Annotated in this window: 77 protein-coding genes, 3 tRNA genes and 1 pseudogene (1 of these 81 running past the window's edge); 37 read left to right on the top strand and 44 right to left on the bottom strand. The window is 52.6% G+C overall.

Translation table 11 applies throughout. The annotated features are described in order from the left end of the window. The first annotated feature begins 122 nt into the window (after nucleotides 1–122). Both OEV49_14595 and OEV49_14600 read left to right on the top strand, forming a co-directional pair. Nucleotides 123–3,602, top strand: coding sequence for a T9SS type A sorting domain-containing protein (locus tag OEV49_14595; GenBank protein ID MDH3892303.1), 3,480 nt, complete (start codon nucleotides 123–125; stop codon nucleotides 3,600–3,602). 8 nt (nucleotides 3,603–3,610) lie between these two features. Continuing rightward, nucleotides 3,611–4,450, top strand: a complete 840-nt coding sequence (locus OEV49_14600; protein MDH3892304.1) for a hypothetical protein — start codon at nucleotides 3,611–3,613, stop codon at nucleotides 4,448–4,450. Between the two features lie 411 nt (nucleotides 4,451–4,861). Here OEV49_14600 and OEV49_14605 read toward each other — a convergent pair whose 3' ends face one another. The 3 genes from OEV49_14605 to OEV49_14615 all read right to left on the bottom strand — a co-directional run bounded on the left by OEV49_14605 (nucleotide 4,862) and on the right by OEV49_14615 (nucleotide 9,825). Beyond that, nucleotides 4,862–8,518 (bottom strand): CHAT domain-containing protein, encoded by a 3,657-nt coding sequence (locus OEV49_14605; protein ID MDH3892305.1) that lies wholly within the window; start codon nucleotides 8,516–8,518, stop codon nucleotides 4,862–4,864. 86 nt (nucleotides 8,519–8,604) lie between these two features. Beyond that, nucleotides 8,605–9,288: a zf-HC2 domain-containing protein gene (locus OEV49_14610; protein MDH3892306.1), complete on the bottom strand. Its 684-nt coding sequence runs from the start codon at nucleotides 9,286–9,288 to the stop codon at nucleotides 8,605–8,607. 3 nt (nucleotides 9,289–9,291) lie between these two features. Next, a complete protein-coding gene (locus OEV49_14615) occupies nucleotides 9,292–9,825 on the bottom strand; it encodes a sigma-70 family RNA polymerase sigma factor (protein MDH3892307.1) in 534 nt (177 codons plus the stop codon). Between the two features lie 498 nt (nucleotides 9,826–10,323). Between OEV49_14615 and OEV49_14620 the strand changes: the two genes are divergently transcribed. Further along, on the top strand, nucleotides 10,324–15,846 hold the full coding sequence (locus OEV49_14620) for a T9SS type A sorting domain-containing protein (protein ID MDH3892308.1): 5,523 nt from the start codon (nucleotides 10,324–10,326) through the stop codon (nucleotides 15,844–15,846). Between the two features lie 159 nt (nucleotides 15,847–16,005). Here the strand turns inward: OEV49_14620 and OEV49_14625 are convergent, their stop codons facing one another. Both OEV49_14625 and OEV49_14630 read right to left on the bottom strand, forming a co-directional pair. Further along, nucleotides 16,006–16,719 carry a YIP1 family protein gene (locus tag OEV49_14625; GenBank protein MDH3892309.1) on the bottom strand — a complete coding sequence of 238 codons (714 nt, stop codon included), beginning with the start codon at nucleotides 16,717–16,719 and terminating at the stop codon, nucleotides 16,006–16,008. A 424-nt stretch (nucleotides 16,720–17,143) separates the two neighbouring features. Further along, nucleotides 17,144–17,743: a redoxin domain-containing protein gene (locus OEV49_14630; protein MDH3892310.1), complete on the bottom strand. Its 600-nt coding sequence runs from the start codon at nucleotides 17,741–17,743 to the stop codon at nucleotides 17,144–17,146. 519 nt (nucleotides 17,744–18,262) lie between these two features. On the opposite strand from OEV49_14630, the gene OEV49_14635 reads away from it, so the two are divergent. After that, on the top strand, nucleotides 18,263–18,778 hold the full coding sequence (locus tag OEV49_14635; GenBank protein MDH3892311.1) for a DUF6265 family protein: 516 nt from the start codon (nucleotides 18,263–18,265) through the stop codon (nucleotides 18,776–18,778). 45 nt (nucleotides 18,779–18,823) lie between these two features. Here the strand turns inward: OEV49_14635 and OEV49_14640 are convergent, their stop codons facing one another. The 3 genes from OEV49_14640 to OEV49_14650 all read right to left on the bottom strand — a co-directional run bounded on the left by OEV49_14640 (nucleotide 18,824) and on the right by OEV49_14650 (nucleotide 23,562). Then, the gene (locus OEV49_14640) at nucleotides 18,824–20,383 is read right to left on the bottom strand and encodes a TIR domain-containing protein (protein ID MDH3892312.1); all 1,560 of its coding nucleotides are present in this window, start codon (nucleotides 20,381–20,383) and stop codon (nucleotides 18,824–18,826) included. Between the two features lies 1 nt (nucleotide 20,384). After that, nucleotides 20,385–20,993 carry a toll/interleukin-1 receptor domain-containing protein gene (locus tag OEV49_14645; GenBank protein ID MDH3892313.1) on the bottom strand — a complete coding sequence of 203 codons (609 nt, stop codon included), beginning with the start codon at nucleotides 20,991–20,993 and terminating at the stop codon, nucleotides 20,385–20,387. 289 nt (nucleotides 20,994–21,282) lie between these two features. Further along, the gene (locus tag OEV49_14650) at nucleotides 21,283–23,562 is read right to left on the bottom strand and encodes a hypothetical protein (protein MDH3892314.1); all 2,280 of its coding nucleotides are present in this window, start codon (nucleotides 23,560–23,562) and stop codon (nucleotides 21,283–21,285) included. Nucleotides 23,563–24,076: 514 nt separating this feature from the next. Here OEV49_14650 and OEV49_14655 point away from each other — a divergent pair. Continuing rightward, complete coding sequence (locus tag OEV49_14655) at nucleotides 24,077–25,621, top strand: hypothetical protein (protein ID MDH3892315.1); 1,545 nt, start codon at nucleotides 24,077–24,079, stop codon at nucleotides 25,619–25,621. A 113-nt stretch (nucleotides 25,622–25,734) separates the two neighbouring features. Beyond that, a complete protein-coding gene (locus OEV49_14660; GenBank protein MDH3892316.1) occupies nucleotides 25,735–27,900 on the top strand; it encodes a von Willebrand factor type A domain-containing protein in 2,166 nt (721 codons plus the stop codon). Nucleotides 27,901–28,109: 209 nt separating this feature from the next. Here the strand turns inward: OEV49_14660 and OEV49_14665 are convergent, their stop codons facing one another. Then, on the bottom strand, nucleotides 28,110–28,421 hold the full coding sequence (locus OEV49_14665) for a helix-hairpin-helix domain-containing protein (GenBank protein ID MDH3892317.1): 312 nt from the start codon (nucleotides 28,419–28,421) through the stop codon (nucleotides 28,110–28,112). 365 nt (nucleotides 28,422–28,786) lie between these two features. Between OEV49_14665 and OEV49_14670 the strand changes: the two genes are divergently transcribed. Further along, entirely contained in the window at nucleotides 28,787–29,476 is a 690-nt protein-coding gene (locus OEV49_14670; GenBank protein MDH3892318.1) for an ABC transporter ATP-binding protein, read from the top strand. Beyond that, the gene (locus tag OEV49_14675; protein MDH3892319.1) at nucleotides 29,469–31,874 is read left to right on the top strand and encodes an ABC transporter permease; all 2,406 of its coding nucleotides are present in this window, start codon (nucleotides 29,469–29,471) and stop codon (nucleotides 31,872–31,874) included. The genes OEV49_14670 and OEV49_14675 overlap by 8 nt, the downstream gene beginning before the upstream one ends. A 190-nt stretch (nucleotides 31,875–32,064) precedes the next feature. Here the strand turns inward: OEV49_14675 and OEV49_14680 are convergent, their stop codons facing one another. After that, on the bottom strand, nucleotides 32,065–33,876 hold the full coding sequence (locus tag OEV49_14680) for an alpha/beta hydrolase (protein MDH3892320.1): 1,812 nt from the start codon (nucleotides 33,874–33,876) through the stop codon (nucleotides 32,065–32,067). A 218-nt stretch (nucleotides 33,877–34,094) separates the two neighbouring features. After that, entirely contained in the window at nucleotides 34,095–34,520 is a 426-nt protein-coding gene (locus tag OEV49_14685) for an SRPBCC family protein (GenBank protein MDH3892321.1), read from the bottom strand. A gap of 201 nt (nucleotides 34,521–34,721) precedes the next feature. Here OEV49_14685 and OEV49_14690 point away from each other — a divergent pair, with 201 nt between their 5' ends. Further along, nucleotides 34,722–35,168 carry a VOC family protein gene (locus OEV49_14690; GenBank protein ID MDH3892322.1) on the top strand — a complete coding sequence of 149 codons (447 nt, stop codon included), beginning with the start codon at nucleotides 34,722–34,724 and terminating at the stop codon, nucleotides 35,166–35,168. A 232-nt stretch (nucleotides 35,169–35,400) separates the two neighbouring features. Beyond that, the gene (locus OEV49_14695) at nucleotides 35,401–35,688 is read left to right on the top strand and encodes an antibiotic biosynthesis monooxygenase (protein ID MDH3892323.1); all 288 of its coding nucleotides are present in this window, start codon (nucleotides 35,401–35,403) and stop codon (nucleotides 35,686–35,688) included. A gap of 217 nt (nucleotides 35,689–35,905) precedes the next feature. Here OEV49_14695 and OEV49_14700 read toward each other — a convergent pair whose 3' ends face one another. The 9 genes from OEV49_14700 to OEV49_14740 all read right to left on the bottom strand — a co-directional run bounded on the left by OEV49_14700 (nucleotide 35,906) and on the right by OEV49_14740 (nucleotide 59,234). After that, entirely contained in the window at nucleotides 35,906–38,575 is a 2,670-nt protein-coding gene (locus OEV49_14700; GenBank protein ID MDH3892324.1) for a T9SS type A sorting domain-containing protein, read from the bottom strand. Nucleotides 38,576–38,767: 192 nt separating this feature from the next. Next, on the bottom strand, nucleotides 38,768–40,297 hold the full coding sequence (locus OEV49_14705; protein ID MDH3892325.1) for a response regulator: 1,530 nt from the start codon (nucleotides 40,295–40,297) through the stop codon (nucleotides 38,768–38,770). 584 nt (nucleotides 40,298–40,881) lie between these two features. Beyond that, nucleotides 40,882–43,191 carry a hypothetical protein gene (locus OEV49_14710; GenBank protein ID MDH3892326.1) on the bottom strand — a complete coding sequence of 770 codons (2,310 nt, stop codon included), beginning with the start codon at nucleotides 43,189–43,191 and terminating at the stop codon, nucleotides 40,882–40,884. Between the two features lie 19 nt (nucleotides 43,192–43,210). Further along, nucleotides 43,211–44,188: a hypothetical protein gene (locus OEV49_14715; protein ID MDH3892327.1), complete on the bottom strand. Its 978-nt coding sequence runs from the start codon at nucleotides 44,186–44,188 to the stop codon at nucleotides 43,211–43,213. A 1-nt stretch (nucleotide 44,189) separates the two neighbouring features. Next, a complete protein-coding gene (locus OEV49_14720) occupies nucleotides 44,190–45,227 on the bottom strand; it encodes a hypothetical protein (protein ID MDH3892328.1) in 1,038 nt (345 codons plus the stop codon). 211 nt (nucleotides 45,228–45,438) lie between these two features. Beyond that, complete coding sequence (locus OEV49_14725) at nucleotides 45,439–47,535, bottom strand: hypothetical protein (protein ID MDH3892329.1); 2,097 nt, start codon at nucleotides 47,533–47,535, stop codon at nucleotides 45,439–45,441. Then, nucleotides 47,532–50,690, bottom strand: a complete 3,159-nt coding sequence (locus tag OEV49_14730) for a hypothetical protein (GenBank protein ID MDH3892330.1) — start codon at nucleotides 50,688–50,690, stop codon at nucleotides 47,532–47,534. The genes OEV49_14725 and OEV49_14730 overlap by 4 nt, the downstream gene beginning before the upstream one ends. Further along, entirely contained in the window at nucleotides 50,687–55,453 is a 4,767-nt protein-coding gene (locus OEV49_14735) for a hypothetical protein (protein MDH3892331.1), read from the bottom strand. Before OEV49_14735 ends, OEV49_14730 begins: the two co-directional genes overlap by 4 nt. 685 nt (nucleotides 55,454–56,138) lie before the next feature. Further along, a complete protein-coding gene (locus tag OEV49_14740) occupies nucleotides 56,139–59,234 on the bottom strand; it encodes a M4 family metallopeptidase (GenBank protein ID MDH3892332.1) in 3,096 nt (1,031 codons plus the stop codon). Nucleotides 59,235–59,627: 393 nt separating this feature from the next. Between OEV49_14740 and OEV49_14745 the strand changes: the two genes are divergently transcribed. The 11 genes from OEV49_14745 to OEV49_14795 all read left to right on the top strand — a co-directional run bounded on the left by OEV49_14745 (nucleotide 59,628) and on the right by OEV49_14795 (nucleotide 69,662). Then, complete coding sequence (locus OEV49_14745; protein ID MDH3892333.1) at nucleotides 59,628–60,089, top strand: GNAT family N-acetyltransferase; 462 nt, start codon at nucleotides 59,628–59,630, stop codon at nucleotides 60,087–60,089. A 238-nt stretch (nucleotides 60,090–60,327) separates the two neighbouring features. Further along, nucleotides 60,328–60,675, top strand: a complete 348-nt coding sequence (locus OEV49_14750) for a DsrE family protein (GenBank protein MDH3892334.1) — start codon at nucleotides 60,328–60,330, stop codon at nucleotides 60,673–60,675. Nucleotides 60,676–61,346: 671 nt separating this feature from the next. After that, entirely contained in the window at nucleotides 61,347–62,264 is a 918-nt protein-coding gene (locus tag OEV49_14755; protein MDH3892335.1) for a 4Fe-4S dicluster domain-containing protein, read from the top strand. After that, nucleotides 62,261–63,493 (top strand): polysulfide reductase NrfD, encoded by a 1,233-nt coding sequence (nrfD, locus tag OEV49_14760; GenBank protein ID MDH3892336.1) that lies wholly within the window; start codon nucleotides 62,261–62,263, stop codon nucleotides 63,491–63,493. The genes OEV49_14755 and nrfD overlap by 4 nt, the downstream gene beginning before the upstream one ends. A gap of 10 nt (nucleotides 63,494–63,503) precedes the next feature. Next, nucleotides 63,504–63,647: a hypothetical protein gene (locus OEV49_14765; protein ID MDH3892337.1), complete on the top strand. Its 144-nt coding sequence runs from the start codon at nucleotides 63,504–63,506 to the stop codon at nucleotides 63,645–63,647. Then, nucleotides 63,644–64,813, top strand: a complete 1,170-nt coding sequence (locus OEV49_14770; GenBank protein ID MDH3892338.1) for a hypothetical protein — start codon at nucleotides 63,644–63,646, stop codon at nucleotides 64,811–64,813. Before OEV49_14765 ends, OEV49_14770 begins: the two co-directional genes overlap by 4 nt. 85 nt (nucleotides 64,814–64,898) lie before the next feature. Beyond that, nucleotides 64,899–65,576: a hypothetical protein gene (locus tag OEV49_14775; protein ID MDH3892339.1), complete on the top strand. Its 678-nt coding sequence runs from the start codon at nucleotides 64,899–64,901 to the stop codon at nucleotides 65,574–65,576. A gap of 126 nt (nucleotides 65,577–65,702) precedes the next feature. Beyond that, the gene (locus OEV49_14780) at nucleotides 65,703–65,894 is read left to right on the top strand and encodes a hypothetical protein (protein ID MDH3892340.1); all 192 of its coding nucleotides are present in this window, start codon (nucleotides 65,703–65,705) and stop codon (nucleotides 65,892–65,894) included. A gap of 252 nt (nucleotides 65,895–66,146) precedes the next feature. Continuing rightward, a complete protein-coding gene (locus tag OEV49_14785) occupies nucleotides 66,147–67,787 on the top strand; it encodes an ATP-binding protein (protein MDH3892341.1) in 1,641 nt (546 codons plus the stop codon). Then, complete coding sequence (locus tag OEV49_14790; protein ID MDH3892342.1) at nucleotides 67,777–69,129, top strand: sigma-54 dependent transcriptional regulator; 1,353 nt, start codon at nucleotides 67,777–67,779, stop codon at nucleotides 69,127–69,129. The genes OEV49_14785 and OEV49_14790 overlap by 11 nt, the downstream gene beginning before the upstream one ends. Nucleotides 69,130–69,131: 2 nt before the next feature. Continuing rightward, nucleotides 69,132–69,662 carry an archaemetzincin family Zn-dependent metalloprotease gene (locus tag OEV49_14795; GenBank protein MDH3892343.1) on the top strand — a complete coding sequence of 177 codons (531 nt, stop codon included), beginning with the start codon at nucleotides 69,132–69,134 and terminating at the stop codon, nucleotides 69,660–69,662. A gap of 415 nt (nucleotides 69,663–70,077) precedes the next feature. Here the strand turns inward: OEV49_14795 and OEV49_14800 are convergent, their stop codons facing one another. From OEV49_14800 to OEV49_14820, 5 genes and pseudogenes are all read right to left on the bottom strand, one after another. Next, a complete protein-coding gene (locus tag OEV49_14800) occupies nucleotides 70,078–70,533 on the bottom strand; it encodes a hypothetical protein (protein ID MDH3892344.1) in 456 nt (151 codons plus the stop codon). Beyond that, nucleotides 70,529–70,786 (bottom strand): annotated as a pseudogene (locus tag OEV49_14805) (helix-turn-helix domain-containing protein). Before OEV49_14805 ends, OEV49_14800 begins: the two are co-directional and overlap by 5 nt. 297 nt (nucleotides 70,787–71,083) lie before the next feature. Next, nucleotides 71,084–72,229, bottom strand: a complete 1,146-nt coding sequence (locus tag OEV49_14810) for a N(5)-(carboxyethyl)ornithine synthase (protein ID MDH3892345.1) — start codon at nucleotides 72,227–72,229, stop codon at nucleotides 71,084–71,086. A gap of 267 nt (nucleotides 72,230–72,496) precedes the next feature. After that, on the bottom strand, nucleotides 72,497–72,742 hold the full coding sequence (locus OEV49_14815) for an RNA-binding protein (GenBank protein ID MDH3892346.1): 246 nt from the start codon (nucleotides 72,740–72,742) through the stop codon (nucleotides 72,497–72,499). 1,128 nt (nucleotides 72,743–73,870) lie between these two features. Further along, nucleotides 73,871–74,128: an RNA-binding protein gene (locus OEV49_14820; protein ID MDH3892347.1), complete on the bottom strand. Its 258-nt coding sequence runs from the start codon at nucleotides 74,126–74,128 to the stop codon at nucleotides 73,871–73,873. Between the two features lie 371 nt (nucleotides 74,129–74,499). On the opposite strand from OEV49_14820, the gene OEV49_14825 reads away from it, so the two are divergent. From OEV49_14825 to OEV49_14840, 4 genes are all read left to right on the top strand, one after another. After that, nucleotides 74,500–75,189 carry a response regulator transcription factor gene (locus OEV49_14825; protein MDH3892348.1) on the top strand — a complete coding sequence of 230 codons (690 nt, stop codon included), beginning with the start codon at nucleotides 74,500–74,502 and terminating at the stop codon, nucleotides 75,187–75,189. Between the two features lie 295 nt (nucleotides 75,190–75,484). Then, the gene (locus OEV49_14830; GenBank protein MDH3892349.1) at nucleotides 75,485–75,727 is read left to right on the top strand and encodes an ATP cone domain-containing protein; all 243 of its coding nucleotides are present in this window, start codon (nucleotides 75,485–75,487) and stop codon (nucleotides 75,725–75,727) included. A 34-nt stretch (nucleotides 75,728–75,761) separates the two neighbouring features. Beyond that, complete coding sequence (locus OEV49_14835; protein MDH3892350.1) at nucleotides 75,762–76,505, top strand: hypothetical protein; 744 nt, start codon at nucleotides 75,762–75,764, stop codon at nucleotides 76,503–76,505. A 5-nt stretch (nucleotides 76,506–76,510) separates the two neighbouring features. Next, nucleotides 76,511–78,076, top strand: coding sequence for a radical SAM protein (locus tag OEV49_14840; protein ID MDH3892351.1), 1,566 nt, complete (start codon nucleotides 76,511–76,513; stop codon nucleotides 78,074–78,076). A gap of 73 nt (nucleotides 78,077–78,149) precedes the next feature. Here the strand turns inward: OEV49_14840 and OEV49_14845 are convergent, their stop codons facing one another. From OEV49_14845 to OEV49_14870, 6 genes are all read right to left on the bottom strand, one after another. After that, entirely contained in the window at nucleotides 78,150–78,512 is a 363-nt protein-coding gene (locus OEV49_14845) for an RNA-binding protein (GenBank protein ID MDH3892352.1), read from the bottom strand. Between the two features lie 411 nt (nucleotides 78,513–78,923). After that, nucleotides 78,924–80,246, bottom strand: a complete 1,323-nt coding sequence (locus OEV49_14850; GenBank protein MDH3892353.1) for an NAD(P)/FAD-dependent oxidoreductase — start codon at nucleotides 80,244–80,246, stop codon at nucleotides 78,924–78,926. Nucleotides 80,247–80,800: 554 nt separating this feature from the next. Beyond that, nucleotides 80,801–81,523, bottom strand: coding sequence for a serine/threonine-protein kinase (locus OEV49_14855; protein ID MDH3892354.1), 723 nt, complete (start codon nucleotides 81,521–81,523; stop codon nucleotides 80,801–80,803). After that, complete coding sequence (locus tag OEV49_14860) at nucleotides 81,520–82,206, bottom strand: N-formylglutamate amidohydrolase (GenBank protein ID MDH3892355.1); 687 nt, start codon at nucleotides 82,204–82,206, stop codon at nucleotides 81,520–81,522. The genes OEV49_14855 and OEV49_14860 overlap by 4 nt, the downstream gene beginning before the upstream one ends. Next, complete coding sequence (locus OEV49_14865; protein ID MDH3892356.1) at nucleotides 82,203–83,720, bottom strand: gamma-glutamyltransferase; 1,518 nt, start codon at nucleotides 83,718–83,720, stop codon at nucleotides 82,203–82,205. Before OEV49_14865 ends, OEV49_14860 begins: the two co-directional genes overlap by 4 nt. An 80-nt stretch (nucleotides 83,721–83,800) precedes the next feature. After that, nucleotides 83,801–85,960, bottom strand: coding sequence for an ATP-grasp domain-containing protein (locus OEV49_14870; protein MDH3892357.1), 2,160 nt, complete (start codon nucleotides 85,958–85,960; stop codon nucleotides 83,801–83,803). A gap of 281 nt (nucleotides 85,961–86,241) precedes the next feature. On the opposite strand from OEV49_14870, the gene OEV49_14875 reads away from it, so the two are divergent. After that, nucleotides 86,242–86,763 (top strand): hypothetical protein, encoded by a 522-nt coding sequence (locus OEV49_14875; protein ID MDH3892358.1) that lies wholly within the window; start codon nucleotides 86,242–86,244, stop codon nucleotides 86,761–86,763. A 117-nt stretch (nucleotides 86,764–86,880) separates the two neighbouring features. Here OEV49_14875 and OEV49_14880 read toward each other — a convergent pair whose 3' ends face one another. The 7 genes from OEV49_14880 to OEV49_14910 form a co-directional block, all read right to left on the bottom strand. Further along, entirely contained in the window at nucleotides 86,881–87,144 is a 264-nt protein-coding gene (locus OEV49_14880; protein ID MDH3892359.1) for a GIY-YIG nuclease family protein, read from the bottom strand. Nucleotides 87,145–87,390: 246 nt separating this feature from the next. Next, entirely contained in the window at nucleotides 87,391–88,878 is a 1,488-nt protein-coding gene (locus tag OEV49_14885) for a metallophosphoesterase (protein MDH3892360.1), read from the bottom strand. Between the two features lie 497 nt (nucleotides 88,879–89,375). Beyond that, nucleotides 89,376–89,452: transfer RNA gene (locus OEV49_14890), tRNA-Asp, on the bottom strand. Between the two features lie 134 nt (nucleotides 89,453–89,586). Beyond that, nucleotides 89,587–89,660: transfer RNA gene (locus OEV49_14895), tRNA-Val, on the bottom strand. A gap of 201 nt (nucleotides 89,661–89,861) precedes the next feature. Further along, nucleotides 89,862–90,365, bottom strand: a complete 504-nt coding sequence (locus OEV49_14900; GenBank protein MDH3892361.1) for a hypothetical protein — start codon at nucleotides 90,363–90,365, stop codon at nucleotides 89,862–89,864. Between the two features lie 436 nt (nucleotides 90,366–90,801). Next, entirely contained in the window at nucleotides 90,802–91,614 is an 813-nt protein-coding gene (locus OEV49_14905) for a class I SAM-dependent methyltransferase (GenBank protein ID MDH3892362.1), read from the bottom strand. Between the two features lie 341 nt (nucleotides 91,615–91,955). Beyond that, complete coding sequence (locus OEV49_14910) at nucleotides 91,956–94,181, bottom strand: hypothetical protein (protein ID MDH3892363.1); 2,226 nt, start codon at nucleotides 94,179–94,181, stop codon at nucleotides 91,956–91,958. Nucleotides 94,182–94,571: 390 nt separating this feature from the next. Between OEV49_14910 and OEV49_14915 the strand changes: the two genes are divergently transcribed. The 5 genes from OEV49_14915 (at nucleotide 94,572) to OEV49_14935 (ending at nucleotide 98,970) form a co-directional block, all read left to right on the top strand. Further along, complete coding sequence (locus OEV49_14915) at nucleotides 94,572–95,012, top strand: NfeD family protein (GenBank protein ID MDH3892364.1); 441 nt, start codon at nucleotides 94,572–94,574, stop codon at nucleotides 95,010–95,012. A gap of 3 nt (nucleotides 95,013–95,015) precedes the next feature. Then, entirely contained in the window at nucleotides 95,016–95,984 is a 969-nt protein-coding gene (locus tag OEV49_14920) for an SPFH/Band 7/PHB domain protein (GenBank protein ID MDH3892365.1), read from the top strand. A 355-nt stretch (nucleotides 95,985–96,339) separates the two neighbouring features. Then, complete coding sequence (locus OEV49_14925; protein ID MDH3892366.1) at nucleotides 96,340–97,623, top strand: glycosyltransferase family 4 protein; 1,284 nt, start codon at nucleotides 96,340–96,342, stop codon at nucleotides 97,621–97,623. Between the two features lie 118 nt (nucleotides 97,624–97,741). Next, nucleotides 97,742–97,818 (top strand) — tRNA-Met (locus OEV49_14930). 633 nt (nucleotides 97,819–98,451) lie between these two features. Then, on the top strand, nucleotides 98,452–98,970 hold the full coding sequence (locus OEV49_14935; protein MDH3892367.1) for a hypothetical protein: 519 nt from the start codon (nucleotides 98,452–98,454) through the stop codon (nucleotides 98,968–98,970). A 738-nt stretch (nucleotides 98,971–99,708) separates the two neighbouring features. On the opposite strand, the gene OEV49_14940 is transcribed toward OEV49_14935, so the two are convergent. Beyond that, complete coding sequence (locus OEV49_14940) at nucleotides 99,709–103,101, bottom strand: thrombospondin type 3 repeat-containing protein (protein MDH3892368.1); 3,393 nt, start codon at nucleotides 103,099–103,101, stop codon at nucleotides 99,709–99,711. Nucleotides 103,102–103,753: 652 nt separating this feature from the next. Between OEV49_14940 and OEV49_14945 the strand changes: the two genes are divergently transcribed. The 3 genes from OEV49_14945 to OEV49_14955 all read left to right on the top strand — a co-directional run bounded on the left by OEV49_14945 (nucleotide 103,754) and on the right by OEV49_14955 (nucleotide 106,626). After that, nucleotides 103,754–104,236: a DUF4440 domain-containing protein gene (locus OEV49_14945; protein MDH3892369.1), complete on the top strand. Its 483-nt coding sequence runs from the start codon at nucleotides 103,754–103,756 to the stop codon at nucleotides 104,234–104,236. 473 nt (nucleotides 104,237–104,709) lie between these two features. Then, nucleotides 104,710–104,988 (top strand): hypothetical protein, encoded by a 279-nt coding sequence (locus OEV49_14950; protein MDH3892370.1) that lies wholly within the window; start codon nucleotides 104,710–104,712, stop codon nucleotides 104,986–104,988. 198 nt (nucleotides 104,989–105,186) lie between these two features. After that, entirely contained in the window at nucleotides 105,187–106,626 is a 1,440-nt protein-coding gene (locus tag OEV49_14955) for an FAD-binding oxidoreductase (GenBank protein ID MDH3892371.1), read from the top strand. 127 nt (nucleotides 106,627–106,753) lie between these two features. Here OEV49_14955 and OEV49_14960 read toward each other — a convergent pair whose 3' ends face one another. Further along, nucleotides 106,754–107,500, bottom strand: coding sequence for a sigma 54-interacting transcriptional regulator (locus OEV49_14960; GenBank protein MDH3892372.1), 747 nt, complete (start codon nucleotides 107,498–107,500; stop codon nucleotides 106,754–106,756). On the opposite strand from OEV49_14960, the gene OEV49_14965 reads away from it, so the two are divergent. Beyond that, a complete protein-coding gene (locus OEV49_14965) occupies nucleotides 107,477–107,938 on the top strand; it encodes a pyridoxal-phosphate dependent enzyme (protein MDH3892373.1) in 462 nt (153 codons plus the stop codon). The two genes, OEV49_14960 and OEV49_14965, sit on opposite strands and share 24 nt — an antisense overlap. Nucleotides 107,939–108,028: 90 nt before the next feature. On the opposite strand, the gene OEV49_14970 is transcribed toward OEV49_14965, so the two are convergent. Continuing rightward, nucleotides 108,029–109,594 carry a M64 family metallo-endopeptidase gene (locus OEV49_14970; protein ID MDH3892374.1) on the bottom strand — a complete coding sequence of 522 codons (1,566 nt, stop codon included), beginning with the start codon at nucleotides 109,592–109,594 and terminating at the stop codon, nucleotides 108,029–108,031. A gap of 18 nt (nucleotides 109,595–109,612) precedes the next feature. Beyond that, complete coding sequence (locus tag OEV49_14975) at nucleotides 109,613–111,400, bottom strand: hypothetical protein (protein MDH3892375.1); 1,788 nt, start codon at nucleotides 111,398–111,400, stop codon at nucleotides 109,613–109,615. A 98-nt stretch (nucleotides 111,401–111,498) separates the two neighbouring features. On the opposite strand from OEV49_14975, the gene OEV49_14980 reads away from it, so the two are divergent. Then, nucleotides 111,499–111,828 carry a hypothetical protein gene (locus OEV49_14980; protein ID MDH3892376.1) on the top strand — a complete coding sequence of 110 codons (330 nt, stop codon included), beginning with the start codon at nucleotides 111,499–111,501 and terminating at the stop codon, nucleotides 111,826–111,828. Continuing rightward, on the top strand, nucleotides 111,825–114,233 hold the full coding sequence (locus OEV49_14985; protein MDH3892377.1) for an aminotransferase class III-fold pyridoxal phosphate-dependent enzyme: 2,409 nt from the start codon (nucleotides 111,825–111,827) through the stop codon (nucleotides 114,231–114,233). The genes OEV49_14980 and OEV49_14985 overlap by 4 nt, the downstream gene beginning before the upstream one ends. A 66-nt stretch (nucleotides 114,234–114,299) precedes the next feature. Here the strand turns inward: OEV49_14985 and OEV49_14990 are convergent, their stop codons facing one another. Beyond that, entirely contained in the window at nucleotides 114,300–115,001 is a 702-nt protein-coding gene (locus tag OEV49_14990; protein ID MDH3892378.1) for a hypothetical protein, read from the bottom strand. A gap of 37 nt (nucleotides 115,002–115,038) precedes the next feature. Continuing rightward, nucleotides 115,039–115,343, bottom strand: partial view of a hypothetical protein gene (locus tag OEV49_14995; GenBank protein ID MDH3892379.1) — the 3' portion only. The gene runs 76 nt beyond the window's last position; 305 of the gene's 381 nt are visible here — the last part of the coding sequence; its start codon lies beyond the right edge, outside the window; its stop codon occupies nucleotides 115,039–115,041.

The following is a 115,343-nucleotide window of genomic DNA, read 5'->3' on the forward strand; positions in this document are numbered from 1 at the left end:
CCGTGTACTACTCAGACATCTCCGGGTTTGACCAGACACATATCTATGTTCGTGGTGGTGCAACTCGACCGGGATCAGCGGGAACCATCTACTTCAAGGACAGTACCGAAACTTATGGAAGAGTGGAAATTGACAACGAGAATTATGGTTCGTCCAAATATACCCCACTTTTTACTAACCTAGACACAATATCGGCACTCGACTTGTACAGCACTGCACGGGCCGAACAACACGGCACAACTCAACCATTTTTGAGAGTGCTAACTACGACAACTATTAGAAGCGGTACAGTATTTTGGGTCAACGGTGGTGCAGATTTTAGATGCAATGACTTGCTCATTCGTTCAGGGGGCCAAACAACTTTCGACAGTCTTTACTTTCATGATCAAGGACTTGTCACGGTTGAATCTGGTGGAGTGCTTAGTGCAGAGTCGCTTTTTGTAAGTGCAGGTGCTCAATGCTTGGGAGGGGGTACTATTAATGGTTTTATACAAAATGCTGGGGTTTTTTCACCTGGTGCGTCTGCCGGAGAAATGACAGTTAATGGTGACTTTGTGCAAACCGCCAGTGGCACTATTGAGATTGAAATTGGAGGCACTGTCCCAACGACAGACTATGCCGTTTTGGATGTAAACGGTGAAGCAACACTTAACGGAACCCTAAGCGTAAGTTATTTCAATCTATTTGAACCAATTGTCGGAGACAGTTTCCAAGTTATTGACTACAATTCTCACGTAGGGACGTTTTCTGATTTTCAGGGCTTGGATACGACACTGATTGGAGTCAATTATAGAGATTCTGGAGTTGTTTTGTTAGCCGATTCATCGGACATAGTGTCAACACAAACTCACATCATTCTATCACCTGCTGGGAATATCCCATTTGTGGTAAATCTCAGCGATCAATCTGGCCAACCAGTCGCGGGCTCAAACGATGTCTGGCTGGACTTTACTGAATGCAATGGAGTTGTCGGGTGTCCCTCCGAAGCGGCGTGGCCGATTGTGCCAGCAACGGGTGTGTCGGGTCTTGACGGAAACATTCGCTTCTGGGTCAATGCCGGCGGTTGCACTCAGGACTCAGTCAAGGTGGTGACGTCACACGGGATGATTGCAAAGGTTGCCATCAGATCACTCGATCCCAACGGAAGCCTCTCAATTAACTCTCAAGACTTCAACGGAACCTTTTGCAGTGATTACAATCTCGATGGAATAGTCGATGGAGCAGATTGGGCAGTATTTAGTAATCACCTTGGACAAAACTGTCTCGAAGGTCCTTCAAACTATTTACGTGTGACGTTGACAACAGCACCTGGATCTGGCTACATCTATTCTGGAGATACTTTGTCAATCATCGCATCCTTTACCAGTAGTTCTTCAGAGGATATGGTTATAGACAGCGTCGTGTTTCTTAATGCGGGTTTTGGAATAGCCTCAACTTGGAATCAAATTGGGACAGCTTCAGCATTTCCTCTCTTTGCCCTTGATACGGCCATCGCTTCATTCCCTTTCACTGTTCCAGCTAGCGGACACGGCTGCTTTCAAATCCGGGCTTTCCCACGATTTTCACTGAGTAAATCCTCAGTTCGCAGTGTATCGAGTGATACTCTGCTTTATGGATTTAGTATGGAGATGGGAGAAACCTGGGCTTGGTTAAAAAGTTCGGAGGGCCAAATCTTAAATGAGGTTCGCGTTGATTCAGTGACCGGTGAACAGGATTATTCGACATTGCGGCTTATGGGACTAACAAAAGAACAGTATTCAACACTAGCTTCTTATGAGGCAAGTGGCTTAATACAACTTCTTTCATCGCCAGTTGCAGACATGGCCGCGAACAGGTGGGAGACAGGATTTACTGAATACCTAGGGACAAAACAGGATACCGTACTTCGTCGCTTATCTGCCACGCTTGTGATACTCAGAGATATGTTCAGACTGAACTCAGACTCACAAGCAGTCCTGAAATACAGTCACTCGGAACCATGTGATTGCGATCCTTCACCCAACGGTTGCGGCCCAGAAGGAGTACTCAATGTACTCGTGCCAGATTTTACAGATTGTCACACTCAATGCTGTAACACTCATGATATTGCTTATTGTGCCGGTGGTGGTGGTACAGAAACTGATCGGCTAATTGCTGACAGTCGGCTAGCTGCTTGTATGATGGGCTGCGACATGTTGGGGCTCTACCTTGGACCAATATACGGAGCTGCAGTTGGTGGCCTGGGTGATGGGTTCTATTGTTATGATGAACCGCCACCTCCTGCACCAAGTGCGGGACGACAACTAAATACCGATGCTCGTCCAAGGCCTGGAGGAGATTCAGACGGGGACGGAATACCTGACGCAAATGACCCGTGTCCTCAGACTGCTCCAGGTTGCCGAGCAATGGCACATGTGTTTGGAGGATGTGCCCCTGGATCGTCCTTTGGATGTCCTCATGGTGATGATCCTGGTGAACATGATGCTGTTCCGTTTCGTGATCAGGATGACGGAGATATATATCCATTTTTTATCCCATTGGGTGATGCTTTTGGTGACTCCCTATTAATCACAATGTTTGAGTTTTTCCCAGCGGGTTGGAGCGTTGAATTGGAAGACTCATCCTCTTTTTACGCGGTGCCAGACACAATTTTCGGCATTATTTCCCACCCAGAAATCATTAATTGCTATGACACAGGTCGTGTCATTTTCGTAGCTTATGGAATGGATGGAGAATATGCTGGAACAGCAGATGCCTCAGTATTCATTGTTCGAGATAGAGGTGATCTGGATGGGAATGAATTAATCGATATCTCAGATGTGACAATGTTAATAGATCATCTCTTCATAAACTTGGTTCCATTAAATCCACTCTATGCCGCAGAACTCACCCATGACAATCAAGTGGACATTGCAGACTTGACTCGCCTGATCGACTACTTGTACGTTTCGTTGTCTCCAATTACCTGCGACCCACCTGCAGCTAAAACGAATCAAACTTCCAGTGTGTCAGTGGCTGTCAATGCGACCGTCGATAGTTTATACACGACTGTTTCTGTCGATGCTTCGGCTTCATTGCGAGGGCTGGAGTTGACCCTTGTTGGGACGGATCTTGCCAAACCGATGAAACTTGTGAATGATAGTCTGGATATGATCTTTGGTCAGGTTGAGTCTGTGGTCAGGATTGGGATTTTTGACAAGAATGGCCCCAACACGATTAAAGCTGGAAAAACCGAAGCTGTTCGAATACCGGGAAAGTTCCGGCTTGAATCAGCAAGAGCTGCTGATATTGCATTCAACAGCATTCTTGCAGACATTAACTCAACGACCGAGCCAACGCTTCCCAAAGAGTTTTCATTGAGCCAGAATTTTCCGAATCCGTTTAACCCTAAAACAGTTATCTACTTTAGTCTTCCAAAAGCATCTAATGTTGAATTAGTGATTTACAATGTGTTAGGACAGGAGGTCAAAACACTAACTAATCGGAACCATCCTCCGGGTGATTACGAAATAGAATGGGATAGTCGCAACGATGCCGGCAATGAGGTTGCAAGCGGAGTATACTTATATCGAATCGTTGCAGGTGATTATCTCGCAACTAAGAAAATGCTCTTGCTGAAGTGAGTCTGGCAGTGGATTTAATAAAGTCGAAGAGAACAAATTCTGTGACAAGTGTCAAGTTTTTGATGCAAGTCGTATTTGCATTGAGCTTCGCCCCATTGAAAGCATATGGACAACCAGCTGGGACGATTTCGCTGGAAAGCGTGGCCGGAGAATTTGGAGGGGATTCGATCCAGATAGGTGTTAATGTCGTCTTTTCCCTGCGATACACTAATGCTTTTGAAAACAGCTGGAATATCAGTAATGGCTTTGTTATTAATTCTCCCGACGGCGCTGACTGGAGTGGACCAGTATTTGGAGACACGATTAGTGGACTGATTCCATCCTCTAATTTTGATGCCATATTTGTAATGAACAGCTTTATAGGTACTGCAATCCCTCGTCGTGACACGATAGGAATTGCAGGTGCCTTTATAACCGGAGAGGGATTACCACCAGGTTTTGATGGCGTGCCATATAGTATAGCAATCGGACAATTCGTAGGTGCAGACATTGGGAAACACATTTGTATTGATACAAGTTTTTTCCGAACAGGTGGATATTGGAAATGGGCAGCGCCTGGAGGGCTTGTTGAATATCCGGAGTGGGATGGGCCTTACTGCTTTACAATTGGCCATTGTTGTGATGGAGTGACAGGCGATGCCGATGGTGATAATGCTGGAACAGCAGATATAAGCGACCTAATCTTCATCATAGATTATTTGTTCAGGGCAGGACCGCCATCTGTTTGCTTCGGAGAAGCCGATGTAGATGGCAATTGTGCTGTCGATATCTCCGATTTGACTTACCTGATAGACCATATGTTTCGACTGGGACCGCCGTTAGTGGACTGCCATAGCTGCACCAAGTAATTGACGATTAGTAAGTTAGAAATTCGCTTGCACTCATAGATTCTGATAATCAAAGTAGGTTCTTAAGCCGCATCCTCGATCACCCAGTTGCGGAACTCGTTCCGCAGACCCCTTTTTCGGTTGTAGTTCAGAACGGGGACACCGTAAAACTCCTATGCCGCAGTTCTAAGATAGTCCACGATGGCCCGCCATATAAATATGTTTTTCCCTGGCGCTTCGATAGCAATCTCCTCTATAGGTTCATGCGGCAGTTCCAAGATAGTCTGCGATGGCCCGCTTATTTGTGTCCGAGAATATTCGAGCCGAACACGTAATGCAGGGCTCTGTTTCGATATCCATCAGTTCGACTATCGCAAAGACATGGTCGATGGCTGCTCGGCGTGTGATGACTCACGCCCGGCCGTCATACCTTCAACGCCAGTCTCCCACCGCAATCAGCCCGGCCCAACTAACAGGATGATCCGGTAGACCCCGCTCTCGCAACTGCTGGATTCTCTTCAATTGAAGCGAGCGGAGTTTCTCCGGAAGGGACTGATCTTGTCGATCATACAGACCACCGGCAATCTCGGCCGTGACCTTGTCCGAAAGTGGCCAAAGTGCACTGATAACGGTACGGGCTCCGGCCAGTTGAAAGACTCGTCGCAAACCGTACACCCCTTCACCCTGCAAGACTTTCCCCAATCCTGTTTCGCAGGCCGACAATACGACCATATCGGTGCCAACCAGGTTCATCGAAGAGACCTCATAAGCGGTCAGCACACCATCCTCCGCGCCGGTGCTGTCGATACCGGCACCGAGAAGATTGGCCCCGGCCAGAAAAAGACCAGACCGTAACAGTGGATTGAAGTCGGTCAATCCGATGGTGGCATCATCATGGTCAACAGTTGGGAGTCGCCCAATCCGGCTGGGGACGAAGTAACCATGGGTGGCAATGTGAATCACCCTGTGGCCCGGCGCCCCAGCCTTGAATCGTCGCTCACTGGCCTCGGGACCGAGGAATGTCTCGAAGGGCTCTTCCGTAAAATCTCGCCATACGGAAACGACTTGTTCGATTTCGGTTCGCGTCGCCGGCAGTGGTGCCAGCAGGACATCCCTGAACTTTCCGTTACCGGATCGCAGGTTCCAATTGTGGCCTGGTACCGGCTCGGTCGGCTGTTGTTTTTGGGTCTCCGGACTCACAGTTCGTTGGGCGACCGAGGCATCGAAGTCGGGGTCGGCCATTGCGAACAGACCGCTGCCGGATGGCGATTCATGATCCAAACGGATCAGATCACGTCCGCACGACAAGTAGTGGATAGCGTGTCCTTCCACCAGGTAGCGGTCGGTATCGTCAACCAATCCGGCAAAAGATATCATGTTCAAAGCGCCATCGGGGGCAATTATCATCAACTGTTGATCAGCAACCTCCGATTGGACTGGTTGCCACACGCTGAGGTAAAGTTGTCTGGCGATGGTCAAGTAGCTTTCACGATCTTCCGGTAGCAGTTTGCGGTAAGCAGCCGTCCGAGAGATGTGTCGGCGATAGGCTTCCACCAGAGAGTCGATGGTCGATGCCCGACCAAGAGCTTTCACAACCGGTTCGGCCTCTCCGGAAACGACGACGGCCAGGTAGTGGGATATGGAACTGTCCCGGCCTGGTTGAGCCTGATCGTACTTCACATACTCGACCAAAACAGAGTTCCCGGGGAGATTGGTTCGGATCCGCTCGGTATCAACGTTGACCCGGTCCAGGCGCCTTCGGTAGCTGATGCTGCTGCGGGATAGGTCCTCTTCCAGTCCGGCAATGGTTGTCCGGAGCGTGTCGACTACTGTTCGATATTCTCCGACATCGTCGCCGGGTCCACTGACGTACAAACGAGAAAGTCGATACTTGGCCCGTCGTAAGGACTCGGCCAGAATAAGGATCAATGAATCGGACTCCGACACCAGGGTTCGTTGTCGACCGAACATTTCGTCGGTCACCAGTCCCTTGGTGGTCATTGCAATGTCGGCCGCCTTCCTGGCTTCGGATCTGTCGGCGGCCTCATGCTTGGAATAACAAGTGAAGAAGTTGTCAACCGACCTGCGCATCGATTGCGAATAGCCAAGTGCATCCTGCTCGGTAAGCACCACGGCGTTGTCGATGAAGCTGTTTCGGTTGATAATACAAGCACGCTCGGCCAAGCGACAAGCCTGCTCGGGCTGACCGCGAAGGTGATACAACCGGCTCAGGTTATCCAAAACATTCGCCACCTGAGGGTGGTTGGGACCCAAGGCCTGTTCCCTAACGGCCAGCGATCGCGTATAGCACGACTCGGCTTGAGTGAACATCCCCTGCGCGGCGTATGCAACGCCCAGGTTCTTGAGGCTCAATCCCAACTGGGGATGATCCGGGCCAAGAGCGTTCTCCAGTACCGTCTGTGACCTGAGGTAGTATGACACCGCTCCGGCATGGTCGGCTCGTGCTCGGCAGATATTCCCCAGGTTGTTCAAGCTTGTGGCAAGTGACTGGTGATGACCACCCAGGCTCGTTTCTTTGAGACGCAGGGACCTTAGGCACAGCCTCTCAGCTTGGGTATAGTCGCCTTCTATCAGGAAGATATTGCCAAGGTTGTTTAGGGTCGTGGCCAGGATCGGGTGGTCCCAGCCGTGCGATTTTTCTCTAATGGCCAACGATCGTTGGTGGGCTTTTTTGGCCTTACTCAATTTTCCCTGGGTCGCATAGACAAGGGCCAGATTGTTCAACATGTTGGCGTTGTCGGGATGGTCGACGCCCAGCGTTCTTTCACTGATGGCCAGTGACCTTCGATAGAGAATCTCGGCGTCGGCCAGTCGTCCAAGGTCGGCGCAGATGAGAGCCAGGCTGTTTAGATTTGAGGCGAACTCAGGGTGGTCCGGGCCGAGTGCTTTTTCTCTGATTGCCAGTGCTCGTCGGTACAGCGATTCAGCTTCCGTGTATTTCCCCAACTCGAGATAGAGTCCCCCAAGGTTGCCCAGACTGGTCGCCACGTCCGGATGCTCCGAATCAAGCACTGATTCTCTGATGGCCAGGGACCGTTTGTGAAGAGTCTCGGATTCCGTGTACCTGCCCTGGAGTTTGTAGACAACGGCAAGATTGCTCAGACTGGTAGCCACATGCGGATGATCGGAACCCAGAGAGGTCTCGCGGATATTCAACGATTGCCGGTAGAGTGCTTCGGCTTCTGTGTACCTGCCCTGAATCTTGTGGAGTACGGCCAGGTCGTTCAGCCGAATGGCCACGTCGGGATGATTCGGCCCAAGAGCTTCCCTTGTGATTTCCAGTGCGTGCTGGCAGAGTGCTTCAGCCTCTGAGTACTTGCCCTGTTTCTGGTGCAGCACGGCCAGGTTGTTCAAGGTGGTGGCCAGGCGTGGGTGGTTCGGACCCAGCTTCTTCTCTCTTATGGTCAGGGCCAGTTGATACAACGGTTCTGCCTCTGTGTACCTACCCTGCCGCACATAGAGATTGGCCAGGTTTTGCGCATAGCGCGCGACGTTGGGGTGATCCGACCCCAGGGCAGTTTCGCCGATAGCCAGAGCACGTTTGTAGAGAGGCTCGGCCAAGCTGTATTCGCCCTGGGCAACATACAGAGAGGCCAGGTTGTTCAAGGGACCGGTTACCTGCTTGTGGTCCCAGCCGAAGGATTCCTCATATACGGCGAGGGCACGCGTACCGACCACTTCGGCCTCATCATACCTGCCCTGATGTTTGTACAGCGCGGTCAGGTTGTTCAGCGTTTTGGCGATGTCCAGATGGGCCGGATCGAGTACTTTCTCCCTGATGGCCAGAGCTCGTTCCCACAATGTTGCGGTTTGTTCGTAATCGGCAAGGTAGTAGCGGTACACGCCGAGCCGGTGCAGAACCGTGGCGACAGCCGTGTCCTCCGGGCCGAGTTCACTCTCGGCCATGTCCAGAGCAAGTCTTGCGATGACCGTTGCTGAGTCCTGTTGTTGCGCCTTGGACAGCGAGTCGGCGATGGTGAGCAATTCGCTAAAACTCTGGGCAGAACCACCAGAAGCTCCTAAACCTATGGTGATGACAAGTCCAACAACCAGAGGCTTTACGGTCACTATGATAGCCTACCTTTCGCGTTCAGCGTTCCGGGGCCGCAGACGGCGGGGCGCAGCGGCCCGGGTGGAGCCTGCATGGAAACAGACTACTCTGTTATTTTGAACAAGTATACCTGCTTGGCTTCCGCCCTTTCAGTTTGCGCCTCGAAGATACTCAGTCGGTATCGCCCTGGTTCCAAACGGGTAAGATCCAGATCCAGGCTGGCTACCTCTCGCTGGTCAAAGTTGTCGAATTCCGGGTTGGCATAGACTATCAAGCCGTCCTCCGATTCAATCACAACCCGGTAGTCTATGCCAAGGCGGTAACTGTCGAACTCGAAGGTTAAAAGAGCATGTCTGCCGTTCTGCTTGCTCAGGCTTGTCATAACTGAACGAATCGGGCTGAGGTGGAGAGACTGTCCATACTCACTGACGGATGCCTGATCGGTGCTTCTAAATCCCCGATAGGCCGGGATCAGCAAGACCAGCACCAGCAGGTAAGCCACCAGCGGTCTCAGCATAAACGGCGTACTCGGCCAGAGATGTCTCCAAATTATCTGCCATAACGACTCCCCGGTCTCACCTGTGGACAGGGACTGATCCACTGCTGCCTTCACCCGATTGCTGTTACTGAGGATAGCAGCCTCCGATTCAAAGCTGTCCACCAGGGTGTGGCAGTGTTCGCACTCAAGCAAATGCATCTCGAACCGCTCACGTTCCGTATCGTCCAGTAAGCCCAGTTCAAATGCGTGCAGGAGGGCTCCTTTGTTATGGTCGGTACACGTTGACATAGCTCACACCTTGCCGGTTTCGAGGCATTCGCTCAGCATGGAACGTCCTCGGTTGAGAATCGAGTACATATTATTGCGCGACACTTTCAAACGACTACAAATCTCGCCTGCACCGTATCCCTGGTAAGTTAAACTCAGGGCGCGGGCGTATTGTCGGCGAATCATAACCATCTTCTTCAAACACTCCACCAATGCCGACTCCAGATTCCAGTCGGGCTGAACGCTTGCCTTGGTCGCCATGCGTTCATTGTTCGGATCGTCGACCTGTCTTTCAGCTCTGGTTTTCTTGGACTGAAGGTAGTTGCCTATCTTCATTCGCAGCACCGTATAGACCCACGCCTCAAAACCCTGATGGAATTCGGCGCTTTTGTATTTCTCCAGTACCGTTGCGCAGGCCCGCTGGACAACGTCCTCGGTCTCATCGGGCTCTCGAACTCTTCTTTTGGCCACGGTCAAAAATCTCGCACGCAGAATTCGAAATAACTGTTCCTCGGCCTTGCGATCACCGGATAGGGCCTTAGTCAGATATCGATTCACTTCTCTCCGTCAATACTGGATGTATCTATCTCAATTAGCGACACCTGGCGATGATTGTCAAGGGGCAGTCCGGTTCGGTGGAGCCCGGCGCCGGGTCACATACACCTCCAATGACGGGAGACAAGACCAACGGTAACATGCACGTCGCGGTTCTTAGTAGGCTGGGTCCGTCTTCGCCTGCGCGCCGCGTCGTGGACCCGCCGAGTTCGGAGGAACACGGCTTGACCGTGTCAGGTCTCCAAGAGAAGAGAGAACTGACCTACAAGAGAAGACGGATGCCGGATCAAGTCCGGCATGTCGGAGTGATGAGATTGCCGCGTCCACGCGAAGCGCGTGGTCTCGCAATGACGAGAATTGCATGGGGTTCAACAGTCCCCCATACCGTCGGTTAATCCAACAAAAGCGTGGGTTTGTTGCAAGACATCGGCACTTGATCAAAAGAACCTATCAGATGAACAGGCGAGAGTGAGAACCACAATCAAAAACGGGAGATAAGACATGAGACACTCGTACATTTTCACCATCGTGTTAGCCGCGGTTGCCGTTGTCGGCATAGCCGCTGCCTTCCAGGCGCCTCATCCGGAGGAGACACCGGCGCACGAAGCACAAGGAAGGGGCTTGCCTGTCTCGGGCGGGGTCGTCCAACACCAGCCGCGAATGAGACCCTTTTCAGCAGACCCAGTGGTAGGGGGAATCACCATCGGCGGCTTGTTCGGTAACGCACCGCTCTGTTTTGTTGAGAACCGAGGTCAACTGCACCAGGATGTCAGCTATTGCCTGGAAGGAACCGACAAGACGGCCTACTTTACGCCCTATGGTGTTACCTTTGCTCTGACGGCCGCCAAAGAACAAGCCGGGTACAACCAAAGGTGGGTGGTGAAACAAGACTATGTCGGTGCCGAGCCGAGTCGCCCGACAGGGCAGGAGCCAACAGGGGCGAACATCAGCTACTTCAAGGGGCAGCCGGAAGATTGGATGATCGATCTTACAAGTTTTCGGAAACTGATTCACCGTGATCTGTGGCCGGGTATCGACCTCGTTTATACGGGATTGACCAACCGGCTGAAATACGACTTCGTGGTGAAACCTGGGGCTGATCCCAACCTGATCAGGCTGGTCTACCGTGGAGCCACCGGCGTGACGATTGATAAAGCAGGACAACTGGTTGTAAGCACACCGCTCGGCAGCATTGTCGATGGTACCCCGTTCGCCTATCAACAGATTGAAGGCCAGTTGGTGGAAGTGCCGTCCTGTTACAATCCTATTCGGAATTCTACCGAAAACGGTTTTGAGTACGGTTTCAGCCTCGGCCGTTATGATCCGACGCAGCCTCTGATCATCGACCCTGAGATACGGATGAATCGGCGCGGCGCATCTGATCGGTCGGCGGCGTCCGGCGGCAATTACGCAAAATCCGGACTCGGTGATGTGGAAGTTCGTTTGAACGGAGGCGACGACGTTGCCTACATCGGCGACACCAATATCGTCGAATTCTGGATTATGAACGACGCTGTACTTACCGCGATGAGCCTCGGCCTCGAATTTTCAATCGGACGTACCTATCAATTTGATCCCAACCACGGCGGTGCTTCGAAATATGTCCAGGAAAAGGGGGACGCTGTCGGCGCGTGGGATTCAGGACTTTTGGAGGTTGTTTCGATCGATAACCTGTCATCGGACTCCATCGGAATCGGGGGTGTAGTGTTTGTGCCGGGCTCCGGGCTGCCTGTTCACATGCCGCAGGCTCTCTGTTATACGATGGCCGTTTATATAGATCCCGGACAGGATGAACTGGTCAACGGTTTCTGTGTTGACAACATCTTCATGCAGCCGAGCGTCCCTTGGTCGTTCAACGATGATGCCGGCAGCTATGCTCCGGACTTTCAGGGTCATCCTAATTCGAGCGAGAACGATCCGGACGCCCCGGAGGTCTGTTTTGATATTGTCCACGGGCAGCAGGAAATCTGGTGGAAGGAACCTAACGGTATCTACATGCCGGACTTTGACCAGAACCAGAGCGGTTGGCAGAATTTCTGCGGACCTACAGCCGCGGCGGACTGCCTTTGGTGGTTCCATCTTCTACACCCGGAATGGAACCTGGTACCGGCCGGTGTGACGGCACCGGACTTTGTGGAGCAACTGGCCGAACTGATGAGCACCAATGTCGCTCCATCGTCGGGCACTCATGTCGACAGTATGCAAAGCGGTATACGAAAGTGGCTATACCTGCAAAACTGTCACGGTGAACTGGCCGAAAGCACCTACTACATGCCGACCTACGAGTTCTGTCGTGATGAGTTGATGGACTGTCATGATGTGATTCTGCTGCTCGGGTTCTGGGAGGTGCAACAGATCATTCCGGATATGCCGCAGCAAGGCTGTTTTGAAATACACTGGGAACGTATCGGCGGTCATTTCACCACCATGGCCGGGGTCGACGAGATCGGTTACATGGCCGGATTATCCGATCCCGACAAAGACGCCGCCGAGACCTCCCTGATTTTTCCGCCCAGTCGCGTTCTTGGACCCAATCACAATCATCCGACCGGACACAACGACGGCATCAGTGTGTCGCACGACGTTTACGACGTGTCCACCCTTGGTATCAGTCCCGGTGGTCTCTGGGAGATGCCGGATTACTATTACATAACCAAAGGCACATCGATTGACAAATACGGCCCAGGGACCAATCCCAATCCGCAGGCGAAAAGCCGGCAGGTGACCATCTGGTGCGACGATCTGCCGCCATGGGTCTATCCCACCGCCAAGGTTACCGAAGTGGAAGCGGCGGTAGTTGTATATCCGCGTCCTCCGGTGCGCGATACGGTCACTTGTGAACCACAGAGTGGTCCCGACTCGACGCATCCATCCACCTATTTCTATGACGTAACACCGGGTGAGTTTGGGCGCTGTGACTTTCACGTGAGAGTGTACGACAGCATCGAATCAAACTACAGCAATTGGGTGCAACCGAACGGATGGCAACATGCCTTGCACAAAGTAGGTTCGGCGTGGTGGGTGTCGTGGTACAACCCGCCGTGTGACAATGCCATCTTCAGCAAGTTCCGCTTCCAGTTCGACAACGACAATGAAGCTGTCTGGGGAGACTGGACCACCACCATCGACGGCAGCATTGATCCTTACGCTCAGTTGATCGACTCCGCAGGCAATCACAGCAGCGAATCGAACGGATATGGCTACCGTGTTCATGTGCCGAAGATGACTCCACTTGTGGACAGTGCGATCTCGCTCGATACCGTTATTGGCTCTTACGACGGTGATCTTGTTGCAGGCGAAGACCTCAAGTTCGTCATGCGGCTTACATACAACCCCGGCAGCAACCTAAACGGTATCAATAATGGCTTCAGAGTCTACTCGCCGGACGGCGCTACCTGGCAGCCGATTGTCGGCGACACCATTAACCTGGGATGGTCAGGCATATTCGACCTCGGACCCTTCATCAACTACAATAGCGCCAACGGATCGGGCGCCGACACGGTAGGTTTCAATGCCGCTGCTATCCTGCAGGGCATGACGGCACCTTTCGATAATCAGGTTTGGTGGATCCAGACAAAAGTATCGGACGCCGACAGCGGCAAACATTTGTGCGTGGATTCCTCCTTCTACAATCCGGGTGGGAACTGGGTGTGGGCCGTTCAGAGTGGGACTTTTATCTTCCCCAGTTGGGACGGACCGCACTGTTTCCAGATCACCGGATCGCAGACGCAGCCCGATGGTGGCGATCTGGCTTACTGCGGTTACGTCGGCGGATCATCCGGCGACCTCGGTCATGCCGTGGCTGTGGACGCCGAGGGATGCGCGTATATCACAGGCGGAACCCTCTCATCCTCATCGCAGGGTTTCCCGGTGAAGGTCGGTCCCGATCCGACCTACAACTATTACGGTGATGTCTTTGTGGCCAAGGTCAGCCCCGAGGGAGACTCGTTGATCTACTGCGGTTACATTGGAGGTGAATGGAGCGATGCCGGCTGCGGAATCGCCGTCGATGCCGAAGGCTGTGCCTACGTCACCGGTTACACCGAATCTCAGTATGGTTTTCCGACTATCGTGGGTCCGGACTACGGTCTGTCCGGAACACGCGATGCCTTTGCCGCCAAGTTGAATGCATCCGGCACCAGTCTGGTGTACTGCGGATATATCGGTGGCTGGGGTGAGGGACTGGGCGAGGTCGGGTACGACGAGGGGAGGGCTATCGCCGTTGATGTCGAAGGATGCGCCTACATCTCCGGATTCACCAACTCTGATCAGAACTATTGGTCGCAACTCGCGGTCGGACCGGACCTCACCTATAACGGTGGCGAGTACGACGCTTTCGTAACGAAGGTAGCCGCCGACGGCAGCGGCTTGATCTTCTGTGGCTATGTCGGAGGGTCCGGCGACGATTACGGATATGGCATAGCCGTGGATGACGGTCAGTATCCATACGTTACCGGATACACCAATTCAACAGAGTCTACATTCCCCACTCATATCGGCCCTGACCTCACGCACAACGGCACCAACGACGCATTTGTGACCAAAGTCGATTACATGGGAACGGGGTTCGTTTACAGCGGGTTTATCGGTGGCTCCAACCAGGACTATGGACACGGAATCACTGTCGATCTACAGGGAGCCGCCTATGTGGCCGGTGATGCATTCTCAACCGAGGTGTCCTTCCCGGTGGAAGTCGGTCCCGACCTGACACAAAACGGCAGCAACGATGCTTTCATCGCCAAAGTGATGGTCAACGGAACCGGATTGACCTATTGCGGGTACATCGGTGGCGAGGATTTCGAGAGCGGCTACGGTGTCGCCATCGACGCCACCGGCAATGCCTATGTAACGGGCAAGACATGGTCTACCCAGGCATCGTTCCCGGTGATCCAGGGACCCGATCTTACCTTCAATGGCGCATCCGATGGCTACGTGGCCAAAGTGAACGCCGCCGGCACGGCCTTGGATTACTGTGGCTATATCGGAGGTGCAGCCGACGAGCAGGGTAATGGCGTCGCGGTCGACCAGATCGGGAATGCTTACATCGCAGGATCGATTAACTCAGACGAAGCATCCTTCCCGGTTGAGATCGGCCCTGACCTGACTCACAACGGAGGTGGCAGTGATGCCTTTGTGGCCAAGGTTTCGGTGTCGGTGTCTTGCTGCATGCCACCGCTTCGGGGAAACATCGACTACGATCCGGGTGATCTGATTGACATCTCAGATTTGGTCTACCTGGTCGACTACATGTTCACCGGTGGTCCCGCCCCGCATTGCATGGAAGAGGCCGACATTAACGGCGACGGGCAGCATGACATCGCCGATCTCGTCTTTTTGGTCGACTACATGTTCAGCGGCGGCCCCGATCCGGCCGGATGCGGCAAGAGCGGATCACTCTGTGCCCCATCGGAGGCCGACCCCGGCGTCACCCTGTTGTTCGACTATGCGGATGGCTACACGACTATCAGCCTGGATGCAGATATCGCTATCCGTGGATTGCAACTGGAGCTGGTCGGAGACGGTGATGGTGTCGTGCGCAAGTTAGGCGGTGATCAAATCGACATGGTGTCGGGAAGTGACGGGCGCGTCGTGAAGATAGGTATCCTTGATCTCGACGGACCTATGACCCTTGAAGCCGGTAGCTGTGAGATAGCGAGTCTCAAAGGACGCTACACCGTGACCGAGGCGTTGGCGGTCGACAAGAGCATCCGGAAAGTGCTGCCGACCGTCCTTGCTTCAGCGAACGGTCCAAGTCTGCCGAGCCACTTCGTCCTGCACCAGAACTACCCCAATCCGTTCAATCCGACAACGGAGATCGGCTTCGCTCTTCCCCGTGCTTGTCACGTATCGCTGAATATCTACAATGTCCTGGGACAGCGGGTGACGACATTGTTGAACGAGCGGCTCGAAGCCGGCCACCACTTTCAGGAATGGCATGCCAACGGAGCAGCCAGCGGCGTGTACTTCTATCGCATACGTGCCGAAGACTTCGTTCAGACCAAAAAGATGATGCTCCTGAAGTAATAGTTTTCGAACATGAGCTTCATCGTGGGGCGGGTCGTCGTGACCCGTCCCATGTTTGTTTTGGGTGGTGTTGGGTGACCCTGCCTCTGGTTCTGCCGTCTTTCATTGGCGGAACCGCTAATCCGCCGCGGCGGACGCCCTACCGTCCGCATCGTCTCTCTACTGCATCATTAGCACAGCCCTGAAGAGCACAGAACAAACCGAAAGCAATCCCATCGATAGGACCGAATAAAGATAGCCGCGATTGCGCGATACGTCGTAGATGATCGACAGGCCGATGCCGATAGCAACAATCTCCCAGATGAGGAACAGGTCAATCCGGGACAGGGCAAGGGGAAGAAGGCGGCTCTCGCCAAGGTACGGCGCCAACACGGCGAGTGATAATGACACCGACGTGGTTTGCTTAATGAGCATCAACGGCGCCAGAACAATCTTGCCGACTGCATAGATTACCTCGCCGTAGAGCATAACCGAAAGCACTTGTTTGAATCGGGCCGCGCCGGGGTAGACAAGGTTTCCCCAGAGCATGCACAAGCCTGCCGCAATCAGCGGGACCAGGAACAAAACCACGTTGTCATTGACCAGAACCTGGCGTTTCATGGAACGCGCTTCTTCCGGCGTAAACTCCATTCGACCCTGCGTCTGCTCCTGCGTTCTTTCCATCAGCGTCTCAAAACTGATGTCAATCGTAACCAGCGAAAAGGTGATGAGGAGAACAGCGAACGCTATGAACGGCGCAAGGAGGCTCGGGCGTTCTTTTGACTTTTCGAAGAACGCCGTCGGACTGTAGAACACCTCCGCCAACCCCCGGAAGGAAAGGGTACGGTCTGTGACGGGGCGGTAATCTGTGTTGACAGTAACCGATCTATCCATAAAAGCTCTCTCGCATTATATATCCTCGAATCTCAATGATAGAATCTTCGCACAAAATACTTTTCGGACCGTCGATGCGGGCTCTTCAATGCGGTCGCTGGAGCACGTCGACTTACTCCAGCGACAAACAGTTACTCCTACCTCGATCAATAGGCTGAAGTGATGTAGCAGCTCTCATACGAACACTGGCAGTCAGTATCCGAAACTAAACAGCACGTGTAAGAAAGCCCGGCGAACAGGTAGGTTGATCTGCAAGCGTAGTGTATTTCTATAGCCTGCGTTTGTGGCGCTATGAATCCGACGGCAAAAGCCGCCAGAAGAACACTACACAACAGTATGGTCGTGACTTTCCGCATGTTACTCACCTCCTTTCAACAGTCAAGCGGTTGCTGGTTTCACAGAAGTAGGCTTCTGCCTGATCCTTCTATGACTCTTCCCCGGGGTTGATTGCAGTAACTACTTCGAATGGATCAAATCCCTCGTGGAACCCATGCTGCATGAATTCGATGACGCCGTTTGCGCTCAGGCCGACCAGGCTCGGGAATCGGCTGATCTCATAGTTGGAATGGAAGCTGAGATCGGTGTCGCAATAGAGCGCGAACGGGATATCCGACTCTTCGCTGTAGGCGCGTGCCTGTTTCACTTCAGCCACACAGATACCCACCAGCTGCAAATCCGCCGAGAGTGTGTCGGTGTACGTTTTCCATTGATCGATAGCTTGCGTGCATGGCGCGCAGTCAACTATCATGAACATCACAACCGTACTCTTCTTCCCAATGAATTGATGGGTGCTGACCCGGTTACCCTCCAGGTCGAATAGCTCCACATCCGGGAACATCTCTCCCGCTTTCAGCAGACCTACTTCGTGAGGATTACCGGGACCCGACCCTTTCACCGCCGCGGACCCAAGTCGCCATCCGACATACTCATTCCCTGCGACCAAGCCGACAAAGGCTGCGGCAATGATCCCCAATCCTACGAGAATGGCGAATTTCTTTTTTGTTCGTGTGGATTTGTCGCTCATACGCACCTCCGGCTCCCGACATGAATTGGATTCATGGCATACCTATCCGCCTACATGAAGCAATGATTTTCATTGCTCATGACTCCGTTAAATGCAAGCCTGTGCGCTCTGTGTTGTCGGTCAGATCAGTTGGTATTCCTCAGAGGAAAGAGACTATCCCACCCGTGCGTGAGACAGAAAACCAACAGGTGTCAGTTGCCCATGATTGTTTGTTGTCCGACACCTCTTTCCCTGAGCCACGTTACACAATCGAGATGGGTTTGTCAACAGATATTTTCGGCCACGGTGGTGTTGGGCGATCCTGCTCTACTCCGAACAAGTGCGGCGGGTCACACAGATTCGCTTACACAAATTCGCAAGACCCGCCGCAACGACTTGGCCAGTCGGCCGACAGCACATGCAAATGTCTTTCTTCTGCATTGGATTGAAATCACAAAAAGAGTATCTTCCTGTAATGAATCGGCTAAAGCTCCGACCACATGTGGAGCGTCTAAACTTCGTAAACAGGAGAACCCGAACATGATGCATAACAAAAGATACGTCGGGCCGATCTTAGGGTCACTCTGCCTTGTCTGTTTGATCGTTGGGACACTGGTCCCCACCGGCTCGATTCGTTCAGCCAACGACGACCCAACTAAAGTAGATGACCTCGCGTTCATCGCCGGCCAGTGGCGGGGGGAAGCGTTTGGTGGCATCTGCGAGGAAGTATGGAACGCACCTTCGGGCAACAGCATGATGGGGATGTTCAAACTCATCCAGCAGGACCGGATCGTCTTTTACGAGTTGATGATTATCGCCGAAGACTCAGCAGGCATCGCCCTCAAACTCAAACACTTTAATGCCGATCTGACCGGTTGGGAAACGAAAGATGATATGGTGACGTTTCCATTCGTGAAGATGCAAAACAACAAGGCCATCTTTGAAGGTATCTCCTTTCATCGCAAGACGACCGACACTCTGCTGGTGACCTTGACCACGGAACACGACGGTAAGATCGACACGACCCGGTTCGTCTATCTTCAGGTCAAAGAGTAATCCAAACGGACTTGCCGGCAAGAAGCGATCAAGTGAAGCGCCTCGTTAGGAATCAAGAAAGGTGGGGCCATCGAACTTTGGTGATGTAAGCTTGTCAACATCATCGTCCGAGGCGATGGTCCAGGCCAGGTCGAACGGGGGAACTTTTTCAAGCATCTGCACAACATCTTGCGCCAGGTCTCGAACTTTGGTCTGAAACTCGAAGTATTTCTTGGTCTCTCGAAAGGCTTTAGTTGAGTAGGCGTAATCGGACATATCCGTATACTGGAAGTTCGTGAACTCAGGCGGTAGCACTTTTCTACCGCTGAGAACTATGGGTATTATCAGGTTAGCGCCGGTGATTTTGGTACGTTGGACAAAGGTAAGCCACTCACGCATTGCCCATTGGCTGTGAAAGTATCGCGCTGAAGCTACGACAAGCAGAAGTTTCGACCTGGCAAGGGCGGTACCAAGGCGAGCCGGTAAGGAGTCCCCTATTTGGATCTCCCCAACGTCGAAAAACACTTTCAGCGGCTTCCCCGTCGCTTCTTCAACCCACTGAGACAGTAGCCGCACAAAATCACGCATCCACTCGGCAAGCATCGGACCCTGAGCATAGCTGACGAATATGTCGTACTCATATTCGCCCGATGGAACGCTGGACACCTGACTGGTAATAGACTTGGTAAGCCTGGTTGCCCGTTCTGCTTCGGCTCTGGCCTCTTCCCCCAGCCACTTTTCAATATCGGAGAAGTCACCGGCCAGAAGCTCGGCGACTCGATTGTACACAAACCCCATGCTCTCAGGATCGCTCATTCCGTGCTCCACCACCGCAAGCTTCTCGCCGAATCCGAAATAGTCGATTTGAGGTATCTTTATCCGTTCGAGGACCGAGCGCGGACTGGCCCAGCTGGGAAGCCAATCGCTATAGAACTCAGAAAGCGCTTCTTCGAATCGATCAATCCAGTCCTGAGATTCTTCAAACTCTGATCGCACGCTGAACCTTGAAGGCAGTGGAAAGATCGTTAGGGGCATCCGATCATAAGCCAGGGCCTGTCTGGCCCGTTGGGCGAATCGGATTACATCACGGACACCATACAGACTTTGATAGTTTGCCGTAAACATGGGGACAACGATATCGGGAAGCTGAATAGTGCAAATCCCCCCCGCGTCGGTCAGTCCTGTTCGACTGTCGATCAGGACTATGTCAAAGTGCTCTCTCCATTTGTGCCTGAGGTTCTCGATAAAATCCCCACCCCCCTGTTCGGCGAAGAATGCACTCCAGTTGAACCTGTTCAGTTCTTTAGCATATTGAGTATTACCTTCGCGACCACTCTGGAGCAAGGCAAAAGCCACGTCACTTTCATGATCTATCACCTTCCACAAGTAGTCTTGGTAGTCAGGCGTTTCACCATCGGCCGCAGCCAGAATCAGCGGCAGCAAGCCGGCCCCACCGGTCTCCATCTTCATTGAAGCAAAGTACCGTTCCAAGCCGGGGGCTTCCAGGTCCCAGTCGACCACAAGCACACGGAGGCCACGACGTGCGAGTAAGAGGGCGATGTTGGCCAGCGCCATGCTACGACCGACTCCGCCCTTATACGAGTAGAAAGTTACAATACTGCTCATCTTAGGCGAGTCCCGGAACAGCGGTTTGGGTTGGTTTTTGCTCGTTGTAATAGACCCGGTAGAACTCGGCCGCGGCTGTCTTCGGCCATTGCGGTTGCCACTGGGGCGCAGCCTCTATTGCTTTGGCGATGGCTGGCGCTTGCTGGTTTAAGATTTCATCCAACTCCTCAGCTCTGGGACTGTCTTTGGCCATACGGACGTTAAAACACTCTCGAAGCTCGAAGTATTGGATTCGACTGATCTCGGCTGGAAACTCGTCGCCGTCGTGTATGATTCCCGGTATCACCAGCCCTCTCGGATTGTCGGGCTTTCTGCGAGAAGTTTCTTCTTCTCTTGCGAGCATGATTGACAGCTCCTCCATGCACCATTTACTATTGAAGTAGGTCTTCGACCAAAGAGGAATCAGGACTCTCGATGTGGCCAGTTTGGTGGCCAGTTCAAGCGGCCAGTCGGTTCCGGCTTCGATTTGATCATCAATAAAGATAACCGGGTCCCTGCCGAGTTCGAGACTCACGCGAAGGGTGAGTAGCGGCTGTAGGTGTTGGTGAATCCAGCGAAGCGTCTCCGGATTCCGACGATAGCTAAGAAAGATGTCGTATTGATAAGCCATGGTTCGGTTTATATCCTTTTACATGCAGTTGTCAAACGAGTAGCTCTATTTGCCGCTGGCGCTTTTTCCAACCAGCACCCGGAGGTTGTTTTCTTGCCTACGAAATATAGTGCGATGCAACACATTTTCACAACAACTTATCCCTCCTATAAGTCAAGGCCACAGAGATTCAAGCGAACGAGCGGTCGGAAGTGATCCAGACCAAGATGCCTCCCACACCAAAAAAACAGCCACTCTTTGCAGAGTGGCTGTCTTGTATGTCGTCAGTAAATACCGTGTCGGTCGCTACTTAATAGGTCGGGCAGGCGACCGGCGCAGGTCCGTCGTTGAACATGTAGTCAACCAGGTAGACCAGGTCCGGAATAGCCAGACCGAAGTCACCAAACGGCGCTTCAAGTTCAGCTTCATCCCAGCATAGCGGCGCGGGACCGTCGTTGAACATATAATCGACCATGTAAACCAGATCGTCAATGGCAATCAAGTCACCGATACCGTCATCGATGTTGCCGCGCATGGCGCCGATACAGCAGCAGGCGTCGCCAACACCGTCAGCGTTGTAATCTTCCTGACCGGGGTTGTCCACACCGGGACAGTTGTCACAACCATCCGGTACATTGTCGGCATCAGCATCGGCCAGATCGTCAAATCCGGGGCACTGATCGCAGGGATCACCGACTCCGTCATCGTCGGCATCTTCCTGGCCGGGGTTCTCATCGGTCGGGCAATTGTCACAGGCATCGCCTACAGTGTCACCGTCGAGGTCTTCCTGACCGGGGTTCGGCGTGTCGACACAGTTGTCGCTCTCATCCGGGACACCGTCATCGTCGACATCGGCCGGCGCGGCCAGAACCGCCCAGTTGATAAATATCTGGCTGTCCGGATCGGGATAAGTCTGGTATTCCCAGACCACTTTTCTGCCGCCGTCGGCCAGATCCTGACAGCGAGGGGCGCTAACTACATAGTATTCGGCCGGGTACTTCCCACCGACGCCCGGGCCGGCGATAGCCGAATCCAGACCCCAGCTGGCGCCGGCATCTTCGGTCAGTTTGCTGAACAGTGTATCGTCGCGCACAAAAGTAAGCATATATGTCTGACCGGTCACATGAGCGAGTTCCGGATAGGTTTCATCGGCATCGGTTGCGACCACTGTCGACGTAACCAGGTTGCCGATTCCACTGTCGGCGGCACTCCAGAGAATGATGTCACGGTCGGATGTCGCCTTGGCGGTGGTGGTGTAGTATTCGGTCGCGATCAGCACATGTCCGTCGTGGACGGCCACGGCCGGATTCTGAACGTGCTCGCCGATCTCACCCACGGTATAGGAGAAACCGCCCGAGATCAAAGTGTCGTCCCAATCCGCCATCCAATCCATGCGAATAAACAATCCCCACGTCGTATCTACCGGGTCGAAACGATCGTACACCGAATAAGTACGCAAGGTAACAGCGTCCACATCACAAGCGGTCGCGTTACAGCCGTCGAGGTCGTTGTACCAACTGATCGTCGCGAAACTTGTGTCGGTCTTGTAATGCACGAACGGTCCGTCAACGATGGGCGGCGAGGTGTAGGTTGTGCTGTTGATATGGGAGATGATGCCGAAGTTCCAGGTGCGGTCGCCATCCTGGGCGGCGATATCGGAAGCTTTCATGTTGTTCCAGCCATACGAATCCCAGTTCCAATAGACCTGAGAGTAGCCGGTGGCCGGATCGGCGGCATTTGAGATTTCCACCAGTTGCACGTTTCCGGAACCGAGTGTAATCTCCGTTCCAAAGAAAGCGGTGTCGCCACCATAATAGTCTACCGACGGGAAATCACGCAGCCCGCTCCAATAGACCGCGCTGCTCCAAAAGGCGCCGTCATCGGCTGAACCCTGCCAGTAAACATGATCGCCATCTTCAGCCATTTCACGGAAAGCCAGCACCAGGTCGCCCGAGCCGTTGTCGGCCAGGGCCGGGTGAACATCCTGGGTGATTACCGGCTGACGAACTTCGGCTGCGACAATGTAGTCACCGAACTGACCGTTGTAACCGTCAATGACAATATAGTGCGTGGCACCTGCTAACAACGGCACGTTAAAGAGGGCCGATCTGGGATTGGTGCATGCGATATCGAACTGGTTACAAGCCACTAGCGTGTCTGTGTTGGTCCGATAGATATACATTTTGGTCATGTAGCTGGACTCACAGAGGTTGATATCCATCACCTCGTTGATTACCGGAACATAGGAGTATACGACATCCGGTGAACTTGAGGTTTGGGTGCAGGCTTCGTCGTAGTCATTGGCGTAACCATCGGTTTTACCGGTGTCGGCAAACGGCATGGCCGGGATCGGTGTGGCGGTGGCGATATCTTCACCGCCTTGGCGCAAGCTGGTGTATGTTTCGCCGTTGGGTTCTATCTCGGAAGACAGATCGTCGAAGACCACATCCCCTCTGATGTTCAGCTTCTGCAGCCCGGTGGCTTTCTCGCCCTGAACCGGCCGCGGCACGAACTGCCCGGCTGAGGCACCGGCCACCATGACCAGCACGGCTAGAACAGCCAGCAAGAGCGCTGTGCGATTGATTGTCATTTTTACTCTCCAAGTTATCCAGTTATACAATTGCTGTTATCTCCGATATATCACGTGAGGGTACTATTAGGCGGCGAGACCAGGCGTTAGCCTCTCATGTCATCCGGTCCTCCTTGTTGTCAGTCTGCGGCCTTCGTAAGTACTTGAAGGTACGTTTCAATATACAAATATCTCTCTTTTTGTCAATATCTAAGGTCCGGCGGCGGTATAGGTGAGGTATCTGTCTCTATAGGCTCAAGTGGGTCGCCCACTGACGACCTCCCAGATCAGCCCATACTGTTGTTACTACGATAGACGAGCCACAACTGTTTCATGTTTAACGGCTTGGGGGGGCGTAGATACTGGGCTGCCATCACCAGAGCAAACACAATAAGGCCGCCCTTGGGGATTCTTCAGTCCCGGATCATCCGGAGAATCGAATTATGTCTTGCAACTCGGGTAGGGCCAACCTATACTTACTGCACCAGGTTTCAAGAAAACAACGGGTAGCTGCGATGAAAGGTCTTGTGTCCGAATGGATGAGCAACTAACTCACTCGCAACGATCTGCACTCCTGACAGTTTATGAAAACGTCCGTGGTGCACGTGCAATTCTGTTCACTATTAGCATAATCTGTGGATTCCTGTTCATCCTCATATTCGAGCAGGTCTTTGGATGGCAACCACTGAGACCCTCGGCTTCCCAGGAGATTTTTGCCCAGCAATTGGCTACAATCGCCAAAGGTGACATGTCGAGGGACAGAGCAACAAATCCAAACCCTTTGTGTGAGGCTCTTACAAGTCTGGCCCTTAACCACTGCGGCGAAATCCTCGATCGTGACAGCATAACTGTTAAAAAGCTAGTGGACAAAGACTCCATAGGGTATGCTCTGGATAATCGTCTTGACGCTTTGGCTACATGGCAAAGCGAGTGGTATCTTCGTAGTTTTGTGGAAGAGTTGAATCTCATTGACTCAATGGATATCAAGCTGGACTCTCTGAACGGATACGCTACATCACTTAAGAAACTGGAAACGCTCCGACTGCCTCACCGAATCGCCTTTGCATTACAGGAAGTACGTGACCGATATCGGGTGAACGAGGAAACAAGAGGTCGGCGCGTGGGACGCCGAAAGTATCAACTACCGCTTATAGGGGCCAGCCTGCAAATAGAGGATGTGTTTGGCCCAGTGTCGATAATCCTGGCCTTCATGGTGATCTGGCTCAAGGGTGCGTTCTCCAAAGCAGGTGAGTCTATACTGATTTGCAGACAATTCTTCCCGGACCGTTCCAAACTTGCCCCGCTCGTAGCGAATGCGTTCTTCTTCCTGGAGTGGAGACCTCTCGGAAAGAATGTCCAAGGTAACCTTAGGTTTCATCAACGTATAATTGTCTTCCTTCTTGCCCCATACTTGGTGATTGCTTGTGGTATTATTGCTTACATATTGGATAATGTCTTTCTGGACTATCAGCAACACTGTTCGACGGAGACATTTGATAGTTCACCAATTAGAATTCTGGTAGGATGGATTATCCCTGTAATGCTATTCGCGGCTTCCATGTGTGCAGTTTCCGCATGGCAAATGTTTAAGGAACTCCACAATGTCGCCATTAGGTTATCTCGGGACTTACCGAAGGGGGCTGGCACCTTGAGGACTCAGACCACGGACTTGAAGCGTTGTTATTGCTGGATGGTTGCAAGTCCGTTTCTGATACTGGGCAATTTTGTGGTTCTGAGTTACCTGTCAGGTGCCTATTCTCGCGATTATTTCCCATCCACAGGTTACCTTGTTGTTTTTTTGACTTGCCTGAGTATTACGGTGTTTGCCAGCGCGAAACTGCTCACCTGCAAACCGGAGGACCTGACAAAGCCCGCTCCCATCTGGACTTTCCTTTATTGGACAACACCGCTAGTTATAGTTCTCGCGTTCCTTTACACAGTCTGTTCTCAAGAGTGGAATTACGTCGTACTGAACAAATACTTGTTCATTGCCGCAGCCTCTCTGTTTGCCGCCACCGTGGCTATGGGCATCTGGATGTCACTGTGGGTGTCCAAAGCTCCCTCCAAATCGGACTGCTAAAGTCTCGTCGTCCACCCCAAACTAAACATTTCCGGGAAGATAACCGTCTTTAACCTGTATCCCCTCCTGAAAGACAGTTCTAACGCCAACGCACCCTGTCAAGGAGGTGGAAAATGCTCCGCAACAAACTGCTCCCGTGTCTGCTGGCGGTCGTCCTGATGGTCGGCTCGACAGTCATTATCAATGCCGTCGGAACCGGCCAGATCAAAGGAACCATCACCGACAAAGAAACCGGCGAAGGTATAATCGGCGCCTCGGTTATGGTCATCGGCACCCACTTCGGCGCTATGACCGATCCTGAGGGCAAGTATGTCATTCGACGGCTGCAGCCGGGGATTTATACCCTGAAAGTAGCTCACCTGGATTTCAACATTGTGGAAGTCACCCAGATCGAAGTAAAACCCAATATGACCATCGAAGTATCTGCTAAGCTTGAAAAGAAACTGACCACCATTGGCCAGACGATCACTGTCAGGGCTGAGGACGACCTCATTTCCAAGCTTGAAACTTCCGATCGAGTGACTATCATTAAAGAGAAGATCACGACACCACGACCGGTAACATCTGTTGATGAGTTACTTGCCCAGGTTGCCGGCGTCGTTACCAACAAAGACGGCGAGATTTTCATTCGCGGCAGTCGGTCCGGCGAGGTTGCAAACATAGCCAAAGGTGATCCCACCGGCGATCCAGCCGGCGGCCAGGCCGACCGCAGGGAATCTGTTGCTGAAGCCGAGCAAGGCAGCCAGGTCGGACTTAATTTGTGTGCCCCCGTAACACCTCAGTCAACGACAACGCAGAAGCTTATCCGCACGCCCCGCGGACCGCAGCAACCGACCCCGCAGCCCCGTTGCGGCACCGGTTACTATCCTCCGGGCCACGACGAGTCCGACTACCTCGATGGACCGCCATTTGACGCCATGTTCTTTCAAAACTACGGCACCAATTCTTTTGTAAACACCGATAGCGACCCTCTCTCCACTTTCGCCATCGATGTCGACGATGCATCATACACCCTTACCCGCAGCTACTTGGAACGTGGTCATCTCCCGCCGAGCGATGCCGTGCGCGTGGAGGAATTTGTCAACCGTTTCGAGTACGACTATCATCAGCCGAAAACCGGCGAGGCTTTCTCCATTCAGATGGAGGGCGCCCCTTCGCGGTTCGGTGACGATTGCCGTATGCTCAGGATCGGCATTGGCGGGCGTGAGTTCGACGAAGAAAGCCGCAAACCGGCCAACCTGGTGTTTGTGATAGATGTCTCGGGATCGATGGGTCGTGAAAACCGTCTGTCAATGGTGAAACATTCGCTGGAACTACTGGTTAACCAACTGACGTGGGGTGATCGGGTTGGTATCGTCACCTACGGTTCAACCGGCAATGCAGTTTTGCAGCCGACGATTGTCCGCCATCGCAAACAGATCATCAACCAAATCCAAATGCTTTTCCCGGGCGGATCGACCTACGCCGAGCAAGGTATTCGTCTCGGCTATCAAATGGCCAATGGCATGTTCGATCCAAAACGTACCAACCGGGTTATTCTCTGCTCCGACGGTGTGGCCAATGTCGGTCAGACCGGTCCCGATGAGTTGGTCAAGATGATCAAACGTTGCGCCGACCAAGGCATCACTCTGACTACGGTTGGTTTCGGCATGGGCAACTACAACGACGTGCTCATGGAAAAGTTGGCCGATAACGGCAACGGTCAGTATGCCTACATCGATGACATGGACGAGGCGAGGCGTCTGTTTGTCGACAAACTGTCCGGCACTCTTCAGGTGATCGCGCGCGATGTCAAGATCCAGGTCGATTTCAATCCGGAGGTGGTGAGCAGTTATCGGTTGCTCGGTTATGAGAACCGCGATGTGGCCGATCACAAGTTCCGCGACAATCGCGAGGACGGCGGCGAGATCGGGGCCGGTCACCAGGTGACGGCGCTATACGAAGTGAATCTCATAACACACCGACGAGCGGTGGACCTGGGCAGTGTGTACATTCGTTACAAAAACCCGCAGATGGATGAAGTGACCGAAGTTCGCACGCCGATCCGGTACAATGTTTTTCACAAGCAGTTCAAAAACGCCTCGGACGATTTCAAACTGGCCGCGGCATCGGCGGAGTTTTCCGAAATCCTGCGCGAGTCGTATTGGGCGCGTGGTTCCAGCTTGTCGTCGGTCCGTGCGGTATTGGACGAAATAGATGGCAACGACAAACAGATTGCAGAACTGAAAAACCTCATCGACATGGCTCGACGGCATGGCGACATCCTGGCCGAAAGGTAACCCATAAATGGGTCTTTGGCGCTACGCGCATAGCGCGAAAAACAGGGCTTGACCCTGTGTTGCGACGGGTTTTGGTTCCGCTGATGGCGGAGGGAGGGACCCGTCGTTTCCTTTATGAACAGCCTGTGAGCCTTCGTAGGTCGAAACCCCTGATCCGAAGGACTGCCGAAGGCAGGTTTCGACAGAGCATCCCAGCTTCACATCAAAAGTTACATGTCACCCTTGCGCACCTTGGACCAATAATGCCACACCCGTTTTTCAGGGGCCAAGTTGGGGTCTCTGGCTTGCTCAATAGCCGCCCGAAAAACGTCCTCGCAGCAGGGGTCAAGTCTTTGCCCCTTGATCTTTTGCATCTGCTCGTACAATTCGCGGGCATTCTTGTCAAGCAGATGCTCAACTTCCGTGATTCCAAGATCGTCAAAGTCACTCAGCGTGGCCGGTCCCACCGAAACCAAGTCGATAAGTTTTCGTTGTTCAATCATCCGCCCAATATAGGCGCCGGCAAGATCGTAGTCTATCACATATTGGCCAAGTCCTTCGCCGCCAATCTGCTAATCACCACAGAAGTAATCTGATCTTTTTTGAAACATCCGGGTGCTCATTACGAAATGTAGATACGTGTATTTACACTCGGTCTTTCGGGCCATTTTGCGGCATGACAGACCGGTTGCATTTTCCAGCGGCGTGAGACAATTGAATCGGACCGAACTGCGGCGGGAGCCGTGTGTGTTCGGCCACAAACATGCGTCTATGAAGACAAAGGAGATTCACTGTCGAAAACGAAACGCTGGTCCTCAACACCGTTTTCACTAACAGTCAATTACGTACTACGAACAATAGCACTCATGCAAAGACAACTGCCTGAGTGTGGACGAAGGAGAGACAGATGATTAGAACCGCCGATTTGGTAAAACGCTATCGCACCGAGGAGGTCGAGACGACCGCTCTGGACAGTGTCAACATCAGTGTCGAGAGCGGCGAGTTTGTGGCCATCATGGGTCCATCGGGCTGCGGCAAGTCGACACTTTTGAATATCCTCGGAATGTTGGACAATCCCTCAGGTGGTGAGTATTACTTTCTCGATCAACCTGTTGCCAACCATTCCGAACGAGAGCGGGCCGGCTTGCGCAAGCGAAATATCGGATTTGTCTTTCAGAGTTTCAACCTGATCGATGAGTTGACCGTTTTTGAGAACATCGAGCTGCCTCTGCTCTATCTGGGCGAATCCAGCGCCAGTCGCAAAGAGCGGGTGGAGGAAACGCTGGCCCAAATGAATATCACGCCGCGCCGAAATCACTTTCCGCAACAGCTATCGGGCGGCCAACAGCAACGCGTGGCGGTGGCACGGGCTGTGGTGGCCCAACCCAAATTGATTTTGGCCGATGAACCGACCGGTAATCTGGACTCCTCCCATGGCGATGAAGTGATGAGTCTGCTCACCGAGCTGAATGAACAGGGCACAACCGTGGTCATGGTGACTCACTCGCCTGCCTACGGTGACTATGCCGGTCGTGTTATTCACTTGTTCGACGGACAGGTGGCGACAGAAAACATTGTGAGGAGCGCCCATGTATAGAAACTATCTCAAAATAGCGTTGCGCAGCATGAAAAAACACAAGGGCTACTCCCTGACCAATATTGCCGGGCTGGCTGTCGGTATGACTTGCTGTGTGTTGATCATGTTGTGGGTTCACGCGGAATTGAGTTTCGATCAGTTCAACGAGAACGGCCAAAACATCTATCGTATCTACCACCATCTGACCCTCGGCGGCGCTGATCGACGCACTCCATCGGCGGGAGCACCGTGGGGCCCGGCCCTGGTGGAACAGGTTCCCGAAGTACTCAACGCAGCCAGAATCAGACCCGGCAACCGGTCTTCTGTGACCTTTGAGGATAAGCAATTCTTCGAGGAGGACTTTTTCTACGCCGACAATTCGCTGCTGGATCTGTTTACATTTCCCATAAGCATCGGTGACAAAAAAACTGTTCTATCGACGGCCAACAGTGTCGTGCTGACTGAGGAAACCGCGCACAAGTACTTCGGCGACCAGAATCCGGTTGGTCTGGTGCTTCGGTTTGACGACCAGTTCGATTATACTGTTACCGGTGTCATGGCCGACATGCCCGACAACTCGCACCTCCAGTTTGATTTTCTGATCTCATTTGAGACCCTTTACGCTCAAGATAGTCGCCCCCACGAACATTGGGGCGCCATGGGCAACCCTACTTACCTGTTGCTGGCCGACGGCGCCGACCCTCGACAAGTCGAGGCCCAGGCAGCCGGGATCATCGATGAAAACCTGGGCGAGACACTCAAACAGGTAGGCGCCACCCTTACCTTGCTCCTTCAGCCGCTGGCCGAGATCCATCTGTACTCAGATTTCGGCAGCGACACCGCCCAGACCGGCGCCATAACCTACGTCTATCTATTCTCCGCGATCGCCGTTTTCATATTGCTGATTGCGTGCATCAACTTCGTGAATCTTTCCACCGCTCGTTCAGCCGGGCGGGCCAGGGAGATAGGCATGCGCAAAGCGTTCGGCGCAGCGCGTAGCCGACTGGTCGGCCAGTTTCTGGGAGAATCGTTGCTTTACAGCTTCCTTGCTGTTGTACTCACTATTGCTGTGGTGCCGATAGCACTGCCTCTGTTTAATTCACTCGCCCAACGCAACCTTGTTTTCGATATGACCCAACCGATATGGATGATTCCGGCACTGGTCGGGCTGGCCATCCTGGTCGGACTGGTAGCCGGCAGCTACCCGGCATTGTTCCTGTCATCGTTCAGACCGGTCAAAGTCCTGAAAGGCACTCTGACCGCAGGTGCATCGAACTCGAAATTCCGACGCATCCTGGTGGTATCTCAGTTTACCATATCAGTCATACTGATAATCGGAACCATCACCATCTTCGGCCAGGTGGAGTACATGAAAAACAGGGCGCTCGGTTTTAACAAAGAGCACGTTGTGATCTTCCCCAACCCGAGTGACACCGAACAAGTTTCGATGGAGTCGTTGAGAGCCGAATTCGCAAAAGTTCCCGGCGTCGTCGCAATCGCAGCATCACAAGGCACCCCCGGCAACGGCTACAGCATGACCAACTTCCACCCGGAAGGGTACGCCGAGGATGAGCAGGAGTTGATGGCAAATATCAACGTCGACCACAATTTCTTATCCACACTCGGCATGGAGTTGGCCGCCGGACGAGATTTCTCCGCCGACCTGACCACAGACAGCGGTTCCTCTTGTCTTATCAACGAAGCTGCCGTCCGTCGATTCGGCTGGGAGAATCCAATCGGCAAAACTATCCAGCAGAGGGTCCATAACGATTCGGGAATCGCTTTTGTAGATCGCACCGTTGTCGGCGTGGTGAAAGACTTCCACTTCGAATCTCTGCGCGCCGAGATCGTGCCGTTGTACATCGGGAATCTACAGGATGGTTTAGAGACTTTCTCGGCCCGGATAGCCGGGGGGGACATCAGCGAGATTGTTGGTCGATTGGAGGACAAATTCAAGGAGTTGGCGCCAAGCCGGGCCTTTGACTATTTCTTCCTCGATGAGTCTTTCGACCTCCAGTATCAAATGGAAGAACAGCTTGGCAAGATCGCCCTGACCTTCTGTTTGCTGGCTGTCTTTATCGGTTGCCTGGGACTGTTGGGTTTATCGTCCTACACGGCTGAGCAACGCACCAAGGAGATAGGTATCCGCAAAGTACTGGGCGCTTCGGTCGCCGGCATCATCAGACTTCTTTCGCAGGAGTTTCTGGTGCTGGTGGTTCTGGCCAATGTCGTCGGTGCACCGGTGGCTTACTATGTGATGGATGGCTGGCTGGCCGAGTTTGCTTATCGCATCTCAGTCGACTGGCGCATCTTTGCCGCTTCCGGACTCACGGCGTTGTTGATAGCTCTCTTGGCGGTAAGTCTCCAGGCCATCCGAGCGGCCCGGTCGAATCCGGTAAAGGCGATAAAGTACGAATAGCACGGTGATAAATCCGCCATAAACGGCCCTCTGGCCCTTCTCACAGTGAGGCATTGGGATTGGTGCAAAGGGCGAGAGGTAGGTCAGGTCCTTTAGGGACCTGACGCATTTGTCAGGACCACAAGGGTCCTGACCTACTTGGGGGAACTCCGGCTGTCATATCCACGAAGGACCTGACCTGCTGCTTTTCTCAGTACTTCAAGCCGTCCTCGGTGAAAGGATGGGCCGGTGCCTCTCCGAGCACACGTCTGAGGATATGATTCATGGTAAACTCGTCGTTGTCAAACCCGCCGTGCGTGGTGCTGCGGGTGCGCCGGCCGCTGCTACCGTTGGAATAGAAAAACTGAGGGAGAGATCTCACTCGTTTGACCTGGTCCTTGTCATTGAATTTCTCCATGCCCAAAATCGGTTGCTCTTTCTTTGACTCGAAAGCGTTGGATACCAGATACAGTAACGACTTTTTGTAGAGGGTAACGGTATCATCTTCTTCCAGTTTTTTATTCAGGTTGTAGATAGTCAAATCGGTGAGTTTAAGTTTCGTCTTGCCCTGCAACACCGGCAAGTACGCTTCGTTGTACAGATCGACCGAACAGGCCGGCGCCATGAGTGAGCAGGACGCGATCTGAATCTGCTGCTGCCTCATGGTTCGAAGCAGATGGGCAATCACCACTGCGCCGGTACTATGTCCCACCAGATGAATTTTCATGCGTCTGCCGCTACGCCGAATATGCGAGACGAATCGCTCCAGGGCATCGGTACCGGCGCCGTTATTCTTGTCAAATGCATCGTGGGCATCCTGTTTCATCTCATTCCACAAAAGTGTACCCGGTATGCCAAGCATCTTTTCCAGGAGCCAGTCGGAGAAGTCACTGATGGCGCCTACGCGCTCCGCCGATGCTTTTTTCTTGCGCAGGATGAGATCCTTCAGCTCTTCGGCGAGACCGGTGTCGTACATGATGTGGAAGGGGTAAATGCCGTTCAACTTGAACACATTCTTCATCGCGGCTATCCGGCGGGCCGATGCGGACGGCGAATTCAATCCACCGTGCATGTAGACCAATAGATGTTTGTATTTGGTTTCGTTGGCCACGAGCTCGGCCGTCTGCTCGACATCATCTCGATTGCTCCAGTATCGCCCAGTCTCTTTGTAGGCACCGTCGTCGATATGAATGAAGTGGCCGGCAATCTCCGAACGGCTGACGGCCGGTTTTTTGGCTCGGCCGGTTCCCTCTTCGATCTCCACGGTGGAACCCGGCCGCATACCGAAAATCTGAGGCGTCGGTAGAGCCAGGCGAAATACCCAGCCATCCATCAGGTTGGTCGCCCAGTCTTCATAGGTCCACAGGGCCAGACCGTTTTCACCCCAGGACCGCGCCCAGGAATTCTGCACCCAAAAACCTTCTTCGTTGTAGCCGACTACGGCAAAGGCGTGACCACCATCATCGGGACTGGTCAGCTTAATCCGTCCATTCTTAGGAGCGTTCCAACCGGCGTGTACCTTAGCCGATACTGCGATCACCCCGGTCTCGTTGAGAGCGGCGTGATAGTCGGTTATTTCCGGCTTCAAGCGGTAGTAGGATCCAATAGTGTGGCTGCGCGCATCCTTGGCCTTTTGGATGGTCAGGCTTCCCTTCCTCTTTTTCGTTACAAAGTAGGGCCACTCTTCTTCCGAACAGACACCCATATATTTCCAGCCATGGATGGCGCCGCGCAGACTGGAACCGCCATAGTCTTCGCCCGGCCACTCGTCGTGAACCTTGGCCATCTCGTACAACATGCGGGCGCTGACCGTGGTGTCTTGTCCGGCCTGTGCGTAAAGGTGGTTGATGGCGGCGGCCATGGCAAATCCGGTGCATGCTCCTTCTCTCCCCTGGTCAAGGATGTGAAGATTCCTCGGAGGATCGATGTACTCTTCGAGTTGGATGAGAGGGGGTGAATACATCCAGTCACGGATGTCCGGAAGATCGGCCTTTGCTTTTGTTTCCCATTTACGTTTCGGCATCGTGTTACCCTCCTTGGCGAACAGTTCGCCGGTGCCTGGTTATATTCGCATTCGACTTTGTGGCGTTAACCTCTTTATGGTATGGCATCACTCCGCACAGGGCAACAGTTATCTCCAGGATACCTCTGAAGGGGTCCGAAAGTCGAGCCGGTAGGTCAGTCCGCTACGGCCGATTGTGGTCCCGACCTGGAAGTCAGGTCCATAAAGGACCCGACCTATTACTCCAGGCTCTTCTTCATGTCGTTAAGAAGGGCATCATAGATAGGGTTACAGAATTCGTGAACTGGCTCATCGTTTTTCTGCCAGGACGATGACCACTGGACCTGCGTCCCGCCGTTTTTGCCGTCCGGACTGAGTTTCACGAAACCGGTGAAATTGTCCACTTCGTCCTGGGAAAGCGGCGACGGACCGTCGGTGATCGCATACGAGAAGCTGTATTGATCGTTGTCCAAGGTCAAGAGTGTCTCGTGAAAGACGCCGTTGAGCACTCTTTTGGAGCCGACCTGGTCGCCCGGCTTATCGCCGACCGGCTTGAGTTCGGTGATCACATTCGGCGCCCAGCTCGCATCATGGAAATCGCTGATTGCTTCCCACACTTTTGCGACCGGGGCCTGAATGGTTATCGATTGATTTGTCTGTCCCATGTTGGGTGCTCCTTTCAGTTTTGCGCGCGGAGTAGCCTCCGCGTTTGCAGATAGCGGCAGGCTGCCATTATGATGACAATACGAAAGATGTCGGACAAAACGTAGACATTATTAGTCCATGACGGAGGTCGTACCCCGAACGGGGTCGGAAACAAATCAGTCCCCGGCGTGTTCTCTGTTCTAAACAAAGGAGAATTCACAATGGCTGTAAAACATGTTCCCGACGGTTACCACACCGTGACTCCATACCTCGTGGTCGAGGGCGCCACCAAGTGTATCGACTTTTTGAAACAGGCGTTCAACGCACAAGAAGTAGAGGTCCATTCGACCCCCGAAGGGGTTGTCTCGCACGCCGAGATGAGAATAGGTGACTCCATAATCATGATGGGCGAGACCAAACCGGAACACCCATCCATGCCCGCGTCGATCTACCTTTACCTCCCGGACACCGACGCAGCCTACAAAGCGGCGCTTGAGGCCGGGGCCACATCGGTGATGGAACCGGCCGACCAGTTCTATGGTGACCGCAACGCCGGGGTGAAAGATGCCTGCGGCAATCTCTGGTGGATTGGTACTCATATCGAGGACGTCCCCCCGGACGAAATGGCCCGTCGCGCGGCTGAACACTATAAGAAACAGCAGGCGTAACACGCGGTGGCTGTATGCACCTGTTCTGTCACACTGAGCGCACAGGCTGTGTCATATGTAGGGTTTCGCAGGGTCCTGGCGCCACAACGGCAATATAGAGCTAACAACTCCAGTTTTTGGTGCGTACTCTCTGATGAGAACAGAAGCGCTGTGGTACCCCGCCCTGAGTCTTTGCGTCGGGTGGGGCCCGGTTGGAAAAGTAGAAGCAAGCTAACGAATAAACGAAGGAGTCATGATGATACCGATCATTATTCGCCACAAAGTGAACGACTACACAAGTTGGAAGACGGAGTTCGATGCCTTCGCCGAAACACGCAAATCATCAGGCGAGAAATCCTACCGCATCCTCCACCCCAGCACCGACCCGAACGATTTGGTTTTGCTCTTCGAGTGGGAGAGTACCGAGAAGGCTGAGACCTTTTTGCGCTCGCCTGAACTGAAGGCAGCGATGGAACGTGCCGGCGTAGCCGAGGAACCTCAGGTTGAGTTTTTCAAACAGGTCGACTTCGGAAAGGTGTGACCCGACCCGACATACCAACATTTTGCAGGTGCTGTCAGGCGACTCGCCTGACGGCCACGGGGTCGTGGGCGACGGGTGTCGGGCGGGGTCGCCGCGACACCACACGCAATCGGAAACTTAAACGAAAAGCCCGGAAGTCCGGGTGAACGGGATCATCCTGTTGGATGGGTGTGTCTATACTTCTCGAAACGTGCCCGCATACGTCCTGGATGCTTCTCTACTTAAGTAACATCATCTTGTGGGTCTGAAGGTATCCGGCCGCCTTGATTTGATAGAAGTAAACGCCCGAGGAAACAGGTCGTCCCTTTGAATCTATTCCTTCCCAACTGACCTGATGTGATCCGGCTTGCCTGACACCGTTCACGAGATCAACCACTTTCTGTCCCAGAATATTGCGAATAGTAATGACCACGGATGCTTGATGACTAAGTGAGAACTCGATTGTAGTCGATGCGTTGAACGGGTTAGGATAATTGGAACACGTCAAAAAGTGTTCGGGTACCCTCTCGGGTTGGTCTTCAACAGAGGTCGGTCCCATAAATCGAGCCGACTGAATGATTACGCGGTGCGCGCCGAACGGATGGGGCAGCCAGGCTGAATAGGCGAAGACCAACGCATCGTCGTCAGGCAGATAGACAACTTCGGAAAGTTCGTTAAATATCCCCTCAAAATGCACACGAGCGCTGTCTACATAGTTGAAGGTCTTATCGAAGACCAGTAGTTTTACATGCTGAAGGTGTCCTCCTTGAAGCACCACTACATAATAGTCATTCGTCTCAATCGGTTTCAGGCTGCCTCGGTCGAATCCTCCGGCGTCGATGTAGCCACCATGAGTGTAAGGTGCAAGATCGAAAAGCGGCTGGAAGCTCCCGCCCGCTTCAGTGAACGTAACAAGCTCATCAACACAACTCAGGCTAAGCACCTGCTCTTGACCGAGCACGGCGGGAAATACATCAAGCGGACACCAGTCTATCGAACCGACAGGATCGAGGCCCATCTCCTTCACCGGTTGAGCATCTTTTACAACATAGCCCTTGTAGTCGCCGTCGTAGGAATCGGGAAATCCGTGGTGGTTATAGCCGGTGACCCAAACATCAGACGCTACTATTACTGCTGAGTCGCCATAATCACAAAGGGCGGGACTTCCGCCTGAGGGATATCCATACAGCACCGAGTGGTCCTGCCAATTGGGGATACCAAGCCGATGCAACCAGTTGTATGTGCCGCTTCCATAATCATTGCCCCCAACCATTATGGGGGCATTCAGGATCGCGAAGGAGTCCTGCAACCAGATATCTGATTTATGTCGCTGGCGGTTCCAAAGAGTCCTTGGTACATCGGCGAGCTTTACGTAGGTATCCAGATCGGCCACATCACCGCTGAAAGCGGTGAACTTTTGAACAAAGTACGGACTTGTTTCAAAATCAGGGATAACGTCCAACCAGACCAGACCGTTGAATTCTCCAAGATCATACAGCCATGGACGATATGCCACACCCTCGCCGCCCGACACGGTGATCGCGGTGTTGGCCTGGAGGTTCATCGGATCGACGAACCTATAAGCCTGAAAACTCTCACCCAACGAATCCAGACGTTGGACGCACATAAGCAAACCGGAAGAGTCCAAACAGATGGTGGGTGTACGATAGTTCGTTGAGGTGTAATAGATCGGTTCGACTGAAGATGCTACCAACGGGTCAGACTTGGCCAGGGTCAACCGCGAGGCGTTGCAGTAGTAGGAAAAGAAGAAGTACATCGAATTGGCGTCTGACGTCATTTGAAGATCAGGGAGATAGGGTCCATCAAGCTCACCGGTTATCGGACCGTTGGCTGCGACTGTAGAAGTGGTCAGGTCCACCTGGATCAGGTAAGCAGAATTCTCTGCACCTGAGTTGTATCTGCCGGGAATAAGCAGGTAGGGTCCGTCAATCATCCCGCCATGGGCGGGGAAATAGGCATTATCTGTAGACATATTGGGAAGCACGAGACGTTTCAACTCAACCGTGTCAGACCTATCTTTCAAGGAAAGCACGGTGTAATAGAGAACGATGTTGGTGTCACTTCGCACATCGAACAACTTGTAGAGTACCGAATCAGCGCCAAAAGGGATCATACTGTCATGTCGAAATCTGACCGTGTCCAGATAGGCATACGAAGTAGTTGGAAGAATCTCAACGGTCCCCTCTCGGGACACATGTCTGGCCATGAATACCGAGTCGACGTCGTTTCGAATGGTCAGATACAAACCGTCCGAAGCCGCCCAGTCCCACGACGACCAAACGTCCACCGGCACTACCAGTTTTTCAAAAACCGGCTCCAATGATGGTAATTGTATAAGGGTGACTATGGGCTTGATACCGTTTGACCCACCTCTATCGACAAGCCATACATCACAACCGTCGATGACCAGTTTTCCTTCGAAATCATCCGGTGAGAGTAACATAACCGGTGCAGCGTCCACTTGGTTCAATTGCTCGTCCATCCGCGTATAGAACAACGAATCCTGACGAGTCTCGAAAATGTAGAAATACGGTTGGCACCAGGCAGAGGCCACATATCTGAAGGTGTTGAAGTAGCCCAGGCTAAGTTCCAGGTCGCGATATACCCGTGGAAGGGTGTCAATAAGATCACCCTGTTTGTCTATCCGAACAAACATGGTTGTTCTGGAAACTGCCATCAGCAGCAGGTTGAAATCGGGACCCTCACAGAGACCTACTATGTGAGTACAGATAGGCGATGTCATGTCAACGGCGGGCACCGCGTCGACGGTCGAATCCACAACCATCGGACTGGAAAACTGGATGTCCACGCCGGCCATACCGGGACCGGCCGACAGAACCAGAATCGCAACGATCCATAAGGACCAACAAACAAATCTGTTTGTCACTATTGGGGACCTCCGAGTGCTTTGTTATATCCAATATAGGAGGATTTTGGATTTGTCCAACTTGAAAATGGACGACGGGAGAGACGTAAGGGTGACACGCCGGCCGGGCAGGTCTGTTTTCGGGCCTGCCCTTCTTTGCCAAATGCGCTTCGGTACCCTTATTATGTGTGAAGTGACAGGTGGATATCCCTGTTAGATAGTAGCCGAGGCCGTCACTTTGTCCAACTCAAGCCGGACGGCGGCGGCGATACTCTGAATGTCGTAAGGTTTTTTCAAGTAAGCGCCGGCCCCCAGCCTTTGGGATTCTCCCACGCGCTCAGAGGCCGAGAATCCGCTTACGATAATCGCCTTTTGACCCGGTCGATCCGCCACGATCTGTCGGTAGGTATCCAGGCCGTCGAAGCCCTCCTCCATTATCATGTCGAGCACCACCAGATCAACCGGCTGACTCTTCAGGCTCGCGACCGCCTCCCTGCCGTTGCGGGCCAGGCTGACCTGATAACCGAGACCACCGAGAATGTCTTTGGCCATCTCTCGCTGGGCTTTGTCATCGTCGACCACCAAAACTGTTTCGTGACCGCCCGCACAATTTGAAGGGGACTTTGGCTCAGGTCGGGCTTCTTTGGTCACGGGGAAGTACAGTATGAACTCCGTTCCGGCATCCTCTTGGGACAAAATGTCGTAGTAGCCGTCGTGATCTTTCACCACTCCGTAGACGACCGAAAGGCCCAAGCCGCTGCCTGAGAGACCTTGCATCCTCTTGGTAGAATAGTACGGCTCGAAGATTCTGTCCAGTTCCTCGGCGGAGATACCGCAGCCGGTGTCACGAACTTTCAAGACCAGGTACGGCCCGGGCGTGATGGCATCGTATCCCGAAATGAGACGGCCGCCTTCGTAACAACTGGTTTCAATGGTCAGAGTACCGCCATCGCTCATGGATTCGATGGCGTTCAAGACCAGCTTCATGAGAACTTTGCCCAAATGAGCCGCCGAACCCTTGATGAGCGGCGGACTCGATTCGAGCCGTTTCTCCACCGACACCCCGGGCGTATCCTCGACAATCTTTCGAAAACCGGGGGATTCCAGATAGTCTGTAATCACTTCATTGAGGTCCATCGGAACAAGTTCATAGCGGCCACGACGAGCCAACGTGAGTAGATCCTGGATCACGTCGACAGCACTCTGGGCGGATTTGGCCATAGCGTCGATCTGCCGTCTCAACGGACTGTCCGGGGGCAGCTTTCTCAGAATCAACTCCGAGTAGCCGACCAGAGGACCCAGAATATTGTTCAGGTCATGGGCCACGCCGCCGGCTAACAAACCGACCGATTCCAGTCTCTTGGCTTTTTGTAACTCTGCCTCCGCCCTTTTTTGAAGCGTCACATCACGGTTGACCGTCAGGATCACCCGACGACCTTTGTACGAGATTGTTGAAGCACTCACGCTCAGAATCAATTCGGAACCATCGGCGCGATACTGGATCGTTTCGAACCGTTGAAACTCGTTGCTGTTGAGCGTTTTTTGAATACAATCCCGCCCCCGTTCGACATCTTTTGAGATGACCTCAAGCGACATGCCGACAAACTCGGAGCGATCGAAACCATACACCCGACACGCACACTCATTCACCTCCAGCACAACCTCACCCTCCGGCTCAAAGATGACAATGGGATCATGCCCCTGTTCAAAAAGGCTCTGGTAGTGTCTTTCGTCGTCCGTCATTGTCTCTCAACCATTCGGGGTGGGAGTCTTAAACATCGCCAAATCGGGCGATCTCGGGTTTATCGGTGTCAAGTACGTCCGAAACGCAGGCCTGCCACGTAGTTGTGACTTTGGCGGATTGGATACAAGTCATAAGCTGCAACTCAATATAATTCGATGAGGTGTCGGCGTTTGCATACGAACCAAGCTCGTACCGGGCGCAATACGCCTGACTTCTACTGTACTAGATCGGACGATGGTGATGTTACTTTACCCAGGGAAAGTCCGGGCCAAAAAGCCTATTCGGAGGTGGTTTTGTCTTCCAAGGAGTGGTGGGAAGCCGCGCCACCCAAATGCATGTAGCCAGGTAGGATAGGTTTACCTTCAAACCCGCCGGGAGTGGCTTGTTGAAAAAGCCCTGGAGCTTTCAAGTGACCTGCGTTGCCGTGCTGGTGCTGTCTGGCGACTCGCCTGCCGCCAGCCCGGGTAACGCTGCCGGAGAAGTGTTCGGATCGACCATGAGGATAGCGGGAAACTCAGGCTCACATTCATTGGTACAGAGCAAATCCAAACCGGACCCGTCGTCCAGTTCGGCGGTGGGAATCCTAATGCCGCCGCGCTCGAGGTCTTTTGACTGGTTTCGTAGAAACCCTGAGCCTCAGATTGCCGGACTTATCCTCAACGGCATGGCGATCCATGATACCCTGGGGGTATGCCTCCCCTCGGCTGAAGGTTCCCTGGTAAACACCTATCGGTTTGTCGACCGCTTTTGCCGATCCGCTCAATATCTGATCGGCGATGTAACGGTTGATAGCCAGATCGGCCTCCACCAAATAGTTCGGCGAGGTCCTCACCAGTTTGTCGACATCATCCACCAACCTGGAGAAGGACGGATTGTTGACAACGTCGGCTAAAGCCGCCTCGACTTGCACCAGGTCCTGATCGGTAGTGAAGGCGATGCAGGTGTAACGCATCTCTTCGGGTGAGACCGGGGCTTCGAAAATTACGGACTCCCGATCCGGCAGGGTGTGGGCTTCGCGGTCTTTCACGTCGTTGACGATTGAGGGCACACTGGTACGAATGACATCGTTGACGACTCCGGCAACGATTTCGACTCGAGCCGCCCGATCTTCGACGGTTGTCAGTTTGTTCAGACCGGCCATTAAATTGTAGTCGCCGGACACGATGTTTATCAAGGCAACTTTCTTGGCCCGGTCGCCGGCACCGAAAAATATGCTGCTGCCGTTATCCTCGACCGAAAGTTCGTCGATCTGCAACTGGAAGCGATCCCTTTGGCGATCCATGTTGGTTTCCCAGGGACGCCTTTGTTTAAGACGGCGATACCGCTTCTTTACGGACTGATCACCGGAGTTGGCGACATTGGAGACGTCGATGGTACGGAAGACCTCATTGGCAGCCCGACGATCCCCAATGTCCAGATAGTTTTCCGACCACTCGGTGCGCAGGTCCATAGCCTGTTTCGGCTTGTCGTTTCGGTCGTAGGTATCGGCCAGACTGATCACTACCCGATCATCCACCCGGATACGGTTGCCCTCGGCAACCTGGCTGTTGTATCGCTGGGCAGCTTTCAGGGCATGGCTCAACTGAAACTCGGATGTGGCGTAACCGCTTCCCTTTAGCCCGGTCTTCTCGGTCAAGGTATACATCATACCCAGGGTCCGGTGATATCGATAGATTTCCGGAAGATCGCCCCGGCGATAGGATTCACCTTTTGCTTCGTACAGCCGGCTCGCTTCAGATTCTGCCAACCAGCGTAGCTCGTCGGTATTGCCCGTCTGAAAGTAGACATCGGAAAGGGAGATTAACACATCGCGATCCAGCTGGTTACCGGTGGCATGGGCCAGTTCCAAATACTGTTGTGCCGCCTCGTACTTCTGCTGTCTGAGTTGGGTTTCGCCAAGCCAGGCAGCCAGTTGATCAAACTGCTGTTGAAGCTCCTCGTCCAACCCGCTTACTCTGCGCGTGATTCCTTCGACGAGAGTTGTATCGACATCAGCGGAGTTGCCTATCCTGAGCATATCCTGCAGCACCGACACCGCCGGGGCCAGCACCGAATCGGAGGCCAACCGGGCAAGCAGTTCTTGTGAAGTCTTGTCAAGCTCCAACGAGGCTTGAAGAGCTCCCTGCGAAAGCGAGGCGACTACAATGCCGAATAGTCGTTTTTTGATGGAAGCGGACCAAGTGGTGTCGGCAAGCTGTTTCAGTGACAGATCCAAGGCGCTAAGGGCATTGCCGTTGTTGAGCATGTCCTCAAGAAACCGGATAATTGCTTCTTTGTCCTGAACCTGTAACAGTGAAACCAGTTGTTCGCGTCGTTCCTGTTGATGGGGTTGCTGGGCTACGGCCATGGCCATGTATGTCAACCCCGCGGTTGAATCGCCCACTTGAAAATACGATTTGGCCAGACTCTCGCTGTAGAAGGGTTGTCCCGCCGGGGCCGACTCTACTGCTTGTTTCAGATAGCGGAAGGCGAGGTCCTGATTGCCCAACTCTTGATAGACTTTGCCGAGATTGTGCAACGCCGCCGAGTAATCGGGCAGCAGCGAAGTTGCGCCGTAGTAAGCATCCATGGCCAGCAGTAGATACTGTCGGTGAAGAGAGTCGGCTTGGGTTGAGTCGGCCAGTTGTTGGTAAGCCAGTCCTGTGAGATGATGGAACCGGGCCTGCCAGGTGGGCTCATTCGATGACTGGGACCGCTCCTTGGCGGTGGCCAATAGTTCCAAAGCACTCCACTCATCACCGCTGGTTAACATGGCAATGACGGAGGTCTGCATTTCATCGAACTCACCGGCTGAGGCCGGGGAAGGCAGAAACAGACAGAGACCGATGACGGCCATAATAAGTCCGGCCAGAGTTCTGGTTCGGCAGTCTGCTGATTGGTCAGTAAGCATCATAGCTCCGTCGCCTACACCGTTATGGGCCGGGTCGGCCATTAATCATGGGCGGATTCGTGTTCTGGACATAGTGTTCTATATAAACCTGGAGGTCCCTGCATGCGGACGGCTTGAACACCGAGACCAGTTCCTCCACCCACGCCTCGCCACAATCATTCACACGAAGGTTACCGTGGAATAAGTAGCAAACCTCACACACTATGTGCTTGTTTTCACCGTCCGGGTACACGGAGCGAAGGTGCATCTTACCCGGTGGCGACTGCGTGAACACGCCCGATGATGCAAACTCGACATTGAATTTCGATCCGGCCTCCAGCCGCATGTCATCCCAGGGTAACAACAAAACGATCAGATTCAGTGAGCTATCGACGTTCAATTGTTGACCCAGGGCCACTTTGGAGAGGAACTCTCCTATTAAGTTCTGTCGGAACGACTCTCGGTTCAGCATGCCGTGCAGGTATGCGATGACAGTATCTCCGAACGCCTCGGGATCGTTGCTCGGGGGCGTGTCGAACTTGCCGTACAATAATTCCAGCTCTTTGGTGGGCACCGGCTTCTTGGCGCCGTTGACGAAGGCATAGAACTCCATTGTGATCTCTTCACCAACGTCGTATGACTGGCCCACCACTTTCACCAGCAGTTGAAAATCCAACGGCGTGGAGTCAACCTGCACGGAGTCGACCTGCACGGAGTCGGCCTGCACGGAATCACTCTGCACTGAGTCGGCCTGCGTGGAATCGGCTGGCGTACTTTCGGTCGACCAGTTGACAAAGCTGAACCGGGTGCTGCACTCGGCGTGGAACTGCTCCAGGATCCGAATGCGCACGGCGGCGGAATCGTGCCAGTGATCGTAGAACGTCACTGATTCGATCACAACTTGCAAGCCAATCTCGGGTAGAGTTTCCTGCGCCCGGCCAACAGTCGGAAGACCTGCGATCAGTATGCTTACAAGAACCACCGCGGCCAATAGGACACCGGAGTATCGTTTTGGAGTCATCTTACTCTCTCCACTCAAGATAGACCACCTTTACCGGAGTATCCTCCTCGATCACTACCGTGTATGGCCCGCTGACAAGACTGTCGTCATCCAGGGACACTGTGATTGTCACAGTGTCATGGGGATTAAGAGTCGGCGTTGGATACAACAGACGTCGTCTTTGCATCATCCTTGCATTCCTTACCACGGTTTCTTCCGGAGTCCTGAGTTCACGCCACCAATCCTGAATATGATCGGTGAGTTCTTCCGCATCGGCTTGTGACACCGCCCATTTCAACTCTCGTTCAGGGCAACCGAGAAAAACTTCCTGGCGACGCAAACCATCGACAGTATGCAATTGGCCATTGACATCGATGGAAAGCGTGGCCACAATCCGTGCCCGCCGCTTATGCAGCGGGAGACTATTATACAGAGGGCCAACGGGAATCAAATGGAGCAGATACAGATCGGGCGAGGTTAACTTGCCGGGTATAGCCAGCCGCACGGTTCGGCAGCGGGACAAGTGAGTGTTCACGGGTGAATAGATATCGGCTCCTTTGACTCTCACTTGAATGTCCTTTGACCGCCATTCCCACCAATTCCACAGGAAAGTCTGTCCTATGACCCCGTCATAAGCGGACAGCGTCATCGGCTCCATGATGGTGACACTGTCGGCTGATCTGACGACTTCGATATCAAATGTCTGATTGCCGGCGCCGGTGCCGTCATACTCAAAGTAGATTGAACTGGTCGACCCCATCAGGACAACGCCCAACACCAGGCCGATAACCAAAACCTCCGTAGCCAGAGGTTTGGACATGAACCGCTCGGTCGCCTCTTCGGTTTGATCCGCCACCGACTTATCGAACGCCTCCTTGAGGATTCGCCAAAACCCCCAGAGCGTCAGGGGCGTTCCGAAGAGTAGACTATGGCGGGCATACGGCTCCAGATGAGTGTTAAACCAGACCAGGGCCAAAACCAGCACCGCGAACAAGAGAACAGAATTCAGAAACCGACGTGCTTTGGCCGACATCGGCTGCTTGGGCGCATCCTTACTCACAACTCTCGGACCCCGCTTTCACAAGACAATGTCTCAGGGACCGGCCGGTGTCATCCGATGTAGAGGCAAAGCTGCCCGGCTAGTTCCCTCCAACAGAAACTACGCCAATCTCTCGGTGGGCCGCAAGCTTTTTGTCGGCTGGACAGAGGCGGTGGGCAGGGTTGGAACTTCAGTCAACACGCCTGGCAGACAACCGACTCGTGCCTGTCTGTTATTCTTTCCAGTTTGCGGCACACCAGATATTGGCCCCAAAATCGTCCCATTTTAGGCGACGATTATTGTCTGGCCCCGAGAAAGGGGAAGTCTGGATTTTTTTTCTTTTACTGTACTGATCAACGAGATTCACTCCGGTCCTGACGCCGCCGCTCGTTTTATAGCTATGAAACAGGAGAGAATGACCGCACCACTCGCCAGGACAGGGTTGTCTTCTCTGTTTCACCTCCTCAAACTGGGCGGATTCATCCCAGAATTGCAGGGCTGCTCCCTCTATCAGGTTGTCGCGCATCGCGGTGGCCAAACGGTAGTAGTAACCCAGAGCGTCATCTACAGTGTTGCCGATTTCAGATGGTAGTTGATTGGAATCAAAGGCATAACCATCGGCCAGACCCAGGTAGACCAGGGCGCCTGCGCCGCCTCGGCCGAAGTGGACATTATTTACAAAATATGGACTGGTATCCGCATGGGAGGCGATCGTCACGGAGGAAAGCCATATATAATAGCCAACATCCGCCACGGTGAGGTCCTTACCGGGGGCGCTGGCGGCAACAGCAGGAGCCGTGAAGAAAGGTTGCAGAACACGTCTTAGTTTTTCCTGCGCCGCGTTGAGGTCTGTGGCTGCGACGGGTGGTCGGCCTTTGACTATAACACGGACACGCCGATTGGCAGGAGACAACCCGGTCTCGCCAAAGGCCTCGGTAATAAGAGCCCTGACTGGTCTGCTCGTTTTACCAGGTTTGCGGTTCAGCCGCCCGCCAGCTATGCGGTTGTCCACCAGGGCGCGCACCGTGCGCCGGAAGGATAAATAGGTACATCGGGGTCCCTTGGGAGCCTTTATCGGCTGCGGCTCTTCGAACATCGCCTGCGACATCGGCAGCCGGAGAATGATGTGCGGCTGGTCCGTTTCCAGGTGGTATAGTAGTGGGGTTGTGTCGCCCTTAAACTGCCATGAATTAGGCGTCGAGCCGTCAAGCCATTTCATATTTCCCGAAATCTCGATCAACACTTGCGGCTGGTTGGCGCCGGTCTCGCCCGGTTCCACCGGTACGTACACAACACCGTGGGCAGGTATCTCTCTTTCCAGCCGGATGCTGTCGTCGGCCAAGTTGCGCACCTTGATCTTTTGTTTTGGAAAATACACCGAGCAGTTCTTGACTTTCTTGCCGGAAGCAAGAGTCTGCAGCCAGGTACGGGTAAAACGAACCGGTTGGTAACGACGAGCATTCGGCCAGTCAATCAGGATGGCATCGACTACCGCATGCGAGAGGTTGGCGTCAAGGAGATTGTTCCTAAGCTCACGATAGACATGGCGGGCTGGGATAATGCCGTTCATTGAATGGGCAGCCCAAAGGCGGCCTATCCCGGGAGACGCATCGTCGAATAAGTGGGACTTGCGGTCGCTCGCCGGTTGCGATCTGGCCATTGTAATATACAGATCAAAGGACCCATCGGCGGCCATCTTAATCGTGGGCATGTCAAGCCGGATGATATCATCTTGCGTGGCGTCGGCGCCCAGTCTCAGGATGTGCGGGTAAAGCCCTTGTAGAAACCAGGCGACGGCGTGTTTTGGCCAATTCGACGAGCCTGGAAGAACAGCCACGGGAGAATTGGGACCCTTTATTTTTTTGCGCGTTGATAATGGAGGGTTGGCAACAGTGTTGTAGAGGAAGTTCTCAGAGAGTATTACCGGACTATACCAGGCAATATTCGGCACCTCCTGTAGAGAGGCACCCTGCTCATCAAGTCCTTTCTTGACATCCGGCAGTTGGTCTATGACCCGGAGAGTACCTTCGAGAATACCATTTGTTTGCCAACTGTTGTATGTCGCTGTGGTCAGGTCTACATCCGACCAGTCCGGCAGATTGGCAGCCATTGCAGCCTTCGCCAGAAACCTCGTTTCACCTGGAAAGAGGGGACGAAGTTGTGGCGCTGGTGCAGTTGGGTCTATCACAGTCCCACTGATTTTCATCGATTGCAGCGGGACCCCTTCCTGGTCCGCGGGCGGGACAGTCGTATCTTCGACTATGATCGATCCCGGATCGATTCGATCTCGGTCCGCTGCGGAAAACATGAACCTCAAAAAATCTCTCATGGTATTACCACCTCATTCGAATCATCACTGTCAGCAAGACGTGAAGCACCCAGACTGCGAACCCGATACTTGTGTGTCCCTGTTGCGGCTGTTGTGTCGGTGAAAGATTCCACATCAGGCTCAATTACGGCCAACCGATCATATCGATAGCCGTCACTCAGTTTTCGTCGGATTTCGAGCGACCGATAAACATCCTCATTTTTCCAACTAACGACGACGGCCGCCGATGTGGTGTCGTAGGTTGCTGTCACGTTGCTCGGTCCGGTAAGATCACCCAAAGCCCTGGCCGGGAGGTCATCGGATGGACTGCCGAGGATATCGCGGTGAGCGTTACCGCTGGGATCGGCGGGATCAAGAGCGCTCCGCACGGCCGTCAACCGGTAATGGAATATGACCCCGGGCGTCACGTTCTGGATGCTTACCGTGTATCGACCCTGAGCATCCGGGCCGCTGCCGGGGGGCAGGGTGCCCAGATGAGTTGCCGGTTGGTCGAGACCTCGGCGCGCCTCGATCTCGAATCTGACACCGTCAACAGGACCGGCCTGGGTCCAGGTAAGTTGGATCGTCCGCTCGGTTTGTCCGTCCGGAGGGGCGGCCGAGAGTAGATTCGGCTGCGGCGGTCGTCGAACATCGGGCACCCGCACCGGGCCGATCAAGTCGGACCAATGGCCGGGTGTGCCTGAAATGTCTACGGCCCGGATTCGATATAACACTCTTGTCGGTGAGCGTCCGGGTATTCGGTCACGATACTTGTTTAGATACACTTCGTTGCTGCGCATGTCAAACGCGCCGGGTTGAGCCGCGGCCAGTGTGCGAAGGTCAGAATCGGACATGTCAACATGGGCGCCGGTGATGGCTCCTTCCATCGCCCGCCACACTTCGTAGTGTGAAACGCCGCCGACAGCATCCCAGGTGAGTTCGAATTCTGCATCTTCGGCGTAGACCGCCGCCGATGACGCCCAGGTTATGATTGACGGATCAAAGGGAGCGATGGTCGGTGCCACGGGCGGGTCGGTAGAACGTACCGAGATGGCCGCCACGGCAGCGTTGCTTTCGTTGCCGGTGAGGGCCGTCAAGCTGGTATCTGTGGCCGGCAGGTTAGGACTGTAGATATAACCGGCGCCATCCGCCGCCGTTACATGAAGCTCCAGCAGTCCGGCTCTAAACCCGGCCGGGGGTTGCAGATCGACGCCGACAGTATGACCGGGGTAGACGATTACCGGAGATTCCTCCAGATGAGCAACCGGATCGGAAGTTGCTCGCCATGTCGACAGGACTACCAGGCGTTGATCCTGGGCGGATGGTTCTGGAATCCGCCAGCGGTTCGGGCCTGTGGGCACGGCCTCGAATGACGAACGCAGCAGATGGAAATAAAGAGAAACCGGTTCCCCATCAGGCAAGTTGTCGGCGGTCAAGGTCGTCAGTTCGACGACCAAAGGTGACAGGTTGTGAACGGTCGAGACCTTGGCAGGAATCGAGGGCCGTCGTGCATGTCGCGCCACGCGCGTCAGCGCCGTCGCTGGACCGGAGGTGTAGATGACACCAGATGACGGTGTACTGGGCGTTCCACCTGATGACTTGTAAACCGTGATAGTGGCCGGGGAGCCGACAGTATGCGTCTTAATCGAATATCCGCCTCCCGGTGTGACAAGCGGTACTCCCACATATTGATCGGCCGTGCCGGGCAGATCGGCCACGGTCAAGTCCGCGGTGAGACCGTCGATATCGGCCACCGACTCAATGCTCACAGCAACGGCCGACTTGGGAATCCATGAGGTGCTGATTCGGAATTCGGTCGCATCGGGACCGTTGAAATCTTCTCTGGCATGCCACAGAACGTCCAGGTCGGTTTGCACGGTCGGGTTTGTCGAGTTGAAAGTCAGTTGGCTGTCCGACACCAAAGCGACCGACGGTATCGCCGGCGCCATATCATCGAAATGCCGCACCGACGTTTGAGCAGCTCCGGTCGATTTTACGCCCAGGATATTGACGCCGCGCACTCGGTATACATAGTGTCCTTCGTGCGGTGGCCAGGGCATACCGGGACGATCGAGATATTGAGGTACAGTGTCCGAATGCATGGTCAGTTCACCCGGCTCCAGTTCGGTAAAAGCGGCATCCGGGGGCAGCGCCGGTGCGGTCGGCTGCGCCGCCGTCGATCGACCGTGATGGAAACGAGAGAGTTCGTAGAGGACAGCTTCGTGGTGAAGCAGGCGCTCGGGATGAGGCGCCTCCGACCAGGCCAAGCCGGTATACAATGTCGGGCACTTTACTATCATCTGTTCGGTAGGTTTGGGATTGCCATCCGGGTCTTGAGGCGCCATCTCAGCCGGAAAAGCCCAGTAGTCAAAAGAGGCGAAGGCCGGATGTTCAATCAAGCCGGGGCGGCGGTCGGCCTGGGCGTTGGGTGGTGGCGCCACGTAGCAGGGCAGATTGGTCTTAGCCGGGTCGCTCAGAGCCGTGCCTTGGGTAGTGGCCCATTGAGCCTCCACCTGATAGGTTATCTCGCCCTGCAAGTCCACGACGTCATCGGCGCCGAGTCCGAGAAGCACCGCATACTCAAACCGTAAGGCCAGCGCCAAAAGGAAATGCCAGGCGCGGGTGGTGTAATAGTGAGTGACCGCCGCGGAATCACTTCCGGCCAGCAGATTGGCCAACGGTGGAGGATCATTCTGTTGCCAGTAGTTCCAGGCCAGACCGGCGTCTTCTTCGTGAGGATGACCGAGGTGATCGGCGACGATTGAGGTGAGTGGTATTCTCTCGGTGAGCGGTGTGGAAGGATCAACCAACCGGATTAAGGGGAGCAGGAATTCGAGATTGTCCTGCTCAATAGTGGTAAAGTACGGACCCGCGGCGGGACGCCGGGCTTCGGCGTCAGTCTGGAAGTTGCTCCAGGAATTGGTGCTGGGAAGAGTGAACGGACTGCCGTTATTGAGATGCCTCTGGTGTTGGCCATCGACGAGGCGACTGACCAGCCAGCCCTTTAGAGGATAGTGAAGATCGAATCGTGCTCCCCAACGCACACCATACACATGCGTGCTGTCGTCCAATCCCGGTCCGGCATTGCGTCGGCAGGCAATGATATCGATATCACTTGGCGCCACCAGAGTCGGGGGAATCTGAACCTGGGCGGCATTAAAGATACCTGGGCTCATAGCATCACCTCATATTCCACTTCTTCGGCGGCCGTGTCCCCGGCCACCGCATAGGTTTGACCGACACTGCCGATATCTCTGAGCCAGGTCGCTTTAAGCGCCAGCGGCTGTTTCGGCCACGAGTCTCCATCGTGATGCACGACAATCACCCGAGTCTGATCGACATTGGCGATCAAGCGGGTGTTGTTATTATCCAGAGTGACGGTCAGTCGGAGAACGGCATCAAGCGGTTCGGGAGCTTCGATAAGCAGCCCCAGGACCCGATCTTGTGCGATGTTTAAGATGGGGGTGATCTTTGACCGATCGACGTAATTTATCGTGCGAAGCCCGATCCGCCGACAGACGGTATCAAAATCTCCGGCTGTAGCGGCGTCGTCCAGTGTGACATGGGGGATATCGGTGCTCAGGCCACTTGACAACAACTGGGTGAAAGTTTCGAAGGCTGAAGTGGTGAAGCTCCACTCAAATAGCGGGACATCGATGGCATCGTTGCTGACCAACTGCGCGATGTATTGACTGTTTGGCGTCAAGGCGGCATCTACTGAGGCCAGATCGATATCGGCTGTATTGTATCCAATTGAGAAATCCGGTACACCTTCGATGCAGCCGCGTGTTACATTTTCACGATAGACTCTTTCCCACCAGAGTTCCGACAGTCTTTGGGTAACCTCGCCTTCAGATGAGACCACCAGCAATAACACGTTACCTTCGGCATCGCGAATGACATTACCCTGTCCGTCGAGCAGTCGCAAGCGAAGTTGAGCACCCACCGATGTATACAAGAAGGGCACGTAGGCTTCGTGAAAGACAACTTCAAGATCATAGCCGGTGTAGACCGGCCGATTGCCGTTGGATGGATACACTTTCTGCACGTAGTTGATCAGGGCATTGACATATAATGGCGGGCCACTGGTGCGGAACCGGCGTGATTCGACCACCGGTGAGCCGAGCTGTGAATCAACGCTGTTCCCGGGACCCTTGAGTTGCGGCGTATGACTCACTCTTAGTTCATACAACTGGTTGGGCTGAAGAATCTGGGCTTCAGGCGGAACTGTCCACTCTTCATGGGTGGTCAATGTACCGCCGCTCTGGGTGCCGGTGACCCACTGCGACGGGCCGTGGCCCGGTTTGTAGCAAATTCTGGTAAACGTCTTGCCCTTTTCAGGTTTTATTACAATCGATCCCTGCTCATCCTGCTCGGCCGGTTTGGTTTCGGTCGGGCTATCATCGGTGTCGTCAGGGTCGCTGTCATCCGCGCCCGGTGTTTGATCATCGGGGTCGGTTGGTTTTTCATCCGGTGGGTCCTTGTCGGTTGACTGGGCGGAAGGTTTCTCTTTGTCCCATGATCCGCAGTCTTCCCCCCGACGCCGCCGACAGTGACACATCCATACCCACACCAGAAGCAACAAGGCAACCAGCAGCAGTATGGGAAGCAGTACGTGCGGTGGAAGGATACTCGGTATGGGGCGCAGCAACATCAGTAAGGCCAGTACAATTGCCACGGCGGCAGCGAATACCAAGCGGCAGGCGGGTATGCGGCAAAGTCGTTTCCACCACCATCCATCCGGCCTGGCGCCGTTTCCATCATCCGGCTTTGTCACCACCTCGGGGTCCTTCACCGGCCCCGGAGGAATAATAGTCAGCACATCGCCCTCACCCAGCGTTACGCCGCCCTCGTTGTCGCGGCTGTCATCATCGGGGTCACCCACCTCCCAGTGATACAGGGACCCGTCCGGGAGCCAACCATAACCGGGCTCAAGATCGTCCAACGGAAAACAGACAACAGTGTCTTCCGGCTCATCACAGTAATCAATATCGAGTGGTTCGACAAAGCTGCTGCTCGAAGTTCCATCGTGGCCGAACCGTTTCGAGGAGAGCAGGCGCAAGACGGTATTATAATGAGGTGTCTCCCGAGCCCAGGTTCCCCAGAGAGCGATGTTTTCGTCGGCGCCGCCGGGGTCTCGTATAAGCTCCACGTCGTTGAGTACATACCTGGCCGAGTAGTTTGAGCGCTGGCCGATAGTGACAAAACCGTCGTCGGAAAGCGCAACAGCTTCGTTAAAGTCACCGGTGTCATCTTTCATAGACCGGGCGAAATCCAGACTGATCGCACTGTGCGGCTTTATGGTAGGAGTCCCGCCGGCTATCCTGACCAGGCCGGTGTCCAGAGTGACCTGGGAGTTTTCATCCGGTCGGGCCGTGCCGGTAAGATCGGGGGTCCAATGACGCGGTGTTGCCGCCCAGTTGACCAGGGGTGATTCCAGTTGGGGCGGATTCGGTCTTTTCCATTTGAAAGTATGGCTTTTGCAGACATCCCATAACAGGGCAGAAAAACAAGCCCTGGCCCGCAGCCTCACCTCCGTGGGTCGGAAAACGTTCGCTCCCAGATATCCACCCAGTCTGATGCCGACTGAAACGCCTTTGTAACCGGCGCCTATTCGACCTGCAAGTTTAAGCGATCCCTCCCACTGCGATGGGTTCCAGTGGAGTCCCATCTTGCCTTTCGCCGAACCGCGTGCTTCGATCCAGAATCCTTTCCTGGAGTATCGTTCACCGACTTCGACTTTTATCCCGGTCAAGACACCGTCCTCGTCAAGCCTGAACCAGAATCCGGCGCTGAACAACCAGGTGTTGTTAACCTCCAGTACCTGGGCGGAGACGCGCTTACCGTCACTGTTTTCGCCGATCATCAGAAACCAGCCAGGAACACCACTGAAGCTGAAGAAAGCCCGCGCGGCACCGGTTACCTGGAAGAGATGCGGCATTCCCCAGTAGGCCACGATGTCGATGCTTAGTGTGGATTGTCCGGAAGCGTAGACAAGCAGGGCATCCAGGTTTCCCTCACTGGAGGTTGAGAGGTCCGGTTTTGTTTTGAGGAAATTGGCGCGACACTGGAGCAGCAGGGTGATGTCGGGGAAGGCAATTACCAACAGCCCTTTTACATTAAGCGAAAAGCCTTTATCGGCTGTGCCGATGACAATTCCGACACCCATCGCATTTTGCCCTTCGTTCATAGCCCACTTGGACATGTGAGTTATGCCGATAGGGGGTCTGGTGAAAACCTCGTAATAACGTTCATCGGCCGCCAGCCCGGTGTTGATCTGCAGCGCCATGTTGGCGGTGATAAGCCCCTGGAAACCGTAGATAGACAAACCAGTCTGGGCAATGGGAATACCGGTGGGGAGGAGACGGGCGTCTGCGAAAAGATAAAGGAAGGCGAAATCGTCAGCTTGATTGTAACCGATGATGATACCGACATCGATGGCCATATCGAGAGCGTAGAGTTCGAGGGCGCCCTGGCCGCGGAACTCAATAACGCCGGCTTCATTCTTGAAGGCGACTTCGATGCCGGCAGAAAAGGCACCGGCCACGGCAAACTGGACACCGATGCCTTCAAAACTAACCGATGGGTTGCCGCCCGCTGACGGGTCCCACTCAATGGTAAGCCCTTCAACCGATGCCCCGGCCGGTACGCCTTCGACAAGATTCACTTCGGCCGACAGAGCGATCAGCAGGCTCGTTTGGCTTGACTCGCCGCGAGCAAAACGGAATTTGGCGATGGTCAGTCGAACAAAATACCACTGCACTACAAGCGGGCTTGCGAAAGTGATTCCGGCGCCTTCGGGAAGCAATAACTCACCGTTTGAATTGATGCCGATTTCGTCGAAGGTGATTTCGGGCCAGGTGGCGCCATCAAGCAGTATCTTCAACCCACCGGACATGTAAATCTCATAGATGCCGCCATTACGAGCCACGCGCGCCGAGTTGATGGCGAAATCCGCAACGTTGGGATAACCAATAGTCACCAAAGAGGCGGCGCCACCGCCGGCTTCCGGCGGCTGTACAGCCGACAAAGCGGCCGAAAAGTTTCCATTGGCGTTGAATGAAACGTCGAGACCGATCCACTTTTCGTTGCCGCCTTCGTCAAAGGTGTCGAGGTGAATATCAACAGCCAGGGCCGCCTCAATCAACGCATTCTGGACAATGTCCAGCCCGAATCTTTTGAAGCGCAGCGGATATCCAAGGAATCTGCCGGAAACAGGATTGGCCAGGTCGGCCGAAAGCACCTCGCACTTGCCGGTAAAGCCGGTACTGCCGATGGCGGCATTGGCTATGGCGATCTGAAGGTCGGCGCCGGGATCGGTGTTCAGGTACTCGGCGGGAATGGTCACGGCGAGCAACTCTATGGCAACACCCTGAAAATCCTCGTGATCGACCAGGAACTCAGGGAGATCGAATATGCCGAACACTGGCCGAATGTCCTGAGCCTCGACAATGATGCCGGTTCCGCAGAGGTAGGCAGGGTCCAGGCTCGGCCCGGTGGCGTTTTCGATTGTGATCCCGTCGGGTGAGAAGCCAACATCACCGGTAATGGTAACTTCGGCCGGTCCATTACTGTTGACATCTTTCAAGACGCTTTCGTCAAACCTGAGACCAAAGGTGAGATCATCGAGGGTTATCGAAAAGTCCGGGCCGATCACCATTATCGCCGCGACAGTCGACCACTCCGTTCCGGCCGAGGCGAGGACCAACGAGAACAGATCGCAGCCGGGAATTCTCAGTTCGAGTGCACCCTCCCAGGCTAATCGTATCTCGATGACGAGGTTGTCTCCGTCGTCCGAAAGTACCGCCTCGGTGTAATACAGGTTGTCGAAGACAGCAGCAAGTTGATCCAGCGGGAGATAATCAGAAAGCGGGAAATCTGCTTGTTCGATTATCTCAGAAAGCGGGATAAGAGCCCGTTTATCCAGTGAATATGCCACAACAACTCCGGGCTCGGCGCCCTTGGCGATTAATTCGATCGACTAGTTTTTATAGAGACTCAACAGCCTGATGATTGAGCAAAAAATGTCGCACTGCGCCAGCCGTTACCATCAGGTACCTTTTGCCATGATCCACTCAACACCACTTCTGTGGGGGGTGGACAAAGTATCGGCTCCTCTGGCCTGATACGCGGATGCCGAAACATATATTCGCCCTCATAGCCTGTCAAGGTGATTCTACAGACCAAGCGTTCCAACCACGGTCTTTTTCAGACAGTCTGAAAAGGCAGGTGGCTGTCCGTTAATGGGTCGTTCAGTGCACCCAGGGGTGCTCCCACCCCCGGTGAAGCGAGTCAATGCCAATGGCTTACGCCGCGGCGGTTCAGAAACCAACAAAGCCCGGGTTGCATTAATACTGTGCTGCATATCAACCGACCTGTAAAATGAGAGTGGAGAGTCTTCGTCCATTATCTTGTATGATAGATACAACTGGGTATCCTATCCACGAGGACGGAAAACGAGAATATGACCAACTCATCCGGCGATGCAACACTCAAAAACTCGGCCTCTCCAGGACACGGTGGCCAGATTAACCGAAAACCTGGTCCGGCGCTGCCGGTTGGACGACGACCAGATCCTTCGAATCAATCAATCGTTCGAGCGCGCCTGCACCGTTCCGTATCGACTACGGGCACGGGGGCGGTGCATCACCGCCGGTGAACATGTAGTCAACGAAATAGACCAAATCGGAGATATCGACTTCGCCAAGGCCGTCGATACTCGCATCATAATAACAGTATGGTTCGATTCCGCCGCTGAACATGTAATCGACCATGTGCACAAGGTCCGAAATGTCAACAGACCCGCTGTGGTCAAGGTCGGCCCTCAGTTCGCAACAGGCCGAGGGAGAGGTGGCGTGTATTTGATCCAGGACATTATGAAGTCCGGCATGACCTTCCCTCGAATACAAGTAGGCGGCACGATATCTGAGAGTCTTTCCCGCCTGTAGCGAATCCATAGCAAAGGTGATTAGGTGGCTCAGACCTCCATCATGATTTGGAACCTGTATGCCATCTTCGGTCATCTCCATCTGGCGATACATGTGACCGGGGTTGTAATATACGCCGGGATAGGAGTGTGTAATCAGCCGTACATTACGGGGCGGGTCGTCCAACGCCGCCAAACCGGTTACGATTGAATCTCCAGTGTTCTGCGGAACCCAGGGAATAGTAATCATGTGGTTCGCACTATCTATCAAGTAAGGGATTGTGTCGCCGGTGCCTTCATAGCTTGGATTGAGAATGTAACCGTGGATTCCAGAGAGTACAGGTTGCGGTTCGGGGCAATCGGATGTTAGAGTGTACTCGACAGTTATATATGTCCCGCAATAGCCGATCGGCATTCCTCCCGTCTCATACTGATAACGAAAAGTACCTTTGATTCTACCATCATTACTGGCGAAGGCGCCGGATACAAGGGAGTCTGAGTTGATTGCCTCCTCGTACTCAAGTTCTTGCACCGGGACCAGGTTTGGCTCAGGATATTGGTGAAGTAAGAGATAATTTGAAGTGAATCCTTGATACATAATCGTGTCGACACCAACAACGGTCATAACGATAAACGCTAAGTTACCCTTGAATAAGTGACCCCTATAGCCTATGTATCCTCCGTAGTCGAAGAGCGAAAACAGCCTTTCCAGTCCGCCCCGGTTGGTCGGCCGAATCTCAAAACAGTTTGTTGGCGTTATAACAGCAGTATCGTGATCCAGCACCGTCGTAGGGGCGCCAAGAAGCAGCTCAATCGGTACGAGTATTTCAGGCGTGATGATCGACGAAGTTGTGATTTCCAGTGTATCTCTAATAGTCCCGATGTCGCACGGATCCGTGATTTCTGTGGCGTCAAAGTACAGGTCTATTGATACAGGATTTGATATTGAAGTTGTGACTGGAAGAGTCGTACCTATTTCCACATGCCCCTGAGAACTCTCTATATCGGTAATCGTAATCGTCTCAGTTGTGCGGTTTTGAAGTGTAATGACTGTGTCCCATAATTCACCATGAACAAGTACGCCTCCATCGATCTCCGAGGGAAACACCAACACTGAGCCGAAACCTACCGAATCAAGCGCCGCCACGACAGCATCAAACTCCGGACTTGTCGATCCGTACAAATCGTCCGCCGCAGTCGTGAGCATGAGTGCCCAAAAATCAAAGCTCGAAGAAGGTGTCAGATAAACCGTCAAAGTACGATACCAGATTTCCGCCGCCGACTCACGACCGATTGTACTGGCTACCAGGTATCCGACCCGATTGGGAATACCGGAATTAAAGTGAACGCCGCCATTGTCGATGCCTATCGGCATGTCTACAAACTCACTCAGATGAGCCGGTTGCACACCACCGAATTCAAAGGGATATCCGTATCCTAAGTGCGGATTCTCCATATTGCGTAAATATCCGGGATCGGCCAGGACGGTCTGATCACCCATCAGCCAGTTAGTACCGTCGATCATATTACCGAAGAAGTCGGAAAAAGACTCGTTCAGAGCGCCCGATTCAAAGGTGTAAATAAGGCCGGCTGAGAAATGAGTGACGCCGTGCGTGAATTCATGACCGACGATATCGGGATCAGCGTGGAATTCACGAAATTTCTCACCGTCACCGTCACCAAAGCCGATATAGGGATCACCCAGCTCAGTAAGTGTGAAGAAGGCGTTGTTGTAGTCGGCAGAATCAAAAAAACTCACGCGGACTGTGCCACCTGAACCATCCCAGCTGTTTAAGCCAAACCGATCATAAAAGTACTCAAAAGATTGTTCGGTCCAGTAGTGACAGGAAACGGCTGCTTTCAAAACATCATTGTCGTCGAATATTCCATCCTGATTGGGATCAATAACCGGATCGCTGCCGGACAAAATCTCTTTGTAAGTAACAATCACTCCGTTGAGGTCATCCACCGGTGGTGTGAACATTGATCGAGAACCATCAATCATTGATATGTCGCTACCAATCTGGTAAGCGTGGAACTCTCGGTTCACATTCCACAAATCCGGACCCGAACTCAGGACAGGACCGTCGGAACACAGGGCATTATGCTTGTGTAAGAATTGACCGCTGTGTGCATCGACGAATACCACCCACTCAAAAGGAATGCTCTTGCCGGTAACCGTCACCTGCCAGGCAAGATGAGGTGAGTTTTCTTCCGGGACAATCAGTAACCGCTGGTTAGTCACGATCTCCTGCGGTGGTTGCTGGTCGGTCAAATGCTCTACTGCGACGACAGCCGCGTCCGAGGCTGTGACGTTCGGTTTGATGTCAATGTCCGGAGAAGGTATAGTCTGCCCGGCAACCATATAGATGTCGTCATCCCGGCCAAAATGGAAAATCTTTTGACAACCCCAAACTTCGATGCCCTGGTAGGTCTGATTGAAACGCAGATGGGATAAACCGAGTTGGTCGGTTGTTTCCGTTACCAGTTCAAGCTCGTTATTGACGTTGAACAGCCTGAAGACCGACGGAAGTTCCCGGGCGAGTTTCTTGGCTCTCTCTTCTCTTGATAGCCCTCGCTCGGCCGGGAAATCCCCAATCAACACTTCGGCTGTCTGGCTATGAGGATTCATAACTACGGTATGCACGTTTCCGGATTGAGGAGATTCGGAGTACAAGCTGATACGCTCGCGACCAACCGCCTCCATCGAGATAAGGGTGAGGGCCAGGGCTGCAAAAACATAGGTGTGTTTCAATTTGATCCTCTCTCTGTCTGCGAATTCGAAGAACTTCATCACTATAAAGCCAAGCCGAAAAGTCTCACATAGTTGTCAGGACAAACCTCTTCTCGTAGTAGTAGTCGATACGGTCTCGAATTCCTTACAAGTATAATCAAAAGGCAGGATTCGGGTATCTTTATTCTCAAGGCTCCGGTTTTCAGTCGGTTATTGACGTTGGTTGATAGTCGTATCAGACGGCGCGGGGTTGTATCGGGGTCAATCGATCAATCTTAAGGCGATCGGTGATTGTATGTTGATTTGCTTTGGAACTGCCGGAAGGCTTCAGTGTCGGCCTTGTTGTCATCGATAATGAAGATGGTACAGACAAAGTAGGCTATCGCTAATTGAACTACAATTACCGAAAGGTTTTGACGACGTGCAGTAATCGTACTATACTTGAATGTAATCATGAACTTCCGACCTGCCATAAAAACCGATCTAAAAACCGTTATGACATGGATACCGGATGCAGAGAGTTGTCTGGTTTGGGCGGGGCCTAAAGTCAGATTCCCTTTGGAATTGGAACAGTTATACCAGGCTATCGAGTTTGAGAAGACTCGGACATATTCTCTGTATGATAATAGAGAAATACTCGCACTGGGTCAGATCAGACTATTTGAAAGTGACCGGGGACACTTATCGAGAATAGTCGTCAAGCCGTCATCGCGGGGCAAAGGTATCGGACGAATCTTCTGCCAGGAATTAATCAACGAAGCCAGGAAGCTCAACTGCCAAACAATTTCATTAAATGTCGTCAAAGAGAACTCTATTGCGATAAGCCTATATACAAAACTGGGGTTTATAGTACCATCCAAACAGCCGGATGATGTCAGAATCAGAAAAAACATCGTCCGCATGGAGCTTGGGTAGTTCTATCCTTGTCAAAATACCGTTCCTCGCTTCCTGTTGTTTGGATTCTCGGACGGCACTATACTGAGACTGACCAAAGAGATTCATAACTTGAGGAGTAATACACATGAAAAGAACCAACCTTGCATTTCTAATCGCTCTGTTGGCATTGTCGGCTATGGCTCTCACGCCCTGTCTTGCCGATTCGGACCAGAAGCCCACCCAGAATGACGCTGGTTCAAAAGAGTTCCAAACTCAATTGGATGAAGTTGATGATCACCTTGTTATCCTCTGGACGAGTGGTGACAAAGAAGTAGCCATCAAAATGGTATTCATGTACGCATTCAATGCTAAGAAAAATGGATGGTGGGAAGAGATCACATTCATAGTCTGGGGGCCTTCCTCGAAACTGACCTCCGAAGACTCCGACATCCAGGATTATATAAAGAAGATGCTTGGTGAAGGCATAGATATAAAAGCATGCAAAGCGTGCGCCGACTTGTACGGGGTATCTGACACACTGGCATCTATTGGAATCGAAGTCAAGTATATGGGTACGGATCTAACCGCGTTCCTGAAATCCGGTACTAAACTGATGACGTTCTAGCGTTGCGAGTTCTGTCAGGATCGGTCCCTTTAGTATTTCTTAAGCCGGAGAATCGGCGAGAGTCACAGCATACGCGGTCGATTCGGCTGTCATGTACATCTCGGCGTAAATGTCGACTTCTGTCGGTGTTCTATGCCTGTACGCGAATCGACTGCAGTGTAGTTGTGTTTGTTAACGGATGTGTGACAAGAAAGCGGGGTCTGCGAGACGAGTTCCGCAGCTGGGTTATCGAGAATTCGGCGGCCCGATCCGCAGCAAGACCAACTTCCGCCAGTTAGACGAGCTTACTCCTGGCTCCCCGACTGGGTGCTGCTTACCGAACGATCGCGGTGGTTTGACTGTAGGGTTCCGCCACTATAACCGTTGAAAATCACCACACCCATCCCTCTGCGCATGCCCTTAGCGTTCAACGACAATCATAACGGACCACTTAAGAAGGTGTAGGGTTTCCCTACATATCAAATGGGCACAGGGAGAATCGCGGTTTTGGCTGGCGGTCCGTAACTCTTCTTAACACATTGTAGTATACCGCATTATGTCATAGTCGTGGGGCCAGCCGGTTGTCTGGCACACCTTCTGCTATTGAGTTTCATGTGAATACAATCACAAGGACGTAGCAGACTTGCTGATTGCGAGAGGTTTGGACAATGCGGTTAAACAGGTGACACCTTATGAACATTGGAAGAAGAGATTTTCTCAAACTGGGGGCAACCGCCTCGTGCATGGCCGGTCTGGCCGGTGGCGCCGAGGCCACCGAGGAGTTTGACGGCTGGCCCGACAGTCTTGGCATGCTGGTCGACACCACTATTTGTATCGGGTCCAACTGTCGGCGATGCGAAGAGGCATGCAAGAAGGTGAACGATCTCAGCCTTACCGATTTGGATCTATCCGACGACTCGGTGTTCGACAATCAGCGACGCACCGACTCCGACAACTTCACGGTGGTCAACCGGTTTGACAATCCCAATGATCCCGACAAGCCGATTTTTGTCAAGCGGCAGTGTATGCATTGCGCCGAACCGGCCTGCGCCTCAGCCTGCCTGGTGCGAGCCTTTACCAAGTCGCCGGAGGGAGCGGTGGTATACAACCCGGATGTGTGTATCGGGTGTCGCTACTGTATGGTTGCATGTCCCTTCTATGCTCCAGCGTATGATTACTTCGATGCCGCCTCGCCGGAGGTGCGCAAGTGCACCATGTGTCATGATCGAATCAAAGAGGGCAGGAAACCGGCCTGCGCCGAGATTTGTCCCAAAGAAGCCATTACCTTTGGCAAGCGTAGCGATCTGATCAAATTGGCACGTGACAAGATCCGAAACCACCCAGATCGATATCAGGATCATATCTATGGCGAGAACGAAGTGGGCGGAACCAGTTGGCTCTACTTAGCCGGTGTCGATTTCGCAAACCTCGGATTCGATACGAACTTGGGTAACACAGAGTACCCACTTCTGACACGAGGCTTCCTCAGCGCCGTACCCCTGGTGTTGACCATCTGGCCGGTGCTACTGGTTGGGCTTTACCGCGCGACAAAAGAACGAGGCAATCCGGCCGGTCAAGATGGCGACACCAATGAAGAAAGGGCAGCATGATGGCGCGCACTTTGGATCAAACTCCCTCAACTCATCAGTTCGACAGTGACCTCCTGTTGGGGCATACATGGAAGTCGTATCTCAAGGGTCTGATCACGCCGTTCAATGTGATTGCGGCAATGATAATGGCCGTCGGCATCCCGTTGACGATCATCCGATTCACTCAAGGGATAGGTGCTGTCAGCAATTTGAACGACACGAATCCGTGGGGTTTGTGGATCGGTGTCGATGTACTCTCCGGTGTAGCCTTGGCCGCGGGTGGGTTTACAATCGGAACGGCCGTCTACCTGTTTGGAATGAAGAAGTACCATCCGGTTGTCAGACCAGCTATACTGACGGGCTTTCTCGGATACTTTTTTGTAATCGTCGGACTTTGTTTCGACCTGGGGCGACCATGGCGACTGCCGTACCCGATGTTCGTCTCCTATGGCGTAACCTCGGTCATGTTCCTGGTCGGCTGGCATGTGGCTACGTATTTAACTGTGCAATTCATGGAGTTCTCTCCGGCCGTTTTTGAAGCGCTCGGTTGGCGCAATATCCGAAAGTGGGCTGTCCGTTTGACCATTGGCGCCACCATTGCTGGAGTCATTCTGTCGACGCTGCATCAGTCGGCCCTCGGTGCTCTTTTCCTGATGGCGCCGTCGAAACTGCATCCGCTTTGGTATACACCCTACCTGCCCATTTTCTTTTTTATCTCAGCCATCGCGGCCGGATTGACGATGGTGATATTCGAAGGGATGCTTTCCCATCGGGTTTTCAGCCATCAGATCGATGCCAACGATCACCACAATTTTGATGACATCACCGTAGGGTTGGGCAAAGGAGCCGCCGCCGTGTTGTTCACCTATTTCTGTCTCAAGTGGGTAGGTGTGGCCCACCACCATACTTGGTCTCTGCTCGGAACGCCACTGGGCTATTGGTTCCTGCTGGAGGTGGTCGGATTTGTGCTGGGTCCCTGCCTGTTACTTACGTGGGCGGTAAGGAGGAGCAGTGCCAGAGCGGTCAGGGTGGGTGCAACCTGGGCGGTGCTGGGTATCCTCTTCAACCGGATCAATGTCTCCATGGTGGCCATGAACTGGCAGTCTTCCGACCGTTATGTCCCAAGCTGGATGGAAATTGCAATTACAGTCACGGTAATCACGGCCGGTCTGCTCGTGTTCAGATTCATAGTCAATCGAACACCCACATTGTATCGGCACCCGGCTTTTGTCAACGAACCCGATCACTGAGGACGATGGTATGTATACACTGCAAGATTTTCTGACGATGACCAAGGGCCAGGAGTACCTGATGGCGATAGGCGCCATGGTGCTGTTTACCCTGTTCTGGCTTCTATTAAGTGGGAAAGCGAGCAAGAAACAAGGCACGGAGCAATCGAAATGAGATTAGAAACACAAAGATCCTTACTGGTGACCTTTCATATAGCCCTGGCCGTTGCCGTCATTTTCGCCGCCGTGGCCAAGTCGGCCACGATGGGAGAAATCTCACGACCACCCTGTAGTGACTGTCACCTGTGCGCCAATCCGACCATGGACAATCCATGTCTCAAGAGCTGTATGCGTTCCTCGCACCGAACCGTATCGACGCACAAGCCGACCGAAGGACCGGGGTTAATCGTTCTCGGCACGCGTGGTAACCTATACGAGCCGGTCCGGTTTGATCACAGTATCCATGCCAACATGGGCGACATGAATGGTGGTTGCTCCAACTGCCATCATTATTCACCGAAGGGGAAGTTCCCGCCGTGTCGCGATTGTCACTCGCAGCCGCAGACAATGGGCCAGCCTGGCCTGAAGGGTGCCTATCACCGGCAGTGCATGGGCTGTCACCGTGACTGGAGTCACAGCACCGCTTGTGCCAATTGCCATGCACCGCTCGGTTCGGTGTCAAGCGGCTTGTCGCAAGCCGGAGCGAGAATGTCGGACATCGATCAACACACTATCATCAAACCAGCCAAACGGGTCTATCACACACCATACACCGAAGGCGCGACGGTGACTTTCTATCACAATGAACACGTGGACCTATTTGGCCTGGAGTGTACCAGTTGTCATCAAAGAGAGTCATGCGGCTATTGTCACGACCGTGCCGCGACTACCGCTGCGAAAAAGACCGAAGAAGAGATTCATGCCATTTGCAATGATTGCCACCAAGGGGATAGTTGTGACAAGTGTCACGGTGACAAAGAAAAGCCACCGTTTCAGCACGACCCGGCCCACTGGCGACTGGGAGAGTATCACCGCCAGCTGGACTGCGCCTCCTGCCACCCAACCGGGAAGCGGATTTCACAGATGAATGCTGATTGCAACAGCTGTCACGAAGGGTGGGATTCGGAAAACTTCGTGCACGCTGTTACCGGGTTGAAACTCGACGAAAACCATGTCGATCTGGACTGTGGCGACTGCCATGTCGATCGACGGTTTCATGATATTCCGGACTGCACCGGCTGTCACGATGATGATCGGGCAGCCAAAACCAATCCACCAGGGACACGATTAAACCTGACTGCGTCCAGTGGATTTACCAACGATGCAAAGGAGGTATTCTAATGTGTATCCTGCTTATGTTCTTGACGTTCATGGGCGCCGCTCTGTTCATCCCGGAATCAAATGGGAAGCATAGCGAGGCATAGCGATGGTACTCTTATTGGTACTGGCCTTCATTGTGGCGCTGGTCGGTCTATCCTTGTTGGGAAGGCTCCTGAAGAGGATGAAAAAACCAGCGACAGTCCCTGGGTCGGTCAGAGTGCCCGCCACTGTTTTCCCGGAGGACTATCTGTTCAGTCCCGGTCACCTGTGGCTGGATAGAGAGTCTCCGGGAAGAACAAGAATCGGGGTGGATGAGTTGGTTGCAAGTTTCTTCTATCAGCCTGACAATATCCACCTGATGAAACCGGGTGATACTATTACCATAGGCGATACCATGGCAATTCTTCGCAAAGGTGACAAGGAATTGTATTTAACGTCGCCGGTTTCCGGAACTGTGGTTCAGACACATTCAGTGTTTGCGGATGCTCCGGAGACGCTCACGATCGACCCGTACAAGCTCGGATGGATCTACGTGGTGAAACCACAGAGGCTGGACAGAGCGGGTGAAGGTCTCAGGAAAGGAAAGGCGGCTCGCCAATGGATGACCGCCGAGATGGCTCGGTTAAGGGAGTTTGTGCTGAGATGCCGACCACAACCGGTGCTGCAATCTAATACCCTCTCTGATGGAGGGAGGTTGATTGAGGGATACATCGATCAGATGGATCAAGCCGCAATCGAGATGTTTGAACGAGAGTTTCTTTCGATCTCACGGCGGACAGGTTAGCATCGGATCAATGCGGGTCCTCAGGTCTTTCAATCGGATAGCATGCCGATCGCCAGTCGCCAAGGTTGACGGAGTCAAATGAGTAGTTGGGTCGCTCCAAACCCACAAGCTCGGAGGTTCGGATAAATGAAACAGAGCACATCAACAGGTGGCAATCGGCCACCAGAGAAAAAGGAGAAACGGTGTATCTGGATGACTGCCGGCGTGATCTCGTTCAAGCTCTGTCCCCTGGAGTATGATTGTGAGCTTTGCGAGTTTGACATCGTAATGCGCAAGCAGCAAAGTGAAAGCAATCCGCAAGGTCCACCACCGCCATGACATCCATCGCACGATCCTGCTGTTCTCGTCTTCATGCTTATCGTGCCGAAGGAGGTCTCCATGCCCGATACCATCATCGAACGATCGTCGTTCATGCCCACCGGAAGCAGCCCTCGAAGGTCGCCTAACTCCATGTCGCCCTTATGGATAATTATGGTTTGTTTTATCCGCATTAGGTCCGGTTGCGCTTGTTTATTTTGATTTCATAGTTATCTTGCAACTACCTGAACGGACTGTTGGGTCTGAGTAAATATGTCGCTGGGACTGAAATTATACATCTCGCTGTTCTTGGTGATGTTCATCGGCCTGAGTGTCTTCACCGTCCTCACCATCACTGATCAAAAGCAAGACATGTTGCAACTGGTTCGGCAAAGCGCAATTCGCACCACCGAACTCATCGAGAGTTCTATCCACTACAGTATGTTGATAAATCGAAAAGAAGATATTGATCAAATCTTCAAGAATTTCGAGACGATGTCCGGGTTTGAAGTGATTCGGATCTACGACAAAACGGGCAGGATCATCTTTACTACTCGACCGGACGAAAAGGATGGTCAAGTAGCCATTACATCAAGGGCGTGTCAGGTTTGTCATCAGGCGACGAAGCCGTTGAAATCGGTGGGGACAACGCAACGCCAACGTATTGTCAGGGCCGCCGAGGGCGGTCACGATGTTCTCGCTCTGACGCAACCGATCAATAACGAACCGTCCTGCGCAATCGTTGGGTGCCATGTTTCACTTGAGGAGCGAACCGTGCTCGGGGTCCTTGATGTACAGATGTCACTGGAAACAGTTTACGCCAATCTGGCCAGGAACCAGCGTCAGACAGTAATCGTATCGGTCATCCTGGTCCTAATCGTTCTTACCGTTGTTGGTGTACTCATCTACAGTTTGATACTTGTTCCCGTGCGTACTCTCAGCCAGGGGACCAAGGCTATTGCGAAAGGTGATCTGAGTTACAAGATACCCATAAGGTCTGCCGATGAGATCGGTGAACTGGCCAGCTCGTTCAACAGAATGACCGAGGAACTCAGGAAAGCCCACGACGAAATTACCGAATGGTCGGCGACGCTTCAGGAGAAGGTCGATCAGAAAACCGAGGAACTGCAGCAAATCCAGACTCATCTGGCCCAGGTGGAGAAAATGGCCTCGCTGGGCAAACTGGCGGCGACAGTGGCCCACGAACTGAACAACCCGTTGGAGGGTATTCTGACATATACGCGTCTGACACGGAAACGTCTGGCTGAGAGAAGAATCACGCCGGAGTTGCTTTCGTCGATCGAAGGGGATTTGTCAATAGTCTGTGAAGAGACACTGCGCAGCGGCAGTATTGTCAAGAACCTCCTTCTGTTTTCCAAAAGGGAGATGCGAGAGTTTGCATCGCGGGACGTGAAACACATTGTTGAACACGGCCTTCAGTTAGTGCAGCATCATCTGGAGTTGAATGAGATCACGCTGGTCACGGTGTTCTCTGACGAGCCGATCGAGGCAGTCTGCGATCGAAATCAACTTCAACAGGCGCTGCTGGCCCTCTTTATGAACGCCGTCGAGGCTATGCCCCAGGGAGGACACCTTACAGTTGGCGTGCTCGAACTGAAAGACTCAGTTAGGATTTCGATTCAGGATACCGGGTGCGGGATTCCAACGGAGTTTCTTGCTCACATATTCGAACCATTCTACAGCGGCAAAAAGGGAGGCAGGGGTGTTGGGTTGGGGTTGTCGGTCGCATATGGTATTATTGAAGCACATAGCGGCCGTATCGAGGTAGAGTCCACTGTGAACCAGGGCAGCACCTTTACCGTCGAGATACCAAAACGGCTCCCCGCCGACAATAGCGCGGCCGAGTCAATATCGGCATCAGGACAAATAGAAGGAGACAGACGTGGGTCATAATAAGAACGGCCAGTCGTTGAGTATCTTGATAGTAGATGACGAACATAGTGTTCGCGATTCTCTCACCAAGTGGTTCAAGGAATTCGGCTACACTGTCGAGGCGGCGTCTGATGCTACGAAGACGCTGCAGAAACTGAGGCGGGGGCGATGGGACATCGCGCTTTTGGACGTCAAACTTCCCGGCATGGATGGCATAGAGCTGAACCGCAAGCTAAAGGAGATTGATCCGGACCTCACCACTATTATGATAACCGCCTATGCCTCGGTGGACACCGCCGTCAAGTCGCTCAAAGATGGTGCAGATGACTACGTGACAAAGCCGATAGACCCCGATTACCTGGTTCATCTGGTCAGCCGAATAGGTGATCGCAAGCGGCTCCAGACAGAAAACGTGCAACTCAAGGAACGCATCCAGGAGTTGTATGAGTACGACCAGATCATAGGTGATAGCCCGGCCATCCATCGTGTCCACGAATTGGTCCGAGCGGTGGCGCCTACCGACACGACGGTGATGATCAGGGGAGAAAGCGGTACCGGCAAAGAACTAATTGCCCGATCAATTCACTCGGCCTCGCCGCGAAGGTTCTTCCCTATCATCACGATAAACTGTGGAGGGCTGACACCCGGTCTCACCGAGAGTGAGTTTTTTGGACATGAGAAAGGGGCATTCACCGGCGCCGTTTATCGTCGTAAGGGGAAACTGGAAATGGCCAATACCGGTACGGTCTTCCTTGACGAGATCGGTAACATTGACGCCAAGACGCAGTCGGATCTGCTCCGTGTTATTGAGACTAAACAGTTTACCCGGGTCGGCGGTAACGAGATTATCAATGTAGACTTCCGCCTGATCTGTGCCACCAATAGCAATCTTGAGCACGCTGTGGAGAAGGGAGAGTTTAGAGAAGATCTGTACTATCGTTTGAATGTCTTTTCTGTTCAGGTGCCGCCGCTCAGAGAGAGACGATCGGACATCCCGATACTGGCCAATCACTTTCTCAAGAAACTGGCCTCCAGCATGAACAAAGCGGTCAGCGGTTTCTCTGAGGATGCCCTTACCTTACTTACTAATCATGATTGGCCGGGGAATGTCAGGGAACTTCACAACGCTATCGAGCGTGCAGTCGTGGTGGCCGAAGGACCTAAAGTCGCAGGCGCATGCCTGCCGATTCTCAATGGGAAATCAGACACGCGGCAGGGCATGAGCATGGAATCGGTAGAGAGAATCCACATACAAAAAGTGTTGGATCAATCTGCGGGAAACGTCACTCATGCAGCGGACATTCTTCAGATAGATAGGACGACACTGTACCATAAGATCGAAAAATACGGACTGCGCAGATAAGAGTGACAATTCAAATTGTTCCATTACGATTCGAGGATGCATCCCTACTGGAGGCAGTTTCTGCGGCCTTGAAGGAAGTTCTGGGAGCGAAGGTGGCGATTGCCCAAAACGGTTTTTCCTTGGAAGAGGGGCGGGATCGATTTAGAAACCAGGTCGATTCCACTTGGGTTCTCTCGCACCTTTTGGAAACATATCCGAAGTGTATCGACAAGGTCTTAGGGATCACCGAGCAGGATCTCTTTATACCGGTTCTGACATACGTGTTCGGTGAAGCTGAGCTTGGCGGCCGAGTAGCGGTTGTATCGTCGCACCGTTTTCGAGACGAATTGTATGGGCTACCGGCTGAACCACAGAAGATGCGTGACAGACTCATAACGGAATCATTGCACGAACTGGGCCACACCTTCGGCCTGACCCACTGTCATAGCACCGAGTGCGTAATGCGCACCAGCTGTTGTGCTGAGGAAATCGACTTCAAACCCGCCAGGTTCTGCTCACCCTGCTCAGAACGCCTGCGAAGGGCAAGCACATAGTCTCTCTGTAGTGAGACACGATCCCGACCAGCCATAATAATCCTAAGATGTAACCATTGTCTGTGATACATCTAACTTATGGATAAACCAGAAGATATGGAAAACGCGGGGTTGGTTACACGAATTTCGCAACTTTGTGATGTATGAGCAAGTAACCTCCTATGGTAGCCTCCTGGCAATTCTGTGAAGCGGAAAGCCCGGCCTCCCCTGGAGCCTTCAGATACCTAAGGCTGGCCGCGACCGACAGAGCCCTTGAACAGACAACCTCGCGAGAAGAGATATTGGTCCGGTTAAAGGCAAAGTCCTCAGGGCGAGTGGCCTGGTGAATGAACAATCTTCATTTGGAGGGCTCCAAGCTTTACAGTCTTTCCCGCGTTAAGATAAACATCGAGTTCACCCAACATCACGGTAAGACTTAGCCAGGCGCCTGTCTATGCTTACGGCTCCGTGAGGCCAGTATCGCAAGGGTGCCGTTGAGGATAAACACATAGGCAACGAAAGCGGTATTCTCAAAGTTGTAGGTTTGAACCGACAGAAAGCACATTCCGAAGCCGAATGTGCTGATGGCATAGGCAATCCAACTCTCGGAATGAGGAAGGCGATACGACTTGATAAGCGTCGGTATGCCCGCCAGCATATCGGCCAGTAGCGAGAACAGTAGGGCCAAGTTCGGATTGCCGGTAATTGCCCAGAGGATGATGCCGATGATAGCCGCTGCCATCAGGTAGTAATCGCGCGCTTCACTCTTCCAATAGGCTTTCCTGTTGAAGAAAGATGCAGTGACGATAAGCAACGGCGTGAAGCCGGCGACAAACGATGTCCACGATAAACTCTCGACGCCCTGCGCCCTTTGCGCCACAAATATGACCATAGGCCGGATACTCCAAAGCCATTTGTAACACCGCTTGCTCAGTCACCGGTGCTACTCGATTCTTCACACACGGTTTGCGGCGAGTCTTCTCTTTCAGCCCCTCTAAACCTTGACTCTCGTAGGCCTTCTTGATATCGTAAAAGTGCTGGCGGGAACAGCCGCTAATACGGCAAGCTTCGGATACGTTCTGAAGGTATTCCCCCAGCTCCAGAAGGGTAAGTTTCTTCTGGACGAGCTTCTGTTGAGTGGTCATAATTATCTCCTTGTTTGGTTAACTCAGAGATAAATGACCACTCACTTTATTATGCAAGTGTCAATTCAAGTTCGTCCCGGTACAATTATAGCTTCTCTTTAGGAATGCCCTTCGGCTGTTTATCCTGTTTCTCTCGCGCTTTCTGCGCGTCTTTGCTTTCCTTTTGCTTCCTACTTTTGCATCTGTCTTTTCTTCCACCTTTGTCACCCTAGAGCGACCCCTTTCGGAAAGGTTCATTGCACATTACGTACATCTTGTTACACCGATTTAGAGGAAAGATCCTTCCATACATTACATCTAATTGACAGGTTCGTGGGGGTAGATCGACTGGCGCTTCTGAAAGGACAGTATGTCGGGTTTTTGAATTACACCCGCGTCGATATTTATTGCCCGTCGTATGGTCTCAATCTCCTGCCACCTCTCACGTCCCGCGACCACATCCGGCAGATGCACGATGAGAGCGGCGGAAATAGATCGAGAGGCGCTTTCCCAGAGATAGCTTGGTGTATGATCCACCGCATAGTAATCTGCCTGTCCTATCTTAAACATTGGGTCCCTAAACGTAGTTGGCTTGGCAAAATAGAATCCCATCCCCTCATCGCAACTGACATCAATGATCAAGCAACCTGGCTTGAGGCAGGATTTCTCATCTTCAGACACAAATAGGGTGGGATGATCGGGATCCTGCATAGTTCCGTTCACAATAATATCCGATCGGCTGATCAGATCAAGTAACGGCCTCTCACTACCATTGTGCTCAATGACCAAAATACGCGCTTCCCCTCCTCTCCCTCTTCTAATCCGGACATAATGGCAATCGAGCACCTCCTCCCGTACTTCGTGATCTGGGCGTAGAATGCAGATTGTGATGTCTCTAAACCCACGTGCCTTTAGAGCGTATATCGCACCACGGCTTACGGCGCCGAAACTAAAAATGATCGTTTTGCGTTGGTTTCCGTAGTGCCCGTCAATGCCTCTTAATTGCAGGGCATGTAATACCGCAGCGTAGCCAGCGATTTCGTTGTTCTTATAAAATGTGTGACGGCCAACCTGTCCGTTTGGCCCCCAAACAAACATATCCTCAAAGGCGATGAGTGTTTGTTTACGATCGATCGCAGTCTGAGTGATATCCGACTGTTGAACGCAATGTGGCCAGCCCCAAAGAACTCCGCCCTCGCGAAGTTCCTGCAAATCGGATAACACTGGCTTGGGAATGATAACTCTTCCAATGTCGGCCAACAATTTCCGACGTGTAGCAATGCCACCTGCCAGAGCCGCTATCTCCGAATCACCGATACCGAGCGGCTCCCCATACCCCTCCTCAAATATCAATTGACGGCGCACATGTTCGGGTAAGCGCAATAGATGCTCAGGGTGGATTGGGAGTCGTCGCTCATTTTCTTTTTTAGAGATGCCAACGACTCCAAACGTACAGTTTCTCATTTCATTTCTCTTTCGCTTAAGTAGACAGGGCGTCTAATCCAGTGGTACAGTCAACCATTTACCGGCAGTCACTCGGCCAGCCTTACTTAGTAAGACAACCTCTATTTGCTGCAGTACAGTTCGGCTTTCCACGTTTGCAACTATGTCATTTTAGGTGCAGATGTAAATCGGCCAAAGGAGTGGTTTTGGATCTAGCTCCTTTGACGTAGGCGTCGAGATCACGGCGAATCAGCGCACGTGGATCGCAGTCGGACTAGTTCTTCAGGTTCAGACATTCACGCCGCTTTCTTTGACATTTAGAGCATAGCCGCCAAGCTTCTCGCCGTTCAGTTGCGTGATCGCCCGCGAAGCCTGACTGTCGAACGGCATTTCAACAAAGCAGAAGCCAAATGGATCGCCCTCAGGTGGTTGCTTGCCCATACTGATCTTGCTGACTTTGCCGTGCCGCGCGAACGCCTTGCGAAGTTGCCATTCCGTTGTCTTTGGCGATAAATTACCGACGTATAGATTCATATCTGTCTCGGTTCATCTTTTTAGGGTTTAACATATCGACACCAGCCGTACTCGTATTCCTGCACATGGAACAGTTCTACGTCATCTTGCCGCCAGACAATAGCTGTTGGTGCCATATCTCACCGAATTCAATTGCAGTATGTGCTTGTGAAGATCAAGTTCGGGGGAGAGCAAGCTTGGGATGAACTTCATCGCATTCCGAGTTGAATCGGTGCCGAAGTGAGCAGTGTGCGCTCCCTCGTCCGACCATTCCTCAAGGAGTGTAAACTCGGTTGAGTCGCACCCGTTTTCCATGATTTCGCATGATATACATCCCTGCTCATGTCGAGTCAGCCTGGCCAAATTAAGTAGGCGCTGACGAAGTTCGTTAGCCTTCTCAGGAAGACCCCGGATATGTGCAACAACACCATAACTGCGCCTCTCTTTTCTTAACAAAATGTCCTCTGTAATCGTTTCTGCTTTGCGTTACCGGCTCTCGCGCGAATTGCTCTTCTACGAAGCACAATCACAGCACCGCCGAAAAAGCCGGGGATGGATGCAAGGATCATCCATGCTAATAGTGACATACTTGTTTCCTTTCCAAGAGGCGATAGGGATTCCGAGTACTGTCGTTGAGTGGTGAAGGTGACCGGGCTTTGGTCTGGAACCTTTCGTAGCCAGGTTGGCTGAGGTTAGCTTTGACCAAAAGCCACGCTCCTTTATCCTCCTTGTATTTGCAGCAGACTTCCACTAAGCTCCTTGCCCTGCAAGCTAACAATAGCTGCCAAACCCTGTTTTCTGGACAACATTTCGACGAACCCCGAGGCTCGGGGCCGTCCTTCAACAGTGTATGTGCTGATCGTGACATCTTTCACCTCACCGAATTCCTCAAAACATCCAAGGAGTTCTGAGCAAAGAGTTTCAGGCGACAGATTCCGGATATAAATGTTCATAGCACACCTATCCTTTCATTCGTATTAGCAACTTGCTCGTGAACGGCTCTAGTCGGGGCTTTTCTATAGCGTTGCGGCCCTATTGATCACACAGGTTTAGTCCGGTTCGATTGGCTCGACACTGCCGTACATCTCACAAGATATCGGGGGAGCCCGGTATAAACCGGACTCCTTCGATTCGGAACGACCGTTCTGTCTAGTTACTGGAGGACGAGTTGTCCCTGGCCGCATTCACCTTCAACGGGTTCCCGGCCAGATCCTTGCCGTGCAGACCAGTGATGGCCTTCTGTGCATGGTCGTCTGAGGACATCTCAACGAAAGCGAATCCCTTCGACTTGCCGCTGTCCTTGTCCATTACGATGCTCGTCGAGTCCACTGTTCCGAATGCTTCGAATGACTCACGAAGCTGCGGCTCGGTTGTCTCATGAGCGAGGTTTCCTACATAGATCTTCATTACAAACTCCTTTTGTGTCTATCTGTTCGCATTTGCAAATGCGCCACAGACAACGTTCATTTGGCGCGTAATAGCGCCATAGTTATCTTTTCAAAAGTTCGTCAAGGATTGAGGTGCCAGAACAAGGCTTGAAAAACGGTCAATTGGATAACACCAATTCTATAACAGTATACGCAGATAAACGCAAAACGCCTAAACTATTTTGGCATATGCCGAACTAGACACAGAACTGTTCTTACGGATATCAGCGAAACGTCTGTGGCGCATGCTCTTCTGGAGCATTTTTTCGGGCCCTTTGTGCTTGACGTTTTGCCATTGTCTTTATATTTTTTTGGTGAGTTTGAGCTATAAATCACTTCGGAGATCAGACAGTGGCCAAGATTCGAGTGCTCTTGATAGAAGATAATCGCCTTCTGCGTGAAGGCATTACTGCCATGCTCAATGAACAGCCGGATATAAAGGCCGTTTCAGCGACGGGCAATGGTGATGCCTTGGAAAAAGCCAAGAAGATCAAGCCCCAGGTTGTACTGCTTGATCTGGGCCTGAGGAGCCAGAACAGTATTCGAGTCGCGGAGGCGATCAAGAGAAAACATCCGAAGGCCGAGATCGTGGTGATGGATCTTATGCCGGTGCAGTCTGAAGTCGTCGAATTCGTCAAAGCGGGAGTGTCCGGTTTCATCCTCAAGGATGCCACCATCGATGACTTTCTGCACACCATACGGTCGGTGGCTGAAGGCAAAAAGGTACTTCCACCGTCGCTGACAGGATCACTGTTCTCTCACATTGTGGAGTACGCCGTTCAAAGCGGCAAAGCAGACCGTTTTATGAAGGCGGTCAAGCTGACCAAGCGGGAGCATGAGGTTGTGGACCTTATCGCAAGGGGAATGAGTAACAAGGAAATCGCCAGAGAGCTGAATATTGCAGTACATACCGTTAAGAGCCATGTTCACAACACTCTGGAGAAACTGGCTCTTCACACCCGTTTGGAATTGGCCAGCTTTGCCCTCACTGAGGGAATGGTGAGATCTTCAGGCAGACGTCCCTCCAAAGACTCCGATTAGTTAATCAATCCAAGGGACTAATCCTCTTTTCAATCCTTCGGCCGATTGTACAGTTTCATAAACAAGCTATACTGTAACTGAGACTTTATCGCGTGGATCGGCGCATGGAGGGGAGCGCCGATCCAGGCGATATATCTGACCTGTAGCCGGATGTCTCAGGATAGTATGTGCCCTCGGGTCGCAAAACACTGTCTGCACTGTAATCAACGAGGAGAGGACAGAGTTTCGATAGGCTGCGCGGCAGCGTGACCCGGAGGTTGAGTATAAGCAAAAACAACTGGGAAAGAGTGGATTCATGGACACCATAACAAAGCGATCAGGACTCAAAGAGGAGTTTCGTTCGGCCAAGATCGAGAACTCGATGAGGAACGCCGGCATCACTGAGGAAACGGCTCAAAAAGTGGCCGGTAACATCAGTCATCACGAAGGCATAAGCACGTCGGAGGTTCGGAATCGCGTTATCGGCGGCATTAAGAACCACGAGCCGCAGGCCGCCAAACAGTACGAATCGCACCCGAAAAAGACTCACAAGATTTGAAGCGGCGCCCCTATAGGGCAGAATGAGCTGGGTCATGCTGACAGTGAAATCGGCACAACGAAAACGGTTTGAAGAGGATACCTTTCCTCACCTTGAGGCAGTGTGGAGAAGCGCCAAGTGGCTTACTATGCGCCGAAGCTACGCTGAGGATCTGGTGTTCAAGACGATGACAAGGGCCTATCACTCGTGGAGCGGCCCCGGTGACATAGTCGGCAGCAAAGCGCGGTTATTCCGATCCCTGGTTAGGGAGTTCCGCAAAGGTGGCAATCGAAAGCACACAATCTTCCGGTTTCTTGATGAGAACGGCAGGGCCACGCAGGGTACCGACGACCGCGGTCAGCAATACAGAGTTCCATCAATCGACCGCGAGGGACTTTCGCTGTTAGCCAGGATCTCCGACAGATCTGTAAAAGGAGCAATAGCCCGTCTCAGACCGGAGTCCCGGCTGATTATGATTCTGTTGTTTCGTGAACGGTTCTCGCATGCGGAAATTGCATACATAACCGATCTCCGGGTGGAATCGGTCAAATCGAAACTCGGCCGGCTTCGCCGACTGATTCCGCAATACATATTACACTCGCTGCAGCGTGGCCACATTTCCGCAGCCGAAACAGACAACAATCCAATGTTCCAACTGCAAACGGGCTCAGTTGACTCAGAGCATAAGTTCAGCTCCTGGGGTCTTCCCGACTCGAACTCTTCTGACCATATCACCAGGGCCGCTGCCGATAGTTGGGAGAACGAGGGCGGAGCGCTTATTGGTCGGCTCGGAGGATGACATTCATGCGCAAGCTCTCCATTGGCATAATTGATCTCGTGGCCAAAGCTCCGACAAAAACCTTGTGGATGCGCGTAATGGGAGCGAACCTGGCCAGTATTATGCCGCAGGCTGTAGCGATCTGGTGTGAAGAGCAGGGCCATGAAGTTACGCTGGTCACATATACTGGCCGAGAAGACCTCCTCAATGAACTGCCGGGCAAAGTGGATATGGTTTTCATCGGATCTTTCACCGAATCGGCGCTGCTTGCGTACGCTCTCAGTAGCCTGTTCAGGGCTAAAGGCACAGTTACTGTACTTGGCGGGCCTCATGCACGGTGCTACCCGCAGGACGCTCAGAAGTACTTCGATTATGTCTTGGGATTCACCGACAGGACACTGATCCAGGAAATCACAGGAGATTGTTCCCCGCATCGCCCTCACGGTTTACACCTGTCAGCAAGCGGGCATCCTGTACAAATGCCCAGTGTAAGAGCGCGCTGGAAGTACATTGAACAGACGTTGAGGAAAGCACCGTTTATCAAGTTGATCCCACTCTTGAGCAGTTTGGGTTGTCCGTATGCCTGTGACTTCTGTATTGACTCATCAGTTCCATACCAACCGTTGGACGTTGAAACGATGAAGGAAGATCTGCGTTTTTTACTCGGCAAGTTCAAGCGACCTCGGGTGGCGTGGCACGATCCAAGTTTTGGCGTTCAGTTTGACAACTGTCTGGATGCGATTGAAGAGGCTGTTCCGCCTGGGAGCGTTGATTTCATTGCTGAGTCCACATTGTCGTTGCTTTCGGAGAAGCACATTCTGCGCCTCAAACACAACGGATTCAAGGCACTCTTGCCCGGCATAGAGTCGTGGTTTGATCTCGGCAATAAATCCAGGGCGGGCAAAACCATGGGATCGGACAGGGTTCTGAGAATATCTGAACAAATCAACATGATTCTGAGACATGTTCCTTATGTGCAAACCAACCATATTGTGGGTCTTGACGGTGATGAGGGACCGGAGCCCTTCGAACTGACCAAGCGTTTCCTGGATATTACGCCCGGGGCGTTCCCCGCCTACTCTTTACTGTCAGCATTCGGGCAGGCGGCACCGCTTAATCTGACTTTTCAGCGGGACAATAGAGTCCTCCCATTTCCCTTTCATCTACTCAGTAACAGTCAGATGAATGTAAGGCCCCGGCATTACTCTTGGCCGGAGTTTTACGATCGTCTGATTGATCTGACTAAGTACTCGTTTTCTCCTCGCATGATACTCAAGCGTCTCTTGGCCAATAGGGAGATGATTCCGAAGTGGTTAAACGTTGTGCGAGCAGTTTCATCGGAAGGCGCCGGTCGGATCCGATACTTCACCGAAATACGTCGGCTATTAGATACGGACCGATCGCTCCGACGGTTCTTCGAGCAGGAGACGACTGATGTTCCTCAGTACTTCATTGAGAAGATTCGTCGCGACCTCGGACACTTCTGGGAATGGTTACCGGAAGGGGCCATCACTCACGACCCCAATGCCTATCTTGTGTCACAGCAGAAGAAGTGTTCCTTCTGCATCACTTCAGATACCGGAGCAGCCTGAAACTAACTACATCCTCCAGAGTATCGTCCACGTCGCAACCTTCCAGATAAAAGGCACTGAGACAAACCGGAGGTTACTCTCCTCTGAAACCGTCCCGGTCCCGTGCAGTACGCGGGTGGGTAGCTGGCTTTTGGTACACCTTGCGGTAGTGGTTGCCACCTTCGCGATTGCCGGTCAGGACGTTGTTGCTTTCGGCGCGTGGTTTCGCTTCGTCGACAGTCAGTGTGCGTCCATTAAGCTCATGACCTTTGAGGCCGGCCACGGCAGCTTTAGCTTCGTCCGTGCCAGGCATCTCGACAAAAGCAAACCCCTTCGCTTTACCGCTGTCACGGTCTGTAATCATCCTGACAGATGAGACCTCCCCGAATCCCTCGAAGGCTTGGCGTAACTGATCTTCTGTCGTATCAAACGCCATGTTTCCGATGTAGATGTTCATTCTACACTCCTTTGTAGCTCATTCCAAAGATCTGAGTTCCACAGAAGACAGACGCTTCAAAACAAAGACATATTGCGCAGGATTGCGCGATCAATTCGAGATAATCTCTAGCGGGGTGTTGTGGTTTAAGACAAGACTACGAAAAAGGTCGAACTCAAATCAATACTAACTACTCATTATAACCTATCTCTCGACAGAAGTCTCCAATTATATTGTCAAATAGGTTACTCAATTCCGTGTGTTTGTACAATATTCCGATGATTGCGCCAGTCAGACGCCCGCTTCAATAGGGCGCAAGTCAATGTCCGACAGCGTGCGGCAAGACATTAATCGGATCGAGAGCAGTGGTGGTGATTTGCAGCAAGACAGGCGAGCCGAAGGAAGTTGAGTTCTAAGCCTCACTATTCCACATTATTTGTCTGCACGTGTCGAATCATCATCCAATTGACGGTTTGAGCTCTGGGTGTCATAAGTTATCAGACGGGCACCACGATTACGAGTGAAGAAGTTCCACGCCCATTGAATGAAGACCACGAGCCGATTGTCGTATTCAACGAGGTACATCAAGTGGACAAAAAGCCAGAGCAGCCAGGCAGGGTAACCAGAGAAGCGTGCCCACCCGAGATCGGCGATCGCCGCCGCCCGCCCGATTACAGCCATCTGACCTGCGTTTCTATACCGATATGGTCTGACTGTTTGGCCATTGAGCTTGCGCGTTATCTGTGAGGCCACATAGCGACCCTGCGACATGGCGACTGGTGCCGTGCCGGGAAGGGGAGACTCGGTATCATCTTCTACGTGGGCGAGATCACCGATAACGTATACGTTTTCATGGTTGGGGAGGCTCAAGTCGGGATTTACGAGCACTCGGCCTGTCTTGTCCAACATGTTTTCATTAGAAACCAACAGTTCCCCGACTGGTGAGGGCTTGATACCTGCTGCCCACAATACATTGCGGGAATCAATACAGTAAGTTCGCCCGGCCTCACTGACCGTCACACCTTCTTCATCTATTGCCTTCGCAAAGACTCCTGTGCGAACGCTCACACCCAATTTGCTAAGGGACTTTACAGCCGCAGCTTGCAGTTTCTCATCATAACCGGCAAGGATACCTTCGCCGGCCTCCAAGATAATAACCTGTGTATCAGCAGCATTGATGGATCGGAAATTGTCTTTGAGAGTGATTTGGGCGATTTCACCAAGGGCACCGGCTAACTCAACACCGGTAGACCCACCGCCAATAATTACAAAGGTGGTCAGTCGTGTCCGTTCATCAGAATCGGCTTCGTTCTCGGCTTTCTCAAACGCCGAGTAAATGCGGTTCCGAATCCGAAGAGCATCCTCAATAGTCTTGAGTCCGGGCGCAACTCCTCTCCATTGATCGTTGCCATAGTAGTGGTTTTCCGAACCTGTGGCTACAATGACGCTGTCGTAATTCAACTGGCCGTCCCGCAATAGGACACGCTGCCCCTCGAAATCGATCCCGATCATTTCTCCAAGTTTCACAGACACGTTTCGTTGATGCGCCAAGACACCCCGCAAGGGCGATGCAATATCTGCCGGAGACAATCCGCCGGTAGCTACTTGATAGAGCAATGGCTGGAACAAGTGGAAGGTGCGTTTATCAACCAGTGTGATCTCCACATCGGACCGCCGGAGAGAACGGGTAGCCCACAGACCGCCAAAACCACCCCCAACTACTACCACACGATGTTTGCTTCGATTCTTCGGCAATTCAATCTCCTCGGCACTCATCAACTGATTCAGTCAATGACATCTACTAAGAAAGCCCATAACGTTTAAGATTCCACTACAATTGTAAACAGCTTCGTTCCGAGGCATGTTTCCAACTGGCCATGAATCGCAGGCTATTGAATAACCAACTCATCTCGATGAGACTCGAATTCAGCGTGCATCATGCAAAGTTTGGTTCTGTCCCTGAGGTTCAGGTCGACCTACGCGGTCCGCGGTTAGTCTCCGTACGTTAGGTCTTTCTGATGAGCTTGCGAGAGCCTGTCTCACATCCCGCGAAGCTGATTCCGCGTCATTATGAGAGAGTCAGGATTCTGTTTCTTGCTGTAAGGCCTGGTGGATCAGGGATCTGAATTCTCCATTCTGGGAAGGAACGCGAGATTATCTCGCTGACCACCGACAGGACTAACTCGTTGTTCAGCAACAACTGCTACGTAGTCTACGAGACGAGTTCCGCGGCTGGGTGATCGAGAATTCGGCGACGTAACTCGCTACAAGACCGTGGCGGAGGGGCCACGCGACCACGGCTCAGTGGTTTACCAGGCAATGTTCTCCAATGCAATACGTAACTGACCGGCAGTCTTGAATCTCTTCCGGATCAGAGTGTGTTTGCGCCCCATCACGATCCTCCGTATTTCATCCCCCGCCCTGGTGTAGCCGGACTGTCCGCCGATCAGTTCGTACAGTAATGACACGAGGTCAATAACATCATACTGCATCTTCTCACGAGTGGGCCGTCCCAGATCGAAGAAATCCAGCAGACGTACCTGGAAGGTCAGCCCGACCCGCTTAACCAGAATGTTGTCTGAATGGATATCGCCGTGATACTCTCCAAGGAAATGAATCGGCTCCATACCGACAGCCATTGAGTGGAGTAGATGAAGCGCCTCAAAGGGTGCCAGACGCTTACGAGGTTGCCGTTCAAGGAATGCCGAAAGCATCTCGCCACCGCCGAGATCGGAAACCAGAATCTCGACCTGCTCACGTCCTACCCTGGCCATGTCTCGATGATGGTATTGGGTAATGATGGGACAGTGTCTTAACTTGTGGAGCTTCTTCGCATACCGCTTGAGTTGCCTGTCGGTCAGCCGTCGACCTTCGTAGAAGACCTTGGCGGCACGCAGAATGCCGGTGCGACGTTCTTCGACTTTGTACACCTCGCCCTCCCAGCCACTGCCGAGAAACTCCACTACAAAGTAATTCCGACCGAGGGTCATTCCGGGGCGCAGATCGAAATACGGCTCAGGCTTGTTAGTCATGTTACGCTCCTACACCACTGCTGGAAGGCACTCAGCACACAATGCCTCTTGTCCTCATCGGGCATGAACGACGCCCGCGACAACTCCAACTGCATCCACGGCAGCTCCGCAGCGTGTGAACGAATGATATGTCCCCCTTTGAACGGGTCGTTGATAGATACGTCGCATTGTAATGATTCCCTCAGACAGTCAACCATAGACTCCAACCACTCCTGTGAACAGGTGCCGTCACCATTGCTGAGGCAGATCGGAGGACGCTGGACTCCAGCGTCGGTGCAGATCGGCGGCGCCTCTGCGGCCATAGTATGACAATCGATGCCGAGAATGACATCACTACTGAGGCGGTTAAGTTCTTGGTGGTATGGTCGGTAGTAATGATCAAGGAGGAAAGCGATCTGTTCTTCTGCCAGAGGCTCCCGGTAGATAGGAACCTTGTAGATGGTTTCCGTCTTAACTATACCATCACTGGCCCGGTCATTTTCCGGGCGATTCATATCAACAAAGGCACGGGCGATTTCGGTCGTCACCAGGGACGTGACCTCATCGGCAATCGCGAAAATCTCTCCGGCACCTTCATCACCATCCTCTACTATCTGTTCCGGTGTCAGCAGGTTGATCTCTTTCAGCTCGGCCGGAATATCCAGTCCGGCATGGGGAACGGATATGAGCAGCGGCAGACTCACGGTCGGGGTCCTCCTGCGGCACCGTCGCGGCGGGGATCGGCAACGCCGATATAGTCGCTTCCCTCACGCAGTATGAGTTGCACGCAACCCATGTAGAACGAGTAGGGGTCCCGAATGTCGATCTCGAAGCCGTGGTCTTCCAGGTATTCCGGGATGTCACTACGCATGCGGGAGGCTTCCAGGGAGATTTTACCGCCGATGGAGCAGTAAAGGCGCGGGGCATTCACCGCTTCCAGCGGCGACTGATTTCGCAGCCTGAGAAGCACCTGGAGAATCGACGCCGTGATGCGCTCGCTGCCGGGTGATCCGATTACGAGCCAGGGAACGCGCCCCTGAAACACTATTGTGGGGGCGACGCTGGCCCATGGCACGGCGGCGGGGCGAAGGTGGTAAGGATGCGACATATCTTCGTGGTCGAAAGCCATTAGGTAGTTGTTATACAAGAACCCAAGGTCCTCAGCGGCGCAGCACGAGCCGAATACACGTTCAATAGACTGCGTCAGACTCACCGCATTGCCGAATCTGTCCATGACCGACAGATGCGTGGTCTCTCCGGCCGTGCGAATCCGTTTGGCTATTCGCTTACCGTAGTCCGGGCTGAGCATCTTATGGTCCGATACTTGCGCGTAGTAGTTCGGATCGTAAGGCCGATCACGGCGATCTCTATAGGCCTGACGCATGACTCTGGCCACCGCCAATACGGACCGCGGTGTGTCGAGCCGCAGCATCTTTTTGGGCAATTGGCTGACGATATTGAGCATCTCAATCAGAGTGCGGCCGGCGCCTGGGGGAGGCATAGTCATTACTCTTTTGCCCTCCCACCAACAGGCGACCGGCCGTCTTTCAATCGGCGGCTGAACCTGCGCCAGGTCATCGCGCCTGATCAGCCCTTTGTTATTGACCATATCCCGGTGGATCGCTCTGGCAATCTTGCCCGTGTAGAAGTCATCGACACCTCGCCGGGCTAACCTCTTGAGGCAGTCAGCCAATGCCGGTTGCTTGAATCGCTCACCGACACGATAGGGATCGCGTCCTTTCTTGAGAAAATGTCGGGACGCTGTTCCTTGCCTGAGAAACTTCAGTTCACGCCTGGTCAAGGCATTCAGCAGCGCAGAGACTTCAAAGCCGTCTTCAGCAAGCTTGATAGCCGGTTCGATGACCCGAGGCCAGGGAAGGGTTCCGTACCGGTCAAGAGCATAAGCCAAAACGCGAGGCGTGGTCGGCACTGTCGCGGCTTTGTACCCTCTTCGTCGTTCCTCTTTCGGTATAGAACCAGGTATGGCCCGATGAGGAGCGAATGACGAACCATCGAAGACGAACGTTTTCTTGGTTTTGGCCCGGTGCACTATGAGGGCGGTCTGTCCGCCAAGTCCGCACGCCGCAGGTTCGCAGACACACAGTGCAAGCGCAGCCGCCACAGCGGCATCCACGGCGTTGCCATTCTCGGCCAGCATCTGCACACCAGCCTCGGTGGCCAGGTAGTGTTGCGTGGAGACCATCCCGTACTTCGACAAGGCGTACCTCTGCGGCTTCCTGATTCTCGGAGATGAAAGCTCCAACGTATCCGAATCAACGTCTGTTCGTGACCTGGGCGTCATTTCCCTTTGTTCCTTACTTGGCCCGACAGGTACTGCGCCAGCAGCAGTGTTCGCTGCATCAGACTGAGTCTGAGCACGGCTTCCTGCGGCGTATCAACATCTCGCGCCACCGGTCCGAGGCCGCAGACTACGGCTTTCGATGACGGAACCAATCCGGCCACTGACGGGGAGAGTGACGACTCACGCTCCAACGGAATCTCCCACTCGTCGGCCACAGCTTGCAGCTCACTAAAGAGCTGACGGTTTCTCTTGGTCCGCTTCATGGCTGGTCGATCTGAGAGCAGTTCCAGACTGCACTGAAACTCCTTCGTCTTTATTATCTCGCGCATTTGCGTTTCGACCGCATCAGCTTTAGTAATGTCAAGAAAACTGACCAGTATGGTTGAGGTCGTTCGATGAGGCAGAGACTCAGGGTATGACTCCGTACCCAGATCGCCGGTCGCCACGGCCACCCTACTTTCCTTGGAGGTTAGCTTGGCGAATTCGTCGAGGCAGAAAGTGGTCCACCTTAACACGCCGCGTTTCCGGTAGACTTTTCCCAGTCGGCGCGGTTCACCCACGACGGTGAATCGGTACTTCCTCCGTCCGCGGCGTTGCGTAACAACGCTGCTTTCGAGATTACCCGGACGCAGAACGAGGACCTTCGCGGCACGGGCAACGGCGTTCTCTACTATCTTGTGGCTGTAGCGGTAATCGCGGCCTTCATCGGTATAGTAAAGAAGGGCCATCGGCACGTTCTGAAGTCGTCTTATGCTTCGCAGGGCGCGCAAGGCGAACTGCATACACACCAGTGGGGCCCTTGAGGACGCGATACCTTCGCCGTAGAGCCACTCGGGATCGCGGCGAAACATGACTGCAGGCGCACTCAGGGGTGTCGGAACATCCAGATGCCCAACCAAAAGTATACCCTTGTCAAGTCCGGCTTTTGACTGCCATGTCCAGACCGCTCGCTCATCGGTGAGGTCTGGATCAGGTGTCAGAGCCATTTCCTCACAGAATTTCGACAGTCGGCGCACCGAATCCGCCAGGCCCGTAGGATCGGAGGTCCGGCTGGACACTTGCGTCCATGCTTGAAGACGCTTCTCGATTTGGTCACGCCGCTGTACCAGGTAGGAAGTAAGTCTCTGACCGATGTTCTTAGTCGGCTTGACCATGGTCGGTGGACTGGGTGTACCGAAGTACCTGGCCGAAGCCACATCAACCAGCCGACACACGAGAGCACCAAAATCCAGCCCGGCTTCTGCCGCCGCTATCGTGTAGGAGCCATGCTCTCCCATGCTTGGCAGGCTGTTTATCTCCAGCACATAGAGGTTACCCTCACCATCAAGACGCATGTCGACCCGAGCGCAGTCATAACAGCCGAGAGCAGAGAAGGCCTTCTGTGCAATCTCCTTAGCAGTTTCAAGCACATCGGGATCAAGTTTCGGAGGACATTCCCAACTTATTTCTCTGCCCGACTCGCGCATCTTGTCTTCCATTGTATAGATGGCGGGGCCAGTATCGCCGAATAATAACTCAACCGGCGGCAGGGTTTCCGGCGGGTTGTTTCCCAGTAGACCGATGTTGATCTCACGCCCCTCAACGTACTGCTCAACCAGCACCGACTGTCTGAACTCGTCGAAGATGGCTGTAACGCCTTCGCGCAGCTCAGCTTCATTCTTAACCACTCTAAGACCGAACGAAACCGCTTCATTCTTCGGTTTCACTATCATTGGGAACGGCAACTCAGGCAAATCCGAGTCGGGAGTCTGCATAACATTATACTCGGGTGTGGGGACGCCATTCTGCTGGAAGATCATTTTGGCTACAACCTTGTCCAGTGCCAGAGAGTGCGCCAGCGGGCCAGACCCGACGTAAGGAACACCGACCATCTCCAGAATACTTGGCACGTGCGTGTAGCGCGCCTGACCCTGAATGCCGTAGGATACATTGAAGACGAGGCCGGGCAACTCCCCTTTGACGACGCGCGGCATGAACTGCTCCAGGTTGTCCACGAGGTCCTTATCTCCCTCGATAGCTCGAACTTGGTGGCCACCTTTGCGAAGACCGGCGGCGATGCGGTCGATGGTCTTCATGCCGATCTTCTCCTGATTCGGCATTCCGAACAGATTGATCACACGTTTGCTGTCACGGTTGTAGACGATGGCTACTTTCATTCACTGTGCCTTCCAACAGAACGGTTTCCCGGGGCTCAAACTGTCCAACCTCACTATACAACTGAGATAAATATACAGGAGCGTGCCTGTTATTTGAAAGCGAAATCGCCCTCCCTACGCGGCCTGGAAGCTCAAGACCTTTGCCTTGACTCCGGTTCTCGTTCACGCTAATATTCGGACTGTAGCACTGATGAACGGCATCGTGGGAGTTTTTGTGGCGAAAAAAGGGAAAATACCTTTACTACCATTGCACTGGTATGAAGCCCGGTGGATGTGATCTCGTGTTTGTCAAAGACGCAACTGTTGTCGAACAGTTTGCGGACAGGTTGGGACCGTTAGTTCTCACCAATTCACAGGCCGACAGAATCCTTAGTGGATTAGCCAAGAGACAGAACAAAAGTCTAACGACGGTAGCCGAAGAAGAAAAGCGAATAGATCTGCGGCTCGGACAAATCAACAAGTGGTCGGAGCAAGCGTACTATGACAAGCTTGATGGAACGATCTCAGCCGAACATTGGGCTACTCTACCGCATAAGTGGGATACTGAACGCATTCAACTTCAGGCTCAATTGAACACGCTACAAAGCGACAATGCGAACATCCTACCGACAGCCCAGAGAATCTTGGAACTTGCGCAAGAGCTTCCGGCCCTATGGGATAGGCAGAGTCCGTTCGAAAAACGAAAACTGGTTGATTTGCTATATTCGAACTGCCAGCTGGACGGTGCAAGTCTAAGTGCCACATACAGAAAACCCTTCAGTTTCATCGCTGAAGGGGCTCAATCTCAACAAAAGCGGGGTTGACGAGACTCGAACTCGCGGCCTTCCCGACCAAGGTCGGGACGTTTTAACCACCTGAACTACTATTTACCACAGTTGTCCGTCGCCAGTCCATGGCGTACACAATCCCTTGTAGGCCACCTATTCAGAAGTGCTGGCCCCGAGCTTGATCAACTGTTTCAGTCTATCCTTGTTCTTCCACTTCTTCAGTTGACTTTCTCGCATCATCGCCTCTGAACGCGTATTGAATTCCTCGGTATGGACCACCTTCCATGGCCGGGCTGACTTTGTCGACAGTGAGCGACCCTGGTTGTGTCGCTTGATCCGATTCTTCAGGTCGCCTGTTACTCCTATGTAGAGTCTGTCGATTGCTTCGCTTTGCAGGATGTAAAGATAGTAACTCATTTGACCGATTGGTTGGGCACATTCCTTTGGGACTTACCACAGCCTGCATCACTCATTTCGTAACAACCTCATTTGCTGATACAAAAACATCCCGGTAATTACCGGGGCAGTATAAAATGGCGGGGTGTAACTGACAGGATTGGGACCTTTCTGTTATGGTATACCCTCTGTTAGTTTTGTCATATTCAGACAGGTACTATAGGGAAATGACTCCAAGGACAGCAATCTACAGAGTCATCAACTAGACTATTCTACAACTCCGAATTTGTGATGATCCGAAATAACCCAATGGTCCTCTCTCGGTGGACTCGTGAATTCGCCTAACGATATGTCCCAATTATATCTGCTGCACTTGATACTATATTCTCCACTCTTGGCTTGAATGTGATACGTATTGAAACTACGTTGTTTCTTTGTGGGACCTGCGGTTTTGGATGCAGCTCCAGCCATTACGTGGTAAAACGGTCGAGTACTGAGATTCTGCCCGGTTTTTTCAATGCTCTTTGCTATTTCTATTAATCTTTCTCTTTCATCACGGCTGAACGCGGCGTCAAGCCTCTGCTGAATATCTTCAAGTTCGTTCTTTCCCAAACTGTCCTCCCTATCAATCCCGTGTTGAGTAAGGAGCTTGAAGACGTTTTTCTCAAATCTACTTGGATCAGCTAAACCGTTCTTGAATTCCTCAATCAGATCGTGAACAAAGCTACCGTCATCTACCCCAGATGCCCGATTGCGTTTCAATACTGTGGCAGTTATGATATTATAAAGGGAAGTGAGTGATCTCTTTCTGAAGATTCCGCGTTTACTTCTGATTTGTTTTGGATACATTTGAATGCCTAAGATTCTTCTGAAGATATTCAATAAGTGCCGATTCTTGCCGTTTTTTGACAATTTCTCACCATATGTCGTTGGCGTAATGTCCGAATGATGCTTGTGCCCGCATAGAAACATGTCAATGTCACAGGAGAAAAGATCCGTAAATGCTGCCTCAGAATGGCCCAGGTGTAACAGTCTCTCTTTTTTCGCACCGGCTGGCTCAAACAGGTAATGATGTGCTGCTACTATTTTCAGGCTAGTCGCAAATACTCTGGATGGGATAAACTCCCCGGCGTGGTTTGGAACCTCTAGCTTTCCCTTCATTCCCAACTCAAACCAGGCCATTATTTGTTTTGATTGTTTACGGTTGAACTCGCCGCGAGCGACTTTGGAGATTGCTCTCTGAGCATTTAGTTTTACTCCGTGTTTTTCCTCTTTTGGATCTCCAATGTAGCACGTGTCCACATAGACTATGAATAGTGCCCTGTCGCCTTTTTGGATCCAATCATAGCGGCACGAGTTGTCGGGTGTAAACTGGTGGTGGTCAAAAACATCGTTATATTTTTCTAGGCCCCTTTGCCAGATCGATTTAGCCTTGCCTGTATCTGTAGTGTTGCAGAAGGCGTCATGATTCCCTGGGACGATTCCCAATTTATCAGGAGACAACCTGAGGCCAGTTGAAGTGCCATCACCAACTTCGAAATCGTCGAAGAGCCAACTGTGTGCTCTCAAAAGGCTTTCTTCATCACCCCAATTGGTGAGATCACCGGTTACTATCATTTTATCTAAGTTCGTCTTCTCAACAATTCTCTGGATGTTCTTGAGCTGTTCAATTGAGTGTGTGTGTTTCCCCCTATAGTGGGCTCCGTGAGAAAAGTGTAAATCTGAAATGTGTCCTAAGATGAACTCTTCTGACATTGAATTCTCCCTTATAGAATCACTGTGATTGTAAGTCGAACAGTCTGAAGTGGTATGTTAAGTAATCGACAAACAGATAGCTCAGAGAATACTCTGGGGTCTTGCCATGACTCAAATTGTTACCATCATAATGAGTTACGCTAAGATTCTCAGGATTTATGGCTATTGATCCGTTATCAAATTCAGCATGATGGCTTGGGCACAGTATGATGTTCTCTTCGGTTCCTTCATGTCCTCCACCTAGAGGGCGAATGTGATGCGCCTCAGCATAGTACTCCCCGTTCGGAAGCAGTATACATTTGCCACAAATCGCATATTTCCAATCGAAACGCCGCTTCATCCTTCGAGTGAGGTTCGTGTCGCGAATTTTGCGAGTAATCACTGTCTATACGGTTCCCCGGGGGAGAGGTGGGTTTCTCCAAAGCAAGATGTGCCCATTCGCGGTTCAGCCTGATTGCAGTTTAAAGTTAACCCCGGCGCTAACAGGGGACAAAAAATGGCGGGGTTGACGAGACTCGAACTCGCGGCCTCCTGCGTGACAGGCAGGCGTTCTAACCAACTGAACTACAACCCCGATCGTATCGGTAAGTATCGGCACGATTCTCTCAAGCAATTAACACAGAGCACACAGAAGAGTGTTAGGTCCGAATGGTGCAGGAAAGCAGTACCAAACACACAACGGTCACCCGGTTCCAGTTGCCCAATATATGGGCGGTACAAGATTCGAACTTGTGACCCCCTGCGTGTAAGGCAGGTGCTCTAACCAGCTGAGCTAACCGCCCAAATCATGCCGATCAATCTTGTCAAAGAACCCAGCCGCACTAAAAGCAACTGAATCACCACCGGAACCTACCCGGCTCCGAAGGCGTGATAGTATAATCAAATATCGTGAAAAAGCAAGAACTGTGATTTCAATTATCGACCAATGTGTAGCCGACAGAACAGCCTGTCCAATAGGTCCCGGATGGGGCGGGCCAGTGCCATCAGCCCTGCCGCCGCCTGGTCAGTGCCACAGCCACGGCCAGGAGGCCCGTCGCCACTATCGCCACCAGAATCCAAATACGGCTGGGATCAGTGACTTCTACGTCAAAACCAATTGCAAAAAAAGCAACCAAGCCACCAAGCAGCAAGACCAGACCGAGGATTATCAGTCCCAGGCGACCATCAAGCGAACTCACTGAGGACCGGTATGGATCGACCTCAAGATATTGATCTTGTGCACGTTTCTCCACCCGTCGCTTGAATCGGATACGGCAGTTATCGAATTTCTCAAGCAATTCCCAGCCCGCCTTGGCCTCCTGAGCACACAAGGTGCGAACAGCTTCCGGCTTTTTGAACTTACCGGTGCTGGAACGCACGATTTTGAATTCCCACTTGTCGAGATCGTCGGATTTATAGGTGGTCATCTTTTCCTCCTCGGCTCTGTCTTTGGCAGCTTTGGCCGCCGCCGCGGCGATGATTGCTGCATTGATCGGAACATAGGACATACCTTCTCCTCTGTTTGTTCTATATACGACCGAAATGGCCTGAGTATTCAAAAAGATGGGGTCATGCCGTGCCGGTGTTGATCCGGCATCCAGTCCCGGGTGCTGTTATGCGATTCGCATGACAGCCGGTCGGTTTGTGGGCTGGCGTCGGGCGGGGTCGCCACGAGACCACATGAGCGATGGCGGGTTCACGCCGCGGCGCGCAGGCGAAGACGGACCCGCCCTACTTCATGCTTCGACTGCGCTCAGCATGACACGGTCAAGCCGTGTTTCTCACCCTACGGGTCAGGGGTCTCGGCGGGTGGCCGTCTCAAGCCTTGCTTGGGACGGGAAACAATCAGAAAGTAACTACCCCCAACGCGGTTGAGGGTCCTACATGTCGAAACCTGCCTACGGCAGTCCTTCGGACCAGGGATTTCGACCTACAAGAACTGGCTCAGCGCCGACCGTTCGGCCTTTGCACAACGCCACAGACCCGATAGGCTTTAGCCGTCGGCTTACGGAAGGTGTGGCACTTGTAGAATCCTTTGACGTCGAATCCGACTTGTTCGAGCATCTCAATGATGCGTGCGTTGTCGTAAGCTCGTTCGACGTGCATTTCATCGAACCGGTCCCACATCTTTCCGACTTTGATAAAGCAAGTGGTCTCACACTCGGCGGCGTTCTTTTTTTCAAGGAAGTTGTTCCGCCATATCCAGGCAATGTCGTCCTGAGCACCGGCGTAGATTTGGCCACCCCACAAGATTCGAAGAGATGCTTCGGTGTTCATGTCAAAAATAAACCAGCCACCCGGTTCCAGATGCTCAAAGACTGAGCGGAAAGCAACTTTCAATTCGCGTGCATTCTTCAGGTAGTTCAACGAATCGTAGAAACAGGTCACCAGGTCAAAGCGACAAGTCGCTTTCCCGCGGCTATCGAGCAGCTTGAACTTTGGCAGGCTTTTTTGGTACAGTTTGATCTTGCGGCCTTTGAGTTTCTTCGCCGCCACGGCTAACATAGCCGCCGACTGATCCAGCCCCGATACGGTATACCCCCGGTCTGCGAATATCTCAAGGGCCGTACCGGTACCGCAACAGAGGTCCAGAATGTTTTTGGGTCGAATCTTGAATCGTTGGAATATCTTTTGGCAATACTCGGTCATCATGACCGAATGTTCATCGGCGCCCATCAGATCATAGACGCGGGCCAGTTGGCTGTATGGTTTGGAATTAGTGGACGGTTTCATGTACCCTTTCTTGACTATCAGCATTTTACGTCATTGCGAGCGAATCCGCGTTTCGCGGATGAGCGCGGCAATCTCATGCCTCGACTCCGCTCGCCCCTCGACTCCGCTCGGGGTGACACATGTGCAACAAATCGAGATTGCCGCGTCGCCCCCGCCTGTAGCGGGAGACTCCTCGCAATGACGCAGCCGAGGGTTAACGGACAAACCCTGCTGTGTATTGCTCTTCGACAAATTATGCACGATCACAGGAAAGGGCAAGGTGGAGTTGGCGTATTTTTGTGGTGGCAACAGAAAAGGGACAACACCTTTCGGTGCTGTCCCTTGTTGTTTCTGGTGAGGAGAATCTACTGTGCTTATAGGCCGGATCAGTTGGTGTCCGAGTCAAGGTCGGCAGCGCGATCCTCCGGTGGCCTTTTCATGTTATAGTTGCTGTGTTTCTCAAGCGGTTGACCATGGGCTATCGGATGTAGATACGTACCGATCTCTGCAGCCGGTTTGTCAATCTCATTATCCATTCGGTTTGCGTTGGCAAAGGCGTCATGTCGGACGCCGGTCACCTGCCAGGATACTTCGATATTTGGCTTGTTTGTTCGAATGGTAAATTGGTTATCCTGTATCTTGTCGGCAATGATTGCCTGAGCAAACTCACCAATCACAGTCAATTGGTATCGATAGTCCATGTTAAGCGCTTCGAAATAAACGGGCATAGTTACCGTTGCGAATCCGTCGGCGTCGGTTGTCACATTGCCATCATAGATGTTCTTCATTTCAGGCGACTCAACAACACTGTGCATGAGGTACCTGTTCTCAGGATCCAGCGGGTGGTCGATTCGGCTTTTTCCACCTCCCCATAAGATTGACGACTGAACGAAAATATCTCCATCGAAGTAACCCGCAGCGTCCCAAATGCTGCCGCCGAAGACGGTCGCGTAGATTCCCCACGCCCGGGGAGTTGTACTTGAATAACCATGGGCGTAAAAATACCCCCCAATGGTAGTGTCCGCAGCTGAGGCAAATCCATAGACTCCATGGGCCCTATCTCTATCGTCGTTTCCATTCGCGAGAAAGTATCCTCCATAAGTGCTGTCTGTATCGTATGCGTACCCCTTGACTCCATAAGCTGTTTGTGAAGCTTCGCCGGCAGCGCCAGAGAGGCCATACGCCCTCGATCCTCCTAGCGCTTGGGCCCTCACTGCGTAGCAATTAGAACCAGAAACAGTTCCCGTCGACACGGCATCGAAGAAACCGGCCGTTCCTGCTCCAGCGGTATAGAGTTCACCCCGGATGGCCTGGACCTCTGGTCTCCAGTCCGTGAATGTTGACCTTGCCACTGCCTTGACCGCTGTGGGCACGCCATAGTTACTGTTTTCTACATAGCTGTATAACCCCGTTACGTCCTCTGTGCTGTTAGTGTTCCGTTCCAGATGCATGAGCGAGATCGGCGTGCTTGTCCCTATACCGATGTTACCGTTTGATTGGAGAAAACGCATACGCGCGATTCCATCGCCGGTAGAAATGAAAACGTTGCTGGAGTCAGCATGTAAGTTTCCGACGCCGTAAGCATCACCGAAACGAATCTGCGCGTCCCCAGGAGGGGTGCGAACATCCAGTTTGGCCGTTGGGCTTGAAATCCCTATTCCTACGGCGTCTGTGGTCGTCGCCAGACTAACGGTTGAGCCACCATCGATCCAGCCGCTGCCACCGCCGGACGGCGCCTGCCAGCTTCCCAAGCCAGTGGCATCCGAGGTCCACACAGCACCCCCCGACGCCCCGGTTGGAATCTTCAGGCCGGTGGCTTGTAACGTGCCTGCGACATCAAGTTTCTCAGCAGGCGAGCTTGTTCCAATCCCGACGTTTCCATCGGATTGGCTAATAGTAAGACGCGGGAGTCCGTCACCGGTGGCGATACTTATGCTACTACTCCCGGCAATCAGGTTTGCAACGCCGAAGCCGTCACCAAAACGAATGATGGGCTGACTCGATCCGGAACTGCGAACTTCCAGTTTCGCATCACCGGACCCAACTGTTCCGACACCGACCCATTCTTCTTCCATATTCACATGTAGCGGCCAGGCATCGAAAGCAGACCCTTCACTAAAACTGCTTTGCAATGTAAGATTGCTTGGAAACGTCAACCTGAAATCGTCAGCAGTGGAGCCAAGGTTGCTGGTCGTTGTCAGATCACCGGTAACCAGGCCGCCGGCGGCACCGTCGACAGATTCGGTCTGTAGGGCATAAGCAACGGATACTAGTCGGACGCGAGGCGCATACTCCGGATCGGATTCCACTTTGATTCCCAGCCAGCGCTCGGGGCCATCAAGCACGGCGGGTGTTATTGGTGAGACGCTTCCCAGCTTGACGGCGAAAAGACCATCGATCACGGGCACCGTCTGAGTTTCGGACCATTCGACAGTTCCGCTGGACTCTGCATCGTATATTGTGAACAAAACCGAATAGTCGCCGTCGGCAATCGGATCGCCCGCAGTATCGATCAGGCGTCCCTGGTAGCTGATCATGTTTGGCACGGCCGCCACCACGGACAGAGGCAACAGGACAAGCATGGACAAGAGTAGGAGTCTTCGCAAACACATAGGATTCCTCCGGGAAGAATTGGGTTTTCAAGCGGTACTTGATAAGGATACCAAATTTGTCCTATTCTGTCCAGTATTTTCTTGGTCAATTTTGTCCTCTTTTGTAGAGATGATGGGTCTTTGATGGGTGTGAGAGTGTACCGGTAAACTGAACCAGTGCGAAACGGTTCTCAAGAGGGACTTTATTGGAGTAATCATGCGCACGAGGAACGACAAAACTGCCTGCCCGACATTTATGTTGACTCGGTAGGACGGTGGAGGTTTCCTCATTAATATAGAATTAGCAATCCGCCTTCGGTCCGACACGCGTGCTTCTGTATCCGATTTGCCTGAATAATGCGCGCCTCGCCTGGTAATACTACCGAAGGTTGAAACTGAAAAGGAGTACCGATGTCCACAATGTTTTGGGTTTGGCTGACGGCGGCAGTTGTCTTTCTGATTCTGGAGCTGATGACGCCAACCTTTGTATTCGCCTGCTTTGTGGTCGGCTCGGTTGTCGCCGGAGCCTTTGGTTATTTCTATCCGGAGAGCTACTACTGGCAGGTCGGCATTTTCGTATTGCTGACCACGGTGTTGCTACCCTTGACCAGAACGCTGGCCAAAAAGATTACCAAAGAGTCGCCGGAGAAATCCAATATTGACGCCCTGATCGGCAAGGTTGCCCTGGTCACCAAAGCAATCGATCCCGACCTGGGTGGACAGGTGAAGATCGAAGGTGAAGTCTGGGCGGCGCGCGCGGACGAACAGATATCGGAAAATGAAAAAGTCAGAGTGGTCAGTATCTCCGGGACAAAAGCCCACGTGGAGAGACTGTCTGATACAAAGGAGTAAAACATGAATCCCGCATTAGCAGTAGCTCTGGGCGTGGCGGTCTTATTCGTCATCATCCTGGTGTCGATGTCGATACGCATCATTCGCCCGTTTGAAAAAGGTCTAATTGAACGACTGGGCAAGTATCAACGGTTGCTCGATCCCGGGTTGAACATGATCGTACCGTTTTTTGATACGGTCATCAAGGTCGACATGCGTGAGGTGGTGCTCGATGTACCACCACAGATGGTGATAACGAAAGACAACGTCAATGTCGAAGTCGATGCCATCATCTATTGTCAGGTCACCGACCCGGTTCGGTCACGGTATGAGATCGCCAATTACATCGTTGCCGCCACCAAGCTGGCCCAGACGAATCTGCGTAACGTTATCGGTGAGATGGACCTGGATGCCTGTCTCTCCTCCCGTGACACGGTCAACGCCCAGCTTCGTGACGTTCTCGATGAAGCTACCGACAAGTGGGGGGTGCGAGTCAATCGCGTCGAGATGCAACGGATCGACCCGCCGCGAGATATTACCGATGCGATGAGTCGCCAAATGAAAGCCGAACGTGATAAGCGGGCGACTATCCTCGATGCTGAAGCTGTTCGACAGTCTGATATCACCAAGGCCGAGGGATACAAACAAGCGAAGATTCTCGAAGCCGAGGGTAACGCCGAGGCGGTGAAAAAGAGAGCCGATGCCGAGATGTACCGTCAGGAAACTGTGGCCAAAGGTGAGGCTCAAGCGATTCTCAATGTATTCAACGCCATTCACGCCGGAAAGCCGGACGAGAACCTGATCACTTTGAAGTATCTCGAGATGTTACCGAAACTGGCCGAAGGTGAAGCCAACAAGATTTTCCTGCCGTATGAAGCGTCCGGGATCATTTCATCTCTGGCCGCCATGGTGGAAGGTATCAAAGGCAAGGCTGACGGCCCGGCCAAGACAGATGCGGCCGTGGCGCCCGCCCAAAACGTGGAAGCAGATTGATCCGAACCTTGGGGAGGGGTTTTAGGAGGCCGGGTGGTTTAGGCCACCCGGACTTTTTGTTATCAAAGTACCTTGTCTTTGTGCATCGACCATGCGATCGAGCAATGGTCGCATCGCATTCGCAGGTCACATTCGACCTCAAGGCCAAACCGTGATCAGCCGATACCTATACAATGTCGGTCATCGGATATACCGGCAGTAGTTTAGACAGTGTAAAGAACATAGGAGCTGATTCTGCAACCTATCCCCAAATTGACAAATCGGTCCGGCACGATGCTTCCGATCTCGACCAGGCGGACTTCTGATACCGGAGCAAATCAGCCAAACTACGAGTACCCACGGGAGCCCTGACCTTATGCAAACGCAGGAAATGATCCAGCAAGGCGAAGCCTTGTTCGCCGAAGGTAGGCACGACGAGGCCGAAAAGCGGTTTCTGGAAATACTCAAGAGCGATAGCAGCCGGAAAGAAGTCCACAACAACCTTGGTGTGATCGCATTCGAGAAAAACGACATGGCCCAGGCCGCGGCCTACTTTGAAGCTGCGCTACAAATCGATCCGAGCTATCAGGACTCGCTGGACAATCTGGAAGCTGTGAAAGATGCCGCCACAGCGGGACCGTTTTCGGGGCATAAGGCTGCTGCGGGAAAACTTTTGACCGATGCGCGGCTGGCGATTGTCAACACCCTTGGCAACAAGTTCAATGATATCTACCGGAACTACTTCTCCGAAGACAATGATGTCAGAGTGATTACTCCGCGGACCGTGCAGGACTTGGCAGAGGTGGCTGAGTGGGCGGATATCATCTGGTCTACCTGGTGCAACGAGGCTACGGTGCACCTGTCGCGCCTGGCCAATTGCCCGCCACTGGCAACCAACATCCGGAGCTATGAGATTCTGACGCCGAACCTCATGACCGGTGTCAATTGGACAAAGGTCGACGGGGCCATATTCGTGGCCGATCACATACGAGAGATGGCCAACGAGATGTGGTCAAAACAACTCTCCGCCGTTCCTCAAACCACTGTCCACAACTGTGTGGAACTTCACCGCTATCCCTTCTACGAAAACGGACCCGGCCGCGATGTATGTTACATCGGCTATCTGAATCACAAAAAGGGCATCGGGCTGCTCCTGCAATGCATCCGGGAGGCAGTAAAGATCGACAAAGCCTATCGGTTTCACATTGCCGGGTCTTTTCAGGAAAAGAGATTCGAGGTGTACATGAAACACCTTGTTTCGGAAATGGGACTTTCAAGCCATGTGGACTTCTGCGGATGGGTGAAGGATGTGCCTGCTTTTCTGAAAGAGATGAACTACGTCATATCGACCAGCCCATGGGAAGGTTGTCCGAACAACATTATAGAGTCCATGGCCTGCGGCATCAAGCCTCTCATCCACAACTGGCGCGGGGCGAAAGACATCTTCCCCGAGCACCTGGTCTTCAATTGCCTTGATGATTTTGCGCGGCTGCTCACTTGCTCGGACTACGAGTCGCAAGCCTACCGTCGATATGTGGAGGTGAATTTCAATGTGGCTATCAACCTCCCGCGGATTAACGCTTTTCTGGCCACAGCGTTAGAACGCAGCGCGAGTACGCCAAAGACGGTTGGCGTTTCGCCGGTGAAGTCGACTTCGTAGAATCGTAGAATCACATTGGGCGCAGGAGGCGTGTCTAAGGGGGCGTATTTGCTTTGGGCTGGTTGGCATTATCGAGCTTGACAACGGTTGTTTGTTTTCTATATTGATGGCCTTGTACCGCGGGGTGGAGCAGTCTGGTAGCTCGTCGGGCTCATAACCCGAAGGTCAGAGGTTCAAATCCTCTCCCCGCCACCAAATTCGAGTCCCTGAGGCATGACAGCTTCGGGGGTTTTGTGTGTTTGCCTTGGTGGGGGATTTGCATGTTCATCGTGTATGTCATTGAGTCCCGTGAGGGTTATAGATATACCGGTTATACTCGTGATTTACAGAAGCGGCTTGATCAACACAATTCGGGTGTGTCTCGCTGGACGAAACGTGGTTCGGATTGGAGATTGGTGTATTCGGAGAAGTTCCCCGACAAGACGGATGCATTGAAAAGGGAGCTCTACCTGAAAAGCGGACACGGTCGCGAATACATCAGGTTGAAACTGAGTGGCTCATAGTCCGCCCAGGCGGATCAGAGGTTCAAATCCTCTCCCCGCCACCAAATTTGAGTCTTATAGGCACTTACGCGAGGAACCAAGGGCCGATGACCGTAGGGTCGCAAGCCCGAAGGTCAGATTGGTGTTGGCTGTTGGTGTCTGGTATTGTCTGCTACTTGGGCTATTGCTCGCCAGTATGTCCAGGAGATACCATCTAAACCCCCCCTGGATTCAAAGTGCTCCGAAAAACCTGCTTGAAGGGCTGGTATAATTCGCGTGATGGTGTTATGTTACGGTTGAATATACACAGATTTCAAATCTACAATACTACTGAAAGGAGTCTTGGATGGTACGCCAAATCATTGCTTTAAAAGCGGCAATTCTCCTACTCATGGTTTTTGCCCCACTAGCTTTCGCCCAAGATATAGTGGAACCGCAGCTCCCTGGACACATCGAACATGGTGATGCACTTGGTGCAACAGACGAATCTAAGACGGACTCCGATGCGAAAGCAAGCCCATCTTCCAGGAAAGTCTTTCTGCCTCTAACGGAAAGCGAGTTATGGGATTTCATATGGCGTCAAAGTCACATGCAGGGAAAGGACTTAACTACCGCCGAAAGGAAGAGCGAGTTTAGGAAGGCCGTTGAGAAAATGAAGAAGTATATCGATATCAATGCCAACGGAAGCATCTGTGTTGGCGGTGTCTACAAGGTCTGTAGTCAAGTGGACTTGAACAATCTCGTTTTTGGTAAAGAGGAGACGACTGGATTCGGGGGCGGGATAATGATCAAAATAGGAGATTTTTCCGTCGACATCTCAGAGAAGTTCGACCGTGGACATCTCGGACCTCCTGGCGCAGATTGAGTAGAAGCCGACTACTTAAGTAACGCACTGAATGTCTGTTCACCAAAGGTTTGTAGGGATGAGAAAGGAACTATCCTCGGAGAGTTCTGTGCTGTCCGCGGCAACCACGGCAAACACACCCTTCGTCTGTTCAGCCAAACAAAGAACGGACTCACAGAACGCCCCGGGGGTGAGGCTCTCTATCACTTGCCAGAGTCAATCAAAGCTCCCAGAAGGATCTGGCTGGCTCCTGACCAAATGTGTTCCAGAACGCTGGTCGCGGCCATTCCCCTTTGGCTGCCTTTCTAGGATGCACGCTATGAAACACCGCCCGACAGCAGCGAGTATCACCACAATCTATGGCATAGCTAGACCGAGTTTAACATACACCCCCTTCTAACACTTCTCTAACAAAACGAGCTAGAACAACAGATAATAAGAGAAAACACCAGACAACGTGATTCCCGTAAGTCTTTGCTAGTATTACAGGATAGTGTCTGGTGCCTTCTGTTGCTCGGACAAGTGAGCAAGCTCAAAACCCGAAGCACATATTATGTGGTTGTCGAAGGTTCAAATCCTTCCCCCGCCACCAAATTACTACACCACAATAGGTTGCCGGTCTATTGTGGTATTTTCTTGTCCATGAATAATTGGCTTTCTAACAAAACTCATTCTTGCAGTTCCGGTGGCTATACAAAAAGGGACAGCAGGTGAGTGCTGTCCCTTTGGAGTTTATGCCGCTGTAATCCCGGTTGCTTACTAGCACCCTCCCGGAGCGGGGCCGCCGGTGAACATGTAATCAACCAGATAGACCAGGTCACTGATATCCGGGTCACCGCCGGAGCTATCAATATCAACCTCTTCGGCGCAGGGCGCCGCCGGACCACTGTTGAACATGTAATCGACGATATAGACCAGATCGGCTATGTCGATTCCGTTACCGGCATGGTCGATATCACCCCGCACTGCGCAACAGCCTTCGACAATTACATACGGCGTCACTGCCATGTCGTTGAAAACCACAGAATCGATATTGATAATTAGAATACTGGCAGAGGCGGCCGTGTCATACACTACGCTTGGACTTTCCGGCAGAAGCTCTAAGACGTCTCCGCTTATTGCTGATCCTCCGGTGAGTGTTACCATGGCTGAAGCACCCCACTCAAATCGCTGCACCCACATATCAACAGCTACGTTTTTCTTTACGTCAACCGTCTCATATCCGCTGTGATAAGCTGAGGGTGAACTATTTGCTAAGGCCGCTGCTAGAGACAGTCCTCCGGCGGTTCCTACTAACAAACTATCATTGTAGAGATTGGCTGTAAATGTCGATGCACCCATTGCGGTAACATCAGATTCAATGTCCCAACCGGATGCTGTTTTTGTAAATGATGACGATACTGTCAAATCATTTGGGGATGTTGTTGAGAAGACCATTCCTGCATCTTCTTGTAACGTGGAAGAGGGATCAATATTCTCCCATGTCACACCGAAGTAATCTTTACCCGACACTACCGATTTTACTGGAGGTACATAAACCGGACCGGTAAGCGATACAAACACTCCTCCGGTTTCAGTGGTAAAGTCATCATCATCACGACCCATCAATCCAGCTGTCAAGTCGTTATCAGCAGCTATGATGTCATCATCATCATGACCCATCAGGCTGGTCGCATCAATAGCCCCTATAGTAAGATCGTCAAACATCCCGATCTGTGCATTGGTAACATAGAGAGGGCTGAAATAAGCCGCTGTTACTTGAATTGACTCAGTCGGTGTAAGACCCGGGTCGTATGTAATCGGACCCTCGGCAACTATAGAGATTCGATCGGCAGTTACAGGCGAACCACCTGAGAGTGTAACAGTATGAGGAGCATCAAAAACGATAATCATCGCAGGAATATCACCTGTCAAGTCATCATCATCTCTACCCATCAGTCCGGCAACAATAAGCTCATTTACCGATTCACCGATAAGCAATGCCGGTTCACCGGTCTGTCCAACTTGTTGATCAGCTTGAACGCTACCATTATAGGCTGTTACCTTGTATGACAATGCGCCAAGTGGAGATAAATCTACATTGATTTGAACTGTGTCACCCCAAATAGGTCCAGTTATGGACATCGAGCCAAGAAGGGCATCAAGTTCACCCATCACCTCAACACTAATGATTGCACTATCGGGGAAAGAAGTTGGGTCTATCGGTCCTAAGGCTACAACACCAAAATCGGCGGCTCCAATATCAAGCTTAACACCGTCCTCACCGCTTGACCCAATATTGGAAATCACTAATCCGGCATTTTCCAAATCACCGGCATCAAGTGAAGCGGTTCCAAGTGCACTATGGAAAATACCAAATGCATTTACATTATCTAAATCACAAACATCACCAACGCCATCATTATCAGAATCAATCTGTAAGGGGTTGTAATCTTCGGGGCAATTATCACAAAGTAAACCGAATCCATCGTCGTCATAATCATTACCGAAGCCCCAAGTATTCGGACAATCATCACAAGCATCACCTGCACTATCACCATCTGTATCAATTTGATCAGGGTTAGCAACATTGTCACAATTATCGCAATGATCGCCTATAGCATCACTATCAGCATCTTCCTGACCAGGATTACCAGCGTTTTGACAGTTATCACAAGCATCACCTACACCGTCCCCTTCTGCATCTTCCTGACCCGGGTTGTAATCAAATGTACAATTGTCTTGTGAATCAGCAATCCCATCTCCATCTGCATCCGATATATAAGTGCCATCACCAAGAAAGACAGCGATACGATCGGGCGACTTCAAGGAAGTCAGAAAATCACCAATACCGTCATTGTTCACATCACCTCCCCGAGAAATATCAAGACCCATACGAGCCTGCGCCGCGTCACCAACAATTGTCAGCATGACAGAGCCATCATAGCCGGAGTAAATCCAGATTTTACCGAGGCTGCCGGCACCGCTGTGTTTGGATATGGCAAAATCATCATAGCCATCGTCATTAAAATCCCCTATTGCCTCAAAATCGGTAGGGAAAGTGGAACTATTGGGAAAGAGTGGTGGAATGTCGAGGTATGGAGTAGCAGGAGGGTCGTTGAAAAAATCTGCCTTGCCCAACCAGAGTCTGGTATTCCCATTTCCTCCCTTGCTGGTATAGAGGACATCATTATATCCGTCTCCATTAGCATCAATCGGTCCCGCAACCCACGTATTAGGTTGTGGAACCGGGGCACCATTCGCGTATCCCCAAGTGAGTAAATCGCTCTCACCGGAAGTTGTAAGGAGGTACATATTATCACCAAATCCGTAGTCTGAGCTACCACCTGCGTCAATGTCACCATAGTTGCACATGTAGCTAAATCTGTAGCCTGCACCCCCACCGTACTGGCGATCAACCGAAAATGGCCACGGCGTTATCTCTCCGCCTCCAGGTAGTAGTGCTTCCAGGTCCAATTCAACACCCCGATAAAGTTCAGCATACGTTCCGGCTATAAAGTTAGTGGAGCGCGTGACAATAAAATCATTCAACACCGGGGAGGCGCCCGGATCAATATCCCCGGCCGAGGTGGCGGATTTGCCGTATCCACGGTGCTGACCAAGGGCCACTCCGTCTATCCGTGACCAATGGGTCTCTGTCCTAGTTCCACGACCATAGATTATATAGAAACGACCTTCCCATGTACCCTCATTCGGCTTATACTTGCAGACGTTCGGGGCACATGCGGCCAGGTCATCGACACCATCACCGTTAACATCACCAATGTTGTCAATATCCATCCCAATTCGATCCCCACCTGATATAGGAGTCCCGTAGACATCTGTGCAGTTCCAGTCAAAACCTTCGAATGTGTAGAGAGTATCCGCCATAGTAACATTCATAGGATCAACAGGATTTCCGGTAAAGAAATAAATCCTTCCCCTATCATTCGCACCCAGACCGGGTGCTGCTATAGCAATGTCATCGTAGCCATCTAAGTTGACATCGCCTGCGTTGCAGACTCTTCCAACATTTTCGGCACTAAAACCGGCCGGTGCTGGTATCACCATGTAGGCTTCGGGGATGCTGATCTGCGGCTGTGCCTGTGCAGACAAAGCCACCACACACAGAATGGCAATTGTCGTGAGTAAGCTGTTACGGATTGTTCGCATAGTCGTCTCCATTTCCGTTAGGGTAGTTTCTTTGCGGGACCAATAGGGGAGCTTCAGGGGTTGAAGCGTCTACGGGGGGCATGTGTCATGAATCGGATGTAATCTCCTGTTGTAATTGGACCAAACATATCCCTTTTATCCTAAATGTCAAGGACTTTCCCGGACGCAGCCCGACGCGTGAAACGGCCCAGGTATCGACATGTCGACTGTATTTTCCATTTTATTCGCATTTCCCTCTGCCAAGCAGTCTTCTAACAGAACGAGCAGGAACAACAGGTCGTAAGAGAAAACACCAGACAAAGTGTTTCCTGTAAGTATCTGCTGATACTACAGGATAGTGTCTTGTGATTTTTCTTGTCGGGGCATCTGAGCAGGCGCAGAGTCGTACGCCAAGGCAGGCATGCCACAGTCGTAGTCTCAAACCAAATCCCCAATACCAAACATGGTTCCATTGGCTGTTGCAGACTGCTCATACTTGGCGAAATCAAAGTCAATCTGGAGAACAACAGATCCTTTTTTTCAAATGAACCGAGCACTCGGTGCGTTTTGTTTTGGTATAAAGTCAATCAGTTTAGCAACGATACGAGGCGTGATTACACAGATGGCTTCAAACGGTCGATACAACTAATCTTCAAACTCCAAGGAGGGTAAAATGCCCACTATCAAGAAAAGCCATGTTGGCTTATCACTGGTTACGTTAGCGACAGCGCTAATCGTATTCTTCTCCTTGTCCTTCGGCGATGAAGGCAACAAGGAGTATAGCGATGATGCTAAAAACATTATGAATCTTGAGAAGCAGTGGTCTGCCAAGTTCTCAGAAGGTGCTTTGGACTGGATTGTAAGTTTGCACACTGAAGACGCAATTCAGTTCCCGCCTGGTGCTGATTTGATTCAGGGCAAGGAAGCATTGAGGAAAGCTTGGGCTGGAATGATCAATACGGAAGGCTTCGAAGCTTCATGGGAATCAGCTGAAGTGTTTGTGTCGAAATCAGGTGACTTGGCATACGACTATGGGTCATTAAAAATCACAAATCCGGATGGCTCAAAAGCGAATGCCAAGTATGTTGTTGTTTGGTCGAAAGTCAATGGAGAGTGGAAAGTTGCTGCAGACATGTTCAACATGAATGGTAACTAAAGGAAGTAGTTCATACATAGATATCATCAGCTATTAGCTTGCGAGTAGCCGAACATAGGTATTCTCGTGTCGGTTAGTTTTGACGATCTGGATAATCCCAGAAGCTATTTCAGCGTTGAACCACTTACCAATAACACGCACTCCCTTCTAACAGTCTCCAACAATAGGAGCAGGAGCAACAGATAATAAGAGAAATCACCAGACACTGTGTCTCCGATATGTAATTGCTGTTACTGCGGGATTGAGCCTTCGATCTCGGGTGTCGATCCCCCCATCCAAATCTCTGTCATTGGAGCCTGACAGCAAGACATCTGTCAAAGAAATAACAAAAATGGCTCCATTTAGGCCATATTCTTCTCGCGATAGTGCGTATATCTAACAAGGTGTAACAAGGTCGTACTGGTCATTTGTCGCCCCGAACCAAACCGGGATCGGCTGTTTGAACGACCAAAAGAGCGAAAGGAAGTTTCGTTATGCAGAGATTCATGATTGAAGTGCCCCACGAGGCCGAGAAAGTTGCCTGTCTTCGTGCTATTAAAATCCTTCAGGAAACTGGCTCTCATTATTTGACCAACGCCGACTTCGGGTGCGAAGATGGAGTCCACAAAGCCTGGATAGTCGTCGAAGTCGATGACAAAGAGCAAGCCAGAAACATACTGCCCGGTGTCTATCGACCCACGGCCAATATTGTAGCTCTAAGCAAATTCTCACGGGAGGAAATTGAAGAAATGCTGCAGCATCATGACGACTGACCATTCCCATCGGTAGCCGGTGTCTCGGCGCCTGGGTGACGAGACGGAGTGAACAACAGAGAGTCGAAGTCGGACAGAAATCAAATCGAAAAACGAGCCAATCTGTTCCGCCACAAAAGCAGGTGCCGATCTTCGTGCTCGAAAACAGATTTGAAAACAGAGCAGCCTATCAACGCTGGATAATGAGGAGAACAGAAAATGTCGGCGAACACATTTTCCACGAAAGTAAAGCGTCTGGATGATACATCGGTCGAACTGACACGACAGACATTGGATGAACTCCAGGCACGATTGCAGGGGGATTTGATTACACCAGGCGAGCCGGGCTACGATGAATCGCGCACGATCTGGAACGGTATGATTGATCGCAGCCCGGGGCTGGTTTCCCGCTGTTTGGGGGCTGCCGATGTAGTCGCGTCGGTACACTTCGCACGAGAACACAACCTGCTTCTTTCCGTTCGCGGTGGGGGTCACAACATCTCGGGGCTGGCCCTTTGTGATGGCGGCATGACTATCGACATGTCCGGCATGCGCGGTGTGTGGGTAGATTCCAACGCAGAAAGCGCACGGGTGCAAGGCGGCTGTATACTGGGCGACGTTGATCGAGAGACACAGCTCCACGGCCGGGCGGCTGTGATTGGCTTTGTATCAAAAACCGGCGTCACAGGACTCACGCTCGGTGGTGGCTTTGGATACCTATCTCGGAAATACGGTTGGACCAGCGACAATGTGGTTTCGATGGAGCTGGTAACGGCTGAGGGAAAGTTGGTGCGAGCCAGCGAGGAAGAAAACAGTGATCTCTTCTGGGCCCTCCGGGGTGGTGGCGGCAATTTCGGCGTGGTGACTTCGACTGAGCACAAGCTCTACCCGGTCGGTCCTGAGGTGATGGCCGGCGCAATCGCCTGGCCGGCTGAAGATGCCCGGGAGGTGCTTGAGATGTACGGCACGTTGATGGAGAAGGCGCCACCCGAGTTCAACTGCGCGGCAGCTCTACGCCTGGCGCCGCCGGCGCCCTGGCTGCCCAAAGATGTTCACGGAAAACTGATTGTGGCTCTCTTTGTGATTCATGCCGGTTCGGTTAAGGAGGGAGAAAAAGTGGTGGCTTCGATAAAGTCGTTCGGCACGCCGGTTGGCGATATCGTTCAGCCTCGCTCGTACATCTCGCAGCAGAGTATTCTCGATGCGACCCAGCCCAACGGTCGTCGCTATTACTGGAAGTCCGAGTATATGCCCGGTTTTCAGCCCGGTTTGTTTGACAAGGTGATCGAGCATGCAAAACGAATCGTCTCGCCGCATTCGGCCGTGATCCTGTTCCCTCTCGATGGAGCGTTGAATAATCTCCCGCAGGACCATTCGGCGGTGGGCAACCGTGACGCCAGGTTGGTTTTGAATATCACGGCCTCATGGGAAAAGCCTGTCGACGACCAGGCCAACATTGATTGGGCGCGTTCGGCCTGGAGCGATATGCGAAGTTTCTCGACCGGCGGCACATATATTAATTTTCTCACCGAGGAAGAGATCGGTGATCGCATTAACGACGCTTATGGGGAAAACTACCAGCGTCTGGTTGAAATCAAAACAAAGTGGGACCCAGACAACTTCTTCAGAATGAACAAAAACATCGCACCAAACGGCTAGCACCCATAACGACTCTTGACAGGGAGTGGAACCCAAGTAGACAGTTCGCAAAGAGCGTCCAGTGCCAAGCTGTCTCGGCAGCTAACCCAACCAGAAACTGCCACACGTCACAACCATACAAGCAGGCTCAGGGTTGACCAATGCCGTACTTCTTAATCCGGTACCTGAGGACGTCACGAGTTACGCCGAGCATGGCCGCCGCTCTCGTTTGGTTACCATCAGAAGCATCCATGGCCCGGCGAATCATGTCTGCCTCGACTTCATCCATGGACATCCCGTTGTTCACCAACTGCGGATCGTGGGCGTCGGTCATGGGTCCGGAGCTGGTTTCGGAGCCGAGTACCAGGTGGCCGCGTTCCAAATCGTGACCGGATTCCAGGAGCACGGCACGTTCGATAGCATTGCGAAGTTCACGCACATTGCCCGGCCAGCTATAGCGCATCAAGAGCTCCCGGGCGCCGGCTGTAATAGATCGAAAGTTCTTGCCGAACTGTTGATTGAACCGTTTGAGAAAAAACTCGGCCAGCAAAACAACATCGGAGCCTCGATCGCGCAGTGGTGGTATCTGGATGGGGATGACGTTGAGGCGATAGTAGAGATCACGACGAAACCGTTTTTCATCGACCGCTCGATCAAGTTGCATATTAGTGGCGGCAATGATCCGGGCGTTGGTTTGGATGTCGACAACGCCCCCAACCCGTTTGAACCGCTGTTCCTCAATGACCCGCAGGAGCTTGGCTTGCATGGCCAGGGGACGATCACCGATTTCATCGACCAGCACGGTGCCGGAGTCGGCCAACTCGAACAATCCGCGTTTGACGCTACGCGCATCCGTAAAGGCGCCCTTCTCATGGCCGAACAGTTCGGACTCCATGAGATTGTGCGGTATCGTGGTGCATTCAATGGTCACAAACGGCTTGTCGGCACGGCGGCTTCATCGCGTGGCGTGGCAACCGTGCTAAAGCAGCGTAATCCCAATGTTAAGATAGTGGTCGTTGAACCGGGCGAATCCTCTGTCTTGTTGGGAGGTCAGGCAGGACCTCACAAGATCGAAGGGGTGGGCATTGGATATACTCCGCCACTCTGGAATCCCAGTCTGGTGGATGAGATTATCGCGGTCAAGACCGATGACGCCAAAGCTATGGCCAGGAGACTGGCCCGGGAAGAGGGACTCTTTGCGGGAACGTCGTCGGGAGCAAATGTCATTGCTGCCATTCGAGTAGCAGAGAGGCTGGGACCGGATGCTACGGTAGTTACTTTAATGGTGGATTCCGGTCTCAAGTACCTCAGTACGGATGTTCACAGAGGATAGAGGTTTCATCTCTCCAGACATCCGGTGCCGGTTACAAGAAAGGCCAGGAGCACGAGGCTCCTGACCTGCTCAAAACTCACCGCTATAAGCCTACTTTCCGATCACGACGGTATCACATCCTTCGGTGGTGATTGTCACCGGTGTATCCCAAAACCACGATCCAGAGTAGGTTCCTGGTTTGACCAGCACCAGCTTGGCATCACTAAGGGTAGCGTTGGCCGTGACGATCGCATGATCCAAGGTTCCCTTTGGCTCTTCTTTGGTGCCTTCATCGGTGTCAGAGCCGCTCCCTTCATCGATATAGATGGCATAGCCGTTCTCGCGGATACCGCAATTCGGCAGACAGTCCGGAAGGTCGTCTTCATCACAGGCGCCTTCACAACTGTTGCAACCCTCACCGTCCCACAGCCCGTAGCATTTGTTCCGCTGTTCGATCCGGCCCGGAATATCGAAGTAAGTAAAGTACTGATCCCGCCCGGTCGAAACCCAGTTGGACCACCAGGCGATACCGGAATCATTGACGCTCGCCGATGAAGAAGTCCCGAATTGGCCGGTCCGCTGCATTATTCGCACTGCCACCAGTTCCTCGCACCAAAAGCACATGTGTCGCTTGTCGCGCAGGTCAATTTCAGGTTCACCGGCTTCATCGTTGCAGACATAATTCACATGTCCGCCGTTCATGAGGCACTTGTATTCGGAGTGCCAGACACTATCCTCGTTCACACCTCCCTTGAAAAGATTTCCGACGAGGGAAAAGACATCGGGATTGTACTGACTTCCGGGGGCGAGATGCTGCCACAACTGTTCGTTGCGCCTCTTGCTGTAGGCGTAGTTGGATAGGTTGAAGATCGACAGGCTGTCATCGTGGGGATTACTCCCGGTAGATGCGGCGTCGCGATTGTCAATGTACTCATCCCTCAGATAGCCAAAGGTGTGTCCAAATTCATGTATCTCGTTGGTGCCCATACCGATTTTGATATACTTATCGGTCGTCAGATCCTTTACCCGAAAAGCTCGTCCGCTAACCGTACTGTCCGTACCGTCGCCTTTTCGTAAGAACATGCAGATATACAGATTCTCGTAAGTGCTGGCCATGGCGCTGATCAGGTTACTGCCGTCGACTGAGTTGTCCAGGGTCGAGGGATGCCGTGTGGTCACCTTTGGCGCCGGCAAGTCATCGATGGACTGATACAATCTCGCCCGAAAGACACTATCCTTACCCGTGCTACCTGAAGTCCAGCCGCTCGATGAAGTCTTACGGTCAGAGTCCAGTTTTACCGCATAGTAAGAATTCCTAAGGGAGTCCTCCGGACCGTCACACCGAGCCGTCGATTCCTCAAACAGAGCCCGGACGCGGAACGCCTGTTTGTAATAAGTGTAGGGTCTGACAACCATAATATTGTTGTACAATGTGGTACATCGAGCGAAGAAGGAATCAGCGTCGGCGGCCAGGTATCCATCGCACAACATCAGGATGTCTATTATCTCATCGGTGCCAAGGGTAATGGAATCACCCGGGTTGCCTGTAAAGTCGGGTACTTTACGCGTACCGTCCAGGGGGTAAGGATCAATCTGCTCGAGCGTGAAGGCCATCAGTTCCGGCCCGAAGATCAAGACTAATCCCAGGATCACAATAAGAAATCGAAGCGTTTTCATTTTCATGTCTCCCGCATCCTACTGAAGTGTCACCAGGACCAGGACATAGCCCTGCCCGGATTCGAGGGACGACATTGCTTTTCCAATGATCGTGCCGGGTGCTCGCCTGAGGTCCGAGGCAAGCATAGCGTGACCGACGGTAGAAGATGTGGTCAGCATGTCACCCGGTTGGACCGCGCCGAAAGATGCATCGACCAGACAATAGACGCGACCGGTCAGAGCAACAGCGTAATCACCGTCGGTGATAGTACCGCTCTGGCCCATCATCATGCCCGGCTTGATACCGTTGGCGCCACTGATGATTCCGGCTACGGCCGGATCGTATGCGCGTCGGCTGACTTTGAGCTGTCCGATCTGTTCTGAATCGATAGAAACAACCATCCCCGGTAAGGGGGCGATTCCGTCAACTGTTTTCCTAATATTGAACTGCTCCGACAGGTCGGAGCCACCGGTTATTTCGAGCACCTCGGTAGTCACGCGACCGTCGCCGCCGGCATCGGAGGTTTCCAACTTAATGGCCGATTCGCCAGAGGCGTTGCGCAAAATGATCTTGGCTGCATTGTTGTCGTCGGCATCCACGAGTACGGTATGATTTCCAATATCATTGTACATTGATAGCATTCCACCGCCGGAAGAGGAGGCGACCTGCAGGCTGACAATCTGAGTGTTGCCGTACTGATTGCGCATATAAATGCCGGGCAGATCGGATTGGTCCGCCTCAAGCCACATGGTAACAGCGTTATTGCTGTTGTAAAACCAGGCTACTCCACCACCGCCCGCTTCCTCTTCGCCGTCAAAACGAAGTCCGTCTCGTTCGCCCGACTGGCCCAGAGACAGGAAACCGCCATCAGAGCCGCTTTCGCTAGCTTTCAGCTCGGCCGTCTGGAATCCATTGGGCCCGTGGGCTGTCAACGAGCCGCCGAACAGTGCACCGGTGTTCAGGTGGACCGAACCGGCCGTGCCTTTATCATAAACACCTACATGTTGGGAAGAACCATCCACGTCAATTGCGGGTGTGCCCGCATCATTACTTACAGTGAGATATCCCGCGCCAAGCAAATCACCAACGAGCTTAATCCGTTCTGCTCCGGCTGCGTCGTGAACGGAAAGATACCCACCACCATCCGGGGGGCCGACCGGATTGAGCGTTAGTTTGGTATTAAAGACGTTGTCCTGGACTTCGACATTGCCGCCTCTGAAAATACCGGCGGGTCCACCGCCGTCATTAAATGCAGTGAAGGCTGGACCAGTACCATTTGTTGTTGTTATGAGAGCAGACTCTGTGTTAGCGACGTTGCCAATCTGAAAATAGCCTGCTCTCCCAAGACCACTATTCAATACTTCAAAAGCGTTTCCTCCGGCTGTACTTTGCAGGGAGATGTCACCGGTCACCGTTCCACCGGTCGTCTTGTCAATACTGGCCACGCGGTAAGCATAGGGATAAGCGGCCAGTTTGGTGCGTGGTTCTATTGATTCACCATCGACCATTACTTCCATCCAAAGGGTGTCCTGATTAAAGAAGACTGAGTCGGGAATACCACAGGCCGGGCAGGACGAACCCAGATAGTGGTTAAGCTGACCGTCCACAATATCAATTGAGGTTACTTCGGCCCACAGAAAAGAACCGCCGGTCGAATCGGCATAAAGAAAATAACGAACGCTCAGACCGTTCTGGGTGAGTGGATCACCCATATCGTCGGTTAATACGGCCTGATAGCTCATCTGCCGGGGAAAGTCACCGGCTGTCACAATTGCGGCGCAAACCATCACATAAAAGAAGACCACCGCTCGGGAAAATACCATCATCTTGTCCTCCTGAGACAGATTATTTAGATGATTAGTCGTTCCATCGATCAAAAGGTTCTGTTGGAACGATAAAAAATCGACTAAATGGGTAGATTATCTTGTTAACTCCATATTTTGACCTGATGTTCGAGTTGCCGCACCGAAAAGCCCCCTGCAGTATACTCCGCCGGTTCGACGCCATCGGTAGTGACATAACATACGTAACATGGATGCATTTTATCGATAACAGAATCATGATGTGGCAAAAAGACGGCGATTCCGGGGCTCTTGGGGCTTTCCGATATCTGATAGAGGCGGCGATGGTGGCATTGGTCGTGGTTTCCGGTGACCAGTTGGTCCGGACAGGACGACTTGCCGGTATTGCCAGACAGTTACAATGTCGTTATATTCACGGCCAACTAAGAGACCCGGATTACTATTTCAGATGATACCAATTCGACCAAGGCGTCCCCAATTCGACTCTGAAGCAGCCGAAAAATTGCTCAGTGAGTTGTATGGACTCTCAGGCGTCGTAGAGGAATTGCCCAGCGAGCGAGATCGAAACTACCGGATAACCACCCAGACCGGCGTGGGTTATGTACTCAAGATCGCGAACGTCAACGAGGCCGGAACCAACCTGGAATTCCAGAATGAAATGCTCGATCGGATAGCAAAGAGTGATATATCTTCCTATTTCCCAACCGTTGTTCACTCGCAATCCGGCCAGATGATGCAAACGACAGAGGGGCGCGACCAAGAACAGCACTGGGTGCGTCTTCTCACCTTTCTTGATGGTCAGCCGTTGTCACAGATAAAGAACCGTGCTCCCGAACTCATTAGTTCGGTCGGTGATTTGTTGGGACGAATGGATAGTGTCCTGACAGGTTTTTCTCACCCTGCGGCCAGGCGAGAATTCTATTGGGATTTGGCCGGAGCGGTCGAGACGATCAAGTCGCTTCAATCGAATTTGCAGAGTCCCAGGAAAAAGGAACTGATTGATTACTATCTTTCATTGTACTCAGAGGTTGTGCGCCCACATCTGTCCCATCTTCGAAAAAGCGTCATTCACAACGACGCCAACGACAACAATATACTGACCGGGCTGGTAGAGGATAAAGCTACCGGTCTCAGCTTCAGGAGAACAACGGGCCTGATCGATTTTGGAGATGCCGTCTTCTCTCACACCATCAACAATCTGGCCGTGGCCGTTGCCTATGCTATGCTCGATGTTGATGACCCGCTTCATGATGCCGGCTTTCTGGTGGCCGGATACCATCAACGGATGCCGCTTGACGATTCGGAGTTCGCAGTTCTGTTCGTTTTGGCGTGTGTGCGTTTATGTCTCAGTGTTTCCATTTGTGCCTATCAGCAAAAACTGGAACCGGAGAATGAATATCTCAAAGTCAGCGAACAACCTGGCTGGGCTCTGCTTGAACGAGCTTGCAGGATAGGTCCCCACTTCGCAGGCTGCTATCTGCGTAATGCATGCGACTATCCACCCTGTCTCGAATCGGACGGGGCTGTAGGCTGGTTGAAACCATACTCCCGTCGTCGGGATGACAAATCGCACGATCGGATATTGAGTGAGCGAGAGAGTCTGATAGGTTCTTCGTTGAGTGTTGCTTACCGGGAGCCTTTGAAGATCGTGCGGGGATACCTTCAGTACCTCTGTGACGACAAGGGTCTCAGATACCTGGATGCCGTGAACAACGTACCGCATGTCGGTCACTGTCACCCTAAGGTCGTGGCGGCCGGACAAAAGCAGATGGCGCTGCTCAATACCAACACTCGTTACCTGCACGCTTACTTGACCGAGTACGCCGCTCGCTTGACGGCAACTTTGCCGGGTGACCTGTCGGTCTGTTACTTTGTTTGTTCCGGGTCGGAGGCTAACGAGTTGGCCATTCGCCTGGCCCAGGCTCACACCGGAGGGAGTGAGTTTGTAGTTATCGACGGCGCCTATCACGGCAACACCGGTCTCTTGGTCAACTTGAGTCCGTACAAGTTCGATGGACCCGGCGGCAGCGGTGCGCCCGGCTTTGTGCATAAGGTGCCAACACCTGACTGTTTTCGAGGAGAGTATCGTGGCCATGGAATCGATCTGGCCCGCAAGTATGCCGACCACATCAAAGATGAAGTAGCTGAGATTGTATCCGGTGGTAAAAAGACTGCAGCCATGCTGGCCGAGTCGGTGATGGGCTGCGCCGGCCAGATCGTCTTCCCCGATGGCTATCTAAAGGAGGCTTACGAACAGGTGAGAGCGGCCGGAGGTGTGTGCATTGCCGACGAAGTGCAGATTGGTTTTGGCCGAATCGGCTCACATTTCTGGGCCTTCGAAACTCAGGATGTAATTCCCGATATCGTTACTTTGGGAAAACCTATCGGCAATGGGCACCCGCTCGGCGCCGTTGTCACCACGCCCGAAATTGCGGCCTCGTTCGATAACGGCATGGAATACTTCAATACTTTCGGAGGTAACCCGGTGTCGTGCGCAATCGGCATGGCCGTCCTGGACGTCATCGAACAAGAACGCCTACAGGAAAACGCCCAGAAAGTCGGCAGCTATCTCAAGGAAAGATTGGCCGAACTCATGGATCGGTTCGAGGTCGTTGGTGATGTGCGTGGCCTGGGGTTGTTCATCGGCGTTGAATTGGTCGTTGATCGAGAGACCCTGAAACCGGCCACGTCACTGGCTGCGTTGGTGATTGAAAAAATGAAAGATGCGGGTGTTCTGCTCAGCAGCGACGGGCCGGATGAAAACGTGATAAAGATCAAACCTCCGATACTGTTCAACTATGACAACGCCGACCGCCTGGTTGATAGCCTGGCGAAAACCCTCGACGGCGCCTGCTGAGAATATAGCTCCGGGGTCGCGCCGTTGTGGCCGGCCGGCTCACCCGAACCTAACGGTGCGAACCGCTTACTGAAAAGTCACCACGACCGAGTCGCGCACGGAGACGTCATCCTCGGCGAATACAACCACCTCGTATGTTCCGGCCGTACCTATAAAGATCTCTGCCCAGGCGATGCCGAAGCTGTCAGATTGCACTTCACGCCGCAAGGCCGATACCTCGGAGCCATCAGCCAGGTTGCGTGTCAGGTAGGTAATCCGATTGCCCTCCGATGGCGTTCCGATGCCGGAGAAAAACTCAAGTTCGGCCGTAAGCAGTATCCGGTCGACACCGTTGGCGGTGGCCGTGAAGCGATCGGGGATCAACTGGATGCGCTCAGGTAGCGCCCTGGTAAAAGTAATCTCCTTTGTTTGAACGAAGCCGTCCATCTTCACTGCAATCGTGTTGACGCCGAATCGGGTGGTCGAAACCAGACTTACATCATCGCAGGAACCGGCGACACTAATAGACACCTGTCGACCTTGCTGATTGTCGTCGCTCTCCCCGCCACTGATGCGATAGAGTCCGAACTCGGTCGTCAGGGTCGCCGTGGAGCCTTCGGGCGTTTCGTCACCCAAACATATATGCACCACCGCATCGGAGACGCCGTCGGCAGGGATGCTGGTTGGTGTCACGTCGAAACTAAAAATCTCCGTCTCTGAAAGGGACTTGGGGTCTCTCAATGAACAGGAGGCAAGCGTTGCGGCGATGACGCACAAAACTGCGGTCATCCGCCATCGGTGTATTGATAGAGTGGTTTTCATAACTTTAGCAATCAATTGTTACCGCAATTCCGCTGACGTGGTTACAGCCCGACCGGGTTTGGCCCTGCACCATTACTTGCTCGAAATAGGTGTCCCCGGCCGGTTGACAGGCAATCGTTGCTTTCACGGCAAACGGGACAGCGACGTTCTCCGGTAGATCAAACCAGTCTGAGCACTTGCTGTCATTGGAGTTCGCGTCGCTAATCCGACATGCGTTGGTATTCGTGAGCGACGCGCAGACTTTACCCTCTGTTGCGTGATTCGCTTCCAGCGTACCGGTAATTGTGAAGCTAACTCCGCACGAGGTAT

The sequence above is a fragment of the Candidatus Zixiibacteriota bacterium genome (genome assembly GCA_029860345.1).
In the GTDB taxonomy this organism is placed as follows: domain Bacteria; phylum Zixibacteria; class MSB-5A5; order GN15; family FEB-12; genus JAJRTA01.

Coding starts and splice junctions, on each gene's coding strand:
- OEV49_14610 (MDH3892306.1), bottom strand. CDS start 9,288: ATGTCAACGTGTACCGACCATAACAAAGGAGCCCTCCTGCACGCATTT.
- OEV49_14620 (MDH3892308.1), top strand. CDS start 10,324: ATGAGACACTCGTACATTTTCACCATCGTGTTAGCCGCGGTTGCCGTT.
- OEV49_14625 (MDH3892309.1), bottom strand. CDS start 16,719: ATGGATAGATCGGTTACTGTCAACACAGATTACCGCCCCGTCACAGAC.
- OEV49_14630 (MDH3892310.1), bottom strand. CDS start 17,743: ATGAGCGACAAATCCACACGAACAAAAAAGAAATTCGCCATTCTCGTA.
- OEV49_14635 (MDH3892311.1), top strand. CDS start 18,263: ATGATGCATAACAAAAGATACGTCGGGCCGATCTTAGGGTCACTCTGC.
- OEV49_14640 (MDH3892312.1), bottom strand. CDS start 20,383: ATGAGCAGTATTGTAACTTTCTACTCGTATAAGGGCGGAGTCGGTCGT.
- OEV49_14645 (MDH3892313.1), bottom strand. CDS start 20,993: ATGGCTTATCAATACGACATCTTTCTTAGCTATCGTCGGAATCCGGAG.
- OEV49_14650 (MDH3892314.1), bottom strand. CDS start 23,562: ATGACAATCAATCGCACAGCGCTCTTGCTGGCTGTTCTAGCCGTGCTG.
- OEV49_14655 (MDH3892315.1), top strand. CDS start 24,077: ATGGATGAGCAACTAACTCACTCGCAACGATCTGCACTCCTGACAGTT.
- OEV49_14660 (MDH3892316.1), top strand. CDS start 25,735: ATGCTCCGCAACAAACTGCTCCCGTGTCTGCTGGCGGTCGTCCTGATG.
- OEV49_14670 (MDH3892318.1), top strand. CDS start 28,787: ATGATTAGAACCGCCGATTTGGTAAAACGCTATCGCACCGAGGAGGTC.
- OEV49_14675 (MDH3892319.1), top strand. CDS start 29,469: ATGTATAGAAACTATCTCAAAATAGCGTTGCGCAGCATGAAAAAACAC.
- OEV49_14680 (MDH3892320.1), bottom strand. CDS start 33,876: ATGCCGAAACGTAAATGGGAAACAAAAGCAAAGGCCGATCTTCCGGAC.
- OEV49_14685 (MDH3892321.1), bottom strand. CDS start 34,520: ATGGGACAGACAAATCAATCGATAACCATTCAGGCCCCGGTCGCAAAA.
- OEV49_14690 (MDH3892322.1), top strand. CDS start 34,722: ATGGCTGTAAAACATGTTCCCGACGGTTACCACACCGTGACTCCATAC.
- OEV49_14695 (MDH3892323.1), top strand. CDS start 35,401: ATGATGATACCGATCATTATTCGCCACAAAGTGAACGACTACACAAGT.
- OEV49_14705 (MDH3892325.1), bottom strand. CDS start 40,297: ATGACGGACGACGAAAGACACTACCAGAGCCTTTTTGAACAGGGGCAT.
- OEV49_14710 (MDH3892326.1), bottom strand. CDS start 43,191: ATGATGCTTACTGACCAATCAGCAGACTGCCGAACCAGAACTCTGGCC.
- OEV49_14715 (MDH3892327.1), bottom strand. CDS start 44,188: ATGACTCCAAAACGATACTCCGGTGTCCTATTGGCCGCGGTGGTTCTT.
- OEV49_14725 (MDH3892329.1), bottom strand. CDS start 47,535: ATGAGAGATTTTTTGAGGTTCATGTTTTCCGCAGCGGACCGAGATCGA.
- OEV49_14730 (MDH3892330.1), bottom strand. CDS start 50,690: ATGAGCCCAGGTATCTTTAATGCCGCCCAGGTTCAGATTCCCCCGACT.
- OEV49_14740 (MDH3892332.1), bottom strand. CDS start 59,234: ATGAAGTTCTTCGAATTCGCAGACAGAGAGAGGATCAAATTGAAACAC.
- OEV49_14745 (MDH3892333.1), top strand. CDS start 59,628: ATGAACTTCCGACCTGCCATAAAAACCGATCTAAAAACCGTTATGACA.
- OEV49_14755 (MDH3892335.1), top strand. CDS start 61,347: ATGAACATTGGAAGAAGAGATTTTCTCAAACTGGGGGCAACCGCCTCG.
- nrfD (MDH3892336.1), top strand. CDS start 62,261: ATGATGGCGCGCACTTTGGATCAAACTCCCTCAACTCATCAGTTCGAC.
- OEV49_14765 (MDH3892337.1), top strand. CDS start 63,504: ATGTATACACTGCAAGATTTTCTGACGATGACCAAGGGCCAGGAGTAC.
- OEV49_14770 (MDH3892338.1), top strand. CDS start 63,644: ATGAGATTAGAAACACAAAGATCCTTACTGGTGACCTTTCATATAGCC.
- OEV49_14775 (MDH3892339.1), top strand. CDS start 64,899: ATGGTACTCTTATTGGTACTGGCCTTCATTGTGGCGCTGGTCGGTCTA.
- OEV49_14780 (MDH3892340.1), top strand. CDS start 65,703: ATGAAACAGAGCACATCAACAGGTGGCAATCGGCCACCAGAGAAAAAG.
- OEV49_14785 (MDH3892341.1), top strand. CDS start 66,147: ATGTCGCTGGGACTGAAATTATACATCTCGCTGTTCTTGGTGATGTTC.
- OEV49_14800 (MDH3892344.1), bottom strand. CDS start 70,533: ATGGTCATATTTGTGGCGCAAAGGGCGCAGGGCGTCGAGAGTTTATCG.
- OEV49_14810 (MDH3892345.1), bottom strand. CDS start 72,229: ATGAGAAACTGTACGTTTGGAGTCGTTGGCATCTCTAAAAAAGAAAAT.
- OEV49_14815 (MDH3892346.1), bottom strand. CDS start 72,742: ATGAATCTATACGTCGGTAATTTATCGCCAAAGACAACGGAATGGCAA.
- OEV49_14820 (MDH3892347.1), bottom strand. CDS start 74,128: ATGAAGATCTATGTAGGAAACCTCGCTCATGAGACAACCGAGCCGCAG.
- OEV49_14830 (MDH3892349.1), top strand. CDS start 75,485: ATGGACACCATAACAAAGCGATCAGGACTCAAAGAGGAGTTTCGTTCG.
- OEV49_14835 (MDH3892350.1), top strand. CDS start 75,762: ATGCTGACAGTGAAATCGGCACAACGAAAACGGTTTGAAGAGGATACC.
- OEV49_14840 (MDH3892351.1), top strand. CDS start 76,511: ATGCGCAAGCTCTCCATTGGCATAATTGATCTCGTGGCCAAAGCTCCG.
- OEV49_14845 (MDH3892352.1), bottom strand. CDS start 78,512: ATGAACATCTACATCGGAAACATGGCGTTTGATACGACAGAAGATCAG.
- OEV49_14855 (MDH3892354.1), bottom strand. CDS start 81,523: ATGACTAACAAGCCTGAGCCGTATTTCGATCTGCGCCCCGGAATGACC.
- OEV49_14870 (MDH3892357.1), bottom strand. CDS start 85,960: ATGAAAGTAGCCATCGTCTACAACCGTGACAGCAAACGTGTGATCAAT.
- OEV49_14880 (MDH3892359.1), bottom strand. CDS start 87,144: ATGAGTTACTATCTTTACATCCTGCAAAGCGAAGCAATCGACAGACTC.
- OEV49_14885 (MDH3892360.1), bottom strand. CDS start 88,878: ATGTCAGAAGAGTTCATCTTAGGACACATTTCAGATTTACACTTTTCT.
- OEV49_14900 (MDH3892361.1), bottom strand. CDS start 90,365: ATGTCCTATGTTCCGATCAATGCAGCAATCATCGCCGCGGCGGCGGCC.
- OEV49_14905 (MDH3892362.1), bottom strand. CDS start 91,614: ATGCTGATAGTCAAGAAAGGGTACATGAAACCGTCCACTAATTCCAAA.
- OEV49_14910 (MDH3892363.1), bottom strand. CDS start 94,181: ATGTGTTTGCGAAGACTCCTACTCTTGTCCATGCTTGTCCTGTTGCCT.
- OEV49_14915 (MDH3892364.1), top strand. CDS start 94,572: ATGTCCACAATGTTTTGGGTTTGGCTGACGGCGGCAGTTGTCTTTCTG.
- OEV49_14920 (MDH3892365.1), top strand. CDS start 95,016: ATGAATCCCGCATTAGCAGTAGCTCTGGGCGTGGCGGTCTTATTCGTC.
- OEV49_14925 (MDH3892366.1), top strand. CDS start 96,340: ATGCAAACGCAGGAAATGATCCAGCAAGGCGAAGCCTTGTTCGCCGAA.
- OEV49_14935 (MDH3892367.1), top strand. CDS start 98,452: ATGGTACGCCAAATCATTGCTTTAAAAGCGGCAATTCTCCTACTCATG.
- OEV49_14940 (MDH3892368.1), bottom strand. CDS start 103,101: ATGCGAACAATCCGTAACAGCTTACTCACGACAATTGCCATTCTGTGT.
- OEV49_14945 (MDH3892369.1), top strand. CDS start 103,754: ATGCCCACTATCAAGAAAAGCCATGTTGGCTTATCACTGGTTACGTTA.
- OEV49_14950 (MDH3892370.1), top strand. CDS start 104,710: ATGCAGAGATTCATGATTGAAGTGCCCCACGAGGCCGAGAAAGTTGCC.
- OEV49_14955 (MDH3892371.1), top strand. CDS start 105,187: ATGTCGGCGAACACATTTTCCACGAAAGTAAAGCGTCTGGATGATACA.
- OEV49_14965 (MDH3892373.1), top strand. CDS start 107,477: ATGGCCGAACAGTTCGGACTCCATGAGATTGTGCGGTATCGTGGTGCA.
- OEV49_14960 (MDH3892372.1), bottom strand. CDS start 107,500: ATGGAGTCCGAACTGTTCGGCCATGAGAAGGGCGCCTTTACGGATGCG.
- OEV49_14970 (MDH3892374.1), bottom strand. CDS start 109,594: ATGAAAACGCTTCGATTTCTTATTGTGATCCTGGGATTAGTCTTGATC.
- OEV49_14975 (MDH3892375.1), bottom strand. CDS start 111,400: ATGATGGTATTTTCCCGAGCGGTGGTCTTCTTTTATGTGATGGTTTGC.
- OEV49_14985 (MDH3892377.1), top strand. CDS start 111,825: ATGATACCAATTCGACCAAGGCGTCCCCAATTCGACTCTGAAGCAGCC.
- OEV49_14990 (MDH3892378.1), bottom strand. CDS start 115,001: ATGACCGCAGTTTTGTGCGTCATCGCCGCAACGCTTGCCTCCTGTTCA.